The sequence below is a fragment of the Pseudomonas sp. FG29 genome (genome assembly GCF_057809355.1).
In genome coordinates, this window is sequence record NZ_JBMDJU010000006.1 from 1 (window position 1) to 115,343 (window position 115,343).

Below are 115,343 nucleotides of genomic sequence, written 5' to 3' on the forward strand. Positions count from 1 at the left end.
GATCTGGAGATCTAGTCACTGGCGGTCTGGAGCAGGTGTGGAACAACTTACAAGTTGGTTGGAGGCATCGGCGATCTGCTCGATGGTACTGCGCAGGTTGCCCTGCATGCCTTTGAGGGCTTGCAGTAGTTTGGCCGGCTCGTCGTTGCCCTGTGCATCAATGATGCGGTTAAGGTCGCCAGCTGCCACCGAGTTGGCAACCTCCACGGCATCTGCCAGTGGGCGCGCGATGCTGCGTGTCAGTAGAGTGGCGAGCAGCAGCGTGGCGACGGCGGCCAGCGCCATGACGGCCAGGGTACCGCTGAGTGCCCGGTCATAGATGGCGCTGGATGCCTTGGCCGCCGCGCTGGCGCCGTCACGGTTCTGCACGATCAGGTCATTGAGGGCCGTGACCATCTGGTCGGCATGGCTGTTCAGATCGCCTTCGACCAGGGTGCTGGCGGCTTTGTGGTCGCCCGCCTGAGCGCGTTCGAGCACCTGGGACTGGGCTTGCAGATAGTCGCTCTCGAGTTGTTTGAAACGCTGGTACTGGCTGCGTTCCTGCTCGGAACTGATGAGCTTTTCATAGACCTGCTGCCGATCCTGCAGGGTGCTGCGCAACTGCTGTGCCTGCGTCACGCTGGTCTGCAGATGGGCGTTGTCCTCGGTCAGTACTGCACGCAGGGTGCTGGCTTGCAGGCGCATGATCGATTGGGTCACGTCGTTGAGTGCATTGAGGCTAGGCACCCAGTTCTCTTCGACCTCGCCGGATCGCTCGTGCATGCTGGCCATCAGCAGCAGTGCGAAGCCTCCGAGGAGGAATACCAGTAGGGCGATCAGGCCGAAACCCAGTGCGGCCCGTGGTGCGATGGAGAGCGAACGGAGGTTCATAGCGGCAATACTCGTACGTGGAATGGGTTACGGCCATAACTGCGGAAACCGAGTGTGTACGAGGGGAAATCAGCCTCCTTGCGCGAGGTCGCTGAGGTCACGCTGCAACGCTTCGATCTGCTCGTAGAGCCCCTCGGTGATCGCGACCAGCAACGGATCGAAGTGCTTGCCGGCCTGCTCGTGGATGTAGCGCTGCGAGTCTTCGCACGACCACGGTTGTTTGTAGGGGCGTGGCATGCGCAGGGCGTCGTAGACGTCGCAAATGGCGACGATGCGCCCCGACAGCGGAATCTGTTCGCCGCTGAGCCCCTGCGGGTAACCGCTGCCGTCCCATTTCTCGTGGTGGTTCAGGGCGATTTCCGCCGCCAGGTTGGTCAGCTCCGAGGGGTGTTCGTCGCTGAGGATGGCGTGGCCGATGGCCGGGTGGGTTTGCATCAGCGTGCGCTCTTCTGCCGTGAGCGGGCCAGGCTTGAGCAGAATGTTGTCGGCAATGCCGATCTTGCCGACATCGTGCATCGGCGCTGCCTGGCGGATCAGCTCGACCCAGTGATCGTCCATGCTGTAGGCGCGGGCGATCAGCGCCGCCGACTCGCCGATGCGGCGGATGTGGTTGCCGGTTTCGTTATCGCGGTAGGCGGCGGCGCGCGACAAGGTGCGCACCACTGAGCCGTAGCTATTGGCGAGCTGTGCGGTCCGTTCGCGGACGCGGTTTTCCAGCAGCACGTTGGACTCCTGCAGGGCCATGCTGGCGTGGCTCAATTGCAGGTTGCTGCGCACCCGCAGGATGACTTCGGGCAGGTCGACCGGTTTGCACAGGTAGTCGTTGGCGCCCAGCTCAAGACCGGTGCGGCGGTTGGCCGTGTCGCCCAGCGCGGTGATGATGATGATCGGGTTGGTGCTGCGATCACGCCCGGCGAGGGCGCGCAGGATGTCGAAGCCGCTGGGCGCCGGCATGTCCAGGTCGAGCAGCAGCAGGTTCCAGCTGTTGTGGCGCAACCAGTCGAGCGCAGCGGCCGAGTCGGAGAAGCTCAGGGTATCGCGCAGGCCAAAGGCCTTGAGGCTCGACTCCAGCAGACGGCTGTTGGCAACAACGTCATCGACGATGACCACGCGTGAGGTGCTGAAGTCTTTAGACAGCATGGGGATTCTCCGGAGGTGCCAGGGCATTGACCAACTGGCGCAGGTCGGCTGGGTCGAGGGGAACGGCGAGCAACGCGCTGGCGCCGAGGGTAACCAGTTCTTGTAGTTGCTCTTCGCGGCTCAGCAGCACCACCGGCAGGTCGGCCAGTTCGGGGGTGCGCTGAATCGCTCGCAGCACTTCACGGCCATCCAGGCCATGCATGTCGACGCTGAGCAACAGCAGATCGGGGCGTTTGTCGCGCAGGGCGTCGAGCAGCGCTGCACCGTCATCGAACTGTTGCAGGTCACGCTCGGCCAGAACCTGGCTGACGATGCTGCGGTTCTGCGCATCGTTGTCACCGTGGTAGATGCTGGCGCGAGGGGCTGCAGCCGTCGCCTTGGCCTTACGGGTGTTCGGGCGATGGCGGCTCAGTTCGATCCAGAAGTGGCTGCCCTGGCCCGGCTCGCTGGTCAGGCCGACCTCGGCCTTCATCAGCGCCGCGTACTCCTTGCACAGCGACAGGCCGATACCGGTGCCCTGAATCGAACCATTCTCCTGGCCCAGGCGCTGGAACGGCTCGAACAGCAGTGGCTGGAGCTCACGGGCGATACCCATGCCGGTGTCGATGACGCTCAGGCGCACGCGCTCGCCGTGTTCGCTGCACGCTAGGGTGACGTGCCCGGCTGGTGTGTACTTGATGGCGTTGGACAGCAGGTTGAGCAGCACCTGGCGCAGGCGTCGTGGGTCGGCCACCACTGTCAGCGGCTTGTCGGGCAAATCCAGCTTCAGGGTCAGGCCATGGGCTTCCACCTCCGGCGCGACCATGTCGGCGCATTCGCGCATCAGCGCCACGGCATCGACCGGCTGCATGTCCAGTCGCGGCTGCTCGCTTTGCAGGCTGGACCAGTCGAGGATGTCGCCGACCAACTGGTTGAGGTGGCGGCTGGCGAGGAGGATTTCCTCCAGGTAGTCGGGTGCGTTGGCTGCCGGTTTGGCGCCCTGCATGCGCATCAACTGAGCGAAGCCCATGATGGCGTTCAGGGGGGTGCGCAGCTCGTGGCTCATGCTGGAGATGAACTGGCTCTTGGCCCGGCTGGCCTCCTGCGCCTCATGGCTGGCGCGCTGCAGTTGCGAGGCACTGAGTTCGAGCTTCAGCCCCATCTGCTCGACATCCTCGACGATGGACGCCAGCTCGCTGATATGGGTTTCGGGGCGCTTGGGTCGCCAGTTGCTCTTGCCGATTTCGCGCAGCATGCCGACGATGCCGCCGATCGGCGCGCGCAGGCGCTCGGTGAGAATGCGGATACGGCTCCACATCACGGCGAAGAACACCAGGTAGAACAGCACCAGCCCGGCGATCAGCAGATAGCCGATGTTGCGGTAGTAGAGCGCCAGGTCGTTGGTCTGGCTGAAGATTGCGTCTTCGTCCACCACTGTCAGCAGGTGCCAGTTGGTCGAAGGGATCAGCGCCCAGGCCACCAGTTTCTGCTGGCCGTCGAACGGCATGGCGACGACGCCACTGGGTTGCGTTTGCATGGTGTTGGCCAGGGCGGCGGTGTCGGCACGTTTGCGTAGGTTGAAGTCTTCAGGCTTGAACTGCTCGGAGCTGATGGCTTCGTCATAGGAATGTGTGGTCAGCTCATCCAGGCCGAAATCACGCTCCCCCGACGGTGGCAGCGCCATGATGTTCATCTCGTCGCTGACGATCACCGCGTAGCCGCCCCAGGGCACCGCCAGTTGCTGGATGTGCTCGAGCAGCTTGCCGACGGTGATGTCCAGGCCAACCACGCCTTCGAGGAAGTTCTCGCGGTACACCGGGGCGATGGAGGACATCATCCAGCCTTGCCCGGCCGGGTCGAGGTAGACATCGGTCCAGACCACCTGGCGATCGGGGTTGTGCTTGGCATCGGCCAGGTAATAGAAGTTGTAGTCCGGTATCACCATGTCGTGCGGGTACTGCGCCGGCGTGTCGAACCAGGGGTAGATGCGGTTGTAGCTGTCCCAACTGTTGAAGTAGATGCTGGCGATCAACGGGTTGTTGCGCACCGTTTCACGCATGAAGGGATCAAGCTCCCTGAGGTGAGCGACCTTGCTCAGATCCTGGCGGTCAAGCGGCGTGGCGTTGGAGTAAAAGGAGGCGGCGCCGCCATCGTCGCGTTGGCTATGGCGTACGCCGCTGGGCGTGATGGACAGCTGCGCGGGGGCGACCGTGTTGGTGTCGGTCAGGGCATCCTGGGTCAGCGCGGTGTAGATGCCGGTCAAGCGTGCGATATGGGTCAGCTCGCTTTGCACCAGCGACGCTTCCTGGTTGGCCGCCGCCTGCAGGTCGACCAGGGCGGTCTGACGCAGGTGGTCGACCTGGGTGTCACGGATCGAGGCGTTGGTCAGCAGATAAACGGAGATGAGCACCGTTTCCACTAGGAACAACGGGATCAGTGCTGTTTGTACGAAGGCTCTCCATATCCACGTCCGAAGGGTGACTTTCGAGCCCTGTTGCATGGCGCGTGCTCCTACTTCCCGGATAAGGGAGAGAACGGAATGATGGCTATATGATATCCGGAGGCTTCTTAAGTGAATCTTAGCTCAAGGTCGAAAGTTGCGAGTCGGCGTAGCTCAGCGTAGTGCTTTGCAGACCATCAGCACGGCAAGAGGCGCGTGATGCAGGGAGGGGCGCTTTCAACTGCGCATAAAGGGCCATGCGCCCCGGTGGCCAAGGCTGCCGGCGCAGAAGAGGCCGCGTGGCGAGGAGCGGTTAGGCGCGATAGAGCTTGCGCAGCAGGTGCAGCAGTTGCTCGCGCTCCTGGCCGTCGAGCGCGGCGGTGGAGTCGAGGTCGCTCTGCGCGGCCAGTTGCTTGAGTTCCTTCAGGCGCACTTCACCGACTTTGCTCAGGAACAGGCCGTAGGAGCGTTTGTCCGGTTTGCAACGCACACGCATGGCCAGGCCGAGCTTCTCCAGCTTGTTGACCAGCACCACCGCTTGCGGCGGCTCGATGGCCAGGGCACGGGCCAGTTCGGCCTGCATCAGGCCGGGGTGCTGTTCGATGATCATCAGGGCGGTGAACTGCGCGGGGCGCAGGTCGAAGGCTTCCAGATGTGTCGCCAGGTGCTGGAAGACCTTCATTTGCGCGCGGCGCAGCACGTAGCCGAGGTAGCTCTCCAGAGCCTGGTCGAGCAGCGCCGGGTTGAGGGTCGTTTCGCTCGGTTCGGGTGTCTTGGCCATGGTCTCTGTATTGATCATCTTTAAGTTAAGCGAGTTAATTATTCTGCTGGCTGCAATCCCAGGATGCCAGCACTAATTCCGCATGGTTGGCTGCACGCCGTGCTTCTTCAGGCGGTAGGCGAACTGCGCGCGGGTCAGGCCGAGCAGGCGTGCGGCGGCAGCCAGATTGCCCTCGGCCTTGTTCAATGCGTCATCGAGCAGGCGCCGTTCCAGGCGCTCGATATCTGGCTCGATATGCAGTTGCTGGAGCTGTTCGAGCAGGTTGTCCGGGCCGTTTGCATCGCTATCCGTGCTGTTGGAGAGGGTGCCGCTCTTGCTCAACGAGTACAACTGCGGCGGCAGCGGTTCGTTGTGGAACAGGTGCAGGATGTCGATGGGGCGGCCTTCGTCGCTGGCGATCAGGCCACGCTCGATCAGGTTCTGCAACTCGCGCACATTGCCGGGGAAGTCGTACAGCAGCAGTGCCTTGAGCGCGCGCATGGTCAGCCCGGCGGGCGTGCGCTGGTATTCACGGCAATAGCGGCCGAGGAAGGCATCGACCAGCAGCGGAATGTCGTCGCGCCGTTCGCGCAGTGGCGGCAGGCTGATGGGGTAGACATTGAGGCGGTAGAACAGGTCTTCGCGAAAGCGTCCGGCCTGCACTTCCTGGCGCAGGTCGACGTTGGTGGCGGCGACCACGCGCACGTCCACGCGGATCGGCTGACCGCCACCGACGCGCTCCACCTCGCGCTCCTGCAGGGCGCGCAGCAGCTTGCCCTGGCCGGGCAGGCTGAGGCTGGCGATCTCGTCGAGGAACAGGGTGCCGCCATGGGCCCGCTCGAAGCGCCCGGGGCGTGAATGGCTGGCGCCGGTGAAGGCGCCGCGCTCGACGCCGAACAGCTCGGCCTCGATCAGGTTTTCCGGGATGGCGGCGCAGTTGAGCGCCACGAACGGCTGTTCGCGCCTGGGGCTGAGGCGGTGCAGCTCACGGGCGAACAGCTCCTTGCCGGCGCCGGATTCGCCGCCGATCAGCACCGTGGCGGGCGTTGGCGCCACCCGTTGCAGGGCATGGCGGGCGGCGGTGAACGCGGCGCTGGCGCCAATCGGGATCAACTCGCCCGGCTCGCTCGGGCTGCTGCGCATCGGCACCGTTGCCTGGCTGTTGGCCGGTGCCGGGGTGGCATTGGCATAGAGCAGGGCGAGGTCGGCGCTGACATCGCCCCACTGCTCGGCGGTCTTGCCGATCACCCGGCAGACCTTGTGGCCCATGGCCCGGCATTCCACTTCGCGGAAGATCACCAGACGCCCGAACAGGCCGCTGACGTAGCCGGTGGCGTAGCCGATCTCGGTCCAGCAGGCCGAGTCCTGGCCGATGCCGTAGGCGGCGATGTGCTCGTCTGCCTCGCAGGAGTGGTGCCAGAGAAATTCACCTTCGTAGAGGCCGACATCGGCGTCGAACTTGAAGTGCAGCGGCTCCACCTTGGTCATGCCTTCGAGGGTGTGCAGGCGGGTGCCGGCGAAAAACACCGCGGTGCGGTCGGCCTGCGGCCAGCGCGTGCGGATCAGGTGCGCATCGCGTGCGCCGGACTGGTAGCCGGTGCGGGTGAACAAGCCGCGCGCACGCTCCAGGCCGAGGCCGTCGATGAACTCGCGGCGCAGCGCGCCGAAGGAGGAGCCGTGCATCAGCAGCATGCGCTGATCATTGAGCCAGATGCGCCCGTCACTGGGGGAGAAGAACAGGCACTCGGCCAGTTCCGCCGTGGTCGGTGACTGATCCTGCTGCAACTGCGAGCTGTCGCCACGCAGCGGGCTGGGATCCTTGCCCTGGGCGAAGTCGCTGAACAGGTGTTTGGGCATCTCCATGGTCAACGCCTCGCTTCATCAAATGATCAAAGGATTAATGGTTAATTAGCATAACTTTGATCATTTGCGTAATTCGCAGCGTTGCGTCGACCTCGTAAAAATCCCCCTCGATACCTTGCAAGCCCCGGGTTAGAGCCTCGCGTGAGATGCGCGTAAAGACTGGGCACAGCGCTTGCTCTAGTGCTGGCAGGGCAGGGCTCGTGAGCGACGCAGCGAGTGCCGCCCTCCACAAGTACAAGAACATCGGAGTGCGATATGTCCGCAGTCAAAGAGGCCGGTTTCCTGCGTGAAGCGCAGTGGCGCGAGAAGATTTTCAATGGCGGCTGGATCAGCCCGCTTGGTGGCGTCAACCCGGTGCGCGAACCCGCGACCAACACCCAACTGACCAGCACCGGCCTGGCCAATGCCGAAGACATGCGCATCGCCTGTGCCGCCGCAAGCAAGGCGCAACCGGCCTGGCATGCCCTGGGCCCGCGCGACAAGGCGCTGATCTTCCGCCGCGCGGCCGACCAGGCTGAGGCGCACTTCGCCGAGCTGGCGCTGTTCGTCGCGCGGGAAACCGGCGGTAGCGTGCTCAAGGGCAGCCATGAGGTGCGCGAGGCCATCGTGCTGCTGCACCAGGCGGCTGGGCTGCTGTCGCAGGGCCATGGCCTGGTGCTGCCGAGCGAGGCTGGGCGCCTGTCCTATGCGCGGCGTGTGCCGCATGGCGTGGTCGGGGTGATCTCGCCGTTCAACTTCCCTCTGGTGTTGTCGCTGCGTTCGGTGGCGCCGGCGCTGGCTGCCGGTAATGCCGTGGTGCTCAAGCCGGATCCGCAAACGCCGGTCAGTGGCGGCTTTCTCATTGCCCGCCTGTTCGAGGCTGCCGGTTTGCCGCATGGCCTGTTGCAGGTGCTGCCGGGGCAGGCCGAGGCCGGTGTGGCGCTGTGCGAGAACCCGCAGGTGAAGATGATCGCCTTCACCGGCTCCACCGCCGCCGGGCGCAAGGTGGCCGAAACGGCCGGGCGCACGTTGAAGAAGGTCGCTCTGGAGCTGGGCGGCAAGAACTCACTGATCGTGCTGGAAGATGCCGACCTGGAATTGGCCGCCAGCAACGCCGCCTGGGGCGCCTGGCTGCACCAGGGGCAGATCTGCATGGCCAGCGGACGCATCCTCGCGCATGCCTCGATTGCCGACGAACTGACCCGCCTGCTGGTGGAAAAGGCTCGCGCCCTGACGGTGGGCAACGCCGCCCGTGGCGAAGCGCATCTCGGCCCGCTGATCAACGAACGCCAGCATGCGCGGGTCTGCCAGATCGTCGAGGCCAGCGTCGCCGCGGGTGCGCGCCTGGAGGTGGGCGGCCCGCACGAGGGCCTGTTCTACAAGCCCAGCGTGCTCTCTGGCGTGCGCCCGGGCATGCGTGCCTTCGACGAGGAAATCTTCGGTCCGGTGGCCTGCGTGGTGCCGTTCGAGGACGACGACGAGGCGGTCGAGCTGGCCAACGCCACCGAATACGGGCTGTCCGCTGCGGTGATCTCGCCCTCGCTGGGGCGCGCCATGGCCATCGGCGAACGCCTGCACTGCGGCCTGCTGCATATCAACGACCAGACCGTGGCCGACGAGTGCATCAACCCCTTCGGCGGGCGCGGCAACTCCGGCAACGGCGGCAACGTCGGCGGCCCGGCGGACTGGGACGAATACACCCAGTGGCAGTGGGTCACGGTCAAGGACACGCCGCCGCGCTATCCCTTCTGACCGAGCCTTTTAGCGAACACAACAAGAACAAGAGGACGCGAAATATGAACCTGCAAGGCAAGACCCTGGCAGTCACCGGTGTCGCCTCCGGTATCGGCGCCGAGACCGCGCGCCTGCTGCGCTTCCACGGCGCGCGGGTGATCGGCCTGGATCGCAGCGAACCGCACATGAGCCTCGACGGCTTCGTCGAGATCGATCTGGAACACCCGGCCAGCATCGACCAGGCCGTGGCCCAGCTCCCGGCGCAGCTCGACGGCCTGTGCAACATCGCCGGCGTGCCCGGCACGGCCAACCCGCACCTGCTGGCGCGGGTCAACTACCTCGGCCTGCGTCACCTGACCGAGTCCGTACTGCCACGCATCAACGCCGGCGGCAGCATCGTCAACGTCGCCTCGATCCTCGGCGCGCAGTGGCCCGAGCGCCTGGAGCAGCACAAGGCGCTGGCGGCCGTCGAAGGGTTCGCCGCTGGCGAAGCCTGGCTGGCTGCCAACCCGGTGCCACCGCAGACCTGCTACCAGTACTTCAAGGAAGCGCTGATCGTCTGGAGCATCACCCAGGCGCAGCCCTGGTTCCTGGCGCATTCGGTGCGCATGAACAGCGTGGCACCGGGGCCGGTGTTCACGCCGATCCTCGGCGACTTCGTGGCCATGCTCGGCAGCCAGCGCACCGAGGCCGATGCCCACCGCATGAAGCGCCCGGCCTATGCCGATGAGGTGGCGGCGGTGATCGCCTTCCTCTGTGCCGAGGAGTCGCGCTGGATCAACGGCGTCAACCTGCCGGTCGATGGCGGCCTGGCTTCTACCTACCTCTGAATCCACGGGAGTCAATGCCCGCTGATACCGGCTGCCTGCCCGGCAGCCATTGCGTCCGTACAACAAAAACAATGAGGAACGACATGAAGCACACACAAGCGAATACCAGCGTTCGTTCGCTGGCCCTGGCCGTCAGTCTGGCCAGTAGCGTGCCGGCCATGGCCGCACAGATCGATCTGGGCGACAGCGACTGGCAACTGCGCTGGGACAACACCATCAAGTACAGCCAGGCCTGGCGCCTGCAGGGGGCTGATGACCGGCTCACCAATGCGCCCACAGCCAATGGGTTGTTTCCTTCGATCCAGAGTCAGGGCGACCGTAACTTCAGCCGTGGGCTGGTTTCCAACCGCCTCGACGTCCTCTCCGAGATGGATCTGAGCCACCAGAACTACGGCCTGCGCGTCAGTGGCGCGGCCTGGTACGACCAGGTCTACAACGACGACACCGACAGCAGCAATCAGCCGGATTTCCTCTCCGATACCCGCGACCTGCATGGGCGTGATGCTGAACTGCTGGATGCCTTCGTCTACCTGCGCGGCGAACTGGGGGAAAGCTCGCAGGGTGTGTTGCGCCTGGGCCGCCACAGCCTGGTTTACGGCGAGAGCCTGTTCTACGGCGGCAACGGCATCGGCGCCGCGCAGGGGCCAACCGATGTGGTCAAGCTGCTCAGCGTGCCAGGCACGCAGTTCAAGGAAATCCTGCGGCCGGTCAACCAGATCTCCGGGCAGTTGCAACTGACGCCACGGCTGTCGGTGGGCGCTTACTACCAGTTCGAATGGGAGCGCTCCAACCTGCCGGGCGCCGGCAGCTACCTGAGTGACAACGACGCCATCGGCGACGGCTCCGGCGCGCTGACCGATGTCACCGGTGGCCTGACCCGACATGCCAGCGACATCGAGGCGAAGAACAGTGGCCAGGGCGGCGTGCAACTGCGCTTCAAGCCCGAAGACACCGAACTGGAACTGGGCCTGTATGCCGCGCAGTACCACGACAAGGCGCCCAGTGGTCTGTACGGCTACGTCAACGCTGCAGGGCCGTCGCCCGTACTTTCGTCCTACCGGCAGGTATTCGCCGAGGACATCAAGACCGTCGGAGCCAGTTTCTCCACCGCCTATGGTGACTTCAACTTCGCCGGCGAGGCCTCGCTGCGCTGGAACGCGCCGCTGGTCAGCAACCTGCAGGTGATCGCTCCCGGCCAGGCGGCGGACAACGAGGGCGATGCGCGTTACGCCAAGGGCCGCACTGCACACGTCAATCTCTCGACCATCTACCTGCTGTCGCCGTCGGCGCTGTGGGATGGCGGCTCGATCCTCGCCGAGCTGGCGTGGAACCGCACCTTGAGCGTGACTGACAACCGCGCCGCGCTGGACAGCAACACCACCCGCGATGCCACGGCCCTGCGCGTGCTGGCCGAGCCTGCGTACTTCCAGATCGCCGATGGTTTGGATCTGAGCGTGCCGGTTGGCTTTGGCGTGGTACTCGATGGCCGCTCCTCGGCGGTCAGCAAGTCCGGCTTCGGCAATACCCACTCCGGTGACTGGAGCGTGGGCCTCAAGGCCACCTACCTGCAGCGCTGGGAGATGGGCTTGAACTACGTGAACTTCTTCGGTGCCCCGGAGGCCGGCCTGCGCGAAGACGGCGACTTCAGCTACGCCCAGTCGCTGGCCGACCGCGACTTCGTCTCGCTGTACGTGAAGACCACTTTCTAAGAACAACAACAGGTGTAATGACCATGCCTAACAAGACACTGATTTCCACCCTCTGCAGCCTGGCCCTGCTCACTGGCAGCCTGGCGCATGCGGCCGTCAGTCCCGAGCAGGCCGCGCGCCTGAAGACTGACCTCACACCCATGGGCGCCGAGCGCGCTGGCAATGCCGATGGCAGCATCCCGGCCTGGGACGGCGGCTACACCCAGGCACCGGCCGGCTATAAAAGTGGCGACAAACGCGCCGATCCCTTCGCTGGCGAGAAGCCGCTGTACAGCATCACCGCCGCCAATATGGGCCAGTACGCCGAGCAGTTGGCCGAAGGCACCAAGGTGCTGTTGAACAAGTACCCCGACTACCGCCTGGATGTGTACCCGACCCATCGCAGCGCCGCCGCGCCGCAGTGGGTGTACGACAACACCTTCGCCAACGCCACCCGTGCCCAGGTTGACGTGCCGACCGAGAAGGTCAGTGGTGCCTACGGCGGCATTCCGTTCCCGATTCCGCAGAACGGTACCGAGGTACTGTGGAACTACCGCCTGTCCTGGCAGGGCGGTGACACCATCAGCGCGCCGTTCGACACCTGGCTGATGACGGCCGGTGGCAAGAAGGTGCAGGCCACTCGCGCCAAGTTCAGCTACCAGTTCCCGTACTACTTCAAGGAGGGCAACCTGGAGAGCTTCGGCGGCAAGTACCAGTGGGGCAAGCTGTACACCGAGTTGCCGTCGTCCAAAGCCGGTGAAGGTCTGATGACTCACTGGGACGTCGACCCTGCCGCCCGTGCCGCCTGGCAATACCTAGTCGGCCAGCGCCGCGTACGCCGCGCGCCGAACATCGCCTACGACACCCCGGACTTCGTCACCTCCGGCGTTGGCCTGTTCGACGAAGCCTTCATGATCTTCGGCCCCACCGACCGCTACGACCTCAAGCTGGTGGGCAAGAAAGAACTGCTGGTGCCTTACAACAACAATCGCGCCGGCCTGGCCAAGAGTGATGATCTGGTACAGCCGCGCTTCCTCAACCCGGATCTGGTGCGCTGGGAGAAACACCGCGTCTGGGTGGTCGAGGCCACGCTCAAGGCCGGCAAGCGCCACGTCGTACCACGCCGCACCTACTATGTGGACGAGGACTCCTGGCAGGTGCTGCTGGTCGACGGCTACGACGCACAAGGTCGCCTGGGCCGGCAGATGTACAGCCTGACCCTGCTGGCACCGGACATGCCGGCCCTGACTGCGCAGGTGATGTGGGGCAGCTACAACCTCGACACCGGGGCTTACTTCCTCAACTCCTCGAGCAACGATCTGAACGAGCAGTATCACGCGATCGATCGGCCTTCTGCCACGTTCTTCACCCCTGATGCCATGGCCAACTCCAGCATCCGTTGAGTCGAGCGACCGGGGCGGCAGTATCGCCCCGGCCTTCGAGGAGGTTTCGATGAAAGTCTTAGCGAAAGGGCTAGGCGGGTTCGTCCTGCTGCTGGCCGGTGTTTTCGCCCAGGCCGTGCAAGCGGCCCCTGCCGTGCTGGAGCGCCCGGCCCTGCACAGTGCCAAGGCCGAGCGCAGTGTGATGCTGGGCCTGGCTCGTGCCGGGCAGCGCCTGGTGGCAGTCGGCGAGCGCGGCATCATCCTGCTGTCGGACGACGATGGCGCCAGTTGGCGCCAGGCTAACGTGCCGGTCAGCGTCAACCTCACCGCCGTGCAATTCGTCGATGCCCGGCAGGGCTGGGCGGTCGGCCATCTCGGCGTGGTGTTGCATAGCAGCGATGGCGGGGAAACCTGGAGCAAGCAGCTCGATGGCATCCAGGCGGCCAATCGGGTGCTGCAGGCAGCGCAGGCCTCGGGCGATGCGGATGCCATCGCACAGGCCGAGGCGATGGTTGCCGATGGCCCGGACAAACCCTTTCTCGACCTGTATTTCCTGAATGAGCGCGTCGGCTATCTGGTCGGTGCCTACAACCTGATCCTGCGTACCGATGATGGTGGCCAGAGCTGGCAGAGCTGGATGCAGCACCTGGACAACCCGCAAGCACTCAACCTTTACGCCATACGTGCCTGGCGCGGCGATCTCTACATCGCCGGCGAGCGTGGCCTGCTGCTGCGCTCGCGCGATGGCGGTGAGCATTTCGCCGCCTTGCCATCGCCCTACGAGGGCAGCTTCTTCGGCCTGCTCGCCGCCCGTGATGGGCTGCTGGCCTATGGGCTGCGCGGCAACGCCTGGTGGTCGGCCGATGGTGGCGAAACCTGGCAGGCGCTGGATACCGGCGTGGAGTCGGCCCTTGCCGCCGCGCTGGAACTGGCTGACGGCCGTTTGCTGCTGGCCGGGCAAGGCGGTGAGCTGCTGGTCGCGCAGCCTGGCAGTGCCCGCGCGCAGAGCGTGCCGCTGCGCCTGGCGCCGGGCCTGGCCAGCGTCGTCCAGGCCGCTGATGGCAGCCTCGCCAGTGGCGGCCTGAGTGGTATCGCCGCGCGGCAAATCCCTGAACAGTCGGCCCAGCGCTGAGTGATCCCGTTTCGGCGTGGCATTTGCCGCGCCTGAGGAGTGCGTAGTGAAATTCGAGAATCCTGCCGATGTCGTGCCGAGCGTGGCCACGCATCTGGATGCTTTCGATCCGCGTTCGGGCAATGTCGTCGAGCGTGCGATCTTCAATCACCGTCTGCTGGTGATCCTGCTGTGCCTGGCGCTGACCCTGCTGCTTGGCTGGCAGGCGCGCGGCATCGGCATCAACGCCAGCTTCGAGAAAACCATCCCGACCCAGCATCCCTACATCGCCAACTTCCTCGCCGAGCGCAGCGAACTGAGCGGCGTCGGCAATGTGCTGCGCATCGCCGTGGCCACTCAGGAGGGCGACATCTTCAACGCCGCCTACCTCGACACCCTGGCGCGCCTGAACGACGAGCTGTACCTGCTGCCGGGCGTCGACCGGCCCTACATGAAATCGCTGTGGACGCCGACCACGCGCTGGACGGCGGTGACCGAAGAAGGCCTCGATGGCGGCACGGTGATCCCCGACGGCTACGACGGCTCGCCCGCCAGCCTTGACGAGGTACGCGCCAACGTCGCCCGCTCCGGCGAGATCGGCCAACTGGTGGCCGGTGACATGCGCTCCAGCGTGATCTTCCTGCCGCTGCTCGACCGTAACCCGCAGACCGGCGAAGCGCTGGATTACGCGGCGCTGTCGCAACAACTGGAGGCCTTGCGCGCCAAGTACCAGGCCGAGGGCGTGAGCATCCACATCACCGGCTTCTCGAAGATCGTCGGCGACCTGCTGGAAGGCCTGGGCCAGGTGGCGCTGTTCTTCGTCATCGCCGTGCTGGTCAGCGTGGCCATGCTGCTGGCCTACACCCGTTGCCTGCGCAGCACCTTCGCCGTGGTCGCCTGCTCGCTGGTGGGCGTGCTCTGGCAGGTGGGGTTGCTGGCGTCGTTGGGCTACGCGCTCGATCCCTATTCGATCCTGGTGCCGTTCCTGGTGTTCGCCATCGGCATGAGCCACGGCTCGCAGAAGATGAACGGCATCATGCAGGACATCGGCCGCGGCCTGTCGAACCTGGCCGCTGCACGCATGACCTTTCGCCGCCTGTTCCTCGCCGGGCTGACCGCGCTGATCAGCGATGCGGTGGGTTTTGCCGTGCTCTGGGTGATCGACATTCAGGTCATCCGCGACCTGGCCATCACCGCCAGCATCGGCGTGGCCGTGCTGGTGCTGACCAACCTGGTGCTGCTGCCGGTGCTGCTCAGCTACACCGGCGTCAGCGCCAAGGCGGCGCAGCGTAGCCTGCGTGACCAGCAGGCCGGGCACGAGCGGCATCCGTTGTGGACTGGCCTGTCGCGCTTTGCCACGCCGCGCCGGGCGGTGGCTGCGCTGTTGGTCGGCGCCGTGCTGGCAATAGGCGGCAAGCTGGTTGGCAGCCATCTGCAGATCGGCGACCTTGACCCCGGCGCGCCGGAGCTGCGCGCCGACTCGCGTTACAACCGCGACGCCGCCTTCATGAACGCGCATTACGCGGCCAGCTCGGACATCTTCGTGATCATGGTGCGCACCCCCGAGGATCAGTGCACGCGCTACAACACGCTGGCCGCAGTGGATGAGCTGGCCTGGCGCCTGGAGCAACTGCCGGGCGTGGAGGCGACCAACTCCATGGCCAGCCTGAGCAAGATGGCCAGCGCCGGCTACAACGAGGGCAACCTCAAATGGTACGAGCTGGTGCCCAACGAAGGCGCCCTGGGCGCGGTGCAGACGCGCGCCCCGCGTGAGCTGTTCAACCAGGGCTGCTCGCTGCTGTCGCTTTACGTCTACCTGGCTGACCACAAGGCCGCGACCCTGTCGCGGGTGGTGGCTGAGAGCGAGGCCTTCATCGCCCAGCAGTCGCTGCCGGAGGTAAAATTCATGCTCGCCGCTGGCAGCGCCGGCATCGAAGCGGCCACCAATATCGTGGTCGAAAAGGCCATGCACGAGATGCTCTATTGGGTCTACGGCGCGGTCATCCTGCTGTGCTGGATCACCTTCCGCAACTGGCGCGCGGTGCTCGCCGCGATCCTGCCGCTGATGCTCACCTCGGTGCTGGCCGAGGCGCTGATGGTCGGCCTCGGCATGGGCGTGAAAGTGGCCACGCTGCCAGTGATCGCCCTCGGTGTGGGCATCGGCATCGACTACGCGTTGTACGTGCTCAGCGTGCTGCTGGCGCGCATGAAGGAAGGCGACAGCCTGGTCGAGGCCTACTACGGCGCGCTGCTGGCCACCGGCAAGGTGGTGCTGCTGACCGGCCTGACGCTGGCCATCGCCGTCGCCACCTGGGTGTTCTCGCCGATCAAGTTCCAGGCCGACATGGGCATCCTGCTGGCCTTCATGTTCCTGGTGAACATGCTCGGCGCGCTGATCCTGCTGCCGGCGCTGGCCTGGCTGTTGCTGCCGCGTGGTCCTCGCAAGGCGGCTGACTGAAACTGCGCAGGCCGACGGGCATCCGTCGGCCTGCTGCCCCCAATCGTTCGTCCATGCCATGAGAACTCTGCGATGAAACTTGTGCAAACCCTTGCCGCCAAATTGCTCCGCGCGTTCGCCAGACGGATGAAGTCGAGCTTCGAGTATGCCCGTGCCGACTATCCGCTGCAGGCGCGCCAGACCCGTTATATCGACACCCCGCAGGGGCGCGCTCGCGCGCTGTTCTATTGGCCGCTGGCCGGAAGTCAGCAACCGCGGCCGGTCTACCTGAACCTGCACGGCGGCGGCTTCGTCGCTGGCGTGCCGGAGCACGATGACAGCTACTGCCAGCGCCTGGCGCACAACCTGGGCTGTCTGGTGGTCAATCTCGACTACGTGCTGGCGCCCGAGCATCCCTTCCCGGCGGGGCTTAACCAGTGTTTTGCAGTGCTGGAGTGGCTGGCGGACAACGCCACTGAGCTGGGCATTGACCCCTGGCGCATGGCTGTTGGCGGGCACAGTGCCGGCGGCAACCTGACCGCCGGTGTTGCCGCCCTGGCGCGCAATCATCAGCGTCTGCGCGTGGTGCATCAGGTGATCGACTACGCCGCGCTGGATCTGGTGGAGCCTGCCGAGGACAAGACCTCACCGCTGGACAAACCGCTGCTGGCCCCCGGCCTGATGAAGTTCTTCATGAGCTGCTATTTCGCCGACCCGGCGCAGGCACGCGATCCGCTGGCCTCACCCGCGCTGGCCGCGGTCGAGCAATTGCGCGGGCTGCCGCCTGCCACGCTGATTACCGCCGAGTACGACGTCTTGCGGGCGGAAGGCCAAGCCTATGCCGCCAAGCTGCGCGAGGCCGGTGTTGCCGTGCAGGAGCGGATGTTTGTCGGCTGTGACCATATGTTCACCCACCTGGGCCCGGACGACAGCGCCGAGCAGGCCTGGCAACTGATCGAAGACAGCCTGCGCGGCGCCTTCACCGAGTCGCGGCCTGCCATGGCAGAGGCGTGATCGCCAGGCAAGTGCGGCCTGTGCGCTCATTGGGATGCTGAGGACAAACGGGATGTTGAGGCAAATCGGTCGGCGCTTCGTCGACTGCTCGGTAGGGCAAAAACTCGTAGTTGGCTTCGGCCTGGTTTCCCTGCTTGCGGTACTGGCCATCGCCCAGGGGCTGCAAGCCACGGCGTCACTGCTGAAGCAGAGCGGTGAAGTTGGCGAGCAGGTGGCGCTCGATCAACTGGTGTTGCACATGCATGCCGCGCAGCAGGCTTATGCGCTGCAGCCCGAGCCTGCGCGCTTAGCCGAGGTCGAGCGCCTGATACAGGCCGTGCAGGCGCGCTTGTTTGCCCATTCGGGCGAGCCGGCGTCGCCGCTCGATGGGCTGTCGCGGCAACTGCGCGCGGCGCTTGACGGCTATCGCGCGCAGTTTGAGGGCTTCATCAGCAGCCAGCGCGAGGCTCGCGAGGCGCAGGCGCAGATGGAGCAACAGGCTGACGAAGCGCGCCTGCAGTTCGAGGCCGTACAGATGGACATGCTCGATCAGGTACGCGGTGCTCTGGACGGCGGCGTGCTGCTCGACGCCGACCCGCTGAGCCTGGCCGAGCAGGCCTCGACCCTGCTGCGTGAGCTGCTGGTGGCGCGCAGCCTGGAATTTGCCTACGTACAGAACGGTGAGGCGGCTGTGCAGGCACGCTGGCACGAGCGGGTGCAAGGCATGGATACGGCGCTGGAGCTGCTCCACGGGCGCGTCGACCAGAACTCGGCGCAGAGCCTGGCGGCGGCGTCGCAGGCCTTGCAAGCCTATCGCCAGGCCTTCGAGCGCTACCTGCAGAGTCGCGACCTGAGCAGGCAGGCTGGCGAGCACATGGAGCAGCAGGCGCAGGCGCTGATGCAGCCGGTCGAGCAGGCCGTCGTCGAAGGGCGTGCGCGTATGCAGGCACACGGCGATGCGGTGGTGCTGGAGCAATTGAGCGGCGCAGCGGTGATCGTGCTGCTGGCGCTGGTGGCATCGCTGACCATTCGTGGGTTGATCCTGACGCCTCTGCGCAGCACCCTGCAGCTTGCCCGGCGCATCGCCGAAGGCGACCTTGGCGCTGTCGACCTGGCCGCTACCCGCAAGGATGAATTGGGCCAGTTGATGACCACCATGCAGGCCATGGCCGCAACGCTGCGGCAACTGGTCATGGGCATGGGCGCTGGCGTTGCCGGCCTGGGGCAAGCCAGCGGCACCTTGGCCGCACTCAGCACGCAGAGCAATGCCATCGCCCAACGGCAGAGGCAGGAAACCGAACAAGCGGCCACCGCCATGCATGAGATGGCCGCCACCGTGCAACACGTGGCGCACAATGCTGCGCAGGCATCGCAGGCCGCTACCCAGGCGCAACAGTGCGCGCACAACGGCGCCCAGGTGAGCCAGCAAGCGAGCCAACAGGTGCAGCACCTGGCCGAGCAGATGGGCCAGTGCGCGGCCGCGATGGATGACCTGCAACAACAGATCGGGCGTATCGATGGCGTGCTGGACGTGATCAGTGCGATTGCCGAGCAAACCAATCTGCTGGCGCTCAACGCCGCCATCGAAGCCGCCAGGGCCGGACAGCAGGGACGTGGCTTCGCCGTGGTCGCCGATGAGGTGCGGGCATTGGCCTCACGCACCCAGGCCTCGACGCGCGAGATCGCGGCACGGATCCACGCTTTGCAGCAGGGCTCCCGGCACAGTCAGGTGCAGATGCATGATTGCCGTGACTTGAGTGAACAGGCCGCCGCATGGGCTCAGCAGGCGGGTGTTGCCTTGGCCGAGATCACCGCAGCGGTGGCGCTTAGCGAACAGATGAACCAGCAAATCGCCGCCAGTGCCGAGCAGCAGAGCTGCGTGGCCGATGAGGTGAGCCGCAATGTCAGCCAGATTCGCCATGATGCCGAGCGCGCCGCACAGGCCAATCAGCAGACGCTGAGCGCCAGCCAGGCACTGGCCACACTGGAGCAGCAACTGCGCCAGGCCATCGCTGGCCTGCGCACCTGAAATCGTTGCTTTGGTGAAAGGGCAGTCTGGAGGGTATCCAGATACCGAGATGACGGCGCCGCATATTGGGCGCCGTCTCTGCGTTTACAGATCCACCACCAGGCAAGCACTGCGCGAGCGCGAACAGCAAGGAGTGAACTGGTCGTTACGGGCCTTTTCCTCATCGCTGAGAAACAGGTCGCGATGCTCCGGCTGGCCATCCACCACTCGAGTCAGGCAGGTGCCGCAGATGCCCTGGCCGCACGACACCGGAATGTCGAAACCGGCATCCTCCAGTACCTCCAGCGCGGTGCGATCTTCCGGCACCTGCAGCTCCAGACCTGAGCTGGCGATGCGCAGGGTGAAGGCGCCACCGCCACTCTCAGCCTCTGGCGCGGCGAAGTATTCGCGGTGCAGGCGTTCTTCCGCCCAGCCTAGGGCGCGGGCGCTGTCCAGCACGTATTCCATGAAACCGTTGGGTCCACACACATAGAGCTGGCTGTCGGCTGGCTCGGCAGCGAGCAGGGCAGGCAGGTCGAGCTTCTGTTCGGCGCTGCCGTCGTCGCAATGCAGATGCGTGCGTGCGGCGAAGGGCGCGCTGGCCAGGCGTTCAGCGAATGCAGCGAGCTTGGTCGAGCGCACGCACTGGTGCAGCGCGAAGTCGGCGCCGATGGCGTGCAGACGCCAGGCCATGGACAACAGCGGGGTGATGCCGATGCCTCCGGCCAGCAGCAGGCTGCGCGGCGCCTGCTCATTGAGAGCGAACAGGTTGCGCGGCGCGCTGATGCTCAGGCGCTGGCCGATGCGCAGCAATTCGTGCACGGCCTGCGAGCCGCCGCGCGAGGCAGCGTCACGCAATACGGCGATGCGGTAACGGTGGCGCTCGCGCGGGTCGTTGCACAGCGAATACTGGCGGATCAGCCCGTTGGGCAGGTGCAGGTCGATATGCGCACCGGCCTCGAAGGGCGGAAGCGGTGCGCCATCGGCTGCCACCAGTTCCAGGCCGAGGATGCCCTCGGCTTCCAGACGCATGGCGCGGATGATGACCTCGATCATGATGCGCTCCTGGCCAGAATCTGCCCTTCGCCCTGAGCCTGCTCGGCCTTGACCAGGCGCTCGATGATGCGCCGTGCCTGCACGCCGCCAGCGTCGATATTGAGCTTGAGCAGATTGCGTTCGGGGTAACGCAGCAGGTTGCGTTGCTGGCGTTCGAGCATCTCCAGGTCTTCGCTGAAAATCTTGCCCTGGCCTTCGCGGATGCGTGCGGTGAGTTCGGCGTCATCCACCTTGAAGCGCCGCGCCATGCCCCAGAAGTACCAGATCGAGGTGTCGTTCTCCGGGGTGATGAAGTCGACCACGATGCTGCTGGCCTTGTACTGATCGGGCGCTTCATAACCACCATGCCCGGCAATGGCCACGCCCACCTCGATCAGCACATGACTCGGCGGGGTGAAGCGGCAGATCTGCCAGCGATCCACCAACGCATCTTCGTCCAGACCATTGGCGCGCAGCGCTGCACGCCAGAAGGGCGGGGCGGAGATGTTCTCCATGAAGCGGCTGGTAATCACCTCGCTGCCGTCGACGCGAGTGTTGACCGGCGCCTCGTCGATCTCCTTCTGGCCGATGCTGCTGGCATGCACGTAGGTTTCGTGGGTCAGATCCATCAGATTGTCGACCATCAGCCGGTAGTCGCAGGCGATGTGATACAGGCCGCCACCGTAGGCCCACTCGGGGCTTTCGGCCCATTCCAGATGCGGCAGTTGCGCCGGGTCGGCCAGCGCCTCGTCACCGGGCCAGACCCAGATGAAACCGTAGCGCTCGATCACCGCGAAGCGGCGAATGCAGGGAAAGTGCTGCACGCGCTGATTGGGCATGGCGGCGGTCTTGCCGTCGCAGCCCATGGCCAGACCGTGGTAACCACAGACCAGCAGGCCGTCCTCGACATAGCCCAACGACAACGGCGCGCCACGGTGCGGACAGAAGTCTTCCAGGGCCACGGCGCGGTTTTCCGGGCCACGGTAGAACACCATCGACTCGCCGCAGATGGTGCGGCCCAATGGCTTGTTATCGATCTCGTCCGGCGTGCAGGCAACGTACCAGGCATTCTTCGGGAACATGACAACCTCCTCGAGGCTATTGTTGTTATTGGATCCAATAGTCTGCCTATAAGGGCTAAATGAACAGTCATAACCCGATTTATGGATCCATTAATGGGCGTTAATCGCACAAAAAGCCGAATTGACCTGGCCATTGGCTGCCGTAGACTGGCGCCATTGGATCCAATAAGGAGAAGTCATGAGTGGACCTGGGCAACGGGTACTGGCACTGCTGCGGCAGATGATCGCCGAAGGCAGCCTGGCGGCGGGGGAGCGCATCGCCGAGATCCCCACGGCCGAGCGCCTGGGTGTATCACGCATGCCGGTGCGCATGGCGTTTCGCGTGCTGGAGCAGGAAGGCCTGCTGATCCGCCATGGCGCACGCGGCTACGCGGTGCGCCAACTGGGCGAAGAGGAACTGGCCGGCGCGGTCGAAGTGCGCGGTGTGCTAGAAGGCCTGGCCGCGCGTCAGGCAGCTGAACGCGGCGTCTCCGAGGCCGTGCGTGCAGTGCTGCTGGAATGCCTGGCGCAGGGCGACCAGCTATTCGACAAGGGCTATCTGAGCGAAGAAGACCTGGCCCGCTACCACGACATCAACCTGCGCTTTCATCAGGCGCTGGTCGAAGCCAGCGGCAACCCCGCCATCGCCACGGCGCTGGCGCGCAATGACCACCTGCCATTCGCCTCGGTCAGCGCCCTGGCGGTGGATCGCGCCCATCTTGATCGCGAATACCGCCGCTTCAACTTCGCCCACCTGCAACACCACGCCGCCGTCGACGCCGTACTCGCCGGCCAGGGCGCCCGCGCCGAAGGCATCATGCGTGAACACGCCAACGCCACCTTGCGCTACGCACGTTTGTTCGGCACGGAGGAGGGCGCCAGCAGTGGGCGGACGGTGATACAGCGGGGCGGTAAGAACCAGGGCGAATAGACTCTTTAATACAGCGTGGGGGGCTTTATCCGTTGGCCGGATGGCATCACGATCAACCCGCTCACCCCAGCGGGCTGACGACACCGGCAAAGCCCTGGCCAAGTACATGCGTGTAGATCTGCGTCGTGCGGATATCGGCATGCCCCAGCAGCGTCTGCACGGTGCGGATATCACTGCCCCGGCGCAGTAGTTCGTTAGCAAAGCTGTGGCGAAAGGTATGGCAACTTGCAGGCTTGTGCAGGTTGGACTGCCGGACAGCATGCCTGACGGCCTTCTGGATGGCACTGATATGCAGGTGATGACGAACGATCTGTCCATCTTCTCCGTGCAAAGCCCCGTGGACGGGAACAGCCACTGCCACTCGAATGAGCATCCGGCCTTTGGATACTTGCGACGTAACGCAAAGGGCAGGCTGACGGGGGCTTGATAGAAAATGTCCCGTTGCTTCCAGGCGCGAAACATTCGCTCTCTGCGTTCTAACAATGGTGTGATCAAGGGCGCCGGCAATAGTGTCGTTCGATCCTTGGCGCCTTTGCCGTCATGGATGGTGATGACCTGCTTATCGAAATCCACATCCTTGATACGTAACCGTGCGGCTTCCACCACACGCAAGCCCGCGCCGTACATCAGCGAAGCCAGTAATTGATGAGGTTGGCCCAACCTGGCAATCAGCGCTGTCGCTTCCTCGTTCGTCAGCACGCAGGGAATACGCGCCGAGCGTTTGGCATGCACCACCTCGCCAACCTGGCCAAGAGGTTGTTGCAATACCTTGTCGTATAGAAATACCAGCGCATTGAGCGCCAGATTCTGGGTAGCGGCAGCCACCTTGCGCTCAACGGCCAGCCAGGAAAGAAACGCGTTGACCTCGGTAGCGCCGAGCTCCAGCGGATGGCGCAGCTTATTGAAACGGATGAAATAGCGAATCCAGTATCAGTAGGATTGCTCCGTGCGGATGCTGTAGTGATGCACGCGCATCACCGCCCGGAACTGCTCTTGCAAGCGAGGTTTGCTGGAGGTTTCCATAGCCGACTCCCTGGCTGTATTTTTGTACAGTAGTAATGGTAGAGCAAAAAGAGGAAGTCAAGCGAATACGTTGGTTGGTCAGTGGCGGTGCGATAAGGTATTGATTTAGATAGATTTATTTTATGGTGGGAATGGCGATGGTGCGGAGTTAGATGGAAGGCTCTACTATCGGATTAGTACCGCTTTCCATCTAATCACTGTTATAAACACAAGGACTGCTCATGTGAACGAGTTAGATCATGAAGAGCTAGAAGAAAGAGCAGGAATAACAGTAGCTATGTGCAAAAGTATTCAGCCTATGCATGTAGCATTCTATACACTCTCCATAAGTTATTCCGCCGAGCGAGCTCTGGCGGCGTTTGAACTGTACGATTATCTAATTGAAAACAATGCGGATGCAGCATCTCTAATAAGCGCAGTGCAAGAAGCCATCGGCCATATAGGTGCATTATCACGTTATTTTTGGCCGTCACCTAATGGCAAAAAGAACAATCAACATGCCTTAAAGATGGCGCGCGGTGAGAAGCTACGTGCGCATTACAAAATCGACATAGCCTCACCACTCTCCGATCGAGATCTTCGCAATGCTTGGGAGCACTTTGACGAAAAACTAGATACATATGTCATGTCAAATGATGCTGGCTACTTCTTCCCAACACCAATTATCGATACACATACTATCGCCGATGACCCTGTCGGAAAAATATTCAAACTTTTAGACCCCGAACATGAATGCCTCGTTTTGCTTGGAAGAAAATTCTTTTTCCGCCCTTTGCGCAATGAGGTGGAGCGTATATTTTCAAAGCGCGAGTAGTTGTGCTTATAACAATGCGTTCAAATCGTTCGCTACGCTCACTGGGACGGACTAAAGCCCGCCCCTTAACCAAACGTTGGGCATCACAGCGGAGAAATTTATGAACGCCAAAATCAGCACCCTGTTTGCAGTCACTTTTCTGGCAACGATTCCAAATCTATCAGAAGCTGTATGCAGGAAAGTTCAAGTTTGTGACGATTATGGAATGAACTGCCAAGTTCAAGATATATGTGATAACAGCTTTGATTTACCATCTGTAGAAATAGCGCCACTAACACCGCTACCATCTACTGAGCTAAAACCACTGCCTTCAGTAGATCTGCCGCCACTTGGAACTACGAAGTGTCAATACATGCAGGTAAACGGTCAGTGGCAAAATATCTGCAATTAAGTGCCGTCCAACAAAGCGCTCAAATCGTTCGCTTCGCTCACTGGGACTGGCTAAAGCCAGCCCCTTAGCTTAATCGTTAGAGATCATCGGAGACAATTTTATGGCCTATAGAGCGGTAGTTATCCCAGTTATGATCGCCTCGCCTGGAGATGTATCAGAAGAACGAGAAATCATTCGCTCGGTAATTCACGACTGGAATGATGTTAACGCTGCAGCATCAAAAGTTATATTGAGCCCAGTAGGCTGGGAAACCCATTCTTCCCCTGAACTTGGCAAGCGCCCACAAGAGCTAATCAACACTCGACTACTAAAGGATTGCGACTTGCTTATTGGTGTTTTTTGGACGCGACTAGGCACCCCAACAGGTAAAGCTCAGAGCGGGACAGTAGAAGAAATTCAAGAGCATGTGGCTGCAGGAAAGCCAGCTATGATTTATTTCTCATCTAAACCTGTTGCGCCACAAAGCATTGATCCTCAGCAATACAGCGAGGTTCAAGAGTTCAAAAATAAACTAATGCCCTTGGGTCTGGTCGATTTTTTTGATAACTCACAGCAATTCAGAGAAAAACTATCCAAACAACTACAGCTATGCATCATAAACAATCCCTTTTTACAAAACACGGTGCAGGAAAATTCCCAAGCCCCCGAAATAACCAACAGCGGCCCTCTTTCATATAAAGAGTCTATTTCACTTTCAGATGAAGCCATAACCCTCCTGAAAGCAGCCGCAGCCCAGCAGAGCGGCACTATTCTTAAAATGTCCTTCGTTGGAGGTCGCTTAATTCAAGCTGGTGGGAAAAAATTTGGCGGAGAGCCAGGTCGCGAATCTGCCAAATGGGAAAATGCACTTAACGAGCTAGTCGATGAAGACCTCGTTACTGAAAGAGGATACAAAGGTCAAGTCTTTGAGCTCACTCACAAAGGCTGGGCCGCTGTAGATGCCCTCTAACAAGACGCTCAAATCGTTCGCTTCGCTCACTGGGACGGGCTAAAGCCCGCCCCTTAGCTTATCGTTATGCACTATGAAAATTAAACTACCAACACTAAATACAACCATCCAAACTCTGTCAGCAGCAGTGCTTCTGGGCGGCTCGTTCTACTTTGGATACAAATCTCAGCCAACTGAAATGGGGCTAGTAATTGTCGCTGGCGCCCTTGGCTTAGCCTTCTCAAACTTAGACAAGTTCTCTGAGTTTAGTGGCGCGGGTTTTTCAGCAAAACTGAAAGATCAAATTCAAGCCGTTATTAACAAGGAAACAGAGCCCGAGAAAATCGATTCGACGCATGGGCTAACAGGCAAAGCGTATGGTCTCGACGAGAGTACGGAAAAGGTTGTTAAGGCTCTAGGGAACTCACGATACACCTGGAGAACAGTCAGCGGAATTAGCCAAGAATCTGGATTACCAAAGAACGAAATCAGCCGTGCCTTGCATTGGTTAAACCTTAATAACCTAGTCGTAAAAACAGACTCTAAAGCCAATGCCAACTGGGGGTTATCAGAAGAGGGGCGTGATCTATACAACCATATCGCAGCAACCGCAGTTGCAAATGCATAACAACTGGTTCAAACCGTTCGCTGCGCTCACTGGGACGGGCTAAAGCCCGCCCCTTAACCAAACGTTAGGTGCTTTAAATTATGGGGAGATCTATTTGATGGATTCTTACTGGAGTTCGTTAAAACTAAAATGGTATATGCTAGGCGCACTAACCAGCTTCACAATAGCATCGTTTTCTGTTTTTTTCCTAATGCCATTGCAGCCCGAGCCAGCTCAATGGGGGCTGGTGCTATTTTTAACATCTGTTGGGTTCTCATTTTTCTACGAATGGTATTTATCCCCTAGAAATACTAAGCCCGGAGCTCTACTTGAGAATATTTTCTATCTTAGCCACCAAAGAACAACACATTTGACACCCAAGCAAGCGCTATTTGACGTAAAAGTTATTTTTGTGGCTTTTGCGATTATTGGGGTGCTTGGCTATTTAAGCTGGAAATATCCGGCGCAGGAATTTTGGTTCAAGCTAGCCATTACAATGTTAAGTGGTATGGCGGGAACATATGCCTTCAATGAAGAATTCAAGTCACCAAAAGGCTACCGTCAGCGTTTGATTTTCTTATTTTCTTTACTTACTTTCGTAGCTACCGTTCTAGTGGTTTACTGGCTTTCAGCGCTTGGTGTTGAATACAGTAGAGATAGACATGAATTTCCAATATTTATCATCACTATTGGTGCATGGTTTTCCACTGGAATTATTGGTGCATCTTTTAGGGCTGCAATATTGTTATGGCGAGACAGGTTAACCACACCTAACTAGCTGTTCAAATCGTTCGCTTCGCTCGCTGGGGCGGGCTAAAGCCCGCCCCTTAATCAAACGTTATGCATTAAAGGAGAATCCATACAGGAGGTAGATGATGAATTTTACGAGCGTGCTGACGCGCACATTCATTTGTCCAATGATCAGATAAATGAAAAAGCTACTCTTGGTAAAGTTAGTGCTTCAAATATGTACGCTACTGCTCGTTTCAATGCTTGGGTAAGTGCATGTGGTTGGAGCAATGGTCAAGAAATGGCAGCGTCCAAGCAGGAAACATTGGAATACTTCGTCGCCGAATACCGGAAAATGCTGGAAGAAAACCTAGATGACTATATCGAAAATTTCGAGTCCTACATGAGGTAGGGCGAGTAATGCATAACAAACCGCTCAAATTCGTTCCGGCCACAAAAAGCGTGTTAGCGGGGCGTTAGGCTGGGCTGAAACAAATACGCTCGGCAACATAGAAAAAGCCCCGAACAACGATGCTGTTTGGGGCTTTGTTTTTCTGCCTTCGCAGCAAAGCTGCCGTTTTGCGCCAGGGGCTTGCCGGCCTCAGGTCTTGTCCAGATCAGAGGCCTGGTGCCGTTCGGGTACTTGCTCCGATTCATCGCCCCAGGTGCGGTTGACGCGGCGGCCGCGTTGCACCGCTTCGCGTTTGGCGATTTCTTCGGCCCAGCGCAGTACGTGGGGATATTCGTGAACGGCCAGGAATTCGGCGGCGGAGTAGACGTTATTGCGCGCCAGCTCGCCATACCAGGGCCAGACGGCAATGTCGGCGATGGTATAGGTGTCGCCGGCCAGGTAGCGGTTGTCGGCGAGGCGCTGGTTGAGGACGTCCAGCTGGCGCTTGGTTTCCATGGTGAAGCGGTTGATGGCGTACTCGAATTTCTCGGGGGCGTAGACGTAGAAGTGGCCGAAGCCTCCACCCAGGTAAGGCGCCGAGCCCATTTGCCAGAACAGCCAATTGAGGGTTTCGGTGCGGCCTGCCGGATCCTTGGGTAAGAAGGCGCCGAATTTTTCCGCCAGGTAGAGCAGGATCGAGCCCGACTCGAAGATGCGGATGGGGGTAGCCGTGCTGCGGTCGAGCAGGGCGGGGATCTTCGAATTCGGGTTGACGCCTACGAAGCCGCTGGAGAACTGGTCGCCCTCGCTGATGCGGATGAGCCAGGCATCGTATTCGGCGCCCTCATGGCCCTGCGCGAGCAGTTCTTCCAGCAGGATGGTCACCTTCACGCCGTTGGGGGTGGCCAGGGAATAGAGCTGCAGCGGGTGCTTGCCGACTGGCAATTCCTTGTCGTGGGTCGCGCCGGCGGTGGGGCGATTGATCTTGGAGAACTGGCCGCCGGATGCTGCCAGGTGTTGCCAGACCTTCGGCGGTACGTAGCTGGATTGGCTCATTGAAACCTCGCGTGTCGACGTATGAGGGGGCAGTGGTAGCCAAGGCTATCTGGATTACGCCCGGCATTTGAATGCATAGCGTGCATTTGGATTATCAGCCCAGGCGATAGTGCCTGCTGACGCTTGCGTTCGGCCGGATCGGGGCGGGTGCGCGCGGGGCGCGAGGGACTTCTGACCGGAGAGGTGGCAGAGGTAATTTCGATGAGAAGCGCTAACTGATCGGCCCCTCTCGTACTGTTCAACGGCTGGCCCCCTGACTGGATTACGAATACTGCTGCAGCTCTCGCTGCAAGCCTGCCACACGACCCAGCGACCTTCCTTTCAGGCTGGCCACTGCGCTCGGGTGGTGCCTGTTGGTTTAAAATTTTATTGACTAAAAAAATTAATATAGTTAATTAATCGTGCCGTGACCTGTTCGGGTCTGCGCGCGGCGGCTTGTCAGTCTTACCAATCACAGCGAATCGCTGCATTTATGGAGTTCGGCTTCGGGGGCGTGGCGTTTACATGAGCAGCCCTTGCAGGGCTGTGAGCAGGAAGCCGGCCTCCATCCGCACCACGTCTACTTCGATCAACCTGACCTGGAAAGCAAACCGTGAACAGCCCCATCTCTGCGCAAACCGCACAGCTCGAACATGTCATGACCCTCGATGTCCTTATCGATCAGGGTGAGGTGCTGGGACGCTGCGCCGATGGGTATCGCGTCAACTACCCGATCCTCGGTGGCACGTTCGAGGGGCGTGGCGTGTCGGGGCGGATATTGCCGGGTGGCGCCGATACCTATCGGCTGCGGCCCGACGGTATCGGTGAACTCGACGCTCGCTACAGTCTGATGAGCGCCGATGGTGACCTGATCAACATTCACAACATCGGGCTGCTGTCGCTCACCGAGCAGGGCAAGGCCATGGAGAGCCGCGATATCTGGCCGGTGCCCGAAGCGGAATACCACTGCACCTGTACGCCGCGCTTCCAGGTGGCCGAGGGCGCGTTGAGCTGGCTTGGCCAGCAGACCTTCATTGGCCGTGTCCACTACCCCTCGGCCGACCGCGTGCTGATCCACTGTTTTGCACTGCCTGCAGGCTGCTAGCCGCGCCAGCAGAGCATCCCATGTTGCATCTGTGGCTCCTTGCTTGGCGACAGGGAGGTCGTCTCTTTTTCGAGAGGATGGGCCACATCTTCCAACCTGCGTCTGATGCAGGCGCAGCGGATTAGCGGGCGATCATGCCCTGCAGGATCAGGCCGCTGGTCAGGCGCACCTGGCGACGGTGCTGTTCGAGATCCATCGGCTCGCTGCCGGTCAGGCGCAGCAACTGCAGGTGCGAGTAGTCGTTGAGCAGGAAGGCCGCCAGTTCGACGTCGAGGTCGGCGCGCAGCTTGCCGCGCTCCTGCAGGTCGCGCAGCAGGCTGGCGATCTCGTGCTGCAGGGCTTCGTTGTGGCGTTTGTATTGTTCCGGCAGGTCGCTGCGGTCGCCGCCGAGTACGTGCAGCAGCAGTTCGTGCCAGATCGGTGCGGGCAGCATGCTCAGCGCATGGTCCACCAGCACCTGTTCCAGATAGCACATGGCGTCGAGCGGATCGTCCATCTCGGCCATGTGTACGCGGGCGTCTTCCAGGGCGCCTTCGTCGGCCTTCTGCAGCATCTCCAGGAGGATCTCCTGCTTGGAGCCGAAGTACTTGAACACCGTGGGCGCCGAGACGCCTGCTTCCCGGGCGATCTGCTCGATGGTGGTGTTGTCGAAGCCCTGCCGTTCGAACAGGGCTACGCCTGCCTCACCGATGGCCTTGCGGCGCATGGCTTTCTGACGTTCGCGCAGACCGCTCACTGATGTTTCTCCTCGTCCCGATGGCGTGCTCCGCGAGCATAACGGATGAGGGTTTTCATACGTAAATATTTTATTGACTAAAAGATTTTATTGAGACAATCATTCTGTCACATCTGCCGCGTGCAGAGCTTCTTGCAAGAAAGGACAGAGGTTCATGACTTCCTCCGTAAACGCTCCGGCCAACGCCCTGGCTCGCCACTACGCTGACGCCCATGAGGCCCTGCAACACGCGCAGGCGCCACAGCCCTTCATGACCGGCTTTCCCCCGGTCGAAGCGCAACGGGTCACCTGGGACAACTGGATGAGCCCGCCCTTCAACAAATGGGGCTTCCGTCATCTGGCGCGTCTGCGTCCGAGCATCAGCGTGCCCTGTGGCCACACCACACAGGCGTTGCCCGAAGCCCTTCAGGATCTGGATGGCTTCACCTTCGCCAGCGAGTGCGGCCTGAACGTGCGCATGGATGAGCATCTGCTGGCCAGCCATACCGACGGCTTCATCGTGCTCAAGGCCGGGCAGGTGGTGTACGAGCGTTACTTCAACGGTCACACCGCCAATGACCGCCACGTGATGTTCTCGGTGACCAAGTCGCTGATCGGTGCCCTTGCCGAGCAACTGATCCACGAGGGCTCGCTCGACCCCGAGCGCCTGGCCGGTGATTACGTGCCGGAGTTCGCCGGTGGTGCCTACTTCGATGCGACCGTGCGCCAGTTGCTGGATATGGCTGTGGGCATTTCCTACACCGAGCAATACGACGATCCGGCTTCGGAAAGCTCGCAGTTCGGCTACGCCTGCGGCTTCCAGCCCGCGCCGGCGGCGTTCGCCCAGTACGCCTCGCTGTATCAGTTCCTGCCGTCGCTGCGTAAGCGTGGCGAGCATGGCGGGCTGTTCCATTACGTTACCGCGACCACCGAGGCACTGGCCTGGGTGATGGAGCGTGCCTGTGGGCAGGCTTGCCACGAGCGCCTGGCGCCGATCTGGTCGGCGCTTGGCTGCCAGCGTGACGGTTACTTCATGGCCGATCCCTGGGGCCGTGGCGTGGCGGGTGCCGGCTTCAACGCGACACTGCGTGACATGGCGCGCTTCGGCTTGCTGCTGGCCAATCGCGGTCAGCACCAGGGCCAGACGCTGCTCGCGGCAGAGGCCGTCGAGGCCATCGCTGCCGGTGCCGACCCGGCGATCTACGCCCAGGACGAGGAATTCGCCCAGTGGATTCCAGGCGCCTCGTACCGCAGCCAGTGGTACGTGCTCAACGACCACAGCCGCGCCATCGTCGCCGGTGGCATCCATGGCCAGTACCTGTTCGTCGATTTCGACTCGGACGTGGTGATCGTCAAGCAGTCTTCGCTGCCCGAGGCGGTGGGGATCTTCGACGTCGACAACGTCCGTGCGCTGCGTGCGCTGGCCGCTCATCTGCGCGGCTGAGCCCACTCTCCAAACAAGGAACAAGAAAAAATCTGGTGGCCTGCCTCGGCAGACCACCGGTTTGCAGCTGGGTGCCCAGTGCCCATCCGAGCTGCTTTGCAACTGCCCTGTGACACAAAAACAACTTACCCAGGAGCATTTCATGACCCGCGTTCCCTTCACCCCCGCGCTGCTGGCTGTCGCCGCGCTGAGCAGCTCACAGGCCATGGCCGGTTACACCTTCGAAGAAGGCAATCTTTCCGGCGAGGCCACGCTCACGGTCGGTGGCGCGACCGTTTCCACGCGCAACGTCAACTTCGGCGCTGGTGGCGTCGATCAGCGCAATGGCCGCAACATCGGTACCCGCGTCGACTGGCAGGAGTTCTATCTCAAGCCGGGCGTGACGTTGAAGTACGCCATCGATCCCGACTTCGACCTGATCGCTGGCGGCTCGGTGGTGTCGGCCAAGACCTTCGGCGATGGTGATGCCGGTGGCTTCACCCGCAGCTCCGATGGCTACACCGCGATGGAGGAGGCCTACGCAGGCTTCCGGGCTGGTGAGTGGACATTCACCGCAGGCCGGCAGAACTATCTGATCGGCAGCGGCTTCATCGTCATGGACGGCAACCTCGACTCCAAGGGCGACGGTGCCTACTGGCTGGGGCCGCGCACCGCCTTCCGCGATTCGGGCGTGCTGGCTTGGGATCACGGCGCGCTCAAGGCGCAAGCCTTCAGTCTGCGCACCGATTCGCACCTCGGCGACTTCCGCCTCAATGGCGCCAACCTGGATTACAACCTGGCCGACCAGGTGACTCTCGGCGCGATGGCCATGAAAGTGGACTCGCAGACCAACACCTACGCCACGCCGCTGCGCCGCGACGGCATGCAGGTCTACAACTTCCGTGCGCTGCGCGGGCAACTGCCGGGTCTCGATGCGCTCACCCTCAACGGTGAGTACGCCGTGCAGCGCGGCAGCGGTGACGGCGTGAAATACGACGCCAAGGCCTGGTACGGTCAGGCCGATTACACCTTCCAGTCGCTGCCGCTGACCCCGGTGCTGGGGTATCGCTATGCGCTGTTTTCAGGTGACGACAACCTGGCCGACAACACCCAGCAATCCTGGGATCCGCTGAGCAAGGGCTTCACCGACTGGGGCACCTGGCTGGTCGGCGACGTGATGGGCAACTACGTGCTGTTCAACACCAACCAGCGCGTGCAGCAGTTCTCCCTCAAGACCCACCTGAGCGAAACCCTCACCCTGGGCGCCATCCACTATCAATTCTGGCTGGACAAGGACAACTTTCAGGGCATCGCCGTCGACGACCGCCGCTTCGCCAACGAGAACGTGATCTACCTCGACTGGACGCCCACCGAGCGCCTGTACACCTCGCTGGCCTACAACTGGGTCGACGCCAAATCTGCGGCCAAGCAGGTATTCGGCGACGATGACCGCTTCAGCGCCCTCGAACTCTATTTCACCTACCGTTACTAAGTGCTGCCAGGAGACATTGCGATGAAAGTATTACCGATGGTCGCTGCCATGACCCTGGCCCTGATCGGCACCGCTGGCGTTCACGCCGAGCAACGTACGGTGAGGATCTACAACTGGATCGAGTACATGCCGCCCGAGATCCTCAAGGGCTTCGAGGCTGAGACCGGCATCCGCCCGGTGTACGACGTGTTCGACAGCGCCGAAACCCTGCAGTCCAAGCTGCTGACCGGCAACTCGGGCTATGACGTGGCCTTCCCCGGCAGTGCCTCGCTGGGCACCTTCATCGGTGCCGGCACCTTCGAGAAGCTCGACCGCAGCAAACTGCCCAACTGGAATCGCCTGGACGAAACCTTCATGGCCGAGCTGGCCAAGAGTGGCGACACCGGCAACCAGTACGCCGTGCCCTACATGTGGGGTACCAATCTGGTTGGCTACAACGTCGACAAGGTGCGTGCGGCGCTGGGCCCGGACGTGAAGCTCGATAGCTGGGACGTGATCTTCAAGCCGGAGAACCTTTCCAAGCTGACTTCGTGCGGCGTGGGCTTCCTCGACTCGCCGAGCGATATCCTGCCGATCGCTCTGGCTTACCTCGGCCTCGATCCAAACTCCGAGAAGGCCGAGGACTATCGCCAGGCGCAGGATCTGATGATGAAGATTCGCCCCTACGTCACCTACTTCAACTCCTCGCGCTACGGCTACGACCTGGCCAATGGCGAGATCTGCGTGGCGGTGGGCTGGTCCGGTGGTATCGAACTGGCGCGCAAGATGGCCGTGGCAGCCGGCAAGGGCGTGAAGATCGACATGTTCCTGCCCAAGGAAGGTGCGCCGTTGTGGTCCGACGTGATGGTCATTCCCAAGGGCGCGCAGAACGTCGAAGAGGCGCACGCCTTCATCAACTACCTGCTGCGGCCTGAGGTGATCGCCAAGGCCAGCAACGCCATCGGCTATCCGAACCCCAACAAGGATGCCACGGAGTTCGTCAATCCTGAGGTGCGCAACAATCCCAACATGTACATCCCGGCTGACCGGATGGGCTCGCTGTACGCACTCAAAGCCTTGCCGCTGAAGGCTGAGCGTATCCGCATGCGAACCTGGAACAGCATCCGTACCGGTAAGTGAACCGCACCGGCGCGGCGGCCTCGGGCCTGCCGTGCCGGTTGTCCATGAATGATCGCCAGAAGGAGCGGATATGTCCGCGAGCAAAGCACTGGGTAATACCGGCTTGAGCATTTCGCCGCTGGTGCTGGGTGGCAACGTGTTCGGCTGGACGCTGGATGCGCGCGCCTCGTGCGAGTTGCTGAGCGCGGCCTTCGAGGCCGGGATCACCACCCTGGACACGGCCGATATGTATTCCAATTGGGTCGACGGGCACACCGGCGGCGAGTCCGAGCGGATCATCGGGCAGTGGCTGGCCGCCAATCCTGGCGTACGTGATCGGCTCACGCTGTTCACCAAGGTCGGCGCCCCGATGGGTGAGGGCGGCGGGCTGTCGCGCCAATGGATCGTGCGTGCGGTGGAGGATTCGCTGCGCCGCCTGCGTACCGATTACATCGATCTGTACTTTTCTCACTATCCCGACGAACAGACGCCGCACGACGAAACGCTGCGTGCTTACGAGAGCCTGATCGCCAGTGGCAAGGTGCGCGCCATCGGCGCCTCCAACTACAGCCGCGCGCAGCTCGAGGCCGCGCAGGCGGTGGCCGACGACGCCGGTTTGCCGAGCTATGGCGTGCTGCAACTGGAATACAACCTGTATGACCGCCAGGACTACGAGACGCACCTGCAGGCGTACGCCCAGGCCAAGGGGCTCGGCGTGGTCAGTTATTTCAGCCTGGCTTCGGGCTTTCTCAGCGGCAAGTACCGCACGCTTGCCGATATCCAGCACGCCGCGCGGGCGGAGGATCTGGAGCGGTACTTCAACCCGCGCGGCCAGCGCATTCTGGATGCGCTGACGCAGCTCGCCGCACAACTCGAGGCCAGCCCCGCCAGCATCGCGCTGGCCTGGCTGATGGCTCAACCGGGGATCAGCGCACCAATCGCCAGCGCCACCAGCCTGGCGCAGGTGCGGGCATTGCAGGCGGCGATGGCGCTGGAGCTGGACGAGGCGGCCTTGCAGATGCTGCACCAGGCCAGTGTCGGGTAAGTGGGTATTGCCGCAGCCGGTGCCATCAGGCGGCGCCGGCCGCGTTTCGCGTCACCAGATCGGCAGGGTATAGGTCGCCATCAGACGTGTCTGGTTTTCGTCGCGGAAGGCGGCGCCACCGGGGAAGTCGTTGCGGTAGAACGACTGACGCACGCGCAGGCCGACGCCGCGCAGTGGGCCGCTCTGGATCACGTAGCCCATCTCCCACTGGGCTTCGCGCTCCTTGCGGTCATCGACGCCGAAGGCGGCCAGCTCGATGTTGTCGCCGCGCACGTAGCGCAGGCGTGCGCTCAGGCCGGGGATGCCGGCAGCGGCGAAGTCATAGTCCCAGATGGCCTGCCACATGCGCTCCCTGGCGTTGAGGTAGTCGGAGCTCATGGTCATTTCGCTGATGCCCATCAGCTCGGTGCCGGAGATGTAGGGCGTGGCGGTGTCGCCACCCTGATGCGCGTAGCCGAGTGTCCAGCGGTGACCATTCAGGGCGTAGGCGAATTGCAGCGACAGGTGCTGGTTGTCCACCTCGCCCGCATCGGCGCTGCCGTTCTCGCTGCTGAAGAAGGCGCGCAGGTCGGTGCTCAAGGTGCCGGGGCCGACCGGCATCTTGTGCAGGGCGCCGAGGTAGCCCTGGTCGTAGAGGTCGGTCACTTCCAAGTAATGAGCCTTGAGGGTCAGCTCCGGGCTCAGGGCGTAGTCGCCACCGACGAAGGCCATGTGCGAGGTGGTGGCGCGACCGTTGAAGCGGCCGTTGGGCGAGGCGACGGTCATGTCCTCGTAGTCGGTGGAATTGCGTTTGGCGATGCGGTCGACGTAACCGCCGTGCAGGGTCAGGCCGTCGATCTGCGAGGAGGTCAGGTAGCCGCCGCGAAAGGTTTGTGGCAGCAGGCGTGACGGGCTGGACAGTGCCGACGGCAGTGCCAGGTTGAGGTCGCCGGCCTGCAGCAGGGTCTTGTCGATCTTCATCTTGCCGGTCAGGCCCAGGCGCGAATATTCATCGGCGGCGCGGCCGCTGCTGGGCGATACCGGCAGCAGCTCGGTACCGCTGCGATCCGGCGAAGAATCCAGCTTGACGCCCAGCAGGCCAGTGGCATCCAGGCCGAAGCCCACCGGCCCTTCGGTGAAACCGGACTGGAACTTGAGGATGAAACCCTGCGCCCACTCACGGGATGCGGACTTGGCGCCGTCATCCTGATAGTCACGATCGAGGTAGTAGTTGCGCAGCGTGAGGTTGGCGTGACTGTCTTCGATGAAACCCTGGGCCTGGACGCCGACGGAGCCGGCGAGGCTGCACAGGGCGATGGCGTAGGGGAGAGGGCTGCGCGCGAAAGCAGCACGAAGAGGCCGGTTAGGCATGCTCGTTATCCTTTTTTTTGTTGTTGTCCGGCGGATCGCCGTGGCACAGAGGATGGGAGTGCTCACCGGGCTTATCAAATCCGTTTGGCCGATTATCGAACGTTAAATTTATTAACCAATTGGTAATGAATGGCGGCTTGTCACGCTAACTGTTTGTTTTTCAAGGGATGGGGTGTTCTGGATGCTCAATTTTTCTGGGGATGTATTTTTAGTTTTGTTTGTTAATCTTTTTGCAGCGACGCGATGCGCCTTGTCGCCACTCCTGAACAAAAACAACAAGAGCGAGACTCAGCCATGCAAACCCCATCCAGCCGTTCCCGGCTGACCATCGTCATCTGCTTCATCATCGCCCTGATCGAAGGGCTCGACCTGCAATCGGCCGGCATCGCTGCCGCCGGTATTCGCGCTGCCTTCAACCTCGAACCGAGCATGATGGGCTGGATGTTCAGCGCCAGCATCATCGGCCTGCTGCCCGGTGCCTTCCTCGGTGGCTACGTGGCCGATCGCATCGGGCGCAAGAAGGTGCTGGTGGCCGCGGTGGTGCTGTTCGGCATCTTTTCCCTGTGGACGGCCTACACCAGCAGCCTGTCCGGCCTGTTGGCGGCGCGCTTTTTGACCGGTCTTGGCCTGGGGGCGGCGCTGCCCAACCTGATCGCCCTGTGCGCCGAGGCGGTCGAGGAGCGCCAGCGCAGCACGGCCATCAGCATCATGTATTGTGGCGTGCCCCTTGGCGGAGCGGCGGCGGCGGTGATCGGCATGCTGGCTGGCGAGGCCTGGCAATGGGTGTTCATCGTCGGTGGCGTCGCGCCGCTGGCCATCGCACCGCTGATGCTCTGGCTGCTGCCGGAGTCCTCGGCCTTCCACCAGCAGCAGGCGCGCGCCACGCAGGCGCGGCCTTCCACCGTGGAGGCACTGTGCGGTGAAGGCCGTACGCGCATCACCCTGTCGCTGTGGATCAGCTACTTCTTCACCCTCACCGTGATGTACATGCTGCTCAACTGGCTGCCGTCGCTGCTGCTGGAGTTGGGTTTCAGCAAGCCGCAGGCCGGTACCGTGCAGATGGTCTTCAACATCGGCGGGGCGCTTGGCTCGCTGCTCGGTGGGGTGCTGCTCGACCGTTTTCAGCGCACGCCGGTGGTGCTGTGCATCTACCTCGGCCTGCTGCTGGCGCTGGCCGGCATAGGCTTCTCCAGCACTCTGCCGAGCATGGCGGCGGCAGGCTTCGCGGCCGGTGTGTTCGTCATGGCTGCGCAACTGGTGCTCTACGCCCTGGCGCCGGCCTATTACCCGACGCAGGTGCGTGCTACCGGCGTGGGTGCGGCGGTGGCCATCGGTCGCCTGGGTTCGGTGAGCGGGCCACTGGCCGCCGGACACATCCTGGCCGCTGGCGCCGGTACGGCCGGTGTGCTGATGGCGGCTGCGCCGGGGCTGTTGGTGGCGGCCCTGGTGGTGGTCGCCATGGGCAGTCGGGAGCGTCGCGCGGCGGCTCCGGCTTGATGCCGCGAGGCGATCTTTCGTGATTTTTCGTTAATTAGGTTAATCATGCTGTCGATCACGCCATATCCACCGATTCTATCGGTGCGCTGATCGCACAAATCGAGCAAATAGTTAATTGACATAACTATTTGCTCGGCCTACCTTGAGCTCATCTACCCCACACATGCAGGACACCCCCATGAGCAAGTACGAAGCACGCTGGCAAACCGTGAAGGTCGACGTCGAAGAAGGCATCGGCTGGGTCACCCTGAACCGCCCGGAAAAACGCAACGCCATGAGCCCGACCCTCAACCGCGAGATGGTCGATGTGCTGGAAACCCTGGAGCAGGATGCCGACGTCGGCGTGCTGGTGCTGACCGGCGCCGGCGAGTCCTGGACCGCGGGTATGGATCTCAAGGAATACTTCCGTGAAGTCGATGCTGGCCCGGAAATCCTTCAGGAGAAGATTCGCCGCGAGGCCTCGACCTGGCAGTGGAAGCTGCTGCGCATGTACGCCAAGCCGACCATCGCCATGGTCAACGGCTGGTGCTTCGGCGGTGGCTTCAGCCCGTTGGTGGCCTGCGACCTGGCCATCTGCGCCGATGAAGCGACCTTCGGCCTGTCGGAAATCAACTGGGGCATCCCGCCGGGCAACCTGGTGAGCAAGGCCATGGCCGACACCGTTGGCCATCGTCAGTCGCTGTACTACATCATGACCGGCAAGACCTTCGGTGGGCAGAAAGCCGCCGAGATGGGCCTGGTCAACGAGAGCGTGCCGCTGGCGCAACTGCGCGAGACCACCATCGAACTGGCGCGTAACCTGCTGGAGAAGAACCCGGTGGTGATGCGTGCGGCGAAGATCGGCTTCAAGCGTTGCCGCGAGCTGACCTGGGAGCAGAACGAAGACTACCTGTACGCCAAGCTCGACCAGTCGCGCCTGCTGGACAAGGAAGGTGGTCGCGAGCAGGGCATGAAGCAGTTCCTCGACGACAAGAGCATCAAGCCGGGCCTGCAAGCCTACAAGCGCTGAGCTGTTCCAGGGGCGGTCGTGCCCGCCCCCGTATAACAATCACAAGATGGAGCCAGACCATGTTCGAAGTGCCTTTGCTGATCGCCGGGCAGACGCGCCCGGCCACGGGCGGCGCAGTGTTCGAGCGCCGTAGTCCCTTTACCGGCGAGGTCGTCAGTCGCGTCGCCGCCGCGACCCTCGATGATGCCGATGCCGCTGTCGCTGCCGCGCAGGTCGCTTTCCCGGCCTGGGCCGCGCTGGGGCCTGGCGAGCGCCGCGCGCGCCTGCTGGAGGCCGCCCGTTTGCTGGAGGCCAACCGCGACCGTTTCACGGCCATGGCCGTGGAAACCGGTGCTACCGCCGACTGGTATGGCTTCAACGTCAAGCTGGCGGCCAACATGCTGCGCGATGCTGCCGGCATGACCACGCAGATCAAGGGCGAGGTGATCCCTTCCGACGTGCCGGGCAGCTTCGCCATGGCCCTGCGTCAGCCTTGCGGCGTGGTGCTGGGCATTGCCCCGTGGAACGCGCCGATCATCCTCGGCACCCGCGCCCTGGCCATGCCTCTGGCCTGCGGCAACACCGTGGTGCTCAAGGCTTCGGAAAACAGCCCGGCGGTGCATGCGCTGATCGGCGAGGTGCTGCAGCAGGCCGGCCTCGGCGATGGCGTGGTCAACGTCATCAGCAACGCCCCGGCCGACGCCGCCGCCATCGTCGAGCGGCTGGTGGCCAACCCGGCGGTGCGCCGCGTCAACTTCACCGGCTCCACCCATGTCGGGCGCATCATCGGCCAGCTCGCCGCGAAGCACCTGAAACCGGCAGTGCTGGAGCTGGGCGGCAAGGCGCCGCTGCTGGTGCTGGACGACGCCGACCTGGAACAGGCCGTGGCCGCCTCGGCTTTCGGCGCCTACTTCAACCAGGGGCAGATCTGCATGTCCACCGAGCGCCTGGTGGTCGACGAGCGCATTGCCGACGACTTCGCCGCGCGTCTGGCCGCCAAGGTCGCCACCCTCAAGGCTGGTTTGCCTGGGCAGGCCGTGCTCGGTTCGCTGATCGATGCTGCCGCTGGCGAACGCATCATGAGCCTGGTGCAGGATGCCGTGGACAAGGGCGCCGTGCTGCTGGCCGGCGGGCAGATCGACGGCAGCGTGATGCAGCCGGTGCTGCTCGACCGCGTGACCCCGGCCATGCGCCTGTACCGCGAGGAGTCCTTCGGCCCGGTGGCGGTGATCCTGCGCGGGCAGGGCGACGAGGAACTGCTGCGCCTGGCCAACGATTCGGAGTTCGGCCTGTCTTCGGCGATCTTCAGCCGTGACGTGTCCCGCGCGCTGAACCTGGCGCAGCGGGTGGAGTCGGGCATCTGCCATATCAATGGGCCGACCGTGCACGACGAGGCGCCGATGCCGTTTGGCGGGGTGAAGTCCAGCGGTTACGGCAGTTTCGGCTCCAGCGCGAGCATCGACCACTTCACCCAGTTGCGCTGGGTGACGATGCAGAACGGCCCGCGCCAGTACCCGATCTGAACGATCGGCAACGCCTTGCATAGCTTCAGCCCGTGAGTCCTTGAACGGGCTGTGAGCGCCCCGAATCGAGTTTGCCGGAAAGCCCCGGCGTCGCGTCGTGCCCGAACCGGCACGACCGGAGGTGATAACAAGTGAACAATGCACCCTCCCAATCGCTCGCTGCCCGCTATCGTCCGGTAGCCCTCGGCTCGCCCGACGTGCACATCGAGGAGCGGGCCGGCAGCGTCTATCTCAATGCCCGCGAGCCCCTGGCGACCTTGCCCGCACGCCTGCTCGACCGCCTGCTGCACTGGGCCGAGGTGCGCGCTGAGCACACCTTCGTCGCCCGCCGTGGCGGCGATGGGCAATGGCAGCGCATCAGCTACCGCGACATGCTGGCACGCGTACGCTGCATCGCCGCGCACCTGCTCGAGCATGACCTGAGCGAGCAACGCCCGCTGGTGATCCTCTCCGGCAACGACCTGGAGCACCTGCAACTGGCTCTGGCCGCCATGTACATCGGCGTGCCCTATTGCCCGGTATCGCCGGCCTATTCCACCGTGGCCCGCGACTACACCAAGCTGCAGCACATCTTCGACCTGCTGCGTCCGGGCCTGGTGATGGCGGCCGATGGTGCCGCCTTCAGCCGCGCCATCGAGGCCGTGGTGCCGGCTGACGTGCCCCTGCTGCTGGTGCAGGGCGAAGTGGCGGGGCGTCAGGCCCTGCGTTTCGATGACCTGCTGACGCCGCGTGACCTGACTGGTGCCGATGCCGCTTTCGCCCGCACCGGGCCGGAGAGCATCGCCAAGTTTCTGTTTACCAGTGGCTCGACCAAGCTGCCCAAGGCGGTGGCCACCACCCAGCGCATGCTCTGCGCCAACCAGCAGATGCTGCTGCAGACCTTCCCGGTGTTCGGCGAAGAGCCGCCGGTGCTGGTGGACTGGCTGCCGTGGAACCACACCTTCGGCGGTAGCCACAACGTCGGCATCGTCCTGTACAACGGCGGCAGCCTGTACCTCGATGATGGTCGCCCGACGCCGCAACTGTTCGGCGAAACCCTGCGCAACCTGAAAGACATATCGCCCACCGCCTACCTCACCGTGCCCAAGGGCTGGGAGGAGTTGGTGGTGGCGCTGGAGCAGGATGGCGAGCTGCGCGAGCGCTTCTTCGCGCGGGTGAAGCTGTTCTTCTTCGCCGGTGCCGGCCTCAGCCAGCCGGTCTGGGATCGCCTCGATCAGGTGGCCGAGCAGCATTGCGGCGAACGTATCCGCATGATGGCCGGCCTGGGCATGACCGAGACGGCGCCGTCCTGCACCTTTACCACCGGGCCGCTGTCCATGGCCGGTTATGTCGGCCTGCCCGCGCCGGGCTGCGAGGTCAAGCTGGCGCCGGTGGACGGCAAGCTGGAGGCGCGCTTCCGGGGCCCGCACGTCATGCCTGGCTACTGGCGCCAGGCCGAACTCAACGCCGAGGCCTTCGACGAGGAGGGCTTCTACCGCTCCGGTGATGCCCTGCGTTTCGCCGATGCCGCCAACCCGCACTGGGGCCTGATGTTCGATGGGCGCATCGCCGAGGACTTCAAGCTCAGCACCGGCGTGTTCGTCAGCGTCGGGCCGCTGCGTACCCGCGTCATCCTGCAGGGCGCGCCCTATGTGCAGGACGTGGTGGTGACCGGGCCGGATCGTCAGCGCATCGGCCTGCTGGTATTCCCCAGTGTGCCGGCCTGCCGGGCACTGGCCGGGTTGCCGAGCGACGCCCGCGTCGAAGCGGTGCTGGCCGCCGAGCCCGTACGGCAGTGGCTGGCCGGGCTGCTGCAGGAACTCAACCGTGAAGCCACCGGTCTGGCCTCGCATGTCGCCTGGGCTTGCCTGATGGCCGAGGCGCCGAGCCTGGATGCCGGCGAGATCACCGACAAGGGCTCGCTCAACCAGCGTGCGGTGCTCAGCCGCCGCGCCGAGCTGATCGAGCGTCTGTACGCCGACCCCGCCGCACACTGCGTGCTGGCGCCGGAGCAGGCATGAAGGGCCAGTTCGAGGCCTTCCGCGACGTGGCCTTGCTGGCCGCCGCGCGCACGCCCTGGGTCGACTACTGCGGGCCACTGGCCCAGGTATCGCCCATCGACCTCGGCATCCATGTCGCCCGCGCCGTGCTGGCGCGGGCCGGCATCGGCGGCGAGCAGGTCGACGGCGTGCTGGCCGGCAGCATGGCCCAGGCCAGTTTCGACGCCTACATGCTGCCCCGGCATATCGGCCTTTACGCCGGTGTGCCGATTGAGGTGCCGGCGCTGGCGGTGCAGCGCATCTGCGGAACGGGGCTGGAACTGTTGCGCCAGGCCGGCAACCAGCTCGAACGCGGCAGCGCCAGCCTGGCGCTGTGCGTGGCGGCGGAATCGATGTCGCGCAATCCCATCGCCAGCTACGAGCACCGGGGCGGCTTTCGGCTCGGTGCGCCGGTGGGTTTCAAGGATTTTCTCTGGGAGGCGTTGCTCGACCCGGCCATCGCCCAGACCATGATCGACACCGCGCAGAACCTCGCCCAGCGCTACGGCCTGCGCCGTGAAGAGGTGGATGCATTCGCCTTGGGCAGTTTCGACAAGGCGCTGGCAGCGCAGGCCGAGGGTTGGTTCGACGCTGAGATTGCGCCGGTCAGCAGTAGCCGGTTCGAGCTGGCGGGTTATCAACCGCGTCACCTCAGCCTGCCGCGCAAGGTCACGCAACTGGAGCGTGACAGCCATCCTCGGCAGACCAGTGCCGAGGCCCTGGCGGCACTGTCGCCGGTCAGCCCCGGTTCGGTGCAGACCGCTGGCAACAGTTGCGCGCTGGTCGATGGTGCCGCTGCCATGCTGGTGGGCGATGCGCGAACCGCTAAGTCGCCCTTGGCCTTACTGCGCGCCAGTGCGGTGGTCGGTGTGCCGCCGGAGATCATGGGCATCGGCCCGGCGCCGGCCATTCGCCTGCTGCTCGACGGCGCCGGCCTGAGCCTGGACGCCATCGACAGTCTGGAAATCAACGAAGCCCAGGGCGCCCAGGTGCTGGCCGTGCAGCGCGAGCTGGAGCTGGATCCGGCGCGCCTGAACCGTCATGGCGGCGCCATCGCCCTCGGCCACCCACTGGCCGCCACCGGCCTGCGCCTGGCCCATAGCGTCGCTCGCCAACTGGCCGCACGCGGCACTCGCTACGGCATCGCCGCCGCCTGCATCGGCGGCGGGCAGGGCATGGCCCTGTTGCTGGAAAACCCCGCCCATCGCTGAAGGATTCGCGCATGACGCACTACCGTGCCCCGCTGGATGACATGCGTTTCGTCATCGAACACTGGCTGGACGCCGAACAGGACTGGGCACGGCTGCCGGCCTTCGCCGAGCTGGATCACCCCCTGGCCGCCCAGGTGCTGGAGCAGGCAGCGCGCTTCGCCGAGGAGCGTCTGGCGCCGTTGAACACGCCCGGCGACCGTCAGGATTGCCGGCTGGAGAACGGTCGGGTGATCACCCCGGACGGCTTCGCCGAGGCTTACCAGGCGTTCGTCGAGGGCGGTTGGCCGTCGCTGGCCTGCGCGCCGGAGTGCGGCGGCCAGGGCTTGCCGCAACTGCTCAACGTCGGCCTGCTGGAAATGCTCTATGCCGCCAACCATGCCTGGGCCATGTACCCGGGCATCGCCCATGGTGCTTACGAGGTGGTGCGCCGCTTTGCCAGTGCAGAGCTGCAGGCCGCCTGGTTGCCGGGGCTGGTGGATGGCACCTGCGTGCCCACCATGTGCCTTACCGAACCCCAGGCCGGCAGCGACGTCGGCCTGCTGCGTTGCCGCGCCGAGCCGGCGGAGGCGGGCAGCTACCGCCTGCACGGCAGCAAGTTGTTCATTTCCGGCGGCGATCATGACCTGGGCGAGAGCATCCTCCATCTGGTGCTGGCGCGCCTGCCCGATGCGCCCGCCGGCACCCGTGGCATCTCGCTGTTCCTGGTTCCGCGTGAACTGGATGGGCAGCCCAACGGGGTGCTCTGCGACGGCCTGGAACACAAGCTCGGTATCCGTGGCAGTGCCACCTGCAGCCTGCGTTTCGATGGTGCCCGTGGCTGGCTGCTGGGCGAGCCGAATCAGGGGCTGGCGGCGATGTTCGTGATGATGAATGGCGCGCGTCTGCACGTTGGCCTGCAAGGGCTGGGGCATGCCGAGTTCGCCCACCAGCAGGCCAGTGCCTATGCCGCCGAACGCCGGCAGATGCGTGCCGTGCCGCGCCCGGCGGGGGCGAGCGGCGAGGCCGACCCCATCGCCGCGCACCCGGCCATGCAGCGCATTTTGCAGACGCTGGAGGCACAGACCCAGGGCATGCGCATGCTCGGCTACTGGGCCGCACACCTGCTGGATATCGCCGAGCAGGCGCAGGACGCAGATCAGCGCGACGAGGCCGAGGCCCTGGCGTCGCTGCTGACCCCGGTGGTCAAGGCCTGGTTCACCGAGCAGGGCTTCCAGCTCGCCAGCCAGGCGCTGCAGGTATTCGGCGGCTACGGCTACTGCACCGAATACCCCATCGAACAGACCCTGCGCGACAGCCGCATCGCCATGATCTACGAAGGCACCAACGAGATTCAGGCCAACGATCTGCTGCTGCGCAAGCTGCTGCCAACAGTGGCGCCAGGCGTGCCCGTGCTGGTCAGGCTGATCGCTGAGGAATGCCAGCGTGGCGAAGGCTCCCCCCTGCAAACGCAGGCCGAAGCGCTGGTCGAGCTATTGGCCGATTGGCAGGCGGCACTGGCTCAACTGCGTGAAAGCCAGGGCAACGCGTCGCAACGCCCCTACGAGGCTGCCGTGGACATGCTGCAGGTGACCGCCTTGTTGCTGCTGGGCCATGCCTGGCTGCGTGCCGCCCGTGTCAGCCGCGAGCGTGGCCTGGGCGAGGCGCGTGAGGTGACGGCGCGGTTCTTCTTCCACCGTCTGTTTCCGCAGGCTCGTCATCACTTGCACCTGGCCATGGCCTGATGGCCATGGCGGTGCGGTGACGGGGCTTACTCCACGGCTTCGTAGGGTAGGCCGACGTAGTTCTCGGCAATGGTGCGGCGCCCGGCCTCGGAGCCGACGAAGTAGTCCAGCTCGGTCTGCTGCATGCGCTGGCTGAAGGCGTCTGTGTCGGGGAAGCGGTGCAGCATCGAGGTCATCCACCAGGAGAAGCGCTCGGCCTTCCAGATCCGGCGCAGGCAGATTTCCGAATACTTCTCCAGCAACTCCGTGCGGCCTTCCTGATGCACCTTGAGCAGGATGCGGTACAGCGTACTGACGTCGCTGGCCGCCAGGTTCAGACCCTTGGCACCGGTGGGCGGGACGATGTGCGCGGCGTCGCCGACGAGGAACAGGTGGCCGTACTGCATGGGCTCGACCACGAAGCTGCGCAGCGGCGCGATGCTCTTCTCGATGGACGGGCCGGTGATCAGTTTGGCGGCAGTGGCGGCAGGCAGGCGGCGCTTGAGTTCGTCCCAGAAACGCTCGTCCGACCAGTCCTCGACCTTCTCCTCGCTGCTGACCTGCACGTAGTAACGGGTGCGGGTTGGCGAGCGCATACTGCACAGGGCGAAGCCACGTTCGTGGTTGGCATAGATCAGCTCTTCGTTGACTGGCGGGGTATCGGCCAGTACGCCGAGCCAGCCGAAGGGGTAGACCCGCTCGAACTCCTTGAGCACACCGTCGGGAATGGATTGGCGCGATACGCCATGGAAGCCGTCGCAGCCGGCAATGTGCTCGCAATCCAGGCGTATATGCTGGCCGTCGTGAACGAAGGTGACATAGGGCTGCTGGCCCTTGAGATCGTGTAACTGCACATCACTGGCGCCGTAGAAGCTTGGCGCGCCGCAGGCAGTGCGGGCTTCCATCAGGTCGCGGGTGACTTCGGTCTGGCCGTAGACCATCACCGTCTTGCCACCGGTCAGGCCGCGCAGGTCGATGCGCTCCAGGCGGCCATCGAAGGCCAGCTCGAAGCCATCGTGCACCAGGCCTTCGCGATCCATGCGCTCGCTGACGCCGGCTTCGCGCAGCAGGTCGACCATGCCCTGTTCGAGCACGCCGGCGCGGATGCGGCTGAGCACGTAGTCGGGGCTCTGGCGCTCGATGATGACGTTGTCGATGCCGGCCTTGTGCAGCAACTGGCCGAGCAGGAGGCCGGACGGACCGGCGCCGATGATTGCAACTTGGGTTTTCATTGTTGTTGTCCCTTGGGTGACAGTCGTGTGCAAGACACAGAGCTAGGAAGCAGTATTTTTGATGCATCGTTGTGGCGTATGAAGGCACTATCTGCTTGGTTACTTGGACTTTTCGAGGATTGGCATGGCCGGTCAGGTTCCTGTGTTCAAACTCTACGGCGAGGATCGCGCCTGGCCGACGCCAGACCTGCTCCACTGCGAGTCCATCGCCGAACGCAGCCGCCTGCACGGCTGGGAAATCAGCGCTCACCTGCACAGCGATCTGCTGCAGGTGCTGTACATCCAGAGCGGACATGCCGAGGTGGAGATCGACGGCCAGACGCGGGTGCTCGAACAGTCGGCGGTGCAGGTGGTGCCGGCGCTATGCGTGCATGCCTTTCGCTTTTCCGAGGACATCCAGGGCCATGTGCTGACCCTGGCCCAGCCGCTGGTCGACGAGCTTGGCGCCGTTCTGGAGCGGCCCCCACTGACGGCGGCGGCCTGCTACCTGGTCGAGGCTCATCGGCAGCGCCTGGACATGCTGTTCGGCACGCTGGCCCACGAGTACGGGCGGCATGAGGCCGGGCGCGAACTGATGCTGCAGTCGCTGATCAGCGCGCTGCTGGTATGGCTGGCGCGCCAGGCTCTGGCCGGCGAGCGTGCCGAGGCCTCGATGAACGACCGGGGGCGTAATCACCTGCGCCGCTTTCAGGGCCTGGTCGAGCAGCAGTATCGCGAGCACCGCCCGCTGGATTGGTACGCCTCGCAACTGGGCCTGAGCGTGGCGCATCTGAACAGCCTGTGCCGGCGCCTGGCTGGGCAGTCCGGCTTGCAGTTGATCCACCAGCGCCTGTTGCTCGAAGCCAAGCGCAATCTGGTCTATACCTCGATGACCGTGGCCCAGGTGGCCGACAGTCTAGGGTTTTCCGAGGCGGCTTATTTTTCGCGTTTCTTCCGGCGCGCGACGGGGCTTTCGCCGAGGGCGTTCCGTGATCAGCGCTGAGCCGGCGGCTGTCTGGAAAACGGCTCTGTGCTGCGGGTTTTGACGGTTTCGCGCAGCCATGAATGGGCCGCGCTATATTTCTTTCGGCAGGTCTCAAGCGCTTCTTGGGCATGCCGATAGCCTGTTAGATCGTACTCGCCGAAGCGTTCCTGCCGATGGCGGATTTTTCACTCTCGAGAGCAAGTCGAATGAATATCAAGCAGAAGCTGACCTGGGCATTTGCCGCTATCGCGTGCGTGCCCATTCTCCTGGTTGCCGCGGTGGTCATCTACAACCTGCGCGCGCAGGCCGAGGCAGACTTCCTCGACAGCAGCTCTCGTGAGATCCGCCAGGTCGACAACGCCATGGGCATGTTCTTCAAGGGCATCAGCGAGAACATCGATTACATCGCCAGTCTGCCGGAGATCCTGGCAGCCCCGACCCTGAAGAACTACTCGTCGGCCGATGCCCCCAGCCAGCCGTTGCCGGCAACCAACCAGGCGCTGGAAAGCCTCTTCGACCGCTTCGCCAAGGCGCACCCGACCACGGCTTACATGTCCTATGGTCGGGTCGATGGCGGCTATGCCATCTGGCCGGGCGACCCCGGCCTGAAGAGCTACGACCCGCGCGTACGTCCCTGGTACAAGACCGCCATGGCTTCGCCGGGCAAGACGGTGCGCACCGCGGCTTACTACTGGGCACCGGATGACGCCGTGCTGATCGGCACCGTGCGTGCCGTCAACGATACGCAGGGCAACCTGGCCGGCGTGGTCGGGCTGGACGTGTCGCTCAAGCAGCTCACCGATCTGGTCAAGCAGATCAAGATCGGCGAAACCGGTTACCTGATGCTGGTCGAAGACAGCGGCAACGTCCTGGTCGACCCGAGCAACGCGGAACACAACTTCAAGCTGCTTTCCGACCTGGGCGGGGACTACGCCAAGATGGCCGGCGCCAATGGTCTGCTGGAGGTGGAGATTGGCGGTACTCACTACATGGCCAACATCTGGTCGTCGCCCACGCTGGGCTGGCGCTTCATTGGCCTGATCGAGCGTGGCGAGGTCATGGCCAAGGCCAACGCGCTGGCCTGGCAGATCGGTGTGATCGTGCTGTTGCTGGCGATTGCCTTCGCCGTGGTCGGTACCGTGTTCGCCAACCTCATCGTCAACCCGATTCGCAGCGTGGCCAACGGCCTGGAAGGGATCGCACAGGGCGAGGGTGATCTGACCCGCAGCCTGACCGTGCAGGGCAAGGATGAAACGGCACTGTTGGCGCGCTGGTTCAACCAGTTCCTCGGCACCATCCGCCAACTCGTGCAGAACATCATCCAGGCTTCTGCGGCGCTGCGGCAGACCTCCGAGGGTTCGACCCGCGTGGCGCACGACATGAACGACGTGGCCGAGCGTCAACGTGGCGCCGTGGAAATGGTCTCCACGGCCTTCAACGAAATGGTCGCCACCGCCAACGAAGTCGCGCGCTCCTGCAGCGAGGCCGCCAGCTCTGCCGACGACGGCCAGCGTCAGGTGCATGCCGGGCAGACGCAGATCGAAGATGCCACCGACAGCGTCACCCGCCTGAGCGACAACCTGAAGCAATCGGCTCTGGCGCTGCAGGCTCTGGAGCAGGACAGCCAGAACATCAACGCCATCCTCGGCACCATCCGCTCGATTGCCGAGCAGACCAACCTGCTGGCGCTCAACGCGGCCATCGAGGCGGCGCGTGCTGGCGATCAGGGCCGTGGCTTCGCCGTCGTTGCCGACGAGGTGCGAGCTCTGGCGCGGCGCACCGCCGATTCCACCGGTGAAATCGACAGCCTGCTCGGCGGCCTGGCGCGGCGTACCCAGGAAGTGACCCGGCAGATGCAGAACAGCCTGGAGATGTCCCAGTCCAGCGTCGAGCGCATCAGCCTGGCCAGCCAGAGCTTCGAGCAGATTCGCGGTTCGGTGGATCACATTCGTGACCAGAACACCCAGATCGCCACGGCCGCCGAGGAGCAGCATCAGGTCGCCGAAGAGATCAACCGCCACATCGCTCAGATCCAGAGCGATGCCCTGCTGGTGGAAAACCTCGCGCAGTCTGCGCACCGTGACTCGCAGGAGCTGGCGCAGCTTTCCGAACAGCTGCACGGCCTGGTCGGACGCTTCCGCGCCTGATGCCGCAGCTTGCCAGGCCGGTTCCGTTGGAGCCGGCGCAGCCTGGCTGATTTCTTCAAAACCCCTGAAACCGCAAGCGGTTCAGGGGTTTTGTATTTGTAGCTGGTCGCCTGACGGTTCAGGCCTGGACATGGCGTGCGCTGGTCGCTGTATCACATGAGGCGATACCTGCTAGCGATAAATGCGACTAACGAGCCCTGGCAGGGGTTCGGTAGCCTGCTCAGGCTGACCCCAACTACAAGAAGAAAGGCTGCCTGATGAAGTACCTGCTGCCGCTTGCCGTTCGATGCCACCCCATTCACCTGCCCGTATCTGGCGCCCCATCGATCAACGGGGGCCTGCAGCCATGAACAGGTTGAAGAGTGGCTTGGGTAATCTTTCCGTAGGCGCCAAGTTGTGGCTGGGCTTTGGCCTCGTGCTGCTGCTCACGGCGGGCGTCGCAATCACGGCCTTCACCTCCATTGCGTCCCTGCAGCAACGCAGTGAACGGCTGCGTGCCGAGCTGCAAGTGCAAGCGCGCGTCTTGCAGGCGCGCATCGCCGAAAAGGACTTCGCGTTGTTGCTCGATGAGCGTTTCGCCGAGCAGGTACAGGCGATCATGGCGCAGTTGCAGGAGGGCGCCCTGGGCCGCAACGAAAAACTCGCGCCCGTGGCCCAGGGCTACCTGCATGAGTTCGAGCAGTACGCTCAGGCGCTGCGTCAGTTGCAGGCGGCTCGAATCCAGATGCAACGCACGGCACGGGTCGCCTCGGAAAGCTTCGCGGCGGTCTTTTTCGATCAGCTCGATGCGCTCTCCTCGGCTGCAGAACAGGCCGCGGATACTTCGGAGCAACTCACGCTGCTGGAGCAGAGCGCCGCGTTGCGCGACAAGCTGGCGCAGGTGCGTGACAGCGAGCTGAATTACAGCCTGGACAATGATCAGAACCGCCTGGCCGAGTGGGAAATGGGCATGAGCGATGTGCTCGCCGCCATCGATACCCTGGCGTTGAGAGTGACGGAGGAGGGGCAGACATCCTTGCGCGAAGCGCGGGACGCACTGGCGACCTATCGCCAGTCATTCACTCAGTTCGCCGACAGCCGCAGTCGCATCGTCGAGGCCGCCGCTGGCATGCAAAAGCAGAGTGCCGAGCTCGCGGGGTTGTTGGCCGAGCTTGAGCAAGAGCAATCCACCGCCATCGTCGAGGAGGGTAGTGCGGCGTTCTGGCAACTCGTTCTGATTACATTGCTGGCATTGAGCCTGGGCGTTGGCGCCAGCTTGTTGATTCGCCTGGCCATTCTGCGGCCGTTGCGTGAGGTCGTGACGCTGGCCCGACGTATCGCCGCTGGCGATCTCGCTGCGGAGCCTGCGCAGGTGACGCGCAAGGACGAACTGGGTCTGCTCCTGCAGGCCTTTGGCGGCATGCTCGATAGTCTGCGAGGGCTGGTGGCAGGCATTGGCCAGGGGGTGGCGCAACTCAACGTTACTGCTGGCACCCTGGCTGCTGTGATCAGTCATAGCCACGCGGGCGTGGAGCAGCAGCGCCAGGAGACCGAGGTGGCGGTGAGCGCCATGCAACAGATGAGCGCCACCGCGCGGGAAGTGGCGCGCAATACCTCCGAGGCCAGCGAGGCCGTGCAGCAGGCCAACGAACAGGCTTCCGGGGGCAGCCAACTGGTGCAGCAGTCCGCCGCGCGAGCCGAGTCGCTGGCCGAGGAAATGAGCGGCTGCGCTGCGGTGATGCATGAGCTGTTGGGCGAGTGCTCGGCGATCAATGGCGTGCTCGATGTGATCAAGGCGGTGGCCGAACAGACTAATCTGCTGGCGCTCAACGCCGCGATCGAAGCGGCGCGGGCCGGTGAGCAGGGGCGCGGTTTTGCCGTGGTCGCCGATGAGGTGCGCGCGCTGGCGCGACGAACCCAGGCGTCCACGGGCGAGATCGAAGGACTCATCACGCGCCTGGGTCAGGTTGCGCAGCAGGCGGCCACACGTCTGCAGCACAGCCGTGTACAGACTGACGAGTCCGCCAAACTGGCGAGCCAGGCCGCCAGCGCATTGCTGCGCATCACTGAGGCGGTTGCCACCATCGAGAGGATGAATCAGCAGATCGCGACTGCCGCAGAGCAGCAGAGCGTGGTGGCTGACGACGTTCATCACGGTATTGCCCGTGTGCGTGCCGTGGCCGAGGAGAGTTCGAGGCAGAGCCAGTCGCTGCAGGCATCGACCGTGGAATTGCAGCAGGTCAGTGATGCGCTGAAAGTGGCCGTTGGCCATTTCAGAACCTGAGGGTGTCGCCAGGCGATGCTCTAGGCGTTGGCGCCCTGCGTCGCTCCACCTCCTGCATCCCTGAAGTCGTCGCGGTATCCAGGCTGCGCGACGTCCTCCAAGACGATTACGTTGATCCTGCCGAACGGGCTCTGCACTCGCCTGAACCCAGGGTAATTCTCCCCATGGAGTAGCCGTAGGGCGGGACTCAGGAGCGCCAGCGAACAGTCCGCCGGGCCATGTCGAGTCCGGCACTACACCTCACGTCCAATACTCCTCCGCCAGCGAGGCTGCATTGCTATGCGAGGGAAGGTAGAGCGACGCAGCAGAGGACGTCGTACCTTCAGCAAAAAAAACGGCAGGGCTTGCGCACCTGCCGTATAAGCACTGCTTAGCGTCGAGGCTACTCAGTGAGGCGTATTAGGCCACTCGGCCGCCGAGGGTTTCCGCGACCCAGTCGGCGATGTACTGGCCGGCGTTGATGCTGTTGTCGAAGCTGGAGTGCTGCACGCCACCAGTACGCTCGTCGAAAATCTTCAGCTCACGTTTGGGGCTGTTGACCAGTTGCTCGTAGGTGCGCTCGGCCCATTTCAGCGGGATCTGCGAATCCTTCAGGCCGTGGGTGACCAGGAACGGTACCTTGATGCGGTCGAGCACGCCGTCCAGGTGCACGTTCTCGGCGATGCGCATGAAGTCGTCCATGTCCTTGGCACCCCAGACCCACTGCACGTGCGCCCAGTAGTGCGGCACCGGGAAGCTGCCTTCCTTTTCCAGGCGACGTTTCTGCACATCGCGCCAGTCATGGTTGGCGCCCCACACCACGCCGCAGGCGAAACGCGGCTCGAAGGCCACCGCGCGCGGGCAGTAGTAACCGCCGAGGGACACGCCTTCCATGCCGATGCGCTTGGCATCGACGTCGCTGCGGGTTTCCAGCCAGTCGAACACGCGGCTGGCCCAGTGCTCACTGTCGTAGCGCGCGGTCAGGTTGTGCAGGCGCAGTGCCTCGCCGGTGCCCGGCTGGTCGATGATCAGCGAGGACACGCCGCGCTTGGCCAGCCAGGCCGGCAGGCCGACGCGGTATTTCATTTCCTTGGTCGAATCCAGACCGTTGACCTGCACCAGCAGAGGCGCCGGGCCGGTGACGCCTTCGGCACGCACGTAGAGGCCGGAGATGTGCTTGCCCTCGTAGGGGATTTCGACCCGCTCGCAGTTTTCCTTGGACAGCGCGAGGCCACGGGCGAAGGTGTCGAGGAAGCGCTGGTACAGCTCTGTGCGACCGGGTGCGCCGTGGGCCTGCAGGCGCTCGCAGGTCAGGTAGTAGGTGGCGGCGCGGTTGTATTTCTCGCCGGCGGAGAGCAGGCGGCCCAGCTCCTCGTCTTCCTTGGCCATGCTGCACAGCTTGTCGGCCATCTTCGCCCAGGTTTCGCGGAAGGCGGCGGTGCCGGCGGCATCCGGCTGCTTGGCGGCTTCGACCAGAGGCTTGCACATCTCTTCGATCTCGCCGATGCGCGCGCCCATCTCGATGGCCAGGTTGACGGAAAGATCCCAGACGTAATTGGTGGGGAAGTAACGGAACATTCTTGTTGTCCTTGTAGGTCGTCTGCTGCGCCCAGCGCGTGGGCGCAATGGCAGATCACCTTAGAGACGAATCAAGGCAGTTGGCCAATCGTTACTTGGGATGCGAGGTATCGCCTTATGCGATGCCTGGGGCCGCCATGTCCACCGTCTTGATCAGCTCATGGATACGCTCGCGCAGCCAGCGGTGCATGGGGTCGCCGTCCATGCTGCGGTGCCAGAGCATGAATTCACGCATGGCGGGAATCTTCACCGGCGCCGGCAGAATGCGCAGGGGCAGGTAGCGGGCATAGAGCAATGCCAGGCGGCGGTGCATGGTGGCGATGCGCTGGGTGCCGATGACCAGTTGCGGCAGGGTATTGAAGTCGTGGGTGATGACTTCCAGGCGGCGGTTGAAGCCATATTGGCTGACGAACCAGTCCTCGATGCTGAGGCTGCGGTTGCGGCCGAAGCCCACCGAGACGTGGCCCATCTCCATGTACTGTTCCAGTGTCAGTTGCTCGCCGACCTGCTTGTTGCCTTGCCAGACCACGCAGACGTGCTCTTCCTCGAACAGCAATTGCGCCGGATGGCCCTCGATCACGTAGCGCTCGGGCACGATCATCAGGTCGATCTCGCCACGTACCAACAGCTCGCCGTCATTGGGCGCGAGCATGTCGAAGGTGATGTGTGGCGCTTGCTCATGGATCTTCTGAATGACCCGCGAGAACAACACGGTGATCAGGTAGTCGGAGGCCGTCAGCTTAAAGTGGCGCTTGCTCGATGCCGGGTCGAATGCCTGCTTGGTGGTGATCGACGAGCGGATGGTCAGCAGCACTTCACGTATGGGTGTGGCCAGTTCCAGGGCATAGGGGGTGGGCTGCATCTTGCGCCCCACCTGCACCAGCAATTCGTCCTCGAAAAAGGTGCGCAGACGGCCGAGCACGCCGCTGGTGGCCGATTGCGTCATGTGCAGGCGTTCGGCGGCGCGGGTGATGTTCTGCTCTTCCAGCAGAATATCCAGCGCGACCAGAAGGTTCAGATCCAGATGGTTGAAACGCATGGCACGGTTCCTACTTGTTGTATTTATTTTCGAGATACCTTTGCGCCCGGCCATCGATTAGTCAATCGGGGCTTATCGGGTGATGGTGCATTGCCGCTCTAGATAAGCCCTGCGCTTGGTATCGCGTTTCTCGATAGGTCGCATCCCGACACGCGATTGGTCAGGCGTGCCCCTCGTGCTCCATCTTGCCTGCCACGTCGGGCAGTACCGTGCTGCTCCGATCTCCACCACCAGCGCTTCGCCAAGGCGCTGGCAGAACAATTTCAATGGAGTGGTAGCGATGAAGATCATTGGCCTTGACGCGCTGGTATTTGGCGTCGATGACCTCCAGGCCTGTGCCGATTGCCTGCGCGACTATGGCCTGACTGCTGTCGAGTTGAACGAGCAGGGTGGGCGTTTCGAGGCGCTGGATGGCACCGCCATCGTCATCCGTCGGCATGACGACCCAGCCTTGCCGCCGGCCCTGGGCCCTGCGCCTTCCCTGCGTGAAACCCTGTATGGTGTCGAGTCCGCCGCCGACCTCGACGCCATCGCCGATGAGCTGGGGCGCGACCGTGAAGTGCGTCGCGATGCTCAGGGTGTGTTGCACAGCGTCGATGACATGGGCTTTGCCCTGGGCTTCCAGGTTACCTGCCGGCGTCCGTTCGCGGCCGCTGCCGACCTGACCAATGCGCCAGGCTCAGCACCGCAACGCCCGGCCAACGTGCCTGGCATCACGCCAGACATGCCGGCGCTGCCGCGTACCCTGTCGCACGTCGTGTACTTCGTGCCCGATGCCGCCAAGGGCGAGGCGTTCTACCGTGAGCGCCTGGGCTTCGTGACCACTGACACTTTCGTCGGTGTCGGCCCCTTCATGCGCACCGGGGCGATGGCCGACCACCATTGCCTGTTCATGATCCAGACCCCGCCGCACATGAAAGGCTGCGAACACTTCACCTTCCATATGGGCAGCGGCACCGAGGTGCTGCTGGCCGGGCGGCGTTTCGAGCAGAAGGGCTGGAGCAGCTTCTGGGGGCCGGGGCGTCACCTCTTCGGCTCCAACTGGTTCTGGTACTTCAACAGCCCGCTGGGTTGCCACATCGAGTACGACGCCGACATGGACACCCATGATGACCAGTGGGTGGCGCGCCAGGCGCCGATGTCCGCCGACAACTCGCAACTGTTTCTCTTCTCCTCTCGGGAGAAATGGGCACCAGGCGGCCCGCCGCCCAAGCAGGGCTGACCGTGCTGATTGCGCTCTGCCGCCTTGACGAGGTGGCGGACGGCTGTGCGCGTGGGCTCGACCCCCTGCAGCGCGGAAGGGACAGCCTGTTCGTTCTGCGCTGTGCGGGTGAAGTACGCCTGTATCGCAATAGCTGCCCGCATCAGCAGGTACCGCTGGAGTACCGCAAGGATCGCTTTCTCTCGGCCGATGGCTCACGGGTCATCTGCTACGCCCATGGCGCGCACTTCCTGCCGGACAGCGGCGTATGCGTATACGGGCCATGCCTGGGGGAGCGACTGACGTCGTTGCCGTGGGTCGAGCAGGACGGCTGGTTGTTGGTCGATGAGGCGGATTTGCTCTGAGTTGAGGTATCGCCATTGGCGATACATCGAATCCGAACATGCGATTAGTCAAATTCCCGGATAGGTCGGAAGCTGGTTCCAAGGGATGCGCGACACCCAGGCCAGCGGCCATTTCAAAACACAAGAACAACAAGCGAGAAGTGCCATGAATGCAATGAACAAGGTTCTGGTCGTCGGTGGTGGCATCGGTGGTCTGTGCGCCGCCATCGCCCTGCGCCGCAAAGGTATCAGCGTTGATCTGGTCGAGCTGAAATCGGAGTGGACCGTCTACGGTGTCGGCATCATCCAGCAGAGCAATGTGGTGCGCGAGATGTCGCGCCTGGGCCTGCTCGATGCCTATCTCGAGGCGGCTTATGCCTTCGAGGACGTGGCCATCAACACCACCGAAGGTCAGCAGTTGGTGCGTATTCCCGGCCAGCGCCTGGCCGGCCCGCAGTACCCGGCCAATGTCGGTATCTCCCGGCGCGCGCTGCACAAGGTGCTGAGCGAAACCACCCTCGAGTTGGGCGCCACCGTGCGCCTGGGCACCAGCGTGGAGTCCCTGGAGCAGGATGACGACGGTGTCGATGTGCTGCTGACCGATGGCACCCGTGCACGCTACGACCTGGTGGTGGGGGCCGACGGCCTGTACTCCAAGGTGCGCGAGATGCTCTTCGGCAATAAGTACCTGCCGCGTTTCACCGGCCAGTCGGTATGGCGCTACAACTTCCCGCGTCTGCCGCAGATCGATCACCTGGCCAACTTCCAGGGCCCGGCAGGCAATGCCGGTCTGGTGCCGCTCTCCGACGACCTCATGTACATGTTCACCACCTCGCACGAGCCAGGTAACCCGTGGATGCCTCATGACTGCCTGGCCGCCGAGATGCGCAAGCGTCTGCAGGACATGGGCGGGCTGATCGGCGAGCTGCGCGAGCAAATCGTCGATAACGACGAGGTTGTCTACAAGCCGCTGGAAGCCGTGTTCGTCGACGAGCCCTGGTATCGCGGCCGTGTCCTGATCATCGGTGATGCCGCGCATGCCACCACGCCGCACCTGGGGCAGGGCGCCGGCATGGCCATCGAGGACGCCCTGGTGCTCAGCGAAGAGCTGACTGGCGAAGGCGATTTGCCGCAGCAACTGGCGCGCTTCATGGCGCGTCGTTTCGAACGCTGCAAATACATCGCGGAGAAATCCCTGCTGGCCGGCGAGAAGGAGATGGCGCGCGATCGCGACTTCGACCGTATCGGCCTGGTCAAGGAAATGCTGGCCGTCACGGCCCAGCCTATCTGACCCCAAAAGACGGCCGGTCTCGCCAGCCGGCCGTCTGCGTGTGTTGCGGCGGCGCTTTGCACGACCCGCGTTGCCTTGCTGCGGTGTGCGAAGAAAGCAAGAAAACTCTCACAAGAACAACAAAGAGGTTTACATCGATGACAAATCGAGAGCTCGTTGCACCTCGGCAAAGGCTGACTGCCGGTCGCCTGACCCTTGCTGCGGCGCTGGTGGCCTGCGCCAACCAGGCATTGGCCTTTGAGATTGAAACCGGCAATCCGGATTTCAGTCTGCGCTGGGATAACACGGTCAAGTACAGCACCGCCTGGCGGGTGAAGGATCGCAGCGACAAACTGAGCGCCGGGCAATCCACGCTCAACCAGGACGACGGTGATCGTGCCTTCGGCAAAGGCCTGATCTCCAACCGCCTGGATATTCTCTCCGAGCTGGATATGGGGTTTCGCGATGTCGGTGCCCGCGTCAGCGCCGCCGGCTGGTACGACACCGAGTACCAGAAAGACAACGACAACGGCGATGCCACCCGCGCCAACCAGCGCTCGGTAGCCTATGACGAGTTCACCGACGATGCCCGCCACCTGCATGGCGGCGACGGTGAAATTCTCGACGCCTTCGTCTACTGGAACGGTGAGCTGGCCGACCGCGCGCTGTCGGTGCGCCTGGGCCGCCACGGCCTGGTCTGGGGCGAGAGCCTGTTCTTCGGCGCCAACGGCATTGCCGGCGGCATGGCCCCTGTCGACGTGGTCAAGGCGGTTTCCGTACCCAACACCCAGTTCAAGGAAATCACCCGTCCCGTCAACCAGATCTCCGCCACCTACCAGCTCACGGATGATGTGTCCCTCGGCGCCTTCTACCAACTGCAGTGGGAAGAAACCCGTCTGCCGGGGGCGGGCAGCTATTTCTCGGTGAGCGACACCATCGGTGAAGGCAACGAGCGCCTGATCGTCGGCGATCCGTTCCCTGACTTCCTTGGCGGCAACCCGGACAGCCCGGCAGCGTTCTTCCACGGCAAGGACAAGAAGGCCAAGGACTCCGGGCAAGGCGGTTTGCAGTTACGCATCACCGACGACACCGTGGAATATGGCCTGTACGCCATCCAGTATCACGACAAGTCGCCCAAGCTGTACCTGAAACGGGATGCCATTCCGGAGTTCAGCACCGGCAAGGTCGGCGAGTATTACTGGGTCTACCCGGAAGACATTCGCGCGCTGGGTGCCAGCTTCATCACCACGGTGGGCGAGTACAGCTTCGCCGGTGAAGCCTCGATGCGCTGGAACATGCCGCTCATTTCCGGTGGCCAAACGGTGCTCGCCGGCATGGACGCGGACAACGATGACGACCCGCTGTACGCCGTCGGTCGAACCGCGCACGTCAACCTCAACATGATCGCCTCGTTCGGACCGAACTTCATCGCCCAGGAATCCGGTCTGGTCGCCGAGGTTGCCTGGAACCGCCTGCTCAAGGTGACCGACAACCGCAACGCGCTGGATCCGAATGCCACCGACGACGCCATCGGCTTGAAGCTGGTGTACACCCCGACCTATCGCCAGGTGATATCGGGCATCGATATCAGCGTGCCGGTCGGCCTCAGCTACTTCCCGATGGGCAAGTCTGCCGTGGTCAGCTCGTTCGGCCCGGACAAGGGCGGCGACTTCAACATCGGGGTCAATGCCACCTACCTCGATCGGGTCACCTTCGGCCTGACCTACACCCACTACTACGGCTCCGAAGACGCCAACCTCAACGCGGCCAGCGAGTTCAATTACAAGCAATCGTTGAAGGACCGCGACTACGTGGCCTTCTCCGTGAAAACCACTTTCTGAGGATCGCGCAGATGACCCTTCCGTTCACACTCAAGACCTTCTGCCTGGCCCTCGCCGGTGTCGCGGCGCTGAGCCTGCAGCCGCTCATGGCGGCCACCGCCGATGACCTGGGAAAGAGCCTGACGCCGTTCGGCGCGGAAAAGGCCGGCAACGCCGATGGCAGTATCCCGGCCTGGACCGGCGGCCTGACCACGGTCGACCCGTCCTTCAAACCGGGCGGCAAACGCAGCGACCCGTTCGCCGCCGAGAAGCCGCTGTTCAGCATCACCGCGCAGAACATGGCGCAGTACGAAAGCAAGCTCAGTGACGGCGTCAAGGAGATGCTCAAGCGTTATCCGGACACCTACCGTCTGGACATCTATCCGACGCACCGTACCGCCGCAGCACCGCAGTGGGTCTACGACAACACCGCCAAGAACGCGCGTAACGCCAAGCTGGTCGAGAGCAGCGCTGGCCCCATCCCGCAGGGCGCCTATGGCGGTATTCCGTTCCCCATCCCGAAAAATGGCGACGAGGTGATGTGGAACCACATCCTCAACTGGCGCGGCACCTCGCTGGCTCTGGATTTTCGTCAGTACCTGATCACCGCCGACGGCACCTCGGTAATGACCACCGATGGCAAGGCCATTCAGGAGATGCCCTACTACTATCCGGAGGGTTCGGCCGAGAGTTTCGATGGTGATTACTGGCTGTTCCGCCTGCTCAACGTCGGCCCACCCCTGCGTGCCGGTGAGCAGATCCTCGGGCGTACCAACCTCAACGGCGACAAGACCCAGACTCACGTTTATCTGGCTGGCCAGCGGCGGGTGCGCAAGCTGCCCAACGCCTGCTGCGACACGCCGACTCCGTCGACTGCGGGCGTCATGTCCTTCGATGAGCTGAGCGTGTTCCAGGGACGTATGGATCGCTTCAACTGGAAGCTGATCGGCAAGCAGGAAATGTACATCCCCTACAACACCAACAAGGTGCAGGCCGCGGATAAGCCTGAGGACGTGATTGGCAAGCACCACATGAACCCGGACTACATGCGCTGGGAGTTGCACCGCGTCTGGGTCGTCGAGGCTGATCTGGCGCCCGGTAAGCGCCACCAAATGCCCAAGGGCCGCTATTACATCGACGAAGACACCTGGCAGGCCCTGCTGGGCGACCGTTGGGATGCCAACGGCCAGCTCTCCAAGAGCCTCTGGTCGCTGCCGTCGGTCATGCCGGATATCCCGGCCGTGGCGCAGCTGTCCTCCGGCTTCTACGACCTGACCTCCAATACCTGGTTCCTCCAGAACCTCTATACCGGCAAGGCCCAGCAGTACGTGGTCGTCGATCGCTACAAGGCCTCCGAGTTTTCGCCAGCGGCAATGGCTGGGCGAGGCGTGCGCTAGCAGGTCGTTGAAAAACGTAGGCCAGGCCGCGCAGGTGGTTTCCCAACCGCCTGCCCAAGCCTGAGCGGGAGGGCCCGCAGGCCCTCCCTGTTCGATGCAGTTCGAGGTGAATGATGAGCAGATCGACTTGGGCAAGTGGCCTTCTCCTGGCACTTGCCTTGCCCTTTGCGTTGACTACTCAGGCACAGTCCCTGGCGGTCAGCGGGGTGCTGCAAAGCCCGGCCATGCAGGTGCCGAATGCCGCTCATGCGGTGTTCAGCAGTGTCGTGCGCGCCGGTGAGCGCCTGGTTGCCGTGGGCGAGCGTGGGCTGATCCTGTTGTCCGATGACAACGGCCAGCAATGGCGCCAAGCCCATGTGCCCGTCTCGGTGGGGCTGACCGCCGTGCAATTCGTCGACGCGCGCCATGGCTGGGCCGTGGGCCACTCTGGCGTGGTGCTGGCCAGCAGCGATGGCGGGGATAACTGGCAAGTGCAGCTCGATGGCGTGCGTGCCGCGCAACTGGAACTGAGCGCTGCTCAGGACGCCCTCGCCAGCGCCAGCGATAGCGATGCCGCTCAGGCTCGTATCGATGCGGCGCAGCGCCTGGTCGATGACGGCGCGGACAAACCCCTGCTCGATCTGCACTTCAGCGATGCACGCCATGGCATGGTCGTCGGCGCCTACGGTATGGCGCTGCAGACCCACGATGGCGGGCAGAGCTGGCAGTCGATGGTCGGCCAGATCGACAACCCCATGGGCCTGCACCTGTACGCACTGGCGCAACAGGGCAGCGACTGGTACCTGGCCGGCGAGCAGGGCTTTCTGGCGCATTCGGCTGATGCCGGGCAGCACTTCGAGCAACTGCAAAGCCCTTACGAGGGCACGTTCTTCACCCTGGTGGCGCGCGATGACGGCTCGCTGTTGCTGGGCGGACTGAAAGGCAACGCCTTCCTCATCCGTGATGGCGGCGACTCGATCGACGCGCTGGCGGTGCCGATGCCGGTGTCCTTCAGCGATGGCACGCGCCTGGCCGATGGCCGGGTGCTGCTGGCTAACCAGGCAGGCGCCGTATTCGTGCTGGATGACGCCGGCAAGCGCCTGCAAATCCTGCAACCCGCACAGGGCAAACCCCTGGCTGGCCTGACCCAGGCCGCCGACGGCAGCCTGGTCGTGGCGGGCTTCGCCGGCCTGTCTTCGCTGTCTCTGTCGGCCGCCAAGGCTTCGGAGTGATTTCATGACATTCGACACACCTGCCAGTCAGGCAACCTTCGATCCGCGTTCCGGCTCGCTGATCGAGCGCGCCCTGTTCAACCATCGTCACTGGGTGCTGCTGCTGTGCCTGCTGACCACGCTGCTGCTCGGTTGGCAATCGACGCGCCTCGAACTCAATGCCAGCTTCGAGAAGATGATTCCCGCCGGGCATCCGTACATCGTCAATTACCTGGCCAACCAGAAGGAGTTGTCCGGCCTCGGCAATGCCCTGCGTATCGCCGTGGCCAACCAGCAGGGCGACATCTACGACCCTGCCTATCTGAAGACCCTGCAGGCGCTGAGCGATCAGATCTACCTGCTGCCGGGCGTCGACCGCGCGTATATGAAGTCGCTGTGGACACCGGCCACTCGCTGGGTGTCGGTCACCGAGGAGGGCCTCGATGGCGGCCCGGTGATCCCTGATGAATACGATGGCAGTCCGGCGTCCTTGGCCAAATTGCGGCACAACGTGCAGCTCTCCAACGAGATCGGCCAGCTCGTCTCCTTCGACCAGCGCTCCAGCATCATCTACGTGCCGTTGCTGGCGCGCAGTGCCGATGGTCAGCCGCTGAACTACGCGCAGCTGTCCGACGAGATCGAGAAACTGCGCAGCCAGTACCAGAGCGACAGCATCGCCATCCACGTCACCGGTTTCGCCAAGAAGGTCGGTGACCTGATCGCCGGTCTGCAGCAGATCCTGCTGTTCTTCGCCGCCGCCATCCTCATCACCACGCTGGTGCTGTACGGCTACACCCGCTGCATCCGCAGCACCCTGCTGGTGGTGATCTGCTCGCTGGTGGCGGTGATCTGGCAGCTCGGCCTGTTGCCGTTGCTGGGCTACGAGCTGGATCCGTACTCGATCCTGGTGCCGTTTCTGGTGTTCGCCATCGGCATGAGCCATGGCGCGCAGAAGATGAACGGCATCATGCAGGACATCGGTCGTGGCATGCATCGCCTGGTGGCGGCGCGTTTCACCTTCCGCCGCCTGTTCCTCGCCGGCCTGACCGCGCTGCTCTGCGATGCCGTGGGTTTTGCCGTGCTGATGATCATCAAGATCCAGGTCATCCAGGATCTGGCCATCATCGCCAGCCTCGGTGTAGCGGTGCTGATCTTCACCAACCTGATCCTGCTGCCGGTGCTGCTCTCCTATGTCGGCGTCAGCCCCAGGGCGGCCGAGCTCAGCCTCAAGAGCGAGCGCGCGGAGCAGAGCGGCCAGGCGCGCCATCCGTTCTGGCGTTTCCTCGATCTGTTCACCCGTCGTCCCTGGGCCGGCCTGTGCGTGGCGGTGAGCCTGGCAATGGCAGTGCTGGGTTTCATGGTCAGCCTGCACCTGAGCATCGGCGACCTCGACCCGGGTGCCCCGGAGCTGCGCGCCGACTCGCGCTACAACCAGGACGACGCCTTCATGACCCGTCATTACGGGGCCAGCAGCGACCTGTTCGCGGTGATGGTGCGTACCCCATCGGGGGCCTGCGCGCGCTACGACATCCTGCGCAAGGTCGATGAGCTGGATTGGCAACTGCGCAGCCTGCAGGGCGTGGATTCGACCAACTCGCTGGCGCTGCTCAACCGCCGCATGCTGGTCGGCCTGTCCGAAGGCAGCCCCAAGTGGTACGAGCTGCAGAACAACCAGGCGACCCTGAACATGATCACCGCCAGCGCGCCGCGGGGTCTGTACAACGAGTCGTGCAACCTGCTGACCCTCTACGTCTACCTCACCGACCACAAGGCCGAGACGCTGACGCGCCTGGTCGATCACGTCGAAGCCTTCGCCGCCGCCAACAACACCGACGAGGTGCAGTTCATGCTCGCCGCCGGCAATGCCGGTATCGAGGCGGCCACCAACATCGTGGTCAAGCAGGCCAACCGCGAGATGCTGTTCTGGGTCTATGGCGCGGTGATCCTGCTGTGCCTGATCACCTTCCGCTCCTGGCGCGCCACGCTCTGTGCGGTGATTCCGCTGATGCTCACCTCGATTCTCTGCGAGGCGCTGATGGTCTGGCTCGGCATCGGCGTGAAGGTCGCGACGCTGCCGGTGATCGCCCTGGGTGTGGGCATCGGCGTGGATTACGCGCTGTACGTCATGAGCATCATGCTCAGCCACCTGCGCGAGGGCTCCAGCCTGTCGCAGGCGTATTACCGCGCGCTGCTCTCCACCGGCAAGGTGGTGATGCTCACCGGCTTCACCCTGGCCATCGGCGTTGGCACCTGGGCCTTCTCGCCCATCAAGTTCCAGGCCGACATGGGCATCCTGCTGGCTTTCATGTTCGTCTGGAACATGGTCGGCGCACTGCTGCTGCTGCCGGCCCTGGCGTATTTCCTGCTGCCTGCCGGCACGCGCAAGGCCCAGGTGGTCGAGCTTGCGCCTGAGCATCCGGCAGGCACTGCTCCTGCCGAACCTGTGGCGCGCGTCGCCCACGGCTGAAGCGTTCATTTACCTAAAACAACAACAGGCACCGCCAATGAAATCACTGACCTTGCTGCTCAACGGCCTCCAAGAGGGGCTGATCGCCTATGGCGCCATGTTCTGGGGCATCCTGCCGGAGGAGGTGCAGCATGAGCGCTGATCGCCAGGCGGGGCTTGGACAATCCGCGCTGCTGCTGTTCGGTAGCTGTCTGCCGGTGCTGGGGGCGGTGTTGATTGCGCCGATCCTGCCGCGCATGCAGCAGCATTTCGCGGGTACGCCGGGCGCCGAGGTGCTGACCCCCATCGCCTTGACCATCCCGGCCCTGATGATCGCCTTGCTGGCGCCCTTTGCCGGCATCATCGCCGACCGCCTGGGCCGCAAACCACTGCTGCTCGGTTCGCTGGTGCTTTATACGCTGTGCGGTCTGCTGCCGCTGTGGCTGGAATCGCTGCCTGGCATCGTCGCCAGTCGCGCCGGGCTCGGTCTGGCCGAGGCAGGCATCATGACCTGCTGCACCACGCTGATGGGCGATTACTACCAGGGCGCGCGGCGCGAACGGCTGTTCGCCTTGCAGATGGTCGCGACCTCGCTGTCGGCAGCGGTGTTCATCGCCCTCGGCGGCGCCCTGGGCCAGGACGACTGGCGCGTGCCCTTCGTGCTCTATGCCTCGGGTCTGGTGCTGTTACCGATCATGGCCTGGATGCTGTGGGAGCCGCGCGCTGCCGAGGTGAGCCATCAGCACAGCGAGAGCGAAGGATTTCCCTGGAGCGCGCTGCTGCCGCTGTACGCCCTGACCATCCTGGCCGGAGTCAGCCTGTTCATCGTGCCGGTGCAGGCGGGCTATCTGCTCAACCTGCTGCACGTGAATTCTCCGCAGCAGATTGGCATGACCATGGGCGCAAACCAGTTGGGCGTGCTCGCCGGCGCGCTGCTGTTCCGCCTGCTCAGTGGCCTGCGTCGGCAGCACCTGATGCTGCTGGCCTTCGCCACCGCCGGTCTGGGCGGCTTGCTGATGGCGCAGGCGGGCAACCACGCCCTGGTGATCGTCGCCGTGCTGATCAACGGCCTGGGCATCGGTTTGATGCTGCCGACCCTGATCACCTGGATCATGAGCCGCGTCAGCTTTACCCAGCGCGGTCGCGCCAGTGGCGGCTTCACCGCCGCGTTGTTCGCCGGTGAGTTCATCAGCCCGCTGGTGGTGATTGCCATCACCGGTGGTCAGCTCGCCGCGTTGCCCATGGCCCTGACCTATATCGCCAGCGCCCAACTGATTCTGGCGGCGTGCTGCCTGGCCCTGCATCGCCTGTTCCGCGCGCTGCATGAGCCCGCGCCCCTAGCCGCCTGACGCCAGAGAGATTTGCCATGGCCGATATGCTCAATACCGTCACGCTCAATCAACTGTTCCTGCACGCCCGCTCGCACAATCAGTGGCAAGCGCGCGAGGTGTCCGATGAGCTGCTGCGGCAGCTTTACCAGACCCTGCGCCAGGGCCCGACCAGCAACAACTGCTGCCCGGCACGCTTCGTCTTCGTGCGCAGTGCCGAGGCCAAGCAGAAGCTGCTGCCCGCGCTCAAGGGGCACAACGGCGAGAAGATGCTGCAGGCACCGGTGACCGTCATCGTTGCCTGGGACAGCCAGTTCTTCGAACACCTGCCGCAGTTGTTCCCGATCTACGACGCCGGCGCCGCTTTTCGTAACGACCCGCAAGCGACCTTCGTGGCCGGCTTGCGCAACAGCAGCCTGCAGGGCGCCTACCTGATCCTCGCCGCCCGCGCGCTTGGGCTGGATTGCGGCCCCATGTCCGGTTTCGATGCCGAGCAGGTGGACGCCACGTTTTTCCCCGATGGCCGTTGGCGCAGCAACTTTCTCTGCTGCCTGGGTTACGGCAATGAGGCCGGCCTGCGCCCCGCAGGCCCGCGCCTGTCCTTCGAGCAAACCTGTCAGGTGATATGAACATGCAGTCACTTCCCCCATTCCGTCGCATCGTCACAGGCCATGACGGCGCAGGCCGCGCGCTGGTCGCCATGGCTGGCGCAACGCCCAACACCTTTCCGCTCAAGGCCGTGCCCGGCACGGTGTTCTACGAGGTGTGGAACAGTGCCACCAGCCCGGCACCGCTGGATAACGGCGCAGACCCTACCGACAAGCCGCTGCAGCTCAGCCCAGGTGCGCTGGGGAGCGTGATCCGCGTGGTGGATATTCCGCCGGACAGCATCCAGAACCAGGTCAGCGCCGAGGATGCCGCTGCGGTCTTTTCTGAAATCGGCGAATCGCACGCCGGCACCGGCCAGGCCGACTCGAAGCACAAGCTGATGCACCGCACCGAAACCCTGGACTACGGCATCGTCACCGAGGGCGAAGTGTGGCTGGTGCTGGACGAGGAGGAGGTGCACCTCAAGCGCGGCGACATCGTCGTGCAGCGCGGCACCAACCATGCCTGGAGCAACCGCACCGACGCCATGGCGCGCATGGTGTTCATTCTGCTCGATGGCCGTTATGCCCCCGAACTGCTGGAGGTGCTCGCATGAAATTGGCCACTCTCGCCGATGGCAGCCGTGATGGACGGCTGCTGCTGGTGTCTCGCGATCTGACCCGTGCGCTGCTGGTTGCCGACCTGGCGCCGACGCTGCAGGCGGCAATCGACAACTGGAGCGGCGTCGAGGCCGATCTGCAACGCCGTTATGAGGCGCTCAATCGTGGTGAAGCGGCGGAGGCTTTCGACTTCGACCCGACCCAGGTAATGGCGCCGCTGCCACGCGCCTGGCAATGGCTGGATGGCTCGTGCTTCCTCAGCCACGGCGAGCTGATGCAGAAGGCCTTCCACCTCGATCCCATCGAGGGCGTGGAGCACACGCCACTGATGTACCAGGGCGCCGGCGATGACTTCATCGGCCCGTGCCAGGACATCCCGCTGCCCAGCGAGGCTCATGGCATCGACTTCGAGGGCGAGTTCGCCGTGCTGGTCGACGAGGTGCCGATGGGCTGCAGCGCCGAGCAGGCGCGCCGGCATATCCGTCTGCTGCTGCAACTCAACGACGTCAGTCTGCGTGCCCTGGCCCCGCGTGAAATGCGCACCGGCTTCGGCTTCGTCCAGGCCAAGTCGTCGTCGAGCTTCGCCCCGGTGGCGGTAACCCCGGACGAGCTGGGCGAGGCCTGGCGCGATGCACGCGTGCAGTTGCCGCTGCATATCGAATGGAACGGCGAGTGGTTCGGCCATCCGCACGGCGGCGCCATGCACTTTGGCTTCGATCAGTTGATCGCCCACGCGGCGCTGACTCGCCGTCTGAGCGCCGGCACCCTGATCGGCTCGGGCACGGTCTCCAATAACGACCGTAGTGTCGGCTCGGCCTGCATTTCCGAACGTCGCGCCATCGAGATGATCGAGCACGGCGCGCCCCGCACCGGCTTCATGCGTTTTGGCGATCGCATCCGCATGGAAGCGCGCTGCGCCGATGGCAGCCTGCTGTTCGGCGCCATCGACCAGCGCGTGGTGCAAGAGGTATCGCCATGCGCGTGATGATCACCGGAGCCAATGGTTTCATCGGCCGTGAGCTGGTCAAGCGCCTGCTGGCGGGCGGCGTGCTGCGCGGCCAGCCGATCGAGGCGCTGCTGCTGCTGGATCAGGAGCTGTCCGGCTTGCCCGACGACCCGCGCATTCGCCGTCACTTCGGCAGCGTCACCGATGCGGCCCTGATTCGCCGTGCGCTGGCCGATGGGATCGATGTCGTCTTTCACCTGGTCAGCGTACCGGGCGGGGCTGCCGAATCGCGCTACGAGCTGGGCTACCAGGTCAACCTGCAGGCCAGCCTGGAACTGCTCAATCAACTGCGCAATTGCAACCGCCCGCCGCGCCTGGTGTACGCCAGCAGCGTGGCGGTGTATGGCGCCGACCTGCCGTCGCGTATGGACGAAGCGTCGCTGAGCCAGCCCAAACTGTCCTATGGCAGCCACAAGCTCATGGTGGAAGCTCAACTCACCGATCTGGCGCGGCGCGGCGACGTGGATGGCATCGCCCTGCGCCTTCCCGGCATCGTCGCCCGGCCGCGCCAGGCCAATGGCTTGAAGTCGGCCTTCATGAGCGACCTGCTGCATGCCGTGGCCGCAGGGGAGCCCTACACCTGCCCCGTGTCACCCCAGGCGACGGCCTGGTGGATGTCCGCCCGTTGCTGCGTCGACAACCTGATCCATGCCGCCGAGTTGCCACGCGGCAGCGCCAACCCCGTGCAGCAACTGCCGGTGCTGCACCTCTCCATCGAACAGGTGCTCGACGCGCTGGTAGGCATCCTGGGTGAGCCGCGCCGGGCGCTGGTCAGCTTCGCTCCGGAGCCTGAGCTGGAGGCGCTGTTCGGCCGCTATCCGCCACTGCGCACCCCGCAGGCCAAGGCCTTGGGCTTTCGTCATGACGGCTCGGCCAACGCCTTGATCCGCAATGCCCTGAATCTGTCTGCTACGCGGTCGTCTCGCCGCGTCGTGCCCACTCTTGCAGGAGCTCCGCTATGAGCCAGAAAACTCGCCGCCTGGTCGACCTGTCCGTGACTCTCGACAACAACCCTTACACCGATCCGCCGCCGCTGCTGCCGAAGATCGATTACATGGATCACCAGCAAGGCTGGCCGGAAATGGCTGCGATGTTCCCCGGCCTGCGCAAGGAGCAGTTGCCGGGCGATGAGTCCTGGGCTGCCGAACGCTTGAGCATCACCACCCACAGCGGCACCCACATGGATGCGCCCTGGCATTACGCCTCGACCACCGATGGCGGCAAGCCGGCCTTCGGCATCGACGAGCTGCCGCTGGAGTGGTGCCTGCAGCCGGGCGTGAAGCTGGATTTTCGTCATCTGCCCGATGGCCACGTCGTCACCGCCGCCGAGGTGGAAGCGGAGCTGGCACGCATCGGTCATGAGCTGCAGCCGCTGGATATCGTGCTGGTCAACACCCGTGCCGGCAGCCTGTTCGGCCAGCCGGGCTATCTGGAGGCCGGTATCGGCATGGGCCGTGAGGCCACCCTGTATCTGCTGGAGCGCGGCGTGCGCGTGGTCGGCACCGATGCCTGGAGCTGGGACGCACCGTTCAAGTACACCCGCGAACGCTTCGCCGAAACGGGCGATGCCGCGCTGATCTGGGAAGGGCACAAGGCCGGACGCGACATCGGCTACGGCCAGATGGAAAAACTGGCCAACCTGGAGAGCCTGCCGGCCCATGGTTTCCAGGTGTCGTGCTTCCCCTACAAGATCAAGCATGCCTCGGCAGGCTTCGTGCGCGCCGTGGCCATCTTCGAGGAGTAAGCGCCAGCGCTATCACGCCTGTGGGCGTGCCGCTGCCTGCCAAGGTCAGGCGGCCTTTCGGGCGGCTCTTACCGAGCTGCCGTGCAGCCAGAACGGAGAGACTCTGATGCGTTTTGATTCATTACGGATAGCTGTGCTGGCGACCCTGGCCTTGTTCGGCACCGCCCATGCCGAGGACGAGCAACAGCGCTCGCTTGAACTGCTGCGGCAGGCTGTCGAGTATTACCGGCTACAAGGCGATGCGGCGTTCGCGGTGTTCAGTCGCCAGGGTGAATTCATCCAGGACAACCGCTACGTCTTCGTGGTCGACAGCGCCGGCACCATGCTGGCCAGCGGTGGCCCGTCGGTGGTGCTGATCGGCCGTGACGTCAACTCCGTGCTGGAGCCGGAACTGCGTGAGGCCTTTGCCCAGGCACTGGAAGCGACCGAGGGCGTGCAAGTGGCCGACTACCGCTGGATGAACTGGCGGGATGGCCGCGAAGAACTCAAGCGCGTCTACTTCCAGCGCGTTGGGGATCGTTTCATCGCCGTCGGCCACTACCTGCCGCGCGCCTCCAAGCAGCAGGCTCAAGGGCTGTTGCAGCGCGCGGCGGAGGCCATCGAGCAGGATCCCGATGGCAGCTTCGATGCGATCAACAGCCTGTCGGCGAGCTTCCGCGAAGACGATCTGTACGTGTTCGTCATCGACCTGCGCAATCAGCGCTATGTCGCCCATGGCTACAACAAACGCCTGCTGGGGATGGATTTCGCGACCATCCGTGACCCCGATGGTCAGCCAGTCGGTGAACCGATCCTGAAGCTGATGCAGAACGCCAAGACGGCGGAGTTCGACTACCGCTGGAAGAACCCGGTAACCAGCAAGGTGGAGAACAAGCACGCCCTGTTGCGCAAGGTCGGTCACTACCTGGTGGCCGTCGGTTACTACCAGAAGGGCTGAGCGAATCCTTAGCGGCCCTTAGCGGCTGGCCACCTGTTCGGCCAGGCGCTGATCCTCCATACGCCAGGCAATCAGCAGCGGTAGCATGGCCAGCCCGGCACACATCAGCAGCACGTGCTCGAATGCCTGGGAGGCTTGGCTGTCGCTCAGGGCGACGAACAGACTCATCAGCAGCGCTGCGCCCAGCGCTCCTCCCAAGCCGCGAACCAGGCCGCAGCAGGCGGTGGCAACGCCCAGTTGGGCGCGTGGCGCGGCGTTCTGCACGGCCACCAGCGCGGTGGGAAACTGCAGCCCCAGTGCCACGCCGGTCAGCAGCAGACAGACCAGCAGTAGGACCTGACTGCTGCCGGCCCAGGCGACACCGGCCAGGCAGAAGGGCAGGGCGCTGCAACCCATCAGGATCAGCGGCTTGTAACGTTTCAGGCGAGCGCTGAGGCGTCCGCCGGCAAAGGCGCCGAGGGGCACGCCTGCTGCCAGGGCCGTGAGCAGGGGCGTGGCGTTGCTGCCCTGGGCCTGCAGTGGGATCAGTACGGCGAGGCCTACCGCGAGAAAACTGCTGAACAGCATCACCGTCAGGCTGGCGCGCAGGGTGCCAATGCGCAGCAAAGCCGGTGGGATCAAGGGCTCGCTGGCGCGGGTTTGCCAGAAGGCAAAGGCCAGACTGCCCAATGCGCCGAGCAAGAACAGCCAGGCATGCTCGGTGCTTTGCCAAGGCTCACCATGGCCGATGCGGGTGATCAGCAGCATCACGCTGCCCAGGCCGAGGGTCAGTAGCAGGCATCCCAGATAATCGACCTGCTTACCTGTCTGGCTATTACCCAGCCCTTGTAAACCACGACGAGCCAGCAGCAGGGCAAGCAGACCCAGGGGCAGGTTGATCAGGAACACACCTCGCCACGACCACTGCCCGATCCAGGCGCCCAGGAGTGGCCCCAACAGGCCGGCGATGGCGAACATACCGCTGAACCAGGCCTGGTAGCGGCCACGTTCGGCCGGAGCAATCAGCTCACCGATCAGGCTCTGGATGCAGTTCATCATCGCCCCTGCCGCGATGCCCTGCAGGGCGCGCGCGGCAACCAGCTCGCCGGTGTCGCGGGCCAGGCCGCACAGCAGGGATGCGAGCATGAACAGCAGGATGGCGCCCTGCAGCAGGCGGGTACGGCCGAACAGATCGCCCAGCTTGCCGGCGATGGGCACGGCCACCGTCATGGCCAGCAAATAGGCCGAAACCACCCAGGGCAAGTAATCGGGTAGTGCCAGGGTGCGCGCCATATCTGGCAGGACCACTGCCACGATGGTCTGATCCAGAGCGGCGAGAAACAGGGCCAGCATCAGACCGCTGAGGATGCGGCGAAGCCGGCTTTCGGAAATGCGTTCGTTCATGAGGGCTCTGGCTGGTGCGTGGGTATGGCTTCAGGTGCGGTAGTGTAATTGCCGAGAGATGGTCGGTGCGCGGGTAATGACTGGCGATGAGGAGCGAAGAAGAGAGGCGAGTGCAGGGCGCAAGCGGATCGAGCAGCAGGGCAAGCCTGTCTCAGGGGCACGGCATCTTCCTTGTCGTTTCAGGCGCATAGGGTGAGCGTCGTCCGGGCTCATGCGAGCCCGGGCCAGGTGCGTTTCGGCGGGTAACCCAACGTGCCTGGCAGACGCGCTTTTGAGATGACCGGCAGCCCTCTCGTGGTGGGCGCCGGAGCCCGTCGTGGCGAGCCGCAGGCACGATAGAGCGGGGTGCTGTTTTCCTCAATATGGCCATGGAACCGAGGGGCGATTAACGCCCTGTTTCATCAGCCGTGACGTCAGGCCTGATGCAGTTCCTGCATCGCCAGCGACATCTTTTCTGCGTCGGCGAGGTAGTCGCGCCTGATCATCCGATCGAGCAGGCCGGTATGGTCGAAGACCCAGTCGCGCAGCTTGGCCAGTGGATAGGGCAATTGATGGAAAACGTTGCCCAGTTTCCTGGCGAACTCGACGTGGTGGTTGACGTAGGCCACCCGCTGTTCCTCGAAGTCATGAAAGGCTGCGCTGACCTGCTGCTCATCGCCGAGGTCGGCGCCACTCAGCGCTCGGGCCAGGAAGTAGCCGTCCTCGATGGCCATGCCCATGCCATAGGCCGCGTAGGGCGAAACAGGATGAACGGCGTCGCCCAGGCACACCACGCGGCCGCTGCTCCAGCGCTGTAATGAGGGGCGGTTGTAGATATCCCATTTGAATATTTGCGTTCGCGGGTTGGTGGCCTGCAGCAAGCGCGGCAATGGATCGGGGAAGTGGCGCAGGATCTTGCCAAGGTAATCGCCAACATCCTGCGGCGCAGGCGCATTTTCCTGGCAGGGCTCGACGATCCACCATTCGTAGCCGGGCTTACCGTCATGCAGCATCGGGAAGAAGCTGGCCTGGTGCTTGTGAGAGTGGATGATGCGCCCGGTCTGCGCGGGAATCCCTTCTATGGGATCGCACCAGGCCAGCCAGACGCGTAGACCGACGTGGAACAGCTCGGGCTGCCCGAAGGCCTGACGTGATACGCCGGAACGGATGCCATCTGCACCGACCAGAAGATCGGCATCGATGCGCTTGCCGTCCTTGAAGATGATGCTCACGCCATCTGCGGTCTGCGTGTAGCGCTCGAATTCGGCATTGGCCACCAGCATGCCTGCGGGCAGCAACTCCATCATCCGTGCGAAGGCATTGGCGCGCAGCATGCCGTAGTGCCAGCCTTCGATACCGAAGGATTTTTCCACCGATTGGTTGAAGGGCAGGCGCGAGCGTAGACGGTTCTTGTTGTTGCGAAACTCGGTGACGGTGAACGAGCCGAAGTTGTCCAGATCGACGCCGTAATCACGCAGCACTGCCAGCACCGGCACACTCAGCAGCACGGCCCCGCCCAGAGGTTTGGGGGCGGGCTGCTTCTCGAAGATCCGTACATCGAAGCCCTGCTTGTGCAGGGCCAAAGCGGCAGAAACCCCACCCGGCCCTGCGCCGATCACCGCGACTCGTTTTCCAGCACGCCATTGCAGACCAGCTTCGACAGCCATTTGCACACCCTCCGGTTTGTTGTTGTGCCGGATATTCTGGAAGTCGATGCCTGGACATTAAATGCCTTTAAAGCCGAATATTCGGATGAATACTCTCGATTGCGTGTGCCATGGATCTACTTAGTCACTTCCTATCGATGTTGAAGGTCGAGTCGACCAGCATCTCCAGCTGGCACCTCTCGGCGCCCTGGGGCGTGCGCGTGCACGACTACCAGCCCGGTTTCTGTTTTATCGTCACCGAGGGCGCATTCGTGGTGGAGACCTCCACGGGCGCGATCTTGCGGCTCTTCGAGGGCGACACGCTGCTGGTGCCACGCGGTGGCGAATGCAAGTTGCTGTCGCAACTGGGCGTCGCCATCACCGACCTGCAAGCGCTTAACTGGAGCGAGTCGCGCTCGCCCAGGCTGGATCGCAGCGAGCAGCCTGGGTCGGCTATTTCCGTGGTGCACGGCGGGGGCGGTGTGGCGTGCCGTTTACTCGGGCTGGCGTTCAACATTCACAGCGGGCAGGGTGGCTTCGTGCTCGCGGCACTGCCGGATTTCATCGTGCTGCGCGACGAAGAGGCCAGCATCCTCAGCCTCATGCGTCCGACCATCGAGGCGTTGTTGGCTGACGCCAGGCCCGGTTATTACGCCGTGGCCAAGCAAATGGCCGAGCTGATCGTGGTTGGCCTGCTGCGCAACTACATCCTCAGCGACAAGGGCTTCTCGCCCGGTTGGTTGAAGGGCCTGCAGGATCCCTACATCTCCAAGGCCATGTTGGCCATTCACGAAGCGCCGGAGCGCCAATGGAGCGTGCCGCAACTGGCTGCAGTGGCTAACCTGTCACGTTCGACCTTTGCGGCGCGCTTCTGCCGGTTGATTGGTCAGTCACCGATCGACTACCTCAATGCCTGGCGCATCACCCTCGCTGCCGAGCTGCTGCGCGCTGGCAATGCCTCGGTGGCACAGATCGCCGCACAGGTCGGCTACCAGTCCGACCGGGTGTTCCGCCAGGCCTTTCGCCAACGCCTGGCCATGTCGCCCAGGCAATACCGCAACCAATCGACTGGGTGATTAGGGTATTGGCCTTGCGGATTCTGCCTCGGCTATATCGGTTACTTGTGTGCAAATCCGAGCGTTACTGGCGCTGGCGTGTTGCTGATGAGACGTTGAACCTATCAAGTGCTGACGTTTCCACAATAGGTTCAAGACCAAGGGTTAATCCTAGCGCTTCGAAGCATCTGCCGGGCCCAGATCGTTGCAAATCCAGACTGATCGGTCTGGCCGATAAACCGTCGCTGTTTGGCTTTCGGTTCGCTCAGCCTGGCCACTGGGGATCAGTGGTCAGAGTCAGAGAAGCTGAAACCGACCGGCCTGCGCAATGGCGTTATCACCTTCAGTGGAACCAAGAACGGCAAGGTTCGTTCGGTGCCGATCACTGCAGAGCTCTAAGCCAAGATCGTCAGTCACTGGCAGCAATACGGCCAGTCGAGCTCAGCCATAACCTCGTTCCGCCGCGCCTTGGCCAGGACCATGCGCTATGCGCACCTGGCGCTGGATCATCTGCAGGATGCGGTACGCTTTGGTTCGCCCTCGTCTCTGTGAATCATATATTCCATTGATGGAATATTCCTTTGGGGTTATATTTTCGTCATGGCTTGGGATATTGAATACACCGACGAATTCGGTGAGTGGTGGGAAAGCTTGTCTGCTGAGGAGCAGGTGTCTGTTGCGGTGTCAGTCCAGCTCTTGGAGGAGCGCGGCCCGTCACTTGGTTTCCCACACAGCAGCGGAATCAATGGTTCTCGTCACAGCCACATGCGGGAGCTGAGGACGCAGCACGAAGGACGACCTTACAGAACCCTGTATGCATTCGATCCTAGACGCTCGGCTATTTTGCTGATTGGTGGCGACAAGACCGGTGATGATCGTTGGTATGACATCAACGTTCCGCTGTCTGATCGACTGTATGACGAACATCTGGAACAGCTTCGTAAGGAGGGCTTGATAGATGGCTAAGAAATTTGCAGAGCTGCGCGCAAAAATGGCGCCTGAGGCTCAGGCCAGGGTAGAGGCCAAAGCCCAGGAGCTGCTTGCAGAGATGCCGCTTAATGAGCTGCGCCAGGCTCGAGGGTTGTCACAGAAGGTGCTGGCTGAGGTGCTGCATGTACAGCAACCATCCATCGCCAAGATGGAAAAACGTACTGACATGTACATTTCCACGTTGCGTAGCCATATCGAAGCCATGGGTGGTCAGTTGGACGTCATTGCCCGGTTTCCCGATGGTTCGGTGAAGATCAGCAATTTTTCAGACATCGAAATCGATCTTCTCCAGCAGGCCTAACGCTCCGAGACCTTTTCTACACCCCAAAGAAAAACCCCTGACTTTCTCTAGGAAAATCAGGGGTTTATTTGGTGGAGTCGGGGGGATTTGAACCCCCGTCCGCCAGTTCTCCACTGTTGGTACTACATGCTTAGCCGTGTCTATTGAGTTAACCCTCAGCCGCCCGACGGGCAGGGTGCATTGGGCGAGTTGTGTAAGTTTTAGCCACTTCGTCCACAACGTACTACGCGGCGATCCTGTTCTGCATGACAATCACTTCAGGTTTACAGGCATCCCCTAGTGATCGCTGGAGCCGAAGCTACCAGAAGGACTAGTCGCGCCGCTTACGCAGCGAGAGCGTAGCCCTCGTAGTTTTCGTCATTGGCAACTATAGAAAGTTGCAACAGTTGATTTACGACTTCTGTTACCAAGTCGGCATGCACCTCGAGCTTCGCTACCGGCGTCGAATCCTAATCGACCCCAAAACCTTGGTGTAAAGCTAGGACACGGAGTTTACGGCAAAGGTTCCATCGCGTCGACTGCGTATTCGGTTCAGTGACGCTATGATGGCCCCGCCTGCCCGGGATGGGCCATTGGATAGGAGTCGTCATGCCGAGTAGCCGTTATCCCCTGCGTCAGTGGATTTGGCGGGCTTTCGTGCAGAGTGCGTTGATCCCGCTGGTTCTGGTGGAGTCGGTGTTGATCGCGGTGTATCTGCTGAGCAACCAGGCGATTCGTGACGAGCAGGTGGCGCATCTGCAGCAAACCGCCGTGCGTGATCTGGCCAGCGCCGCGCAGCGTGAGGCGCAGATCATCGACGGGCGTCTGCGTTCCATCGAGGTGCAGGTTCAGGTCTTTCGCGATGCGGTGCAGCGCGCGCTGCTCGATACCCGCTTCCGCCCGGATGACACGGAGCTGCAGCGCTACGCCACGACGTCTTCTGGCGTCTTTTACTCGCGCAGTGATGATGGCCGTGCGGCGTCGTTCTATGCCAATACCACGCCATTGGATAAGCAGGATCACGCCAAGGTGATGCGGCTCTCGCAGGTCGACCCCTTGATGCGTTCGATCCATCAGGCCAACCCGTTGGTGGCGGCGCTCTATTTCAACAGTTGGGACAGCTACAACCGGATTTATCCCTGGTTCGAAACGCCGGCGCAGTATCCCCATGACATGGTGATACCGGACTACAACTTCTATTACCTGGCCGATGCCAAGCACAACCCGCAGCGCAAGCTGGTCTGGACCGATGTCTACCTCGACCCCGCCGGGCAGGGCTGGATGATGTCGGCCATTGCCCCGGTGTACCGCAAGGATTTTCTCGAAGGCGTGGTGGGTTTCGATATCACCGTCGACCAGGTACTGGGCGAGATCGACGAGCTGAACGTGCCCTGGCACGGCTACGCCATGCTGGTCAGTCATGACAACCGGATCATGGCGCTGCCGGCGGCGGGGGAGCTGGATTTCGGCCTGCGCGAGCTGACGCAGTATTCCTATGAAGAGGCCGTGCGCCGTGAGGTGCTCAAGCCAGAGGATTTCAGCCTGTTGCAGCGCAAGGGGATGGAGCCTCTGCTGGCAACGATGAACGAGGGTACAGGCACCGTACAAGAGGTGCTGTTGGGTGGCCGCAAGCAACTGGTCGCCTGGAGCGTCATCCCACAAACCGGCTGGCGACTGATGCTGGTGGTGGATGAGGAGCAGATATTCCGTGACACCAATCAGTTGGCCGAGCGCTACCAACAGATTGGCTACTTGCTGATTGCCGGTCTGTTGTTTTTCTATCTGCTGTTTTTCGCCGGCATGTGGTGGCGTTCGCGTCAGCTCAGCGAGCAGTTGGCGCGGCCGATCAACGGTGTCGTCGACATGGCCGGCAGTCTCGGTCAGGGCGAGTATCCACCGAATGCGCCGCAGAGCCACATTCGCGAGGTCAGCGAGTTGGCCGAAGCCGTGCAGCAGGCTGCTTTACAGTTGCAGACCAGCGAGCGCCAGCGCCAGGACACTCAAGATCTGCTGCAACTGGTGCTGGACAACACCACCGAAAGTCTCTGGCAGATCGACGCTCAAGCCCTGACCATCGAACTGAGCGAGCGCTTCGTGCGGCGCTTCGGCCTCGGCGCCAGCCTGATTACCCTGAGCGAGTTCAACCAGCGCGTGCATCCGGACGATGTTGAGCGTCTGCGTCATCTGCGCAAGCTGTTCGCCGAGCAAGGTGAGGAGTATTTCGACGCCGAGTACCGTTACCTCGACCGTCATGGCGAGTATGTCTGGTTGCTCAGCCGTGGACGTCTGCTGGAGCGCGATGCCACTGGCTGGCCACGGCGGATCGCCGGTACGCACGTGGATATCACCCGGCTCAAGCAGGTGCAGGAGGAGTTGCGCCATGCCAGCCTCGAAGCGCACGCGGCGAGCCAGGCCAAGAGCCGCTTCCTGTCGAGCATGAGCCATGAGCTGCGCACACCGCTCAATGCCATCCATGGTTTCGCCCAGCTGATCGAGCTGGAAACGCAGGACAAGGCCGACGCCCATCAGGAGGCCGATTATGCCCGCGAGATCGTCCATGCCAGCCGTCACCTGACCTCACTGGTGGATGACATCCTCGACCTTTCCAGCATCGAGAGCCGGCGTCAGCAATTGCAACTGCAAGCCATCGAGATCGGGGCGCTGCTCAATGGCTGTGCCGAGCTGGTGCAACCTGAAGTCCAGCAACGCCGGCTGCAACTGCAGGTGATGGCCGCTGCCGAACCACCTCTCTACGTGCAGGGCGACCCGCGCCGGGTGCGGCAGATCCTGCTTAACCTGCTGTCCAACGCGATCAAGTACAACAGCCCGCAGGGCATGATCCGCATGGGCTATGAAGTCCGTGCCGACTGCGTGCGGCTGTGGGTCGACGATACCGGCCCGGGGCTGTCCGCCGAGCAGCAGGCCCAGCTGTTCCAGCCATTCCAGCGTCTGGGGCGGGAGAGTTCCAACATTCCCGGCACCGGGATCGGGCTGGTGCTGTGCCGCGAGCTGGCCAGCCTGATGGAGGGTGAGATTGGCGTGCGCAGCGAAGAGGGTGTGGGCAGTCGTTTCTGGCTCGACCTGCCCAGTGCCGCCAGCCCAGAGGACGACCGGCCGAACGAGGCTCTGGAAGAGGTGCAGCCGGCTCGTAGTCTGGTGCCGGTGCTGTGCGTGGAGGATCACCCAGCATGCATGCGGGTGTTGCAGGAATCGCTGCGTGAGTTTGCCGACGTGCGTGGCGTCAGTTCGCGGCAGAGTGCCCTGGCTGAGCTACACCTGCAGACGCCAGCGCTGGTGCTGCTGGATATCGACCTGCCCGATGGCAGCGGCCTGGATGTGCTGGATGCCATGCGCAACGAGCCGCGCTTGCGCGACGTGCCGGTCATGGTGATCAGTGCCGTGGCCGATACCCGCCTGTTCGAGGAAGCCCGGGCGCGTGGTGCAGACGTCTGCCTGAGCAAACCCGTGGATCTGCAGGCGTTGCGCCAGGCGGCCCTGGGATTGATCTACAGCGGCTTCTGAACCGCCGGCGTTACTCGCTGGCGGATAGCAGGTCGAGCGCCTCGCCCAGCACGCGAGCCGACTCGGCATGATCGCCAGCCTTGTGCAGGGCCTCGCCTTCGGCGCGCAATTCTTTGACCTTGGCCACGACCTCGGGATCGCTGGGCGGATCGTTCTGTAGCATCTCGTCGATCTTGGCCATGTCCTGCGGGCAGTGCATGGCCCATAGGGGCAGACTGATCAGTGCGGCAGCGAGAAACACGAATAGACGGCGCATGACGGCTCTCCGAACGGACGGTGGAGATTGCAGTATAGGAGGGCTTCTGCGCGGTGAGCGCCGTCGCACGTCCTCATACCTACTGGCCTGCGTTGGCAGGCGCTAAGTCAGTAGTGATACCAGCGCAGCTCCAGCTTCACCTCGTTGACTGGGCTGGCCAGTTGGCTGAATTCGCGCTGGGCGCTCAGGCGCAGGCCGAGGTTGCGTGACACTTCCCATTGCTGGTTGAGCGACAAGCGCCGGCGGACTTCGCCGTTGTGGAAGTAGTCGCCTGCGGCTTCCAGGGTCAGGTTACCCACCGGGTTGCGCCAGAGCAGGCCGGTGTTGAAGCCCAGGGCTGGGGAGATCACGGAGGCGAAGTCTTCGTTGTACTCCAGGCGTGTGGTGCCGAGGGCGAAGCCGAGCAGTTCGTCGTCGAGTTGCCAACTGGCACCGGCGCCACCGCTGATATGCGCGACCAGCGGGGTGTCGCCATCCTTGCCGAGTACCCGTTCCAGCCCGCCGCCGACTTGCCAGGACAACGGCTGCAGCAGGGCGTTGCGCGGCGTCAGCGAGCGGATGTTGGCCAAGTCCAGGCGTTGCACTTGCCAGTGGTTGTTCTCGTACTGGCGCAGCTTGAGCTGGAGGATTTCGATCTGCGCACCCAGCGGGAAGCCGTCGAGGTTGTCGTTGAGGTCGTGGTACGCCATGCGCAGGCCGTACTCGGCGAAGGCACGGTCGTCACGGCTGCCACCGGCCAGTTGCCAGGTGCGCGATTGATGGCCTTCCTCGGGTAAAGGCGGGCGTTCGATATCCAGTGACGGCGGCGGGTTGCGGCTGATCGCGCCGAGCAGTTGGAAGCTGCGTTGCGCCGTGACGCTGCGTTCGTTGTCGTTGGCCTGGTAGCGCACCAGGCGGAAGGCGGCGTCCTGGATCAGCGCGCGGCGCTCGCTGGGCAGGGCAGTGAACGCTGCATCGTTCATCTGCGTCGGGTCTTCGCTCAGGCGCAATACCCAGGCTTGCTCGTCGGCAGCCAGCGGTTCGGCGCGGGCCAGCAGCTCGCGTTCACGGGAAGGACGGTAGTCGATGCGCTCGATCAGCCCGGCGTCCTTGACCGCGCGCACGGTGTCGGTGGGGATGGCGGTGAGCGGGAAGTGTTCGGTCAGCTCGACGCCGGGGCGGGCAATCTCCAGCAGCTCCAGCAGGCGGTAGGAGCAGTTCTCGTCGAAGAAGAAGTAGTCGAAGCGGATCTGCTTGAGTTCCCAAACGTGCTCGACCATGCGCCGGGTTTCCTCGGGCGTCAGGTTCAGCCGGTACTCCCACAGGTCACGGTTTTCCAGGCGGCTGTATTCGCTGAGTTTGTCGTGGTAGGGCACCAGGGCGAACAGGCCGGGGTAGCCGCCCATCAGGCCACGCCAGGCGTAGAGGATGCTGTTGTCGTCGCCTTCGATGAAGGCGCCGAAGTTCAGCGCGTAGCTGAGCAGCGCGGTGTTGTGGCTGTCGATATCGGGCTGGTCGATGCGCAGCAGGGTGTGGCCGAACATCGACGACGGGCTGTTCAGGTAGGCGGCCGGGAACACCAGCACGGCGCTGTTCGGGTTGACGTCGGTCATCCACGCTCGGTACTCGGCGCAGTCCGGCGTGGGCAGATCGGTCAGTTGCAGTTGCGCCTTGAGCCAGCGCGTGCGCGCTGGATAGATGCACTGCGGATGACGGTCACCCAGGTCGGCTGGCTGGTACAGCGCCTTTACCGTGGCGGCGAGTTCGGCCGCGGGATCGTGAGCGCCGTTCTCGGCGAGGAAGAAGTCATCGTCGTCGACATAGCTGCGCCAACCGCCGAGCTTGCCGGTTTCGTAGTGGCCGATGGCGATCCAGTAGGGATCGAGGGCCAGTTCGGCCAGGCGCTGGGGCGAGGCGGCATGAAGGGGAAGGCTGCAACACAGGGCGAGGATGGCGACTATCCGATTCAAGGACGCGGCTCTTGTTGAGGCGGGCGATGGCCGAGCTTTGGCCAGGTGCGCGATGAGTGTCAAGGCAGCAGAGAAAAGCCTTTCGTGCAAGTACTGACGGGCGTCAGTGATGGTTAATGTTGGGCGTCGCACACTGCGGGTTCTTCGTACTCAGGGAGATTGTTCATGAGCCACCGTGATGTGCTGGATGCCATGCTGGATGATTACGCGACCCGTGCCGAGGCGATTCGCCGTGACCTGGCGCGCAGTCACTCGGCGGATTTCGCCGAGCAGGCGCAGCAGCGGCAGAATGATGAAGTACTGGAGGCCCTGCTGGCCGAGGCCGAACACGGCCTTCTGCTGGTGCGTCAGGCGCAACAGCGCCTGGCCGAGGGACGCTATGGCGAATGCCTGTGCTGCGGCGAGCCGATCGAGGCGGCGCGCCTGGCCGCCATGCCGGCTGCCGAGTACTGCCAGGGGTGTGCCGAGTTCAACTGAGCGGTTGCTCGACTTCTTCCAGCAGGCGGCGCGCTGCGGAATCGGCGGCATCGATGTATGGCTGCAGAACGCTGGCGGCGCCCGCCCGAGTGAAGGCCTCCAGGTCGCCTTCGCGGAACGCGCTGAGGGTCACGCTGCCACGGAAACCGGCATGGCGCGCGGCGCGTAGCAGCAAGGCATTCACTTCGCGTTGCGGAATGGTGCTGACCAGGGCGCGGGCCTGCTGCAGGGGCAGGTGGGCGATGAAGTCGCCATCCTCGGCATCCCCGTAGCACACGCTCAGCCCCGCCTGGCGAGCGTTGGCCAGCGCCTGTGGGTCGAAGTCCACACCGAGAACGCGCAGGCCGCCGTCTTGCAGGCGATGGGCCAGCTGGCGGCCATAGCGCCCCAGGCCATAGACGATGACTTCCGGCTGGGTCTGGTCGGGTGCATTGTCCTCGGCATTCTCGCGGTGGGCGACACGCCGCTCGAAGATGCCGAGCCAGGGCGAAAGGCGCTCGAACAGTGGCTGCGAGTAGAGAATCATGTAGGTGGACAGGGTGATGGTGATGATCCCCACCAGGGTGGTCAGCCCCAGTGCTGCGCCGCCAACGTGGCCCAGGCTGATGCCCATGGCGACGAAGATGATGGAGAACTCGCTGATCTGCGCCACCGTCAGCCCGGCCATGAAGCCGGTGCGTTTGCGGTAACCCATCGCACCCATGATGGCCATTACGATCAACGGATTGCCGATCAGCACGAACAGCGACAGCAGCACGGCGCTACCGATCTGCTGATGCAGGTAGGAGAAATCCAGTTGAATGCCCAGGTGCAGGAAGAAGAACAGCAGGAGAAAGTCGCGCAGGCTGCTCAGGCGGCTGGCGATGGCCTCGCGCAGCGGCGTGGAAGCCAGGCAGAAGCCGGCGATGAAGGCCCCCAGCTCCTTGGACAGGCCCAGCGCCTCGGCGCCGCCGGCCAGCAGCGTGCCCCAGGCCACCGCCACCAGCATCAGCAACTCCGGCGAGCGGGCCATCGGCGCCAGCAGGCGCGGCAGGGCGAAGCGCACCAGCAGGTAGAGCAGCGCCAAGCTGGCCAGCAGGGCGCCAATCAGCGTCAGGGGTGATAAGCCGGGCTTGCCATTGGCCGGCTGGTACAGGCTGATCATCAGCATCGCCAGCACCACGGCGATGTCCTGCACGATGAGAAAACCCATGGCGATGCGCCCATGCAGGGAGTCGATCTCGCCTTTGTCCGACAGCAGCTTGACGATGATGATGGTGCTGGAAAAGGTCAGGGCCACCGCTACATAGCCGGCGCTCATCCAGTCCAGGCCCAGCAGGCGACACAACGCCAGCCCGGCGAGGATGGTGAAGCTCAACTGGCCGAGGCCGGTGGCCAGGGCGACGGCGCCCAGGGTGCGCACCAGGTGCATGTCCAGCTTGAGGCCGACGACGAACAGCAGCACGGTGATGCCGATTTCCGCCAGCAGGCTGATCGAGCTGTGATCACCGGCCAGGTTCATTACCGCCGGCCCGGCGAGAATGCCCACCAGGATGTAGGCGATGATCAGAGGCTGGCGCAACCTCACGGCGAGCATGCCCAGCACGGCCGACAGGCTGAGCAGGGCGGCGATTTCCTGAAAGGCACTCATAGGCAAGTCTCCTGGCGCTGGGGCTGCCTGTCGTGGGTGCAGGCTCGATGGCGGATCGTCTGGCAGATTATCCCAGCCCCGTTTTTGTGCATTGCCGTGAATCAAACCTTGATCGCCATTGCACCACAGGCCCAGAATCACCCCATGTTTTTGCGGAACTTTCCGCTCGCTATAAGGATTGCCAATGTCCAAGCGTAGCCTCGATGCTTTGCGCCTTGCCCCCGAGTCACTGACCCGCCCCTTCGCTCCTGAGCAGTTCAACTTCACCAGCACCGATGAACTCGAACCCTTCCGCGGCGTGCTGGGCCAGTCGCGCGCCGTCGAGGCGCTGCAGTTCGGCGTGGCCATGCCGCGCCCCGGTTACAACGTATTCGTCATGGGCGAGCCCGGCACCGGGCGTTTCTCCTTCGTGCAGCGCTACCTCAAGGCCGAGGCCAAGCGCATGGAGACGCCGGCCGACCGTGTCTACGTCAATCACTTCGACGAGCCGCGCGAGCCGCGCGCGCTGGAGCTGCCGGCCGGCACGGCAACGGCCTTCATCGCCGATGTCAGCCAGTTGATCGACAACCTGCTGGCCACCTTCCCGGCGGTGTTCGAGACGCCGACCTACCAGCAGAAGAAGAGTGCCATCGACCGCACCTTCAACAAACGCTATGACCAGGCGCTGGACGTGATCGAGCGTCTGTCGCTGGAGAAGGGCATTGCCCTGTACCGCGACAGCACCAACATCGCCTTCACCCCGATGGCCGACGGCAAGGCGCTGGATGAAGCCGAGTTCGCGCAGTTGCCGGAGGCCGAGCGCGAGCGTTTTCACGCCGATATCGCCGCGCTGGAAGAGCGCCTCAACGAGGAACTGGCCAGCCTGCCGCTGTGGAAGCGCGAGTCGAGCAACCAGTTGCGTCAGCTCAACGAGGAGACCATCACCGTCGCCCTGCAGCCGCTGCTGGCGCCGCTGTCGGAAAAATACGCGGAGAACGCCGGCGTTTGCGCCTATCTGCAGGCCGTGCAGGTCAACCTGCTGAAAACCGTGGTCGAGCAACTGGTGGACGTCGACAAGGCCGACCCGCAACTGCGCAAGCTGCTCGAGGAAATCTACTGCCCGAGCCTGGTGGTTGGTCATCACGCCAACGGCGGTGCGCCGGTGGTGTTCGAGCCGCACCCGACCTATGACAACCTGTTTGGCCGCATCGAGTACAACTCTGACCAGGGCGCGCTGTACACCAGTTATCGCCAACTGCGCCCGGGTGCGTTGCACCGCGCCAATGGCGGCTACCTGGTGGTCGAGGCGGAAAAACTGCTCGGCGAGCCTTTCGTCTGGGAAGCGCTGAAGCGCGCCCTGCATTCGCGCCAGTTGAAGATGGAGTCGCCGCTGGGCGATCTCGGCCGCATCGCCACGGTGACCCTCAATCCGCAGGTCATCCCGCTGCAACTGAAGGTCATCATCATTGGCTCGCGTCAGCTCTACTACGCACTGCAGGATGCCGATCCGGACTTCCAGGAAATGTTCCGTGTGCTGGTCGACTTCGACGAGGACATTCCGCTCGCTGACGAGAGCCTGGAGCAGTTCGCCCAGTTGATGAAGACGCGCACCTCGGAAGAGGGCATGGCGCCGCTCACCGGTGCCGCCGTGGCGCGCCTGGCCACCTACAGCGCACGCCTGGCCGAACATCAGGGGCGCTTGTCGGCACGTATCGGCGACCTGTTCCAACTGGTCAGCGAAGCGGACTTCATCCGTCAACTGGCGGGTGAGGCCCTTACCGACGTCGGTCATATCGAGCGTGCGCTCAAGGCCAAGGCGACCCGCACCGGGCGTGTCTCGGCGCGGATCATCGACGACATGCTGGCTGGCATCATCCTCATCGACACCAGTGGCGCCGCTGTCGGCAAGTGCAATGGCCTGACCGTGCTGGAAGTGGGCGACTCGGCCTTTGGCGTTCCTGCGCGGATTTCCGCCACCGTTTACCCGGGCGGCAGCGGCATCGTCGACATCGAGCGCGAGGTCAGCCTCGGCCAGTCGATCCACTCCAAGGGCGTGATGATCCTCACCGGCTTCCTCGGCAGCCGCTACGCCCAGGAATTCCCCCTGGAGATTTCCGCGAGCATCGCCCTGGAGCAGTCCTACGGTTATGTCGATGGCGACAGCGCCTCGCTGGGTGAGGTGTGCACGCTGATCTCGGCACTGTCGCGCACGCCGCTCAAGCAGTGCTTCGCCATCACCGGCTCGATCAACCAGTTCGGCGAGGTGCAGGCGGTCGGCGGGGTCAACGAGAAGATCGAAGGCTTCTTCCGCCTGTGCGAGGCGCGTGGCCTGAGCGGCGAGCAGGGGGTGATCATCCCGCACTCCAATGTCGCCAACCTGATGCTCGACGAGCGTGTCCTGCAGGCGGTGCGTGCCGGCCAGTTCAACGTCTATGCCGTGCGTCATGTCGACGAGGCGCTGAGCCTGCTGGTCGGCGAGCCGGCCGGGCATCCGGACGAGAAGGGGCGCTTCCCCAAGGGCAGCGTCAACGCTCGGGTGGTCGAGCGCCTGCGCGATATCGCCGCGATCGGCCTGGAAGAGGAGAGCAAGCCGGCTGAGCCAAAGGAAACGCCCCCCGCCGAGGCGAGCAAGACGGCCCGTGCGCCACGCCGCAAGAAGACTGACGGCGAGGCGAGCTGATCAGTTCTTGCGCGACCGCCGTGCAGGCACTGCGGTAGGCGCACCGGACAGCTTGCTCACCTGTCATCAACAGAGTTATCCACAGCTTTCGTGGATAACTTTGGCTTCCCAGCTCAGCCGCTCGGGGTGTAGGCTGGATGCTGAATTTCGCGAGGGTCGCCGCCATGTCGCGCAGCCTCTGCCTTACCCGACACTGTCTGGGGCTTGTCACCCGTATCGAATGCGTGATCAGGCCATTGGCAGGTGATCGCGGGCTTTGGACATTGATCTGTGCAGCCGGCATGGCCGGCGCGCAGCCCTCGGCCATCAAGGCACAAGGCCCGTTCTTCGGGCCTCTCGTCGCTGAAGAAGTGCTGGCTGCCATCGTCCAGAGCCTGGCGTTGCAGGGCTATGCCGAATGCACCGAGCCGCCGATCTGGAGCCTGCACCTGCAGGCCGAGCTGCGCCGCCTGAACGACTCGCAGCGGCGCCATCCGGGCCAGTACCGCTTCCGCCCCGATACCGACGGGCAAAGCTGAGGGCGCGCCTGGCCTGGCGCATACGGGCTGTTTTCACTGGGGTTATCCACAATCCGTACGGCGCTTTGTGCGGCCGGTGTGGCTGGGTATACTCGCCGCCATTTCCGATCCCTCAGTGAGACCTTCATGGAACGCTTTATCGAAAATGCGATGTATGCCTCGCGCTGGTTGCTGGCACCCATCTACTTCGGCCTGTCGCTGGCGGTTCTGGCGCTTTCTCTGAAATTCTTTCAGGAGCTTTACCACATCCTGCCGCAGATATTTTCCCTTGCTGAAGCGGATGTAATCCTCAAGCTGCTGTCGTTGATCGACATGGCCTTAGTTGGCGGCTTGTTGGTGATGGTGATGCTCTCGGGCTACGAGAACTTCGTTTCGCGCCTGGATATCCATGATGACACTGAGAAGCTCAGTTGGCTGGGCAAGATGGATTCCAGCTCGCTGAAAATGAAGGTGGCGGCGTCCATCGTGGCGATTTCCTCCATCCACCTGCTGAAAGTGTTCATGGATGCCAAGAACTATGACCTCAAGTACCTCCAGTGGTACGTCATCATCCACCTGACCTTCGTTGGATCGGCTTTTGCAATGGGTTACCTGGACAAGCTGACCAAGCACGATCACTGATCCGCTCACCGTGTTGCCGAACCGCCCGGCCGTTGGAAAACGGACGGGCGGTTTTCATTTGGGCCTTGTGCTTTCTCGATCTTGTACAAAAATTGTCTTTGTAGAGGTTTTTGTATAATTTGCGCGAGACGAGGAGAACCCATGAATCTGTACGATCTTTCTGTGCACGCCCTGGCTGGGCGCATCGACGAACTCAACCTGATTTCCCTGGAGGGTGGCATCTACCTGCTCGAGGCGCGGATGGAGGGCCGTGCCCACCCGGTGCGTGACGAGCAGGGCAGTACCTTGCACCTACGCTCGGTCGAACACGCCCGCGACGTGCTGCAGGAAATGCCGACGCTGCCGTTCTTCCTGGTGCACAGCTCGGTGCATGATGAAATGTGTGGCATGCCCTCGGCTGACAACAGCCTGCGCGTGCCCATCGCCTTTCGTTCCGGCTGGTGACGGCAGCGTTCATCCCGGCCGGGGCGCTGCAAGGTCGTACCCTGGCCGTTGTCGAGGTGAAAACCACAGGGGCGCATCCGCTGCGTGATGCCGTCTGGGAACTGGCAATCATCCAGGTCGACGCGCAGGGCAGTGTCGAGGCGCGTCTGCACTGGCTGTTCGAGCCCCCCGTGGCCTTGCCGAGCAAGTTGCTGGCGCTGACCGGGCTGCATCCTCTGGAGTTGCGCGGTCTGCCAGGCATCGACGCTGCAGGTGAGGCGATTGCCGCCGCGCTGAAAGGACGCGTGCTGGTCGGGCACAACCTGCGTTTCTCACTGGCTTTCCTGCGCCGTGCCTTGGCCGACTGGAAAGCACTGCGTCCGGTACAGCTCTGTACCCTGCGTCTGGCAAGAACGGCATTGCCCGATATCGCCGACCAGGGCTTCGACGCGCTCTGTGAGCATTTCGGCATCGTCCGCTTCTTCCGTCATCGCGCCGTACCCGATGCCGAGGCGACCTTGCTCCTTGCCCGGCATCTGCTCGCACAGGTGCCGGCCAGTGCGCTGAGCAGTCAGCTGCGCAGCGCCGCTCGGCCACCCTTGCTACCCAGCGAGCGTTTCGCCGGCCTGCCGGAGCGGCCGGGCGTCTACTACTTCCTCGGCGACAGCGGCGCCCACCTGTACGTGGGCAAGAGCCGCAACCTGCGCCAGCGGGTGACGTCGCACTTCCAGAACGACCACCGTGACCGGCGCAGCCTGCACATGGTGCAGCAGATCCGTGATGTGCAGGTGCAACCCACCGCTGGCGAGTTGGGCGCGCTGTTGCTCGAGTCGGCGGAAATCAAACGCTTGCAGCCGTTGTACAACCGGCGCCTGCGCAAGCAGCGCGAACTGCTGACCTGGGCGCTGAGCGAGGCGGGCGGTGAGTGGCGCAATGAACTGCTGCCGCATCGCGCGTTGCTGCCGGGTACCCGGCATGTGGGGTTGTTCTGCTCGCGTCATCACGCACGGCAATGGTTGCTGGAGCAGGCACGTGAGCGCCGTCTGTGCCTGCGGGTGCTGGGGCTGGAGGAGGGCGAGGGTGCCTGCTTCGCCTACCAGCTGGGTCGCTGCGCTGGCGCCTGTTGTGGCATGGAGTCGCGTCAGGCGCATGATGCGCGTTTGCTCGAAGGCGCCGAACGGCTGCAGACCCAGGCCTGGCCCTGGCGTGGGCCGGTTGCCCTGGTCGAGCGCGACGCGCGGCACGATCTCGTGCAGTGGCATGTGCTCGACCAGTGGCACTACCTGGGCAGCGTGGAATGCCTCGATCAGGCCAATGCCTTGCTGGCCGAAGGCCGGGGCGGTTTCGACCGCGATACTTACCACATCCTGCTCGGCCACCTGCGCCGTTATCCGCACATGGAGGTCGCTCTGCTGTGAACGTACGCCGTCTGATTCTGATTCTCGGTGACCAACTCAGCCTGGGCCTCGGCGCCCTGGCCGATGTCGACCCCGCGCGCGATCACCTGCTGCTGGCCGAGGTGATGGAGGAGGCCAGCCATGTGCCGCATCATCCGAAGAAGATCGCCCTGATCTTCAGCGCCATGCGCCATTTCGCCGAGGCTCTGCGTGAGCAGGGCCTGCAGGTGCACTACGTGAAGCTGGACGATCCTGCCAACAGCGGCTCGCTGCCGGGTGAACTGCAGCGCTGGACGCAGCAGTTGAACCCGGCCGAGGTGCACCTGACCGAGTGTGGCGACTGGCGCCTGGAACAGGCGCTGCGTCATTGCGGCGTGGCGATCCAGTGGCACCCGGACACCCGCTTTCTCTGCTCGCGTGAAGCCTTCGCCGCCTGGGCGCAGGGGCGCAAGCAATTGCGCATGGAGTTCTTCTACCGCGAGATGCGCCGCGCCAGCGGCCTGCTGCTGAACCCGGATGGCAGCCCCGACGGCGGTGCCTGGAACTTCGATGCCGACAACCGCAAGGCCTTGCCCAAGGGCGTACGGCCACCGGCGCCGTTGCGTATTGAGCCGGACGCCATCACGGCCGAGGTGCTGGAGCTGGTCGCGCAGCGTTTTGTCGATCATTACGGCCTTCTGGACGGCTTCGATTACCCGGTGACAACCGCACAGGCCGAACGCCTGTGGCAGCATTTCCTCGCTCATGGCCTGGCCGATTTCGGCGATTACCAGGACGCCATGGCCGATGACGAGCCGTTTCTTTTTCATTCACGCATCAGCGCCGCGCTGAACATCGGCCTGCTCGATATGCGCCGGCTGTGTGCCGATGTCGAGGCGGCCTATCGCGCGGGCGAGGTGCCGCTGAACGCGGCCGAGGGCTTCATCCGCCAGTTGATCGGCTGGCGCGAGTACGTACGCGGCATCTACTGGCTGCGCATGCCGGAGTATGCCGAGGGCAATACCTTTGGCAATTCGCGGGCGCTGCCAGAGTTCTACTGGACGGGCCGGACGCGCATGAACTGCATGCGCCAGGCCATCGGTCAGACCCTGGAGCACGCCTACGCGCACCATATCCAGCGGCTGATGGTTACCGGCAACTTCGCCCTGCTTGCCGGCATCGCGCCCAAGGCCATCTGCGACTGGTACCTGGCCGTGTACATGGATGCCTTCGACTGGGTCGAGCTGCCCAATACCCTGGGCATGGTGATGCACGCCGACGGCGGTTACCTGGGCTCCAAGCCCTATTGCGCCAGCGGTCAGTACATCAAGCGCATGTCCAACCATTGCCAGGGTTGCAGTTACAAGGTGAGTGAAAGCACCGGCGAGTCGGCCTGTCCGTTCAACTCACTGTATTGGCATTTTCTGATGCGCCACCGCGAGCGCCTGGAGCGCAACCCGCGTATCGGCATGGTCTACCGCAACCTGGCGCGCATGAGCGAGGCCAAGCAGCAGGCGTTGTGGGATTGGGGCGAGCGTTTGCTGGCACGGCTCGATGCCGGGGAGAGACTGTGAAGAAGAGCCAGTTGCCGGTGAAGACCTGCTTGGTCTGCGGCCTGCCCTTCGCCTGGCGCAAGAAGTGGGCGCGCTGTTGGGAGGAGGTGCGCTATTGCTCCGAGCGTTGTCGGCGAGGGCGTAACGCCCTATAGATCCAGACTGTCGCCGCTGAAGCGCCTGCCACAGAGCGTGCATCTCCTGCGGCTGTGGGAGGGGCTTTAGCCGCGACAGGCTTGGCACCTTGCCGTGACCTCGCGCCCGGCTTCTGTGCTAGTCTGGCCGGCCTTTTTGCAGCCCCTAGCGGAGCCTTTTCATGTCCGAATTCACCTTCAGTCCCGATCTGTCCTCCGACGAGGGCCGCGTCAGCTACGGCATCGGCCGCCAACTCGGTGGTCAACTGCGCGACAACCCGCCGCCGGGTGTCGATCTGAACGCTATCCTCGCCGGTCTGACCGATGCCTTCACCGGCCAGGCCAGCCGCGTTTCCGAGGCTGAGCTGGGCGCCAGCTTCAAGGTCATCCGCGAAGTCATGCAGGCCGAGGCCGCGGCCAAGGCTGAAGCTGCTGCCGGCGAAGGCCGTGCCTACCTGGCCGAGAATGCCAAGCGCGAAGGCGTCACCGTATTGGCTTCCGGCCTGCAGTACGAAGTGCTGGTAGCGGGCGAGGGCGCCAAGCCGTCGGCCGATGATCAAGTCCGTACCCACTACCACGGCACCCTGATCGACGGCACCGTATTCGACAGCTCCTACGAGCGCGGCCAGCCGGCTGAATTTCCGGTTGGTGGTGTGATTCCGGGCTGGGTCGAGGCGCTGCAACTGATGGGCACCGGCAGCAAATGGCGCCTGCACGTGCCGAGCGAGCTGGCCTACGGCGCCCAGGGCGTTGGCAGCATCCCGCCGCACAGTGTGCTGGTGTTCGATGTCGAGCTGCTCGACATCCTGTAAGCAAAATCCGTAGGTGAGTCGTAGGGTGGACAACGCTGTTTTTGTCCACCACGGCGACGGTGGACGGGTGAAGCGTCGTCCACCCTACGATTGAACGGCCCTCTGCCATGCAGGGGGCCGTTGCGTTTCAGGACGGGCGCAAGGCCCGGGCATAGCAGAACAGGAACAGGCTGCGCACCAGCTCCTTGAGCACGCTGGGTTCGCTCGAGCTGAGTTCGTGCAGATCCAGGTCGCCCTGGTCGCGCAGCTCGTCCAGAGCGTCTTCTTCCAGCACGGCGCAGACTTCGCCGGTCTGGCGGTTGAGGATGCGCAGGTAGGGATGTGGCCGATCCAGCCAGGCATCGATCAGGTAGGTCATGGCAGTTCTCCTTGGCCGTCATTACGTAACTGAGAATAATTCCTATTACATAAATAGCAAGGGTTAATTGCGACCTTCTGTCGTTTCCGTGAATCGAGGCTGGCGATAAAGAGGGCTGTGGGAGGGGCTTCAGGCCGCTGAAGCGCCTCCCACAGGATCGATCAGTGCGCGGGGGTGACCTGCGCCTGTTGTTGCGCTTCGGCATCCGGCTTGGCCAGCAAGCTGTACACGCAGGGCAGGACGAACAGGGTGAAGGCGGTGCCGACGCTCATGCCGGTGGCGATCACCAGGCCGATATCGAAACGGCTCACCGCACCAGCACCGGTGGCGAGGATCAGCGGCACCATGCCGAATACCATCGCAGCAGTGGTCATCAGCACCGGGCGCAAGCGGATGGAGGCGGCTTCCTCGATGGCTTCGCGCACGCTCAGCCCCTTCTCGCGACGCAGTTGGTTGGCGAACTCGACGATGAGGATGCCGTGCTTGCTGATCAGGCCGATCAGCGTTACCAGACCCACCTGGGTGTAGATGTTCATGCTCGAGAAGCCGAGGAAGATCGGTATCAGCGCGCCGCAGATCGACAGCGGCACGGTGACCAGAATCACCAGTGGATCACGGAAGCTCTCGAACTGTGCCGCCAGCACCAGGAAGATGATCGCCAGTGCCAGACCGAAGGTGAGGAACAGCGCACTGCCTTCCTGCACATACTGGCGCGAGGCGCCGGCGTAGTCGTAGCTGTAGCCGCGCGGCGCTTCCTCACGGGTGATCTGGGTGATGGTGTCCACCGCCTCGCCCATGCTGACGATGGGCACGCCCTGGATGATCACCGAGTTGAGCTGCTGGAACTGATTGAGCTTGGTCGGGCGGGCGCGGTCGCTGACGCGGATCAGCGTACCCAGCGGCACCATCTGGCCGTTCTCGCTGCGCACGTAGTAGCTGTCGAGCCAGCCCGGGTTGTCGCGGTAGGCGCGTTCCACCTGGGCGATCACCTTGTAGCTGCGCCCGTCGATGGTGAAACGGTTGATTTCGCCCTCACCGAGCAGGCTGGCCAGCGTGGTGCCCAGATCCTGCATCGATACGCCCATCTGCGCGGCTTTCTCGCGGTCGATGTCGACCACGACCTCCGGCTTGTCGAAGGCCAGGTCGATGTCAAGGAAGGCGAACTTGCCCGACTCCTGCGCGCGCGCCTTGACCCGCTGGGCCACCTGCAGCAGCGACTCGTAGTCGTTCGGCGTGTTGATCACGAACTGGAAGGGTAGACCCTCGCCAGTGCCCGGCAGCGACGGCAGGTTGAAGCCGAAGACCTGCAGGCCCGGAATCTGGTTGAGCTTGGCCTGCACCTCGGGAAGGATCGCCATCTGGGTGCGCTCGCGCTCGTTCCACGGGGTCAGCAGGAAGCCGCCGATGCCCGACTGCACACCGTTGAAACCGTTGATCTGGAACGACGAGTAGTACTCGGGGAAGGTCTTGAAGATCTCCACGAACTGATCGGTGTAGGCGTTGATGTAGTCCAGGTTGGTCGGCTGTGGCGACTGGGTCATCATGAACACGATGCCCTGGTCTTCATCCGGTGCCAGCTCGTTCTTGGAGAACGACAGCAGGGCCGGGATCAATGCCATCACGATCAGGCCGAACACCACCACCACCGGACGGGTGTCGAGGGTGCTGTGCAGCGCCTTCTGGTAGCGCCGCTTGAGCGTGTCGAAGACCTGATCCAGGCGATGGGCCAGCCCCGACGGGTTTTCCTCGTGGCGCAGCAGCTTGGCACACATCATCGGTGACAGGGTCAGCGCGACGATGCCGGAAATGATCACCGCGCCGGCCAGGGTCAGGGCGAATTCCTTGAACAGGGCGCCGGTCAGGCCTTCGAGGAAGCCGATGGGGGCGTACACGGCGGCCAGGGTGATGGTCATCGAGATCACCGGCACGGCGATCTCGCGCGCGCCTTCGATGGCCGCGTCGAACGGCGTCTTGCCCTCTTCGATATGGCGGTGGATGTTTTCCACCACGACGATGGCATCGTCCACCACCAGGCCGATGGCCAGCACCATCGCCAGCAGAGTCAGCAGGTTGATCGAATAGCCCATCAACTGCATGAAGAACAGCACGCCGACCATCGACAGCGGAATGGTGACCACGGGGATCAACACCGAGCGGAACGCGCCGAGGAACAGAAAGACCACGACGATGACGATCAGCACCGCTTCGCCGAGGGTCTTCACCACTTCGTCGATGGACGCCTGGATGAACTCGGTGGCGTCGTAGGCGATGGCCACCTTGAGGTTCGGCGGCAGCTGCGCCTCCAGTTCCGGCAGGGCCGCGCGCACGTTCTTGATCACGTCCAGCGGGTTGGCGCTGGGCGTACCCTTGATGGCGATGTACACCGAGGGCACGCCATCGAAGGAACTGATCGAGTCGTAGTTGGCCGCGCCCATTTCCACGCGGGCGATGTCGCGCACCAGCACGCGGCTGTCACCCATCGTCTTCACCGGGATTGCGGCGAAGGCATCGGCGGATTTCAGGTCGGTGCTGGCGTTGATGCTGGTGACCACGTACTCGCCCTTCACCTCGCCGGCGGCGGAGAGGAAGTTGTACTTGCGCACCGCGTCGTTGAGGTCGCTGGCGGTTACGCCGTAGGCGGCCATTTTCACCGGATCCAGCCACAGGCGCATGGCGAACACCTGGTTACCGAGGATCTGCGCCTCGGCCATACCGGGCAGGGTGGCCAGCTTGGGCTGGATGACGCGTGACAGGTAGTCGGTGATCTGCGGGTTGGACAGCTCGTCGCTGTAGAAGCTGACGTACATCAGCGCCGAAGCGTCGGCCGCTTCCTTGGAGAGCACCGGGTCTTCGGCGTCCTGCGGCAACTGGTTCTTCACCTCGTTGGCCTTGGCCAGCAGCTCGGTGAACAGGCGGTCGCTGTTGGCGCCGATGCGCGCGTAGATGGAGATGGTGGACAGGTTCTGCTGGCTCGACGAGGTCATGTAGTCGATGCCTTCGGCGCTGGCCAGGCTCTGCTGCAGCGGTTGGGTGATGTAACCCTGGATGGTCTCGGCGTTGGCGCCCGGATAGGCGGTGGTGACCGTGATCAGGGCGTTTTCCATCTGCGGGTACTGGCGGATGACCAGCTTGCCGAACGCCTGGATGCCGAGCAGGACGATCAGCAGGCTGACCACGGTAGCCAGCACGGGGCGACGGATGAACGGATCGGTGAAAGCCATGATGATTTCCTTGGCTGTTGCCACCCCTGGCCGCCGATCTGGCGGTGGCCGGGGTACTGGTCAGTTGGTGCTCGGCGAGGTGCTGTCGGGCTGCACGGGATCGTCGACGATGGCCACATGCGACCCGTTGTCCAGCTTCAACTGGCCGGAGGTGACCACTTGCTGGCCGGCTTGCAGGCCCTTGAGGATCACCACGCGACCGTCACGGCGTTCGCCGGTGGTGACGAAATGGCGCTCCACCACCAGTTGCGCTTTGCCGTCGCTGTCCTTGACCAGCTCGCCCTTGTCGTCCTTTTTCTCGGTGATCAGGTACACCGAGTTGCCGTACAGGGTGTAGGTGATGGCGGTTTCTGGCACGGTAATCAGCGCGTTGTCGCCTGGCAGCAAGACCTGCAGGTTGGCGAACATGCCCGGCAGCAGTTTCTCGTCGGGGTTGGCCAGGGTGGCGCGTACCTGCAGGTTGCGGGTCTCGTTTTCCACCTTGGGGTTGATCGCGCTGATACGCCCTTCGAAGGCCTCGCCAGGGTAGGCGGCGACGCTGATCTGCACGCTTTGGCCGACGGCCAGTTGCGGGGCTTGCTGCTCGGGCAGGAAGAAGTCGACGTTCAGCCGCGACAGATCCTGCAGGGTGGCGATGGCTGCGCCGGGCGACAGGTAGGTGCCCGGGTCGACCTGGCGAATGCCGATGGTGCCGGAGAAGGGTGCATTGATGCGCTTCTTGTCCAGTTGTGCCTTGAGCTGGGCGACGCTGGCGGTGGCCTTCTGCAGTGTCGAAGCCAGGCGGTCGAACTCGCTCTTGGAAATGTTCGAACGGCTGACCAGGCTGCGCCCGCGCTCGTACTCGATCTGCGCCAGGCTGCGCTCGGCCTCGGCGGTGGCCAGACTGGCACGCTCCACTTCGCTGTCGAGCTGGATCAGCGGCTGGCCACGCTCGACCTTCTGCCCCGACTGGAACAACACCTCGCGCACGATACCCTCGACCTCGGCGGACAGATCCACGCCCTGGTAGGCCTTGAGCGTACCGATGGCCGGCAGACGCCCCTGCCAGGGCTGCTCGACCGCAGTGGCCGCCGAGATACTGATGGCCGGCTGCGGCGCCGAGAACATCTGAATCTGCTTATAGATGGAGAAGCCTTTGTAGGCGGCGAGGGCGAGTACCACGAGCACGACGGCACCCAGCATGATCAGCATGCGGCGGAGCAACATATTCCGGTTCCTTGGCAGAGCGGGGTCAAGCCTGGAATAGGCAGGATCGGGCACGATAGTGCTACTCGCAGATGAAGTCAAAACTCCTCATTTACAAGGTATTTTCCCCATGAAACCGGCACGTTGGCGTGCCGGTCGCGTGTTTCACGAACCAAGACGGCGGGTGACTTCACCCAGTTCGCCGGAGAGCCCGCGCAGGTTCAGACTGGCGGCCTGGGTACGTTCGACGTTTTCCTGGTTGGCGCTGGCGATGGCCGTCAGCTCGGTCAGGTTGCGCGAGATGTCCTCGGCCACCGACGTCTGCTCCTCGGCGGCGGTGGCGATCTGCTGATTCATGTCGCGAATCGCTTCCACTGCCGCGGTAATACGCTGCAGCATGGCGCCAGCTTCAGTCACCTGAGTCACGCCTTGTTCGCTGCGTTGCTGGCCGCTCTCGATGGCGCGCACGGCATTCAGCGCGCCGGTCTGCACGGTGTCGATGATCTGGTTGATTTCGGCCGTCGACTGGGCGGTGCGTTGCGCCAGGTGGCGCACCTCATCCGCGACCACGGCAAAGCCCCGTCCCTGATCGCCAGCCCGCGCGGCTTCGATGGCGGCGTTGAGCGCCAGCAGGTTGGTTTGCTCGGCGATGCCACGGATCACCTCAAGCACCTTGCCGATACGTCCGCTGTCGCTTTCCAGGCGGCGGATCACTTCGGCCGTGTTGGCGATTTCGCCACGGATGTCGGTGATGGTGGCGATGGTCGATTGCATCACCGCGCTGCCCTGACGCGCCGAGTCATCGGCGTCGGTGGCGGCATGGGCCGCATCGGCGGCGTGCCGTGCAACCTCCTGGGCGGTCGCGGACATCTCGTGCATGGCGGTGGCGACCTGATCGGTGCGCTCGAACTGCTCGCTGACGCCTTCGGTCATGCGTGAGGCGATGGCGTTGAGTTCACCGCTGGCACCGTCGAGGTCATGCGTGCTGCGATGCAGTCGCTCGGTGGTGCTGGCGAGAAAGTCGCGCAGGGTATTGGCCGCGCGTGCAAGCAAGCCCAGTTCGTCCTGCCTGCTGCTGTCCACGCGCTGGCCGAACTGGCCGTGGCTGAGTTGGTCGACGTGACCGATCAGGTGGCGGATGGGAATGATCAGGTGGCGGTTGACCAGCCACAGGCTGAAGACGCCGATCACCAGCGCGGCGGCGAGCATCAACAGCGAGCCGGTAATGACGGTTCGCTGTGCGCTGGCATTGATCTGCTGGGCCTGATCGAGGCTTTGCTGGCGCAACTGTTCGACCAGCGCCGTCATCTGTTCACTGGCAGCGCGGTCGATACCCTTGACCGCTTCATCACCGGCCTGGGCATCGGCACCGGCCTTGATGAAGGCGTCACGTCCCTGGCGATAGCGTTGGCCAAGGTCACGGTGTTCGCTGCGCAGGCGCTCGACCTGAGCGTTGAGCGTCGCATCGCCGCCGGCCTGCGCCAGCTCGCCAAGGATGGCCTGTACCTTTTGCTCCTGCGCTTCGAACTGGCTCCAGTAGCGCTGCAGGTTGGCGTCGTCCTTGCCACGCAGCAGTACGTTCTTCCACTCCTGAACCTGGATCTTGAATTCGAGATTGGCCGCGTCGATCAGCCGCGTTGCCTGCACCGGGCCGTCGAGCAGGCCACGGTAGGACTGAAGGCCGCCGGAGAGGAAACTGAAGCAGGCCAGGGCCGTGATCAGGATCAGGGCAAGGCTGCCGCCGAGCAGGGAAAGGATTTGCGCGCGCAACGATTTCTGCAACATGGCAAGCACCCATGGAAATGGAGGAAAGGACGGTGTCCGTGTTGTGGATATCCATTTCACCGAGCCGACTGCTGCACGCACTTGTGCCGGTCATGGAAGTATAGGTCTTAGCCGGACTAATGGCCGCTTGCTGCATTGGATAACAGTTTGATGACATAAATGTTGCAGGCGGGTTGCCGCTGGCCCTCAGCATGCCTGACCCTCGTCATATTGCTGCCGTCCTGTGACGAATCGCTTGCATGGCGTTAGTCGAGATGGCGGGTGTCATGAGGAGCATCTAGCATCGGCCCATTGCCGTTGTCACACGCAACCGCTGCCAGGTGAACCGAGATGCCCCGATCTGCCGAACTGTTGGCCTTAGTGGGGATCACGCTACTGCATTGGCTGCCGAGATGACGGCCTTTGACCACTTCGTTCGACCCCATGCCTTGCACCGGTAACGTCACGGTTGTCAGCTCATGGCGCAAAGCATGACGTCTCTTTCGCGAGCGTTTGAGGCTCTGGCCGCGCGCTAGGGGGTTGCGACGACGGGTGTCGAAATCTTGAATGAAGCCTAACCATCTCATACCCGCTCAGGTTTCTATGTGGCCATTTGACCAACCGCCTAATTGCGCGACCATCGTCTCCAAAAGCGTTATCGAAAAGCGCAAACCCATACTCCAGGTCACCCATGATGAGGATGATCATGGCTGGCAGTTTCTCGACAACCAGAGCGAGGCGCTGGACGACCTGTGCATCGTCGGGCTGGGGCATATTCTTGAAGTGGATCCGTCGATGGCTGAACTCGCTGGGCTCGAACCCGGTTGGCAAGCGACGCGCACTCATGTCGGTGGCGAGTGGATGATCGAGCCCATGGCGCCTGAGCCTGACGACGAAGCAAGCTGACCTCCAGGCTGTGCAGGCCACGACAGATTGAAAAGCATCAGGAGTTGAGATGAGCGCATGGGGCACCGGGCTGTACAGCGATGACACGACGTGCGACGTACGGGATGACTACGTTCGTCATCTCAAGAGTGGGTTATCCCATGAGGACGCCTGCCAGAAAGTTCTGGAGCGCTACGTTGAGCTGCTTGGCGATAAGGCCGTTGCTTGCCTTGTCCGTTTTGCCTTGGCCGACACGGCCTGGCAGTACGGTCGCCTCGACGAGACCCTGAAGGATAGCGCTCTCTCGCTCATACACGCCGGTGGCGATCTGTTCGTCTGGGAGCGCGATGCGCCTGGGGATGTCGCGGCGAGACGCAGAGTACTGGCAACGCTGGAGGCGCGATTGACCGCACCACAGCCACCGGCAAGGGCGATCGAGGTTGTGCCGCCAAAGCCAAAGAAGATTCGTACCAACGCGCCGATTGGCTCCGTCTTCGCGCTTGAACTACCCAGCCAGGGCAGAGCATGGCTGGTGCTCGTGGGCTTCGCCGAGCTGGAACAGAGCATTGATCCGGTCTTTTCCATCATGCCTTGGCGCAGCAAGTCGCCAGCCGATGTACCCGAGCAGATCAGCGGCGGCGACAAGACCCTGGTGCTGTCGCAAGGTTTCTCCCGATCCTTCGCACATGTCGCGATTCTGCCCAAGGATGAGCGCAGGAGTATCCTGGTTGGGCTGGAGCCGGTGAGCATCCCTGTGCTGTCACCCATGCCTTTCGAGCGAGAGCGCACCGTTTGGCTGGCGCTGGGGCGTATCGCCAGCGAGGTCGATCGGCACCTGGACGGCGTATCCGCGCCGAGCAGTGAACACTCAGCGCCTGGAGCGTAGCCTTACCTGGTATTCACCATCCCGGATTGCAGAACATCAAGGAGCGAACAATGAGTGATTTTGACTGGCACAGTGACCTGATTACTGCCGAAACCCCGGTGACCGAGCACTATCGAAATACCCAGAATGTGCGCCGGTTCCTGACCGCTTCCTGTGGCCCCGGCTTCAAGTTCGATCGTGCGTTCATGGCCTGGATCAGGAATGGCGATCCCAAGACCATGGGAGAGGTGGCATCGGAATGGCGACGGCTCAATCAGGGGTAGTTTTGGAGCTTGTAGCCTGGGTAGAGCGCAGCGACACCCAGGACGCATGGTTCTGATTGGATTCGCTGTTCTCGTCTGACACCACGCGGTGTACAGGACTGGTAGGAGCGGCTTCAGCCGCGATCATCGGTGCCAGCCCGTTCGCGGATAAATCCGCTCCTACGAAAAGCCGGGAGCTCCCGGCTTTGGGCCTCAGGCCAAGCGCAGGTGGTTGTCCCACAGGCCGGCCGGCAGTTGCAGGGCGCTGGCGGTGATGCGTTCGCTGCGGCAGTCGTACAGGCGGCAGCGGCCCTGGCCGGAGGTGACGACGAAACCGTCATGCACGGCGCCAACACCGGCGCAGTCGGCCAGGGGCACGTCGAGGCGTACTGCGGCGCTGTCCAGATCCCAGATGAAGAAACGGTTGCCGCGCGGGGCGGTCATTGCCAGCAGGCGCAGGTCGTCGTGGATGGCGACGCTGGCGGTGTACTGGTTCATGACTACGCGCTGTGCTTCGCCGAGAGGGAAGGGCTGGTAGGGCTGGCCGGGGCGTTTGATCGCCAGCAGGGGCACCTGGTCGTGCATGTCGCCCATGTATTGCTGGCCGCTGACCACGGTGCCGTCGCGGGCGACGGTGAGGTGGCGGATGCTGTTCTGCTGGTCGGCCAGGCGCTCCTGGCTGACTAGGCTGCCGTCGCGCTGCATCAGCACCAGGCTGGCTTCCATGGCATTGAGGTTCATATCGACGCGGCTTTCAGCCTCGGTGCGAATGCCGCCGTTGGCCACCACCAGGGTTTCGCCATCGGGCATCCACAGCAATTGATGCGGGCCGACGCCATGGGTGCTGTGCTCGCCGGTGCGCTCCAGGCGTTCACCATTGAGGCGATAGGTGCCGAGCACGCCGCGACCGGGTTCGGTGGTGTCGTTCTCGGTTGCGTACAGCCATTCACCCTCCTTGTGGAACACCGCATGGCCGTTGAAGTGACGGCCTTGCGGCGATATCAGGGTGTGCAGCAGGCGACCGTCGCGGGTGTCGATCAGGTAGCTTTCGGTGCTCGGGCGGCGGCCGACGAAAAGTGCCATCGGCAGGCTTGGGTGCGGCACCACGTCGTGGCAGCGCTCGGTCACCAGGGTGGCGAAGGCGCGCTCGCCGTCGAGGCGGTAGCCCACGGCGTAGTGGCGGCCGTCGCCGCCATCACGGGCGGACAGCAGCAGCGGTTGCCCGCCGGGGCCGAACAGCGTCCAGCCGCCGAATGCACCTGCGGTGGCGCCAATGCCGAGCAAGACGCTGAGGCCGAGGAAGGTTCTACGTTGCATGGCTTAGTCCCCGTCGTGGGCGTTGAAGCCGATCTGCACGCCAAGGGCCTTGGCCAGGTCGCTTTCCTGCAGGCGATGCAGGCGGTTGAGGCTGTCGTACAGCTCGCTCAGCTGAGTGCGGCCGGCTTCGTTGGCCAGCAGCTCGGTCAGCGGCAGATCGAGGGCCGCTAGACGCTGGCGGGTGTCGAGGTAGGCGGCGTCGATACGCTTGGCCAGATCGGCCTGGTCGCTGCCGAGCAGAGCCTGCAGGCCATCCTTGTTGCTGCCGTGCCAGAGCAGTTCGGCGCTGGCCAGGGCCGAGCCGAGGTTGGCCAGGCTGGCGTTGCTGCGCCAGGCTTCGGCCTGGTACGGCTGCGGGATGCCCTTGCTCTGGCGGCCGAGCGGCGCACCGAGTTTCTTCTTCAGGCCGTCGATGCCGCTGACCTGTACGCGCAGCAATTCCGCCACCGCTTCCTTGGAGTCGGCGTAGCGCTCGTTGGGGAAGCTCTTGAGCTGCGCGGCCATGCCACTCTTGTCGGCTTGCCATTGGCCGACGATGTCGGCGGCCAGGGCCTGCTGATGCTGACCGATGGCCTGCAGCAAGGGGCAGTAGCGGGCTTTCTGTTCGTCCTGGGTCAGGTCGATATCGGCATCGAACAGCACGTATTCGGAGGCGGTCAGGCCCTGCACCACGACGCTGGCGCTGGCCAGATCGGCCTGGGTCAGCTGCGGCTTGCTCTTGAGCAGTGCTTCGACCTGGCGCTGCACCAGGTTCTTCTTGTCCGGCCAGAACTGTACCTGCCAGGCGCGGTTGCCTTCGGCCAGGGGGCCGAGCATCAGCGGTTGCAGCGCCGACCAGGCGCTCATGGCGCCGAGGAAGGCCTGGCGTGCGGCGGGCAGATCGGCGCTGCCGGCGCAGAAGGCCGCTGCGCGCTCGGCCAGTTGGCGGTCGGCTTCCTGCCAACTGGTATAGGCCGGCAGCAGCACGCCGTCGGTGAGGGCGCCGGTGACCTTGGCGGCCGGATCCTGCTGGCCGCAGCCGACCAGGGCCAGGCCAAGCAGGGAGGCGATCAGGCTCTTGTGCAACATCTCGGACTCCTTATAGGGAATTGAGGAAGGCGAGCAGGGCTGCTCGCTCATCAGCATCGAATTTCAGCACCTGCTGCTTGGCTGCTTCGGCCTCGCCGCCGTGCCAGAGTATGGCTTCCAGCAGATTGCGGGCGCGACCGTCATGCAGCAATTGGGTATGGCCATTGACCGTCTGGGTCAGGCCGATGCCCCACAGCGGTGGCGTGCGCCATTCGCGGCCCGTGGCGAGAAACTCGTCGCGGCCATCGGCCAGGCCTTCGCCCATGTCATGCAGGAGCAGGTCGGTGTAAGGGCGGATCACCTGGTTGGCCAGCTCCGGCTCGGCGGCATCGGCGGCGGTGGTGAAGCGCGGTGTATGGCACTGCTGGCAGCCGGCCTGGTGGAACAGGCCCTTGCCCTTGAGTACCTCGGGCGCATCGACATCGCGGCGCGCCGGCACGCCCAGGTTGCGGCTGTAGAACAGTACGCTGGCGAGGATGTTGTCGCTCACCTCGGGCACGCCGCCATTGACGGCGGCCAGGCAATCGCTTTGCGCGTCGGTGCAGTTGTCATGGACGATCAGGGTGGTGGTCAGGCCCATGTCGTTGGCGAAGGCTTCGGCGTTCTGCTGGTTGAGGCTGGGCTGACCGGCTTTCCAGCCGAAACGGCCGAGCACGGTGCGCTGCTCGGCGCGATCCCAGACCTGGTTGGCGCGGCCGGAGATGCCATCGCCGTTGGCATCGTCGGGGTCGGCTTGGGCCAGGATGTCGGCCTCGGGGATGGCTTCGAGCAGGCCCAGACCGATCATCGGCGGTGCTACGCGTGCCGAGACGCGTACGTCCGGGTGCATCGGGCCGTAGCCGAGCTGGCTGATGTCCAGTTGCGGCTTGCGCAGTTGCACCTCGGTGCCATCGGCAAAACGTACCGGCACGCTGCTGTAACGCAGGCGCACCTTACCTTCCGGGACGATGCCGGGGTTGGCCATGTCCTGCAGTTGGGCGCCGTAGGTGGGTTCGGGTATCACGCCCTGATGGATCAGACGCTCGGCGTCATCGGCCCCGGCGGGAATGGACAGGCGCACCAGCATCGAGGCGGCGCTGGCGGCATCGGCTTCCGGCGGATGGCCGCGACCGTCCTTGATGTGGCAGTTCTGGCAGGCATTGGTGTTGAACAGCGGGCCCAGACCATCGCGCGCGGTGGTGGAGGCGGGTGCCGGCACCCAGGGGTTGCGGAAGAAACTGTTGCCCACCGAGAAGTCCAGGCGGCGGCTCGGCGCCAGGTTGGCCGAAGGCTGGGAGAAGGCGTTGTGGTCGAACTTGCGTACCGTGGCGGCGCCAGCCGACAGCGCTTCGCCCGGTTCGGCTGCGCTGAAATGCGGTTGTTGATCGCAAGCGGCCAGGAACAGGGCCAGAAAAGGGAGCAGGCAGCGCTGATACGGCGACATCGGTAGAGCTATCCGGGGCGGGCGGGGCGCCAAGATTAGCAGGCTAAGGTAATTTAAATAAGATCAATTAGCGTTAGCTGTCGAGGCAAAAGGTCGCGCTTGCCTGGCTCGTGGCCAAGCGTTCACTCATCAGGAGGGATCCAGGCGTCGCGATGATGCCGGATTGTTGGGGGCGAGGCCTGACCGCGCAGCATGGCGGCGCGGTCAGGTGGTCGTTCAGCTGACCTTGAAGCGGCTGACCTGCAGTTGCAGGTCGCTGCCCAGACGCGCCAGGTCGACGCTGGCTGCCGAGGTTTCCTCGCTGGCGGCGGCCGATTGCTCGGCGATATCGCGGATATTGGAGATGCTGCGGTTGATCTCCTCGGCGACCGAGCTTTGCTCTTCCGATGCCGTGGCGATCTGCTGGTTCATCTGCTGGATGCGTGAAACTGCCTCGTCGATCCGCGTCAGCGCGGTGCCGGCGTGGCGCGCGGCCTCGACGGTGTCACCGGCCATGCTGCGGCTCTGCGCCATCACACCGACTGCGCTTTCGGCGCCGTTCTGCAATGTAGCGACCAGTTGCTCGATCTGCTGCGTGGACTCCTGGGTGCGCCTGGCCAGGGCGCGTACTTCGTCGGCGACCACGGCGAAGCCGCGCCCGGCCTCGCCCGCACGCGCCGCTTCGATGGCGGCGTTGAGCGCCAACAGGTTGGTCTGCTCGGCGATGCTCTTGATCACGTCCAGCACGGTGCCGATGTTGGCGCTGTCGCCCTTGAGCCGGCCGATGGCTTCGGCCGAGGTCTCTACCGTGCGGGCTAGTTGCTCGATCTGGGTGATGGCCAACTGCACGATCTTGCCGCCTTCACGGGTCTGGTCTTCCGCCTCGGTAGCCGAGCCTGCCGCATTTTCGGCATTGCGCGCGACATCCAGCACGGTGGCGGCCATCTGGTTCATGGCAGTCGCCACTTGCTCGGTTTCCATGCGCTGCTCGGTAACGCCGGCACTGGTCTGCGCGGTCACGGCCGACAGTTCCTCGGCGGCGGTGGCCAGCTGGGTGATGCCGGAGCCGAGCCTGCCGATCAGGTCGCGCAGGCTGAGGGTCATGGCCTGCATGGCCTGCATCAGTTGGCCCAGTTCGTCGCGGCGGTTGCTGGCGATGTCCTCGGTCAGATCGCCATCGGCGACCTTGCGGGCAATGCCGACCACGCGCTGCAGCGGGCCGACGATGGCCTGGGTAATGAACAGCGAGCAGAGCACGCCCAGCACGAACGCGACCATGGCCGCGATCAGCAGGGTTTGCTTGGCATGGCTGGAGTCGCTGGCCAGCAGTTCGCGTTGCAGTTTCAGCGACTGGCTCGAAGCAGATGCGACCTCACGAGCGCGGTCGGTCATGTCCTTTTCGCTCTGATTCAGCTCACCGATGCTGGTCTTGAGCTGGCCGAAGTTACTGCGGTAGCTGGCCAATTGCTGCAGGGCATCTTCCATCGCCGAGCGCGCGCCACTGTCTTGCAGGGTGCCGAGCAGTTCACGACCTTTGCTGTCGAGCGAGTTGAAGTGAGCGTCGAGCAACTGTGCGTACTGGTCGTCCTGCCGCAGCAGAAAATCCTTTTCGCGCCGCCGTGCTTCGAGCAATTCCATGGCCAACTCGTTGGCCTGGTTCGCTCGTCCCAATGTATCGATGCTGGCCTGATCGCCGTTCATGCGGATCTGCTCGAGCGCCAGCTTGCTCAGTTCACTTTGCAGATCAGTGAAGCGTTTGAGCGCTGCGCGGGCGGAGTCCTCCATGGCTTTTTGTGCGTCGTTACTGGCCTTGCCGGCGGCCTGCAATTGCTCCAGTTCGCTGCGATAGCCAGTGGCGTCTTCCTGGATCTGACGCATCAATGTCTTGTTTTCAGGGCGCACCAGAAGGGCTTCTTTCTCGGCTGCCTGATCCCTTATCTGCTGGGAAAGGGTCAATGCTTGCTGCATGGCGTGTTCGTCGTTGCGTAGCAGGTAGTTCTTCTCCTGCTGGCGTGCGCGCATCAATTGGGTGTCGATTTCACTGACCCCCAACAGGTTATCGATACGGTCGAGGGTATTGTTCAGACTGCTGTTGCCGATCCAGGCAGTCGCGAGGGTTATCAGGAGGATCAAGCCGAAGCCACCGAGTAGTTTTTTACGGACACTCAGATCCAGAAGCATGCGATTGACGGTATTCATGACGATTCCTTGTGCTTTCTGATTGTCGGACAACCCTTGAAAGACCTTAGCTGACCTGGCCGATAGGGCCATGTCGCTGAGTGTGGGGTGTCGTTATCGCGGTGCGTCGTGTCGCAAGGCGTGGCGTGCAGCGGGGGCGATTTCGCCGACCTGACAGTGATGCCAGGGCTGGATGGAGGGGAACCGCTGAGGCGTACCGTTCAAAGGGGTCTGCAACGCGGCGTCCAGGGCAGACTAACAGCCTGATATTCGCTGGCAATATGGCGTCAATTTTTTGTGACTGACGGTCAATTTGCCGCTACCTGAGGGTGTGCAGCGGCAGAATGACCCGATGAGCGTGTCGATTTATGGCTGTGCCAGCTTGGGGGCTGCATCCCTGAAGCCTTTCCAGGCCTGCTCGACGGCATGCTTCTGGGCGGGCAGTAGGCTTTCCAGCAAGTAGCTGCTACGCCGTTGTTCTGCGCTGAGTACCTGCAATGGCGAGTGCTGGATCAGCGTCTGCAGTTCCGCCGCATCGCTTGGCAGGGGGGCATAGAACTGAGTGGTGCGGGCATTGCGCACCGCATTGGCTGGGGCGATGAGGAAGTCGATCAGTTGGTAGGCCAGCTCGGGGTGGCTGGCATTGCTGGGGATGGCCAGGGTATCGATATAGATGAGGGCGCCTTCACGGGGGATGCGGTAGGTCAGCCTGGGATTGCGTTGCATCGCCTTGAGGGCGTGTCCGCTCCAGGTCATCGCCAGACACAACTGGCCGGAGGCCAGGGCCTCGATGTGTGGCCAGTTGTCGAGGTTGCGCAGCTGGGCGGCGAGTGGCGTCAGCCGCTGTACGCTGCGCTGGATCTGCCGGTTGCTGCTGGCTGCCAAGCGCCGTCCCTGATAGTTGAGCAGCAGCGAGGTGACTTCTTCCGGCGCATCCGGCAGACCGATGCCGCACGTGCTGAGCCTGGACGATTTCGTACTGTCGAACAGCAGCGCCCAACTGTTCGGCGCTTCAGCACCATACGCCGCTTGCACCCGCTCCTGGTCGATCACCATGCCCATGGAGCCCCACAGGTAGGGCACGCTGTACTGATTGGCATGGGGGATACCCGCGAGGATCGACAGCAGCCAGGGATCGAGCCGGGCATAGCTGGGCAGGCGTTGGCTCTCGATACGGCTCAGTCGCTGCTCGTCGATCAGTTCCCTGAGCATGAAGTGGCTGGGCACCACCAGGTCATAGGGCTCACCGCTGCGCAGTGCCTGATCCAGCTCCTGCGCGGTGGTGTAGGCCTGGTAGTCGACCCGAATGCCGGTTCGTGCCTCGAAGTCCTGCAGCACGGCGGGGTCGAAGTAATCCTTCCAGCTATAGAAGCGAATCACGTCCTGGGCCTGTGCCTGCAGGCTGACGGCGAGGAGCAGCGGATAGAGCAGACGTTTCATGAAATGGCTCCTGGGTACGCGGCGTCAGGTACGGAAATGCTCCACCAGACGCTGTTGCTGGATGGACATGTCATGCAGGGATCGGCCGATATGCGACGACGCCTCGACTTGCGCGGTGAGCGTTGCGCTGATGGCGCGGATACCGTCGACGCGCTGGGCCACGTCGTCCAGCCCGGCGCTCTGCGCCTGCGAGGCCTCGGCGATCTGTCGGTTCATGCGGTCGATCACGCCGATCGCCTCGCCGATGGTGTGCAGGGCGGTGTGGGTATCGTCGAGCAGGCTGACGCTGTTGCGCGCCTGCTCACGGCTGCGGTGCATGCCGTTGACCACTTCACGACTGAGCTGCTGCAGGTTCTCCACCACCAGGCGGATCTTGCCCACCGAGTTTTGCGTGTTGTCCGCCAGGTGGCGCACCTCGTCGGCGACCACGGCGAAGCCACGTCCCTGATCGCCGGCTCGCGCCGCCTCGATGGCGGCGTTGAGCGCGAGCAGGCTGGTCTGCTCGGCGATGGTGCAGATCACGTCGAGCACCTGGCCGATATCCTCGCTGCTGCCAGCCAGCGCCTGCACGTTGTGCATTGCAGCTTCGAGGCGTTGATCGAGCTGGTTGATGGTTTCGGTGGTCTTGGCGAATGACTGCACACCCTGCTGGCCGGCCTGGTCGGCGGCCCGTGCTGCATCGGCAGCCTGGGTGGAGCTGCCGGCGACCTCCTGAGCACTGGCATGAATCTGCTGCAGCGCCACGGCCGCTTGCTCCACTTGCTGGTGCTGGCGGTGCATGCCGGCGTTGATGTCCGCGGCGACGCTGGCCGCGCGGTCGGCAGTCTCACGGGTACTTAAGGCCGCCTTCTGAATCTCGCCGACCATCGGTTGCAGGTGATCGAGAAAGCGATTGAAGCCGGTGACCAGCCGACCCAATTCGTCGCTGCGCTGCCTGGGCAGGCGCCGGGTCAGATCGCCGTCGCCCTCCACCAGTTCGTCGAGCATCTCGGCCACCCGTTGCAGTGGGCGGCTGATGCTGCGCGCCGTGAGGCCGAGCAGCAGCACGCCGAGCAGGCTGACGCCGAGCCCGAGGCCCAGGCTCTGCCACAGCGCATCCTGCTGACCGTTGTCCATCTGCGTCTGCAGGCGTTGGGCAGGAGCGTGCAATTGCGCGTTGGGGATGTCGATATGCAGGTGCCAGGGCCGCGAATCGGCCAAGGGTTGCAACACCTGGCTCAGTTGCACGTTGTCGGCGGCAGGCGCGCTGGCGAACGGACTGCCCAGCTTGTCGGGCTGGGCGCTGTGCCCGGCCAGCAACTGCGTGGCGGAGAGAATGTAGACGGCGTTCTGGCCCTGATACAGCTCGGCGCTGAGCGCTTCGGTCAAGCCTTGCAGGGTGGCCAGGCTGATATCGAAACCCAGCACGCCGATCACCCGGCCGTTGTCGAGCAGCGGGATGGACAGGCTGCTCATCAGCGTGTTGTGGCCTTCCACCTCGACTGCGTAGGGCTCAACCACACAGGGTTTGCCGCTTTGCATCGGGCAGACGTACCAGGCGTTCTGCGGCTCTGCGTCGACGGGCGCCTGGTTGTCGTTGATGTTCTCTTCGGTCAGGGTCGCCTGCACCAGCTTGCCGGGTTCGCTTTGCGACCAGTACAGGGCAAAGCGGCCTTTTTCATTGCTCGATAAGGGCCCCTGGGCGATGAAGGCGCTGTCCAGTCCATCGAGCGTGTCGGCTTGCATCACCAGATAGATGCCCAGCGTCTTCGGGCTGGCGAGCAGGGCATTATGGATCAGTGCGACCAGTTGCTGGCGCAGCGTGCCGGCCGGACCGGCACCATTTGCGTTCTGCTTGCGCAATTGCAGCACCTGCCCGGCGATACCGTCACCGTACAGCTGCATGCTGCGAAAGAAGTGCTCGATATGCAGTTTCTGCGTCACTGCACTGGCTTCCAGTCGTGCCTTTGCCGACTCTTCGAGGATGCGCGTGCTTTCGCGCTTGAACAGCTCGGCGTTGCGATGTGCCTGGTACAGGGTAATGCCCAGTACCACGGCGACCACGGTAAGCAGGCAGCAGCCGCTGAGCAGGCTGATGCGCCACTGAATGCTGATGCGCTCGAAAGACATGATCGAACCTCCGGGTGGTGCGCGGGCTGGGCTGTCAGGGCTGCGCTGGGATGAGGCAGGCGTCCATGGCTTGCTGCAGAAGTGGCTGGTGGGTCTGGTCGAGCCAGGTCAATGGCGCGCGAATGCCGGCGCCGATCATCTGCATCCGCTGCAGAGCCCACTTCACGGCGATTGGATTGGTCTGCGCCATCAGTGCGGCATGCAGGGGCAGCAGATAGCGCTGCAGGGCACGTGCGTGTGTGGCATCGCCGGCCAGCGCCGCATCGCACAGCCTGGCCATGGCACGCGGGGCGACGTTGGCCGTTACCGAGATGGTGCCCTGGCCGCCCAGCAGCATGAATTCCGCAGCGCTGGCGTCGTCGCCCGAATACAGGGCGAACCCTTGCTGCGTCAGTGGCAGCAGCGCCTGGGCGCGGGCCAGATCACCCGTGGCCTCCTTGATACCGATGATGTTGTCGAACTCGGCGAGCCTGACCACCGTTTCCGGCAGCAGGTCGCAGGCGGTGCGTGCCGGCACGTTGTAGAGAATCTGCGGGATGGCCACGGCCTGAGCGATCTCGCTGAAGTGGCGGTACAGGCCTTCCTGGGTCGGCCGTACGTAGTAGGGCGTGACCAGCAGGCAGGCATCGGCACCGATGTCCGCAGCGGCTGCCGTCAGGGCGATGGCTTCGCGGGTGCTGTTGCTGCCGGTGCCGGCGATCACCGGCACGCGTTCGGCGACGCGCTCGACGATGCGCCTGACCACGCTCAGGTGTTCCTTGAACTCTAGCGTCGCGCATTCACCTGTGGTGCCGACGGCAACGATGCCGTGGCTGCCTTCGCGCAGGTGAAAGTCGACCAAGCGGTCGATGGCGGCGTAGTCGATTGCGCCGCTTTCGTTCATAGGGGTAACGAGGGCAACGATGCTGCCTCGGATCATGGGGTCGGGCCTCGGCTTGTTGTTCTTCTATCGGGGCTCGCGGGATGTGGCTCCCGCTGCGCAGCGTCGTGGCCACTATAGGAAGCGGGAAAGCGGTGGCGTTAGCCCAAATCGGCAGTGTCCTTGTGTGCTCCATTTACGTGCATGCCTCATTGCGGAGCGGGCCTTCCGATGCTGCCGATTTGGGCTAACGCCTTGTCGGGGATCGGCCTAGCATCGAAATCGCTAGCGTGACTACAACAACGATTCGCTGGTCGGCATGAGCGGCACCAGTTGCTCACCGGTCTTCCAACGACTGCCTCATAGAACAAGGTCAAGAAAATGAGCGTATCCATGAGTCCGGCTGTCAGCTCCAACGAGCTGCGGCGTGGCGCCCTCAGCGTCGGTTTCATCATCTTCTTCGTGGTATCCGCGGCCAGCCCATTGAGCGTGCTGGCGGGTGGTTTCCCTATCGGCATCATGCTCGGCAACGGCGCCGGTACGCCGGTACTGCTGGGGCTGACTTTGCTGGTGCTGCTGGCCTTTTCGGTCGGTTACACCACCATGGCGCGCCATGTCACCAATGCCGGTGGCTTCTACGCCTTCTCGGCGCGCGGCCTGGGCGGCCTGGCGGGGGGCGCGGCAGGGGTGCTGGCGATGTTCGCCTACAACATCCTGCAGGTCGGCCTGTATGGCATGTTCGGTGGGGTAGCCGCCGGCACCATGACCAGTGTGTTCGCCATCGATTTGCCGTGGTGGATCTATTCGCTGTTGGCCATGGCCAGCATCGCCATCCTCGGGTATCGCAACATCGATCTCTCGGCTCGTGTGCTGTCGTTCATCGTCGTCGCGGAATACCTGGCCATCCTCACCCTGGACATCGCCATTCTGCGCAGCGGTGGTGATCACGGCATCAATCTCGATTCTTTCAAGCCCGAGCACGTATTCAGCGGTAACCCGTCGATTGGCCTGCTGTTCTGTTTCGCTGCGTTCATCGGTTTCGAGGCCACCACCATCTACGGCGAGGAAGCCAAGAACCCGCAGCGTGCGATTCCCTTCGCCACTTACGCCTCTGTCCTGCTGATCGGCTGCTTCTACGGGCTGTCGATCTGGGCCATGGTGGTCGGCGTCGGCTCCGACAAGATCGTGCCGCTGCTGCAATCGCTGGAAGACCCGACCACCTTCATCTATGGCCTGTCCGATCACTTCGTTGGCGCCGAGCTGACTCAGGTGATCCGCGTGCTGTTTCTGATCAGCATCTATGCCGGCCTGCTCGCCTTCCACAACTCGGCGGCGCGCTACTTCTACGCCACCGGTCGTGACGGTCTGCTACATGGTCTGCTGGGCACCACTCATCACATTCACCAGAGCCCGCACGTCGGTTCCGCCGTGCAGACCCTGATCGCAGCTCTGGTGGTGATGGTCTTCGCTGCCGCCGGTGCTGACCCGATCCTGCAACTGTTCGCCTGGTTCTCCAGTCTGGCCGCGCTGTCGCTGATCCTGTTGATGGCGCTGACCTCGCTGGCCGTGCTGGTTTACTTCCACAAGCATCCTGAACTGAATCTGGGCATCGTGCGCCGCTTCGTTCTGCCTGCGTTCTCCGGTATCGCGCTGGTCTTCGTGCTGGTGCTGGCGGTGATCCACTTCGAGGTGCTGACCGGTTCGAGCAAGCTGATTTCCTACGGGCTGTGCATCCTGATTCCGCTTTCGCTGATCGTCGGGACCATGCTCGCGGCGCGTCTACGGCGCGTTTCGCCCGAGCGCTTCCGCGTGCTGGGCAGCCACAAGCTCTGAGCATTCACTCCATCCCTCACACCACCATGCGCCGTGCGAGCGCTCTCGCCGGCGACCAGGGAGAGACTTCCTATGTCTGACTATCAACTGCTCATCGACGGTGCCCGGGTAGCGGGCGAGGGTGACCCCTTCGAGGTGATCAATCCGGCTACCGGTGCGGCTTTCGCGCATTGCCCGGCGGGCAGCGTGGCGCAGCTGGAGCAGGCCGTGGCGGCTGCCCAGCGCGCCTTCACGAGCTGGGGCCGCAGCTCCTGTGCCGAGCGTTGCGAGCGCCTGCAACTGATCGCAGCCGATATCGAACGCGAAGCTGACGAGCTGGCGCGGCTGATCGTCATGGAGCAGGGCAAGCCGCTGGCGCTGGCGTTCTCCGAAGTCATGGGCGGGGTTGCCTGGACGCGCTACGCCGCCTCCCAGGAACTGCCGGTGGAACTGGTCGAGGACACCCCGACCCAGCGCGTCGAACTGCACCGCAAACCGCTCGGCGTGGTCGCCTCGATTACTCCGTGGAACTGGCCGTTCATGATTGCCATCTGGCACATCATGCCGGCACTGCGCGCGGGCAATTGCGTGATCAGCAAGCCCTCGAGCCTGACCCCGCTGAGCACCATCCGCCTGGTGGAAATCATCGCCCGTCACGTGCCGGCCGGGGTGATCAACATCGTCACCGGCGAACGTGGCTTCGGCAGCGCCATCGCCAGCCATCCGGGCATCCACAAGATCGTCTTCACCGGCTCCACCGAGACCGGCCAGCGCGTGATGCAGGCCGCAGCCGGCAACCTCAAGCGCCTGACCCTGGAGCTGGGTGGCAATGATGCCGCCATCGTCCTGCCCGGTACGTCGGTCGAGGCTGTAGTCGAGGACATCTTCCAGGCCGCCTTCCTCAACATGGGCCAGACCTGCGCCGCGCTCAAGCGGCTTTACGTTCACGAGTCGCAGTACCAGGCGTTCGCCGAGGCGCTGGCCGCCATCGCCCGGCGCCAGGTAGTCGGTGATGGCCTGGAGGAGGGCGTCACCTTTGGCCCGGTGCAGAACCCGGAACAACTGGGGCTGGTGGCCGAGCTGGTGGACGACGCTTGCGCCAAGGGCGGCCGGGTGCTGTGCGGCGGCTCGCCGCTGCCGAGGGCCGGCTTCTTCTACCCGCCAACCATCGTCACCGGCGTCAGCGACGGCCACCGCCTGGTGGACGAGGAGCAGTTCGGCCCGGTGCTGCCACTGATCGCCTACCGCGACGTGGATGACGCGTTGCGTCGCGCCAACGCCAGCACCATGGGCCTCGGCGGCTCGGTGTGGGGCCCGGATGCGGCTGCCGCGCATGCTGTCGCGGCGCGCCTGGAAAGCGGCGTGGCGTGGGTCAACTGCCACGCCCAGATTCAACCCAACACCCCGTTCGGCGGCTGCAAGATGTCCGGTTTCGGCGTCGAGTTCGGCCAGGAAGGGCTGCTGGAATTCACCACTCAGCAGCTGTTGTTCGTCCGCAAGCCTGCGGCTCAGCAGTGAGGATCATCCCCATGTCGACCAATGCCATGTTCAAGCACAGCGAAACTCCCGAAGCAGCGCAGGGCGAAGCCATGTACGCGAAATACAAGACAGCGGAAAAGAAATTCTGGCACCCGATGAGCGCCTCAGCGCCGGCCAATCGTGCCAAGACCCTGATCATCGCCCGTGGTGACGGCAACTACATCACCGACATCGACGGCAACCGCCTGCTCGATGGCGTTGGCGGCCTGTGGAACGTCAACGTCGGCCACAACCGCCCGGAAGTGAAAGCCGCCATCGCCGCCCAGCTCGACGAGCTGGCCTACTACCAGACCTTCGACGGCATCGCTCACCCGCGCGTATTCGACCTGGCCGAGCGCCTGACCTCGATGTTCGCCCAGGAGAACATGGCCCGTGTGCTGTTCAACTCCGGCGGCTCCGATGCGGTGGAAACCGCGCTGAAGATGGCGCGCCAGTACTGGATCGCCTCTGGCCAGCCGGGCCGCACCCGCTTCCTCTCGCTGCGTAATGGCTACCACGGCGTGCATGTCGGCGGCACCTCGGTTGGCGGCAACGGCGTCTACCACTACAACCACGGCCAACTGCTCGCTGGCTGCCACCTGCTCGACACCCCCTGGCTGTACCGCAACCCCTGGGAGTGCAACGATGCCGAGCAACTGGTCGAGCATTGCATTCGCCAACTGGAAGAGCAGATCGCCTTCCTCGGCGCCGGCACCATCGCCGCCTTTATCGCCGAGCCGGTGCAGGGCGCAGGCGGGGTTATCGTACCGCCGTCGGCCTACTGGCCGCGCCTGCGTGAAGTCTGCGACCGCCACGACATCCTGCTGATCGCCGACGAAGTGGTCACCGGCTTCGGCCGCAGCGGCTGCATGCTCGGCAGCCGTGGCTGGGGCGTGGCGCCGGACATCCTGTGCCTGGCCAAGGGTATTTCCGCCGGCTACATCCCATTGGGCGCCACCGTGTTCAACCAGCGCATCGTCGATGCCATCGAGAACGCGCCCGGCTTCGCCAACGTGATCATGCACGGCTATACCTACAGCGGCCATCCGACCGCCTGCGCAGCCGCCCTGGCGGTGCTGGACATCGTCGAGCGGGAAGATCTGCCAGGCAACGCGGCCAAGGTTGGTGCGCACCTGATCGCGGGCCTCAAGCCGTTGAGCGAGCAGTTTGATGTGGTCGGTGAAGTGCGCGGCAAGGGCCTGATGATCGCCCTCGATCTGGTCGCCGACAAACGTACCCGTCAGCCGCTCGACCCAGCGTCGGGCCAGGCCTCGCGCATCGCCGAAGCGGCGCGTGCACTGGGTGTGCTGGTTCGCCCGGTAGGTAACAAGATCATCATCTCCCCGCCTCTGACCCTGACCAGCGGTGAGGCTGACCTTATCGTCGACGCGCTGAGCAGCGCCCTGACCACGCATTGAA

At 63.5% G+C, this 115,343-nt stretch carries 92 protein-coding genes, 1 other RNA gene and 5 pseudogenes; 65 read left to right on the forward strand and 33 right to left on the reverse strand.

What is annotated here, in order from left to right:
- Window positions 1-15: 15 nt before the first annotated feature.
- The 5 genes from ACODS1_RS08865 to ACODS1_RS08885 all read right to left on the reverse strand — a co-directional run bounded on the left by ACODS1_RS08865 (window position 16) and on the right by ACODS1_RS08885 (window position 7,052).
- Window positions 16-870: an MCP four helix bundle domain-containing protein gene (locus tag ACODS1_RS08865; protein WP_489085347.1), complete on the reverse strand. Its 855-nt coding sequence runs from the start codon at window positions 868-870 to the stop codon at window positions 16-18.
- 69 nt (window positions 871-939) lie between these two features.
- Window positions 940-2,010, reverse strand: coding sequence for an HD domain-containing phosphohydrolase (locus ACODS1_RS08870; RefSeq protein ID WP_489085348.1), 1,071 nt, complete (start codon window positions 2,008-2,010; stop codon window positions 940-942).
- Window positions 2,000-4,489: an ATP-binding protein gene (locus ACODS1_RS08875; protein WP_489085349.1), complete on the reverse strand. Its 2,490-nt coding sequence runs from the start codon at window positions 4,487-4,489 to the stop codon at window positions 2,000-2,002. The genes ACODS1_RS08870 and ACODS1_RS08875 overlap by 11 nt, the downstream gene beginning before the upstream one ends.
- A 253-nt stretch (window positions 4,490-4,742) precedes the next feature.
- The gene (locus ACODS1_RS08880) at window positions 4,743-5,210 is read right to left on the reverse strand and encodes a MarR family winged helix-turn-helix transcriptional regulator (protein WP_489085350.1); all 468 of its coding nucleotides are present in this window, start codon (window positions 5,208-5,210) and stop codon (window positions 4,743-4,745) included.
- Between the two features lie 72 nt (window positions 5,211-5,282).
- Window positions 5,283-7,052 carry a sigma 54-interacting transcriptional regulator gene (locus ACODS1_RS08885; protein ID WP_489085351.1) on the reverse strand — a complete coding sequence of 590 codons (1,770 nt, stop codon included), beginning with the start codon at window positions 7,050-7,052 and terminating at the stop codon, window positions 5,283-5,285.
- 255 nt (window positions 7,053-7,307) lie between these two features.
- Between ACODS1_RS08885 and ACODS1_RS08890 the strand changes: the two genes are divergently transcribed.
- The 9 genes and pseudogenes from ACODS1_RS08890 to ACODS1_RS08930 all read left to right on the forward strand — a co-directional run bounded on the left by ACODS1_RS08890 (window position 7,308) and on the right by ACODS1_RS08930 (window position 19,235).
- Window positions 7,308-8,783: a benzaldehyde dehydrogenase gene (locus tag ACODS1_RS08890; RefSeq protein WP_489085352.1), complete on the forward strand. Its 1,476-nt coding sequence runs from the start codon at window positions 7,308-7,310 to the stop codon at window positions 8,781-8,783.
- 44 nt (window positions 8,784-8,827) lie between these two features.
- A complete protein-coding gene (locus tag ACODS1_RS08895; protein WP_322982104.1) occupies window positions 8,828-9,595 on the forward strand; it encodes a coniferyl-alcohol dehydrogenase in 768 nt (255 codons plus the stop codon).
- Window positions 9,596-9,678: 83 nt separating this feature from the next.
- Window positions 9,679-11,304 carry a DUF1302 domain-containing protein gene (locus ACODS1_RS08900; protein ID WP_489085353.1) on the forward strand — a complete coding sequence of 542 codons (1,626 nt, stop codon included), beginning with the start codon at window positions 9,679-9,681 and terminating at the stop codon, window positions 11,302-11,304.
- A gap of 17 nt (window positions 11,305-11,321) precedes the next feature.
- Window positions 11,322-12,686 (forward strand): DUF1329 domain-containing protein, encoded by a 1,365-nt coding sequence (locus ACODS1_RS08905; protein WP_489085354.1) that lies wholly within the window; start codon window positions 11,322-11,324, stop codon window positions 12,684-12,686.
- A gap of 49 nt (window positions 12,687-12,735) precedes the next feature.
- Window positions 12,736-13,797: a WD40/YVTN/BNR-like repeat-containing protein gene (locus tag ACODS1_RS08910; RefSeq protein WP_322982107.1), complete on the forward strand. Its 1,062-nt coding sequence runs from the start codon at window positions 12,736-12,738 to the stop codon at window positions 13,795-13,797.
- 46 nt (window positions 13,798-13,843) lie between these two features.
- Entirely contained in the window at window positions 13,844-16,234 is a 2,391-nt protein-coding gene (locus ACODS1_RS08915) for an efflux RND transporter permease subunit (protein WP_489085355.1), read from the forward strand.
- A gap of 72 nt (window positions 16,235-16,306) precedes the next feature.
- Window positions 16,307-17,227, forward strand: coding sequence for an alpha/beta hydrolase (locus ACODS1_RS08920; RefSeq protein WP_489085356.1), 921 nt, complete (start codon window positions 16,307-16,309; stop codon window positions 17,225-17,227).
- Window positions 17,228-18,146: 919 nt separating this feature from the next.
- Window positions 18,147-18,380: pseudogene (locus ACODS1_RS08925) on the forward strand (HAMP domain-containing protein); the annotation flags it as partial.
- 24 nt (window positions 18,381-18,404) lie between these two features.
- Window positions 18,405-19,235 carry a methyl-accepting chemotaxis protein gene (locus tag ACODS1_RS08930; protein ID WP_489085488.1) on the forward strand — a complete coding sequence of 277 codons (831 nt, stop codon included), beginning with the start codon at window positions 18,405-18,407 and terminating at the stop codon, window positions 19,233-19,235.
- A gap of 84 nt (window positions 19,236-19,319) precedes the next feature.
- Here ACODS1_RS08930 and ACODS1_RS08935 read toward each other — a convergent pair whose 3' ends face one another.
- Together ACODS1_RS08935 and ACODS1_RS08940 are read right to left on the reverse strand one after the other, a co-directional pair.
- The gene (locus ACODS1_RS08935; RefSeq protein ID WP_489085357.1) at window positions 19,320-20,270 is read right to left on the reverse strand and encodes a PDR/VanB family oxidoreductase; all 951 of its coding nucleotides are present in this window, start codon (window positions 20,268-20,270) and stop codon (window positions 19,320-19,322) included.
- Window positions 20,267-21,331, reverse strand: coding sequence for a Rieske 2Fe-2S domain-containing protein (locus tag ACODS1_RS08940; protein ID WP_489085358.1), 1,065 nt, complete (start codon window positions 21,329-21,331; stop codon window positions 20,267-20,269). The genes ACODS1_RS08935 and ACODS1_RS08940 overlap by 4 nt, the downstream gene beginning before the upstream one ends.
- A 178-nt stretch (window positions 21,332-21,509) precedes the next feature.
- On the opposite strand from ACODS1_RS08940, the gene ACODS1_RS08945 reads away from it, so the two are divergent.
- A complete protein-coding gene (locus ACODS1_RS08945; RefSeq protein ID WP_489085359.1) occupies window positions 21,510-22,241 on the forward strand; it encodes a GntR family transcriptional regulator in 732 nt (243 codons plus the stop codon).
- A 61-nt stretch (window positions 22,242-22,302) separates the two neighbouring features.
- On the opposite strand, the gene ACODS1_RS08950 is transcribed toward ACODS1_RS08945, so the two are convergent.
- Entirely contained in the window at window positions 22,303-22,596 is a 294-nt protein-coding gene (locus ACODS1_RS08950; protein WP_489085360.1) for a tyrosine-type recombinase/integrase, read from the reverse strand.
- A 206-nt stretch (window positions 22,597-22,802) separates the two neighbouring features.
- Window positions 22,803-23,165, reverse strand: a pseudogene (locus ACODS1_RS08955) (phage integrase N-terminal SAM-like domain-containing protein); the annotation flags it as partial.
- Between the two features lie 322 nt (window positions 23,166-23,487).
- Between ACODS1_RS08955 and ACODS1_RS08960 the strand changes: the two are divergent.
- The 6 genes from ACODS1_RS08960 (at window position 23,488) to ACODS1_RS08985 (ending at window position 27,145) form a co-directional block, all read left to right on the forward strand.
- On the forward strand, window positions 23,488-24,078 hold the full coding sequence (locus ACODS1_RS08960; RefSeq protein ID WP_489085361.1) for a hypothetical protein: 591 nt from the start codon (window positions 23,488-23,490) through the stop codon (window positions 24,076-24,078).
- Between the two features lie 100 nt (window positions 24,079-24,178).
- Window positions 24,179-24,469, forward strand: a complete 291-nt coding sequence (locus tag ACODS1_RS08965; protein ID WP_489085362.1) for a hypothetical protein — start codon at window positions 24,179-24,181, stop codon at window positions 24,467-24,469.
- 100 nt (window positions 24,470-24,569) lie between these two features.
- Entirely contained in the window at window positions 24,570-25,418 is an 849-nt protein-coding gene (locus ACODS1_RS08970; protein ID WP_489085363.1) for a DUF4062 domain-containing protein, read from the forward strand.
- Window positions 25,419-25,491: 73 nt separating this feature from the next.
- Window positions 25,492-26,025 (forward strand): hypothetical protein, encoded by a 534-nt coding sequence (locus ACODS1_RS08975; protein ID WP_489085364.1) that lies wholly within the window; start codon window positions 25,492-25,494, stop codon window positions 26,023-26,025.
- Window positions 26,026-26,122: 97 nt separating this feature from the next.
- Window positions 26,123-26,782 (forward strand): hypothetical protein, encoded by a 660-nt coding sequence (locus tag ACODS1_RS08980; protein ID WP_489085365.1) that lies wholly within the window; start codon window positions 26,123-26,125, stop codon window positions 26,780-26,782.
- Window positions 26,783-26,863: 81 nt separating this feature from the next.
- Window positions 26,864-27,145: a DUF3144 domain-containing protein gene (locus ACODS1_RS08985; protein ID WP_489085489.1), complete on the forward strand. Its 282-nt coding sequence runs from the start codon at window positions 26,864-26,866 to the stop codon at window positions 27,143-27,145.
- A gap of 189 nt (window positions 27,146-27,334) precedes the next feature.
- Here ACODS1_RS08985 and yghU read toward each other — a convergent pair whose 3' ends face one another.
- Complete coding sequence (yghU, locus tag ACODS1_RS08990; protein WP_489085366.1) at window positions 27,335-28,180, reverse strand: glutathione-dependent disulfide-bond oxidoreductase; 846 nt, start codon at window positions 28,178-28,180, stop codon at window positions 27,335-27,337.
- Between the two features lie 592 nt (window positions 28,181-28,772).
- Between yghU and ACODS1_RS08995 the strand changes: the two genes are divergently transcribed.
- On the forward strand, window positions 28,773-29,264 hold the full coding sequence (locus ACODS1_RS08995; RefSeq protein ID WP_489085367.1) for a DUF3237 domain-containing protein: 492 nt from the start codon (window positions 28,773-28,775) through the stop codon (window positions 29,262-29,264).
- Window positions 29,265-29,385: 121 nt separating this feature from the next.
- Here ACODS1_RS08995 and ACODS1_RS09000 read toward each other — a convergent pair whose 3' ends face one another.
- The gene (locus tag ACODS1_RS09000) at window positions 29,386-30,000 is read right to left on the reverse strand and encodes a TetR/AcrR family transcriptional regulator (RefSeq protein ID WP_489085368.1); all 615 of its coding nucleotides are present in this window, start codon (window positions 29,998-30,000) and stop codon (window positions 29,386-29,388) included.
- Between the two features lie 154 nt (window positions 30,001-30,154).
- Between ACODS1_RS09000 and ACODS1_RS09005 the strand changes: the two genes are divergently transcribed.
- The 4 genes from ACODS1_RS09005 (at window position 30,155) to ACODS1_RS09020 (ending at window position 35,037) form a co-directional block, all read left to right on the forward strand.
- Complete coding sequence (locus tag ACODS1_RS09005; RefSeq protein ID WP_489085369.1) at window positions 30,155-31,423, forward strand: serine hydrolase domain-containing protein; 1,269 nt, start codon at window positions 30,155-30,157, stop codon at window positions 31,421-31,423.
- A gap of 142 nt (window positions 31,424-31,565) precedes the next feature.
- Window positions 31,566-32,894, forward strand: a complete 1,329-nt coding sequence (locus ACODS1_RS09010) for an alginate export family protein (protein ID WP_489085370.1) — start codon at window positions 31,566-31,568, stop codon at window positions 32,892-32,894.
- A 36-nt stretch (window positions 32,895-32,930) separates the two neighbouring features.
- Complete coding sequence (locus tag ACODS1_RS09015) at window positions 32,931-34,013, forward strand: polyamine ABC transporter substrate-binding protein (RefSeq protein ID WP_489085490.1); 1,083 nt, start codon at window positions 32,931-32,933, stop codon at window positions 34,011-34,013.
- Between the two features lie 70 nt (window positions 34,014-34,083).
- Window positions 34,084-35,037, forward strand: a complete 954-nt coding sequence (locus tag ACODS1_RS09020; protein WP_489085371.1) for an aldo/keto reductase — start codon at window positions 34,084-34,086, stop codon at window positions 35,035-35,037.
- Between the two features lie 51 nt (window positions 35,038-35,088).
- On the opposite strand, the gene ACODS1_RS09025 is transcribed toward ACODS1_RS09020, so the two are convergent.
- A complete protein-coding gene (locus ACODS1_RS09025; RefSeq protein ID WP_489085372.1) occupies window positions 35,089-36,387 on the reverse strand; it encodes an OprD family porin in 1,299 nt (432 codons plus the stop codon).
- 294 nt (window positions 36,388-36,681) lie between these two features.
- Between ACODS1_RS09025 and mhpT the strand changes: the two genes are divergently transcribed.
- From mhpT to ACODS1_RS09055, 6 genes are all read left to right on the forward strand, one after another.
- The gene (mhpT, locus tag ACODS1_RS09030) at window positions 36,682-37,884 is read left to right on the forward strand and encodes a 3-(3-hydroxy-phenyl)propionate transporter MhpT (protein ID WP_489085373.1); all 1,203 of its coding nucleotides are present in this window, start codon (window positions 36,682-36,684) and stop codon (window positions 37,882-37,884) included.
- A 178-nt stretch (window positions 37,885-38,062) separates the two neighbouring features.
- The gene (locus ACODS1_RS09035; RefSeq protein WP_322981494.1) at window positions 38,063-38,893 is read left to right on the forward strand and encodes a p-hydroxycinnamoyl CoA hydratase/lyase; all 831 of its coding nucleotides are present in this window, start codon (window positions 38,063-38,065) and stop codon (window positions 38,891-38,893) included.
- A 59-nt stretch (window positions 38,894-38,952) separates the two neighbouring features.
- Entirely contained in the window at window positions 38,953-40,395 is a 1,443-nt protein-coding gene (locus ACODS1_RS09040; protein ID WP_489085374.1) for an aldehyde dehydrogenase, read from the forward strand.
- Window positions 40,396-40,526: 131 nt separating this feature from the next.
- On the forward strand, window positions 40,527-42,395 hold the full coding sequence (locus tag ACODS1_RS09045; protein ID WP_489085375.1) for a feruloyl-CoA synthase: 1,869 nt from the start codon (window positions 40,527-40,529) through the stop codon (window positions 42,393-42,395).
- Window positions 42,392-43,624, forward strand: coding sequence for a thiolase family protein (locus tag ACODS1_RS09050; RefSeq protein ID WP_489085376.1), 1,233 nt, complete (start codon window positions 42,392-42,394; stop codon window positions 43,622-43,624). Before ACODS1_RS09045 ends, ACODS1_RS09050 begins: the two co-directional genes overlap by 4 nt.
- Before the next feature lie 11 nt (window positions 43,625-43,635).
- Window positions 43,636-45,345, forward strand: coding sequence for an acyl-CoA dehydrogenase (locus ACODS1_RS09055; RefSeq protein WP_489085377.1), 1,710 nt, complete (start codon window positions 43,636-43,638; stop codon window positions 45,343-45,345).
- Window positions 45,346-45,371: 26 nt separating this feature from the next.
- Here the strand turns inward: ACODS1_RS09055 and pobA are convergent, their stop codons facing one another.
- A complete protein-coding gene (gene pobA / locus ACODS1_RS09060) occupies window positions 45,372-46,556 on the reverse strand; it encodes a 4-hydroxybenzoate 3-monooxygenase (protein WP_489085378.1) in 1,185 nt (394 codons plus the stop codon).
- A gap of 124 nt (window positions 46,557-46,680) precedes the next feature.
- On the opposite strand from pobA, the gene ACODS1_RS09065 reads away from it, so the two are divergent.
- The 5 genes and pseudogenes from ACODS1_RS09065 to ACODS1_RS09085 all read left to right on the forward strand — a co-directional run bounded on the left by ACODS1_RS09065 (window position 46,681) and on the right by ACODS1_RS09085 (window position 51,930).
- On the forward strand, window positions 46,681-47,538 hold the full coding sequence (locus tag ACODS1_RS09065) for a helix-turn-helix domain-containing protein (RefSeq protein ID WP_489085379.1): 858 nt from the start codon (window positions 46,681-46,683) through the stop codon (window positions 47,536-47,538).
- A 188-nt stretch (window positions 47,539-47,726) separates the two neighbouring features.
- Window positions 47,727-48,812, forward strand: a pseudogene (locus tag ACODS1_RS09070) (cache domain-containing protein); the annotation flags it as partial.
- 126 nt (window positions 48,813-48,938) lie between these two features.
- Window positions 48,939-49,667, forward strand: coding sequence for a methyl-accepting chemotaxis protein (locus ACODS1_RS09075; RefSeq protein WP_489085491.1), 729 nt, complete (start codon window positions 48,939-48,941; stop codon window positions 49,665-49,667).
- Window positions 49,668-50,775: 1,108 nt separating this feature from the next.
- A pseudogene (locus ACODS1_RS09080) lies at window positions 50,776-51,072 on the forward strand (HAMP domain-containing protein); the annotation flags it as partial.
- Complete coding sequence (locus tag ACODS1_RS09085; RefSeq protein ID WP_489085492.1) at window positions 51,067-51,930, forward strand: methyl-accepting chemotaxis protein; 864 nt, start codon at window positions 51,067-51,069, stop codon at window positions 51,928-51,930. The pseudogene ACODS1_RS09080 and the gene ACODS1_RS09085, both read left to right, overlap by 6 nt.
- Window positions 51,931-52,329: 399 nt before the next feature.
- Here the strand turns inward: ACODS1_RS09085 and ACODS1_RS09090 are convergent, their stop codons facing one another.
- A complete protein-coding gene (locus tag ACODS1_RS09090) occupies window positions 52,330-53,487 on the reverse strand; it encodes an alpha/beta hydrolase family protein (RefSeq protein WP_489085380.1) in 1,158 nt (385 codons plus the stop codon).
- 115 nt (window positions 53,488-53,602) lie between these two features.
- Entirely contained in the window at window positions 53,603-54,526 is a 924-nt protein-coding gene (locus ACODS1_RS09095; RefSeq protein WP_489085381.1) for a LysR family transcriptional regulator, read from the reverse strand.
- A gap of 280 nt (window positions 54,527-54,806) precedes the next feature.
- Here ACODS1_RS09095 and ACODS1_RS09100 point away from each other — a divergent pair, with 280 nt between their 5' ends.
- From ACODS1_RS09100 to ACODS1_RS09165, 14 genes are all read left to right on the forward strand, one after another.
- On the forward strand, window positions 54,807-55,748 hold the full coding sequence (locus tag ACODS1_RS09100) for a VOC family protein (protein WP_489085493.1): 942 nt from the start codon (window positions 54,807-54,809) through the stop codon (window positions 55,746-55,748).
- A 2-nt stretch (window positions 55,749-55,750) separates the two neighbouring features.
- Window positions 55,751-56,092 (forward strand): Rieske (2Fe-2S) protein, encoded by a 342-nt coding sequence (locus ACODS1_RS09105; RefSeq protein ID WP_322981483.1) that lies wholly within the window; start codon window positions 55,751-55,753, stop codon window positions 56,090-56,092.
- A 145-nt stretch (window positions 56,093-56,237) separates the two neighbouring features.
- Complete coding sequence (locus tag ACODS1_RS09110; RefSeq protein ID WP_489085382.1) at window positions 56,238-57,362, forward strand: FAD-dependent oxidoreductase; 1,125 nt, start codon at window positions 56,238-56,240, stop codon at window positions 57,360-57,362.
- Between the two features lie 137 nt (window positions 57,363-57,499).
- Window positions 57,500-59,182: a DUF1302 domain-containing protein gene (locus tag ACODS1_RS09115; RefSeq protein WP_489085383.1), complete on the forward strand. Its 1,683-nt coding sequence runs from the start codon at window positions 57,500-57,502 to the stop codon at window positions 59,180-59,182.
- An 11-nt stretch (window positions 59,183-59,193) separates the two neighbouring features.
- Window positions 59,194-60,558, forward strand: coding sequence for a DUF1329 domain-containing protein (locus tag ACODS1_RS09120; protein WP_322981480.1), 1,365 nt, complete (start codon window positions 59,194-59,196; stop codon window positions 60,556-60,558).
- 113 nt (window positions 60,559-60,671) lie between these two features.
- A complete protein-coding gene (locus ACODS1_RS09125) occupies window positions 60,672-61,769 on the forward strand; it encodes a YCF48-related protein (RefSeq protein WP_489085384.1) in 1,098 nt (365 codons plus the stop codon).
- A 4-nt stretch (window positions 61,770-61,773) separates the two neighbouring features.
- On the forward strand, window positions 61,774-64,215 hold the full coding sequence (locus ACODS1_RS09130; protein ID WP_489085385.1) for an efflux RND transporter permease subunit: 2,442 nt from the start codon (window positions 61,774-61,776) through the stop codon (window positions 64,213-64,215).
- Between the two features lie 131 nt (window positions 64,216-64,346).
- A complete protein-coding gene (locus tag ACODS1_RS09135; RefSeq protein WP_489085386.1) occupies window positions 64,347-65,543 on the forward strand; it encodes an MFS transporter in 1,197 nt (398 codons plus the stop codon).
- A 17-nt stretch (window positions 65,544-65,560) separates the two neighbouring features.
- Window positions 65,561-66,151, forward strand: a complete 591-nt coding sequence (locus tag ACODS1_RS09140; protein WP_489085387.1) for a malonic semialdehyde reductase — start codon at window positions 65,561-65,563, stop codon at window positions 66,149-66,151.
- A 2-nt stretch (window positions 66,152-66,153) separates the two neighbouring features.
- Window positions 66,154-66,726, forward strand: a complete 573-nt coding sequence (locus tag ACODS1_RS09145; protein ID WP_489085388.1) for a cupin domain-containing protein — start codon at window positions 66,154-66,156, stop codon at window positions 66,724-66,726.
- Window positions 66,723-67,715 carry a fumarylacetoacetate hydrolase family protein gene (locus ACODS1_RS09150; protein WP_489085389.1) on the forward strand — a complete coding sequence of 331 codons (993 nt, stop codon included), beginning with the start codon at window positions 66,723-66,725 and terminating at the stop codon, window positions 67,713-67,715. The genes ACODS1_RS09145 and ACODS1_RS09150 overlap by 4 nt, the downstream gene beginning before the upstream one ends.
- Window positions 67,706-68,698, forward strand: a complete 993-nt coding sequence (locus ACODS1_RS09155) for an NAD-dependent epimerase/dehydratase family protein (RefSeq protein WP_489085390.1) — start codon at window positions 67,706-67,708, stop codon at window positions 68,696-68,698. The genes ACODS1_RS09150 and ACODS1_RS09155 overlap by 10 nt, the downstream gene beginning before the upstream one ends.
- The gene (locus ACODS1_RS09160) at window positions 68,695-69,480 is read left to right on the forward strand and encodes a cyclase family protein (protein ID WP_322981472.1); all 786 of its coding nucleotides are present in this window, start codon (window positions 68,695-68,697) and stop codon (window positions 69,478-69,480) included. The genes ACODS1_RS09155 and ACODS1_RS09160 overlap by 4 nt, the downstream gene beginning before the upstream one ends.
- Before the next feature lie 106 nt (window positions 69,481-69,586).
- Window positions 69,587-70,417 (forward strand): cache domain-containing protein, encoded by an 831-nt coding sequence (locus ACODS1_RS09165; protein WP_489085391.1) that lies wholly within the window; start codon window positions 69,587-69,589, stop codon window positions 70,415-70,417.
- A gap of 18 nt (window positions 70,418-70,435) precedes the next feature.
- Here ACODS1_RS09165 and ACODS1_RS09170 read toward each other — a convergent pair whose 3' ends face one another.
- Both ACODS1_RS09170 and ACODS1_RS09175 read right to left on the reverse strand, forming a co-directional pair.
- Window positions 70,436-71,800: an MFS transporter gene (locus ACODS1_RS09170; protein WP_489085392.1), complete on the reverse strand. Its 1,365-nt coding sequence runs from the start codon at window positions 71,798-71,800 to the stop codon at window positions 70,436-70,438.
- Between the two features lie 413 nt (window positions 71,801-72,213).
- Window positions 72,214-73,446 carry an FAD-dependent oxidoreductase gene (locus tag ACODS1_RS09175; RefSeq protein WP_489085393.1) on the reverse strand — a complete coding sequence of 411 codons (1,233 nt, stop codon included), beginning with the start codon at window positions 73,444-73,446 and terminating at the stop codon, window positions 72,214-72,216.
- Between the two features lie 110 nt (window positions 73,447-73,556).
- Here ACODS1_RS09175 and ACODS1_RS09180 point away from each other — a divergent pair, with 110 nt between their 5' ends.
- The 3 genes from ACODS1_RS09180 (at window position 73,557) to ACODS1_RS09190 (ending at window position 75,771) form a co-directional block, all read left to right on the forward strand.
- The gene (locus ACODS1_RS09180; RefSeq protein ID WP_489085394.1) at window positions 73,557-74,501 is read left to right on the forward strand and encodes an AraC family transcriptional regulator; all 945 of its coding nucleotides are present in this window, start codon (window positions 73,557-73,559) and stop codon (window positions 74,499-74,501) included.
- 579 nt (window positions 74,502-75,080) lie between these two features.
- Window positions 75,081-75,446, forward strand: coding sequence for a type II toxin-antitoxin system RelE/ParE family toxin (locus tag ACODS1_RS09185; RefSeq protein WP_489085395.1), 366 nt, complete (start codon window positions 75,081-75,083; stop codon window positions 75,444-75,446).
- Window positions 75,439-75,771 carry an XRE family transcriptional regulator gene (locus ACODS1_RS09190; RefSeq protein ID WP_489085396.1) on the forward strand — a complete coding sequence of 111 codons (333 nt, stop codon included), beginning with the start codon at window positions 75,439-75,441 and terminating at the stop codon, window positions 75,769-75,771. The genes ACODS1_RS09185 and ACODS1_RS09190 overlap by 8 nt, the downstream gene beginning before the upstream one ends.
- A 69-nt stretch (window positions 75,772-75,840) precedes the next feature.
- Here ACODS1_RS09190 and ssrA read toward each other — a convergent pair.
- Window positions 75,841-76,232, reverse strand: a transfer-messenger RNA (tmRNA) gene (ssrA, locus tag ACODS1_RS09195).
- 127 nt (window positions 76,233-76,359) lie between these two features.
- On the opposite strand from ssrA, the gene ACODS1_RS09200 reads away from it, so the two are divergent.
- Window positions 76,360-79,272 carry a hybrid sensor histidine kinase/response regulator gene (locus tag ACODS1_RS09200; protein ID WP_489085397.1) on the forward strand — a complete coding sequence of 971 codons (2,913 nt, stop codon included), beginning with the start codon at window positions 76,360-76,362 and terminating at the stop codon, window positions 79,270-79,272.
- 10 nt (window positions 79,273-79,282) lie between these two features.
- On the opposite strand, the gene ACODS1_RS09205 is transcribed toward ACODS1_RS09200, so the two are convergent.
- Complete coding sequence (locus tag ACODS1_RS09205) at window positions 79,283-79,528, reverse strand: hypothetical protein (RefSeq protein WP_322981339.1); 246 nt, start codon at window positions 79,526-79,528, stop codon at window positions 79,283-79,285.
- Between the two features lie 107 nt (window positions 79,529-79,635).
- The gene (locus tag ACODS1_RS09210; RefSeq protein WP_489085398.1) at window positions 79,636-81,477 is read right to left on the reverse strand and encodes an Lnb N-terminal periplasmic domain-containing protein; all 1,842 of its coding nucleotides are present in this window, start codon (window positions 81,475-81,477) and stop codon (window positions 79,636-79,638) included.
- Between the two features lie 165 nt (window positions 81,478-81,642).
- Here ACODS1_RS09210 and ACODS1_RS09215 point away from each other — a divergent pair, with 165 nt between their 5' ends.
- Complete coding sequence (locus ACODS1_RS09215) at window positions 81,643-81,954, forward strand: TraR/DksA C4-type zinc finger protein (protein WP_489085399.1); 312 nt, start codon at window positions 81,643-81,645, stop codon at window positions 81,952-81,954.
- Here the strand turns inward: ACODS1_RS09215 and ACODS1_RS09220 are convergent.
- On the reverse strand, window positions 81,947-83,584 hold the full coding sequence (locus ACODS1_RS09220) for a cation:proton antiporter (protein ID WP_489085400.1): 1,638 nt from the start codon (window positions 83,582-83,584) through the stop codon (window positions 81,947-81,949). The two genes, ACODS1_RS09215 and ACODS1_RS09220, sit on opposite strands and share 8 nt — an antisense overlap.
- Before the next feature lie 184 nt (window positions 83,585-83,768).
- On the opposite strand from ACODS1_RS09220, the gene ACODS1_RS09225 reads away from it, so the two are divergent.
- The 8 genes from ACODS1_RS09225 to bamJ all read left to right on the forward strand — a co-directional run bounded on the left by ACODS1_RS09225 (window position 83,769) and on the right by bamJ (window position 91,680).
- Complete coding sequence (locus tag ACODS1_RS09225; RefSeq protein ID WP_489085401.1) at window positions 83,769-86,243, forward strand: Lon protease family protein; 2,475 nt, start codon at window positions 83,769-83,771, stop codon at window positions 86,241-86,243.
- Window positions 86,244-86,407: 164 nt separating this feature from the next.
- Window positions 86,408-86,761, forward strand: coding sequence for a PA4575 family protein (locus ACODS1_RS09230; RefSeq protein ID WP_322981344.1), 354 nt, complete (start codon window positions 86,408-86,410; stop codon window positions 86,759-86,761).
- 126 nt (window positions 86,762-86,887) lie between these two features.
- A complete protein-coding gene (locus tag ACODS1_RS09235; RefSeq protein WP_322981345.1) occupies window positions 86,888-87,382 on the forward strand; it encodes a TIGR00645 family protein in 495 nt (164 codons plus the stop codon).
- A gap of 141 nt (window positions 87,383-87,523) precedes the next feature.
- Complete coding sequence (locus tag ACODS1_RS09240; RefSeq protein WP_322981346.1) at window positions 87,524-87,826, forward strand: DUF6482 family protein; 303 nt, start codon at window positions 87,524-87,526, stop codon at window positions 87,824-87,826.
- Entirely contained in the window at window positions 87,823-89,223 is a 1,401-nt protein-coding gene (locus tag ACODS1_RS09245; protein WP_489085402.1) for a 3'-5' exonuclease family protein, read from the forward strand. The genes ACODS1_RS09240 and ACODS1_RS09245 overlap by 4 nt, the downstream gene beginning before the upstream one ends.
- Window positions 89,220-90,755 (forward strand): cryptochrome/photolyase family protein, encoded by a 1,536-nt coding sequence (locus tag ACODS1_RS09250; RefSeq protein ID WP_489085403.1) that lies wholly within the window; start codon window positions 89,220-89,222, stop codon window positions 90,753-90,755. The genes ACODS1_RS09245 and ACODS1_RS09250 overlap by 4 nt, the downstream gene beginning before the upstream one ends.
- A complete protein-coding gene (locus ACODS1_RS09255; protein ID WP_489085404.1) occupies window positions 90,752-90,889 on the forward strand; it encodes a DUF2256 domain-containing protein in 138 nt (45 codons plus the stop codon). The genes ACODS1_RS09250 and ACODS1_RS09255 overlap by 4 nt, the downstream gene beginning before the upstream one ends.
- Window positions 90,890-91,050: 161 nt before the next feature.
- Window positions 91,051-91,680: a BamJ family beta-barrel-assembly machinery protein gene (bamJ, locus tag ACODS1_RS09260; protein WP_489085405.1), complete on the forward strand. Its 630-nt coding sequence runs from the start codon at window positions 91,051-91,053 to the stop codon at window positions 91,678-91,680.
- A gap of 127 nt (window positions 91,681-91,807) precedes the next feature.
- On the opposite strand, the gene ACODS1_RS09265 is transcribed toward bamJ, so the two are convergent.
- From ACODS1_RS09265 to ACODS1_RS09280, 4 genes are all read right to left on the reverse strand, one after another.
- Window positions 91,808-92,038, reverse strand: coding sequence for a PA4570 family protein (locus tag ACODS1_RS09265; RefSeq protein ID WP_322981350.1), 231 nt, complete (start codon window positions 92,036-92,038; stop codon window positions 91,808-91,810).
- A 161-nt stretch (window positions 92,039-92,199) separates the two neighbouring features.
- A complete protein-coding gene (locus ACODS1_RS09270) occupies window positions 92,200-95,259 on the reverse strand; it encodes a multidrug efflux RND transporter permease subunit (RefSeq protein ID WP_489085406.1) in 3,060 nt (1,019 codons plus the stop codon).
- A gap of 60 nt (window positions 95,260-95,319) precedes the next feature.
- Window positions 95,320-96,465 (reverse strand): efflux RND transporter periplasmic adaptor subunit, encoded by a 1,146-nt coding sequence (locus ACODS1_RS09275; protein ID WP_489085407.1) that lies wholly within the window; start codon window positions 96,463-96,465, stop codon window positions 95,320-95,322.
- Between the two features lie 144 nt (window positions 96,466-96,609).
- Window positions 96,610-98,229: a methyl-accepting chemotaxis protein gene (locus ACODS1_RS09280; protein ID WP_489085408.1), complete on the reverse strand. Its 1,620-nt coding sequence runs from the start codon at window positions 98,227-98,229 to the stop codon at window positions 96,610-96,612.
- A 582-nt stretch (window positions 98,230-98,811) separates the two neighbouring features.
- On the opposite strand from ACODS1_RS09280, the gene ACODS1_RS09285 reads away from it, so the two are divergent.
- Genes ACODS1_RS09285 through ACODS1_RS09295 form a run of 3 tightly spaced genes read left to right on the forward strand, consistent with a single transcriptional unit; the run spans window position 98,812 to window position 100,242 of the window.
- The gene (locus ACODS1_RS09285; RefSeq protein WP_489085409.1) at window positions 98,812-99,114 is read left to right on the forward strand and encodes a hypothetical protein; all 303 of its coding nucleotides are present in this window, start codon (window positions 98,812-98,814) and stop codon (window positions 99,112-99,114) included.
- A 49-nt stretch (window positions 99,115-99,163) separates the two neighbouring features.
- Entirely contained in the window at window positions 99,164-99,979 is an 816-nt protein-coding gene (locus ACODS1_RS09290; protein ID WP_489085410.1) for a hypothetical protein, read from the forward strand.
- A 50-nt stretch (window positions 99,980-100,029) separates the two neighbouring features.
- Window positions 100,030-100,242: a DUF6434 domain-containing protein gene (locus ACODS1_RS09295; protein ID WP_489085411.1), complete on the forward strand. Its 213-nt coding sequence runs from the start codon at window positions 100,030-100,032 to the stop codon at window positions 100,240-100,242.
- Window positions 100,243-100,434: 192 nt separating this feature from the next.
- Here ACODS1_RS09295 and ACODS1_RS09300 read toward each other — a convergent pair whose 3' ends face one another.
- From ACODS1_RS09300 to dapA, 8 genes and pseudogenes are all read right to left on the reverse strand, one after another.
- Entirely contained in the window at window positions 100,435-101,538 is a 1,104-nt protein-coding gene (locus ACODS1_RS09300; protein ID WP_489085412.1) for a DUF1513 domain-containing protein, read from the reverse strand.
- A 3-nt stretch (window positions 101,539-101,541) separates the two neighbouring features.
- Window positions 101,542-102,606: an imelysin family protein gene (locus ACODS1_RS09305; RefSeq protein WP_489085413.1), complete on the reverse strand. Its 1,065-nt coding sequence runs from the start codon at window positions 102,604-102,606 to the stop codon at window positions 101,542-101,544.
- Between the two features lie 10 nt (window positions 102,607-102,616).
- The gene (locus ACODS1_RS09310) at window positions 102,617-104,029 is read right to left on the reverse strand and encodes a di-heme oxidoreductase family protein (RefSeq protein ID WP_489085414.1); all 1,413 of its coding nucleotides are present in this window, start codon (window positions 104,027-104,029) and stop codon (window positions 102,617-102,619) included.
- Window positions 104,030-104,245: 216 nt separating this feature from the next.
- Window positions 104,246-106,207: a methyl-accepting chemotaxis protein gene (locus ACODS1_RS09315; RefSeq protein ID WP_489085415.1), complete on the reverse strand. Its 1,962-nt coding sequence runs from the start codon at window positions 106,205-106,207 to the stop codon at window positions 104,246-104,248.
- Window positions 106,208-106,552: 345 nt separating this feature from the next.
- Window positions 106,553-107,626 carry an extracellular solute-binding protein gene (locus tag ACODS1_RS09320; RefSeq protein ID WP_489085416.1) on the reverse strand — a complete coding sequence of 358 codons (1,074 nt, stop codon included), beginning with the start codon at window positions 107,624-107,626 and terminating at the stop codon, window positions 106,553-106,555.
- A gap of 24 nt (window positions 107,627-107,650) precedes the next feature.
- Complete coding sequence (locus tag ACODS1_RS09325) at window positions 107,651-108,493, reverse strand: methyl-accepting chemotaxis protein (protein ID WP_489085494.1); 843 nt, start codon at window positions 108,491-108,493, stop codon at window positions 107,651-107,653.
- Window positions 108,494-108,508: 15 nt separating this feature from the next.
- Window positions 108,509-109,735 (reverse strand): annotated as a pseudogene (locus ACODS1_RS09330) (PDC sensor domain-containing protein); the annotation flags it as partial.
- Window positions 109,736-109,769: 34 nt separating this feature from the next.
- The gene (gene dapA / locus ACODS1_RS09335; RefSeq protein WP_489085417.1) at window positions 109,770-110,654 is read right to left on the reverse strand and encodes a 4-hydroxy-tetrahydrodipicolinate synthase; all 885 of its coding nucleotides are present in this window, start codon (window positions 110,652-110,654) and stop codon (window positions 109,770-109,772) included.
- 321 nt (window positions 110,655-110,975) lie between these two features.
- On the opposite strand from dapA, the gene ACODS1_RS09340 reads away from it, so the two are divergent.
- From ACODS1_RS09340 to ACODS1_RS09350, 3 genes are all read left to right on the forward strand, one after another.
- The gene (locus ACODS1_RS09340) at window positions 110,976-112,427 is read left to right on the forward strand and encodes an APC family permease (protein WP_489085418.1); all 1,452 of its coding nucleotides are present in this window, start codon (window positions 110,976-110,978) and stop codon (window positions 112,425-112,427) included.
- Between the two features lie 72 nt (window positions 112,428-112,499).
- Window positions 112,500-113,924 (forward strand): aldehyde dehydrogenase family protein, encoded by a 1,425-nt coding sequence (locus ACODS1_RS09345; RefSeq protein WP_489085419.1) that lies wholly within the window; start codon window positions 112,500-112,502, stop codon window positions 113,922-113,924.
- A 71-nt stretch (window positions 113,925-113,995) separates the two neighbouring features.
- Window positions 113,996-115,342, forward strand: a complete 1,347-nt coding sequence (locus ACODS1_RS09350; RefSeq protein WP_489085495.1) for an aminotransferase class III-fold pyridoxal phosphate-dependent enzyme — start codon at window positions 113,996-113,998, stop codon at window positions 115,340-115,342.
- The last annotated feature ends 1 nt before the right edge of the window (window position 115,343 follow it).

Coding starts and splice junctions, on each gene's coding strand:
- ACODS1_RS09190 (WP_489085396.1), top strand. CDS start 75,439: ATGGCTAAGAAATTTGCAGAGCTGCGCGCAAAAATGGCGCCTGAGGCT.
- ACODS1_RS09050 (WP_489085376.1), top strand. CDS start 42,392: ATGAAGGGCCAGTTCGAGGCCTTCCGCGACGTGGCCTTGCTGGCCGCC.
- ACODS1_RS08965 (WP_489085362.1), top strand. CDS start 24,179: ATGAACGCCAAAATCAGCACCCTGTTTGCAGTCACTTTTCTGGCAACG.
- ACODS1_RS09135 (WP_489085386.1), top strand. CDS start 64,347: ATGAGCGCTGATCGCCAGGCGGGGCTTGGACAATCCGCGCTGCTGCTG.
- ACODS1_RS09265 (WP_322981350.1), bottom strand. CDS start 92,038: ATGACCTACCTGATCGATGCCTGGCTGGATCGGCCACATCCCTACCTG.
- ACODS1_RS08870 (WP_489085348.1), bottom strand. CDS start 2,010: ATGCTGTCTAAAGACTTCAGCACCTCACGCGTGGTCATCGTCGATGAC.
- ACODS1_RS08920 (WP_489085356.1), top strand. CDS start 16,307: ATGAAACTTGTGCAAACCCTTGCCGCCAAATTGCTCCGCGCGTTCGCC.
- ACODS1_RS09035 (WP_322981494.1), top strand. CDS start 38,063: ATGAGCAAGTACGAAGCACGCTGGCAAACCGTGAAGGTCGACGTCGAA.
- ACODS1_RS09345 (WP_489085419.1), top strand. CDS start 112,500: ATGTCTGACTATCAACTGCTCATCGACGGTGCCCGGGTAGCGGGCGAG.
- ACODS1_RS09160 (WP_322981472.1), top strand. CDS start 68,695: ATGAGCCAGAAAACTCGCCGCCTGGTCGACCTGTCCGTGACTCTCGAC.
- ACODS1_RS09140 (WP_489085387.1), top strand. CDS start 65,561: ATGGCCGATATGCTCAATACCGTCACGCTCAATCAACTGTTCCTGCAC.
- ACODS1_RS09270 (WP_489085406.1), bottom strand. CDS start 95,259: ATGGCTTTCACCGATCCGTTCATCCGTCGCCCCGTGCTGGCTACCGTG.
- ACODS1_RS09090 (WP_489085380.1), bottom strand. CDS start 53,487: ATGTTCCGTTACTTCCCCACCAATTACGTCTGGGATCTTTCCGTCAAC.
- ACODS1_RS08975 (WP_489085364.1), top strand. CDS start 25,492: ATGAAAATTAAACTACCAACACTAAATACAACCATCCAAACTCTGTCA.
- ACODS1_RS08890 (WP_489085352.1), top strand. CDS start 7,308: ATGTCCGCAGTCAAAGAGGCCGGTTTCCTGCGTGAAGCGCAGTGGCGC.
- ACODS1_RS09295 (WP_489085411.1), top strand. CDS start 100,030: ATGAGTGATTTTGACTGGCACAGTGACCTGATTACTGCCGAAACCCCG.
- ACODS1_RS09225 (WP_489085401.1), top strand. CDS start 83,769: ATGTCCAAGCGTAGCCTCGATGCTTTGCGCCTTGCCCCCGAGTCACTG.
- ACODS1_RS09065 (WP_489085379.1), top strand. CDS start 46,681: ATGGCCGGTCAGGTTCCTGTGTTCAAACTCTACGGCGAGGATCGCGCC.
- ACODS1_RS09180 (WP_489085394.1), top strand. CDS start 73,557: ATGGATCTACTTAGTCACTTCCTATCGATGTTGAAGGTCGAGTCGACC.
- ACODS1_RS09170 (WP_489085392.1), bottom strand. CDS start 71,800: ATGAACGAACGCATTTCCGAAAGCCGGCTTCGCCGCATCCTCAGCGGT.
- ACODS1_RS08900 (WP_489085353.1), top strand. CDS start 9,679: ATGAAGCACACACAAGCGAATACCAGCGTTCGTTCGCTGGCCCTGGCC.
- ACODS1_RS09215 (WP_489085399.1), top strand. CDS start 81,643: ATGAGCCACCGTGATGTGCTGGATGCCATGCTGGATGATTACGCGACC.
- ACODS1_RS09085 (WP_489085492.1), top strand. CDS start 51,067: ATGCTCGATAGTCTGCGAGGGCTGGTGGCAGGCATTGGCCAGGGGGTG.
- ACODS1_RS09015 (WP_489085490.1), top strand. CDS start 32,931: ATGGTCGCTGCCATGACCCTGGCCCTGATCGGCACCGCTGGCGTTCAC.
- ACODS1_RS09220 (WP_489085400.1), bottom strand. CDS start 83,584: ATGAGTGCCTTTCAGGAAATCGCCGCCCTGCTCAGCCTGTCGGCCGTG.
- ACODS1_RS09130 (WP_489085385.1), top strand. CDS start 61,774: ATGACATTCGACACACCTGCCAGTCAGGCAACCTTCGATCCGCGTTCC.
- ACODS1_RS09235 (WP_322981345.1), top strand. CDS start 86,888: ATGGAACGCTTTATCGAAAATGCGATGTATGCCTCGCGCTGGTTGCTG.
- ACODS1_RS09155 (WP_489085390.1), top strand. CDS start 67,706: ATGCGCGTGATGATCACCGGAGCCAATGGTTTCATCGGCCGTGAGCTG.
- ACODS1_RS09340 (WP_489085418.1), top strand. CDS start 110,976: ATGAGCGTATCCATGAGTCCGGCTGTCAGCTCCAACGAGCTGCGGCGT.
- ACODS1_RS09315 (WP_489085415.1), bottom strand. CDS start 106,207: ATGAATACCGTCAATCGCATGCTTCTGGATCTGAGTGTCCGTAAAAAA.
- ACODS1_RS09310 (WP_489085414.1), bottom strand. CDS start 104,029: ATGTCGCCGTATCAGCGCTGCCTGCTCCCTTTTCTGGCCCTGTTCCTG.
- ACODS1_RS09150 (WP_489085389.1), top strand. CDS start 66,723: ATGAAATTGGCCACTCTCGCCGATGGCAGCCGTGATGGACGGCTGCTG.
- ACODS1_RS09280 (WP_489085408.1), bottom strand. CDS start 98,229: ATGTTGCAGAAATCGTTGCGCGCGCAAATCCTTTCCCTGCTCGGCGGC.
- ACODS1_RS08910 (WP_322982107.1), top strand. CDS start 12,736: ATGAAAGTCTTAGCGAAAGGGCTAGGCGGGTTCGTCCTGCTGCTGGCC.
- ACODS1_RS09320 (WP_489085416.1), bottom strand. CDS start 107,626: ATGAAACGTCTGCTCTATCCGCTGCTCCTCGCCGTCAGCCTGCAGGCA.
- ACODS1_RS08880 (WP_489085350.1), bottom strand. CDS start 5,210: ATGGCCAAGACACCCGAACCGAGCGAAACGACCCTCAACCCGGCGCTG.
- ACODS1_RS08945 (WP_489085359.1), top strand. CDS start 21,510: ATGAGTGGACCTGGGCAACGGGTACTGGCACTGCTGCGGCAGATGATC.
- ACODS1_RS09350 (WP_489085495.1), top strand. CDS start 113,996: ATGTACGCGAAATACAAGACAGCGGAAAAGAAATTCTGGCACCCGATG.
- ACODS1_RS09055 (WP_489085377.1), top strand. CDS start 43,636: ATGACGCACTACCGTGCCCCGCTGGATGACATGCGTTTCGTCATCGAA.
- dapA (WP_489085417.1), bottom strand. CDS start 110,654: ATGATCCGAGGCAGCATCGTTGCCCTCGTTACCCCTATGAACGAAAGC.
- ACODS1_RS08875 (WP_489085349.1), bottom strand. CDS start 4,489: ATGCAACAGGGCTCGAAAGTCACCCTTCGGACGTGGATATGGAGAGCC.
- ACODS1_RS09095 (WP_489085381.1), bottom strand. CDS start 54,526: ATGCGTTTCAACCATCTGGATCTGAACCTTCTGGTCGCGCTGGATATT.
- ACODS1_RS08865 (WP_489085347.1), bottom strand. CDS start 870: ATGAACCTCCGTTCGCTCTCCATCGCACCACGGGCCGCACTGGGTTTC.
- ACODS1_RS09115 (WP_489085383.1), top strand. CDS start 57,500: ATGACAAATCGAGAGCTCGTTGCACCTCGGCAAAGGCTGACTGCCGGT.
- ACODS1_RS09025 (WP_489085372.1), bottom strand. CDS start 36,387: ATGCCTAACCGGCCTCTTCGTGCTGCTTTCGCGCGCAGCCCTCTCCCC.
- ACODS1_RS09325 (WP_489085494.1), bottom strand. CDS start 108,493: ATGGTCGGCGAGATTCAGAAGGCGGCCTTAAGTACCCGTGAGACTGCC.
- ACODS1_RS08935 (WP_489085357.1), bottom strand. CDS start 20,270: ATGATCGAGGTCATCATCCGCGCCATGCGTCTGGAAGCCGAGGGCATC.
- ACODS1_RS08885 (WP_489085351.1), bottom strand. CDS start 7,052: ATGGAGATGCCCAAACACCTGTTCAGCGACTTCGCCCAGGGCAAGGAT.
- ACODS1_RS09275 (WP_489085407.1), bottom strand. CDS start 96,465: ATGTTGCTCCGCCGCATGCTGATCATGCTGGGTGCCGTCGTGCTCGTG.
- ACODS1_RS08980 (WP_489085365.1), top strand. CDS start 26,123: ATGGATTCTTACTGGAGTTCGTTAAAACTAAAATGGTATATGCTAGGC.
- ACODS1_RS09165 (WP_489085391.1), top strand. CDS start 69,587: ATGCGTTTTGATTCATTACGGATAGCTGTGCTGGCGACCCTGGCCTTG.
- ACODS1_RS09305 (WP_489085413.1), bottom strand. CDS start 102,606: ATGTTGCACAAGAGCCTGATCGCCTCCCTGCTTGGCCTGGCCCTGGTC.
- ACODS1_RS08905 (WP_489085354.1), top strand. CDS start 11,322: ATGACCATGCCTAACAAGACACTGATTTCCACCCTCTGCAGCCTGGCC.
- ACODS1_RS09300 (WP_489085412.1), bottom strand. CDS start 101,538: ATGCAACGTAGAACCTTCCTCGGCCTCAGCGTCTTGCTCGGCATTGGC.
- ACODS1_RS09230 (WP_322981344.1), top strand. CDS start 86,408: ATGTCGCGCAGCCTCTGCCTTACCCGACACTGTCTGGGGCTTGTCACC.
- ACODS1_RS09285 (WP_489085409.1), top strand. CDS start 98,812: ATGTGGCCATTTGACCAACCGCCTAATTGCGCGACCATCGTCTCCAAA.
- ACODS1_RS09020 (WP_489085371.1), top strand. CDS start 34,084: ATGTCCGCGAGCAAAGCACTGGGTAATACCGGCTTGAGCATTTCGCCG.
- ACODS1_RS08970 (WP_489085363.1), top strand. CDS start 24,570: ATGGCCTATAGAGCGGTAGTTATCCCAGTTATGATCGCCTCGCCTGGA.
- ACODS1_RS09145 (WP_489085388.1), top strand. CDS start 66,154: ATGCAGTCACTTCCCCCATTCCGTCGCATCGTCACAGGCCATGACGGC.
- mhpT (WP_489085373.1), top strand. CDS start 36,682: ATGCAAACCCCATCCAGCCGTTCCCGGCTGACCATCGTCATCTGCTTC.
- ACODS1_RS09185 (WP_489085395.1), top strand. CDS start 75,081: ATGGCTTGGGATATTGAATACACCGACGAATTCGGTGAGTGGTGGGAA.
- ACODS1_RS08895 (WP_322982104.1), top strand. CDS start 8,828: ATGAACCTGCAAGGCAAGACCCTGGCAGTCACCGGTGTCGCCTCCGGT.
- ACODS1_RS09125 (WP_489085384.1), top strand. CDS start 60,672: ATGAGCAGATCGACTTGGGCAAGTGGCCTTCTCCTGGCACTTGCCTTG.
- ACODS1_RS09040 (WP_489085374.1), top strand. CDS start 38,953: ATGTTCGAAGTGCCTTTGCTGATCGCCGGGCAGACGCGCCCGGCCACG.
- ACODS1_RS08930 (WP_489085488.1), top strand. CDS start 18,405: ATGGGCGCTGGCGTTGCCGGCCTGGGGCAAGCCAGCGGCACCTTGGCC.
- ACODS1_RS09240 (WP_322981346.1), top strand. CDS start 87,524: ATGAATCTGTACGATCTTTCTGTGCACGCCCTGGCTGGGCGCATCGAC.
- ACODS1_RS09005 (WP_489085369.1), top strand. CDS start 30,155: ATGACTTCCTCCGTAAACGCTCCGGCCAACGCCCTGGCTCGCCACTAC.
- ACODS1_RS09010 (WP_489085370.1), top strand. CDS start 31,566: ATGACCCGCGTTCCCTTCACCCCCGCGCTGCTGGCTGTCGCCGCGCTG.
- ACODS1_RS08940 (WP_489085358.1), bottom strand. CDS start 21,331: ATGTTCCCGAAGAATGCCTGGTACGTTGCCTGCACGCCGGACGAGATC.
- ACODS1_RS09110 (WP_489085382.1), top strand. CDS start 56,238: ATGAATGCAATGAACAAGGTTCTGGTCGTCGGTGGTGGCATCGGTGGT.
- pobA (WP_489085378.1), bottom strand. CDS start 46,556: ATGAAAACCCAAGTTGCAATCATCGGCGCCGGTCCGTCCGGCCTCCTG.
- ACODS1_RS09200 (WP_489085397.1), top strand. CDS start 76,360: ATGCCGAGTAGCCGTTATCCCCTGCGTCAGTGGATTTGGCGGGCTTTC.
- ACODS1_RS09075 (WP_489085491.1), top strand. CDS start 48,939: ATGGTCTCCACGGCCTTCAACGAAATGGTCGCCACCGCCAACGAAGTC.
- yghU (WP_489085366.1), bottom strand. CDS start 28,180: ATGAGCCAATCCAGCTACGTACCGCCGAAGGTCTGGCAACACCTGGCA.
- ACODS1_RS09100 (WP_489085493.1), top strand. CDS start 54,807: ATGAAGATCATTGGCCTTGACGCGCTGGTATTTGGCGTCGATGACCTC.
- ACODS1_RS09120 (WP_322981480.1), top strand. CDS start 59,194: ATGACCCTTCCGTTCACACTCAAGACCTTCTGCCTGGCCCTCGCCGGT.
- ACODS1_RS09175 (WP_489085393.1), bottom strand. CDS start 73,446: ATGGCTGTCGAAGCTGGTCTGCAATGGCGTGCTGGAAAACGAGTCGCG.
- bamJ (WP_489085405.1), top strand. CDS start 91,051: ATGTCCGAATTCACCTTCAGTCCCGATCTGTCCTCCGACGAGGGCCGC.
- ACODS1_RS09205 (WP_322981339.1), bottom strand. CDS start 79,528: ATGCGCCGTCTATTCGTGTTTCTCGCTGCCGCACTGATCAGTCTGCCC.
- ACODS1_RS09290 (WP_489085410.1), top strand. CDS start 99,164: ATGAGCGCATGGGGCACCGGGCTGTACAGCGATGACACGACGTGCGAC.